The sequence below is a fragment of the Brevundimonas intermedia genome (assembly GCF_027922165.1).
Lineage (GTDB): Bacteria > Pseudomonadota > Alphaproteobacteria > Caulobacterales > Caulobacteraceae > Brevundimonas > Brevundimonas intermedia.
On sequence record NZ_BSFD01000001.1, the window covers coordinates 188067 to 300931 of the forward strand.

The window sequence follows — 112865 nt, forward strand, 5'->3', positions numbered from 1 at the left end:
AACCATCCGGACGATCATCAACCGCGTCGGCTGATCGACGGAACGGCTTGCTCCCTGATCCGCTCCCTGAGGCCCCCAGCCATCAGGAGTCCTCTCATGGACGACCGTTTCGACGCCGGCGCAAAAGACACCGCCGATCATGAACGCGCCATCCAGCGCGACATCGACGCCAAAGACGCCCAGTCGGGCGACTCATCATCATCCAGCGCGGTTCAGGCCGGCGCCCGGCCCTATCCCGAACCGCCCTTCCCTAAACAGCACCAGACCAAGCCCGGCGACGAGGCCGCCCTTGACCCCGCCCCGATGTACGACGCCCCCTTCTGGAAGGGCTCGGGCAAGCTCGAGGGCTTTGCAGCCCTGATCACCGGCGCGGATTCCGGCATCGGCCGTTCGGTCGCCGTCCTGTTCGCTCGCGAAGGCTGCGACGTCGTCATCTGCCACCTGGACGAAGACGCCGACGCCGAAACGACCAAGGCCGCCGTCGAGGCCGAGGGTCGCCGCGCCGTGGTGCTGAAGGGCGACGTCGCCGATCCGGCCTTCGCCGAGGCGGCGGTCAAGGCCACGCTGGACGCCTTCGGCCGCCTCGACGTCCTGGTTCCCAACGCCGCCTTCCAGGAACACGTCAACGTCTTCGAGGACCTGACCTACGAGCATTTCGACCGCACGCTGAAGACCAACCTCTACGGCTATTTCAACATGACCAAGGCGGCGGTCCCGCACATGAAATCCGGCGGAGCTATTGTCATGACCGGCTCGGTCACAGGACTTCAGGGCAACAAGGACCTGCTGGACTATTCCCTGACCAAGGGCGGCATCCACGCCTACGCCCGCTCCCTAGGCACGCACCTGGCGCCGCGCGGCATCCGCGTGAACGTGGTCGCCCCCGGCCCGGTCTGGACCCCGCTGAACCCCGCCGACAAGGACGCCGAGGCCACGTCGCAGTTCGGCGCCCAGACGGTGATGAAACGCCCGGCCCAGCCCGAGGAAATCGCCCCCGCCTACGTCTTCCTGGCCTCGCCCCAGATGTCGAGCTTCATCACCGGCGAGATCCTGCCGATCCTAGGCGGATATTCGGGGGGATAAGAGGTCTTGGGGAGGACAATTCCCCTGCTTCGTCATTCTAGGGCTTGTCCCTAGACTCCCTACGCCCGGTCTCTGACGTTAGAGACCGGGCGTAGGGATCCTCGCCACGAGGGCGAGATGACGGTTTCAGGAAAGCCGGCTATGCGCCGCCTTACGCCAGCACGTCGTCGTAATCCGGATGCCGCTTGTGCCACGTGACCGCATAGCTGCAGCGGGGAAACAGCCTCAGCCCCTTCTCTCGCGCATATTCGGCCATCGACTGCATGAACCGGCTGGCGGCGCCCGAGCCGCGCAATCCCTGCTCCGCTTCGACGTGCAGGATCATTCGGGCCCCGCCGCGCACAGCGTAGTCGGCCCAGACCCGACCATGGCCCGCCTCGCTGTCGAACTCCTGCTCGAAGCGGTTCTCTTTCGTCGCGTCCGTGAACGGTCCCATACTCAACTCCCTTTTCGCTTCAACAGCTTGGGAGGCGAGATGTTCCATCGTCGGGGTGCGTCAGATCGGCTTGTTCTGCAGCAGGTTGATCAGGCCCAGCACGCTCTTCACCGTGAACCAGACGCTGAGCAGGAACCAGATCAGGGCGAACAGCAGCAGGAAAGGAATCCCGATCAGGATCACCGACAGCAGGGCGCTGACGAAGATGCCGACCCAGGCGGCGATGGTCCACCAGAAGACCGACCAGAACAGGGCGATCTGGGCCTCGATATGCTGGCGCGCCACGCCGACCGCCGTCCCCCGCGCCACATAGGAGACGACAAGGCCCACCAGCACCAGAATATTTGCGCTGGGGATCGAGAGGATGAACAGAGCCCAGGCCACCAGGGCGGCGACCTTGCCTTCCGGCTCCTGACCCGGGGTGAAGTTCGGTTCGGTCGTCATGGTCGCCCTTTCAGAACAGCCAGCTGCGAGGATTGTCGATCGGCCGCCCAGCCTTCAGCCGCAGGACGCCGAAGGCGCCGCGCGCCAACACCCACAGGGCCAGCAGAAACAGAACGAAGACGCCGATATTGACGATCACCAGCAGGCCGCCCAGCACCGCCGCCACGGCCGCGCTCCACAGGGTGCGCTGCTGATAGACGAAGTGGCTGCCGGCCAGCGGCTCGTCAGGTCCGTCACGCCCCGTCACCGCCAGAAGGGCCAGCACGGCCGACAGCCCCAGGGTCGGGACGGCCAACAGGATCAGGACATAGACGGCGTACAGGCTCATCGGCGCGGGCCGTGCAGCGGGAGCGGCGAAGGCGCGGGGCGCCGCCGTTGGGGTGAAGGCGGGGGTCACGGGCGCAGGTTCCGGCGGATCGAACAGATCGCGCTCGCGCTCCGACGCGCGCGCGGCCCCGGTTTCAGGCTTGGCTTCAGCCTCCGGCTCAGATTGGACTTCAGGCTCAGCTTCTCGCTCTGGCGCGCGCGGCACGCCGACCAGACAGGCGGGCGAGACGAAACCGACATGGGCGTCGTGATCGTGATCGTGATCCTGATCGCCGTCGTGGGCGTCGGGGCCCTTCGGATCGCCGGGTTCGGCCATGATATCGAACGCTTTTCTCACGCCGTCGAAACGGCCGGTCTATGAACCGACAATGGCCGCGCGAACGGCCCGACGCAACCTATCGCGCCAGCACGATCTCGCAGCCCGGCGCGATCACGGCCTGAAGGGCGCCCGGCTTCTCGATCCGCACGGTCGCCCGTTGCACCCGTCGGTCCTCAAGACAGGCCCGCGCCAGACGTTCGGCGAAGGTCTCGACCAGGCCCACATGCCCCTCGGCGGCGATGGCGCGCGCCGCATTGGCCACCGTCTCGTAGTTGATCGTGTCGCCCAGACGTTCGATGGGCTTGGGCGCCAGTTCCAGGGTCACGTCGATGACCAGCCGCTGCAACCGCCCCTGTTCGTGGTCATAGACCCCGATCCCGGCCTCGACCTCCAACCCCCGCACGAAGACGCTCAGCCGCTCGTAGCGCAGCGGCTCGTCCGCCGGGAACGGCGACACCTGAGACGACTGGACCACGCGACTACTCCTGGATGTCCGGGGTGCGCCAGGCCAGATGCTGGCCCCCGTCGACGGCGATCATCTGGCCCGTGACCATCCGCGCGTCAATGAGCCACAGCACCGCCTCGGCCACCGCCTGGGGGCTGCCGGGCGTCTGCAAGAGGGTGCCGCGCGCTTCGGCGGCGAATTCCTCGGGAGTCTGGTGGATCGACGGCAGGGTCGGCCCCGGCCCCACCCCATTGACCCTTATGCCGGGCGCCAGGGCCTGGGCCAGGGTCCGGGTCGCCCACCACAGGCCGTTGCGCGACAGGCTGTAGGAAAAGAAGCGCGGATCCGGCTTCAGCACCTTCTGGTCCAGCAGATTGACGATCGCTCCCTCGACGGTCTGGGCCGCAAAGGCCTCGGCCAGCACGAGGGGAGCCCGCAGATTGGTCTCAATATGCCGGTCCCAGCTTTCGCGCGTCAGCCCGCCGATCCGGTCGTCCTCGAACACCGAGGCGTTATTGACCAGCACCGTCACCGGCCCGAGGGCCTCGGCCGCCGCCGGCACCAGAGCGCGCACCTTGATCTCGTCCGTCAGATCGGCCTGCAACAGGCACGACCGCCGCCCAAGGGCCGCGATCTCGTCCGCCAGGGTCCGGGCGTCCTCGCCCGACGCGTGGTGGTGCACGGCCACGTCATAGCCGGCCTTGGCCAGGGTCAGGCAAATGGCCCGCCCGATCCGCCGCGCCCCGCCCGTGACCAGGGCGACGCCCCGTACGGCGCTGGGGGCCTGATCAGTCAACCCGGCCGAACTCGACCAGGTTCATGAGGGCGATGACGGCGACGAAGCCGAAGATGATGCCGAGCGCCAGCATGTTATGCTCCTGTTGGCCTTCAGGATTAGAGCGAGTGGCGGCAGGGTTCAAGCGGCCGCGGCGCTTCCAGCCTGCGTCTCACGCGCGAAACATCCGCCTCCGGACCGAAACACCGCCGATACCCGATCACCCCACGACGCCCGCAATGCTCGGCTTCACTGGCGCCTCGCTTTCAAGAGGACCAGAATGCACGACTCCCCCCGCACGAGACGCCTGCACATCACCGGCGCGCCCCGCAGCGGCACCACCCTGCTCCATGTCATGATCCTGACCTGTTTCGACATCGACGGGCCGGTCGAGGCGGAACAGCGGCTTCGTCGGCCCATCCCGCGCGATCGCCGCCTGGTCTGCACCAAATGTCCGGGCGAAGTGGAGGCGGCGGTCGCCATCCTGAAACTGGATCCCCGACTGGACGTCGTCTATCTGGCCCGCGATCCGCGGGAAGTGATCACCAGCGAACACGCTGCCTACCCCGGCCGCTATTTCACCAATTTGCGGGTCTGGCGCCGCGCCACCCGCGCCGCCGCCCGCGCCCGAAATCATCCGCGCTTTCATGTGGTCGATTATCGCCGACTGGTGACCGAGCCGGACGTGGTCCAGACCGAGCTGATGACCGTCATGCCCTGGCTGCGGCCGATTCGTCGCTTCTCGGACTATCACCTCGCCGTGGACCGGCCGAACGCCGAATGGGCTCCGGCCATGCGCCAGATCCGTCCCGTCTGTGCGTCCAGCCTGGGCGCTTGGCGCCGCCACCTGTCCCGGCTCCAGGGCCAGATAAACCGTCACGGCGACCTCGGCGCCGAGCTGATCGCCCTGGGCTACGAACCGGATCGCGGCTGGATGCATGTTCTGGACGGCGTCGAAGCCGACCTGACCCCCAGCGTGAACGCCGAGACCCCCTCGCTGCGCCGCCGCCTTAAAGAACGCCTCCCCCGCCTGCGCGACATGGCCCTCTATATGATCCGCAACCAGGGCGCTGCGGCACGGTCCTTGACCTTGCGGTGATCCCTCATGCCATGGTCACGAGATGAGCACCTGGCGCACCCGTATCGAACCCTTCACCCGCCCCCTGTTTTTCGTCTGGTCGCGGCTGACGCGCGGCAAGACATTGGGCGTCAGAGGCGTGGCGGTCGATGCGGGCGGGCGGGTGCTGCTGGTCAAACACACCTATCTGCCCGGCTGGTGGCTGCCCGGCGGCGGCGTGGACAAGGGCGAGACCACTCAGGACGCCGTGGTGCGCGAACTGAAGGAAGAGGCCGGCCTGATCGCCCGCACCCCGCCGCGCCTGATTTCCATCCACTCCAACGAGCGGTTCTTCCCCGGTGATCATGTCCTGGTCTTCCGCATCGACGCCTTCGACCTGGGCGAGCGGTCCAGCGAGGGCGAGATCGCCGAGATCGGCTGGTTCCACCCCGCCGTCCTGCCCGAGGACGTGAACCGGGGCACGCGCGCCCGCCTGGCCGAGATTTTCGACGAGGTACAAACCGATACAAATTGGTGAGACGGATCGCCCACAGGACGGCGTTATTCTGGGACGAACGAAAGGCTGTCCCATGCTCGTCTCCCGCCGCGCCGCCCTGCTGGGCCTGACCCTCGCCCCCCTATCGACCCCGGCCCTGGCCCAGCGCCGTCTCGCGCGACGGGGAAACGATTCCCGCCGCAGTTCCGTCGCCCCCGCCCAGACCTGGTCTTTCGGCCCCGACCCGCTCCAGGCCTATGACGTCTATGCGGACCTTGGAACCGGGCCGATCCTGATGTTCGTCCACGGCGGCGGCTGGTCGCGCGGCGAGCGGGCAATGGTCAGCGAACTGCCCGCCTACGCCCAACGTCACGGCCTGACCCTGGCCTCGACCAGCTATCGTCTGGCCCCCGCCGTCAGCGCCCGCGAGTCGGCCATGGACGTCGCCGCCGCCGTCGCCGACCTGAAACGCCGCCTGCCGGGCCGCCCCCTCTGTCTGCTGGGCCATTCGGCCGGCGCCCATCTGGCCGCCCTGGTCGGGATCGATCCCGACTATCTGGGCGCGGTCGGACTGAGGCCGTCGGATCTGGCGGGGGTCATCCTGCTGGACGGGGCGGGCTATGACGCCACCGCCCCGCGCGGCGACGGCCGCATCGACCAGTGGTTGGGCCAGACCTACGACCAGGCCTTCGGCGACCAGGCCGCCGCCCTGTCGCCGACCCTGCGCGTCCGACCCGGCGTCGCCTATCCGCCCTTCCTGATCTTCCACGTCGCCCGGCGCCAGGATTCGACCGTCCAGAGCCGAGGCCTGGCCGAGGCCCTGACCCGCGCCGGCGGTCGGGCAGAGGTCGTCGCCGCGCCCGACGACAGCCACATGACCATCAACCGCGGCTTCGGCGTCGCCGGCGACCCCGAGGGCGAACGCGCCGCCCGCTTCATCTCGGGCTAGCAAACGGCCGGAGCCGTGCTAGCCAAGGCGTATGAACCCGTCCCTGATCGCCATCCTCATCGTCGTCCTGGCCGGGGGCGCCACCGCCCTCCAGGCGCCGACCAACGCCAAGCTGGCGACCGCCGTCGCCTCGCCAGTCAATGCGGCCTTCATCTCCTTCGCCGTGGGCACGACGGTGCTGGGGATCGTCGCCGCCCTGATGCACACGCGCCCCGACTTCGCCGCCGCCCGGGCCCTGCCCTGGTACGCCTGGCTGGGCGGGGTCTACGGCGCCTGTTTCGTGGTCGCCGCCGCCTGGGGCGTGCCGCGCCTGGGCGTGGCCATGACCATCACCCTGATGGTCGGCGGCCAGCTGCTGCTCAGCCTGGTCCTCGACCATTTCGGCGCCCTGGGCGTGCCGCGCCAGCCGCTGAACCTGGGCCGTATCGCCGGGGTGGGCCTGGTTCTGGCGGGCGTCCTTCTGGTTCGGCGGTCGTGAGCCTATATCCAGCCGGATGACCGAGGAGACGCTCGATTCGAACCTGACGGCCGCCGCCCTGATCGCCGACGAGGCGCGTCGGGCGCCCGACAAGCCGGGCGTCTATCGCATGTATGGCGAGGACGGCTCATGCCTCTATGTCGGCAAGGCCAAGTCGCTGAAGAAGCGCATCGTTCAGTACGCCCAGGGCCGTTTCCACACCCAGCGCATCGGCCTGATGGTGGCCCAGACCCGGTCGATGGAGCTGGTCGTCACGGCGTCCGAGACCGAGGCCCTGCTGCTCGAATCCAACTTCATCAAGAAGCTGAAGCCGCGTTTCAACGTCCTGCTGCGCGATGACAAGTCCTTCGCCGAACTGATGATCCGCAGCGACCACCGCGCGCCCCAGGTGAAGAAACATCGCGGCGCCCACACCACCCCCGGCCACTATTTCGGCCCCTTCGCCTCGACCTGGGCGGTGAACCGGACCCTGAACACCCTGCAGAAGGCCTTCCTGCTTCGATCCTGTTCGGACAGCGTCTACGAGACCCGAACCCGCCCCTGTATGCTGCACCAGATCAAGCGCTGCTCGGCCCCCTGCACCGGCCTGATCTCGCTTGAGGACTACGGCGAACTGGTCACCGAGGCCGAACAGTTCCTGCGTGGCAAGTCGCGCGCAGTCATCAGCCGCCTGTCGCAGGAGATGCAGGCCGCTTCGGACGAGATGGACTTCGAACAGGCCGCCCGCGTGCGCGACCGCATCCGGGCCCTGTCGGCCATATCAATGGAGAACTCCGTCAGCGCCGACAGCGTCGCCGAGGGCGACGTCTTCGCCCTGCACTCCGACGGCGGCCAGGCCTGCGTCCAGGTCTTCTTCTACCGCGCCGGCCAGAACTGGGGCGGCCGCGCCTATTTCCCGCGCGTGGACAAGACCGACACCGATCCCGAGATCCTGGCCGCCTTCCTGGGCCAGTTCTATGAGGACAAGCCGATCCCGCGCCTGATCCTGTCCAACGTCCGCCCGCACGAGCTGGAGCTGCTGGAAGAGGCCTTCTCGATGAAGGCGGATCGCAAGATCGAGATCGTCCGCCCGATGCGCGGCGAGAAACTGGCCCTCGTCGACCACGCCCTGACCAACGCCCGCGAGGCTCTTGGACGCCGCCTGGCCGAAAGCTCTGCACAAGGGAAGATCCTGGACGAGGTCTGCGAGGCCTTTGGTCTGGAGACCCGGCCCGAGCGGATCGAGATCTACGACAACGCCCATATCCAGGGCACCAACGCGGTCGGCGGCATGGTCGTCGCCGGACCCGATGGTTTCCAGAAGTCGCAGTATCGCAAGTTCAACATCCGCGGCGAGGATCTGACGCCCGGCGACGACTACGGCATGATGCGCGAGGTGATGCGCCGCCGCTTCGCCCGCCTGGTCAAGGACGAGGAAGAGGGCGAGGACGCCGTCCGTCCCGACCTACTGCTGATCGACGGCGGCGCGGGCCAGTTGGCCGAGGTGCTGGCGGTCCTGGCCGATCTGGGCCTGGACGACATCGCGGTGGTCGGCGTCGCCAAGGGCCCGGACCGCGATGCGGGGATGGAGAAGTTCTTCATGCCCGGCAAAGCCCCCTTCATGCTGCCCCTGAAGTCGCCGGCCCTCTACTACCTCCAGCGGCTGCGCGACGAGGCCCACCGCTTCGCCAACGGCGCCCACGCCAAGCGCCGCTCGATGGACATCAAGAAGAATCCATTGGACGAGATCGAAGGCGTCGGCCCCGGCCGCAAGAAGGCCCTGCTCCACGCCTTCGGCTCCGCCAAGGGCGTCGGCCGCGCCTCGGTGTCGGACCTGGTCAAGGTGGACGGCATCAACCAGCCCCTGGCCGAACGCATCCACGCCTTCTTCAGACAGCCGTAGACCGCCTCACCACTCCAGCAGGGTCAGGCCGGGAATGTCGCGAAAGTCGTCGACGTTGCAGGTCACCAAGGTCGCGCCGGAAGTGATCGCCTGCGCCGCGATCATCCGATCCAGCACCTTGCGTCGTGAGAAGCCACAGGTTTCGACGATGACTCGGTACGCCTGCGCCTCGTCAGATCCGAATGGAAGCGCCGGCACGACCTCCAGCAGGGCGTCCAACCTCGCCCGCCGTTCTGCGGTGCTTGCGTCCAGCCGGCCAAGATCCGCTTCCAACTCAATACGGCTTATAACGGACAGCAGAAGCGGAGGATCGAGGGCGTCCACTCGCTCGTCGGTCAGCGCGTCGCCATCCCGCAGATGAATGGCGACATTGGTGTCAAGCATATAGGCCACGCCTAGAGACCCGGACGTTCGGGGACCTCGACCTCGTGACGAATACCGATGCTGGCCGGCTTAGGCAGGCTACGCAGCTTGGCCAGCATCTCTTTGACAGGCTTTCGCTTGGGCGAAATGGTCACGACGTCGCCCTTTCGATCGATCTCGACCTCGACGCCCGGCCCGAACGCAAACTCCTTCGGCAGGCGCACGGCTTCACTGTTGCCGCTGCGGAATGTTCGACTGGTGACCGGCATGGCGCGCTCCTTCGTATACACACGTATACACGATTTATCAGCGCCGCTCAAAGCGCTACAGGCGCGTCATGAGCGACATCGACGACGAACTGACCTCCGGCTATCGCAGGTTCCGTACCGAGCATTGGCCCGCCGCCCGCGCCGAGTATGAAGCCCTGGCCCAGGGCCAGAAGCCGCACACCCTGATCGTGGCCTGTTCCGACAGCCGCGCCGATCCGGCCCTGATCTTCGACGCCGCGCCCGGCCAGCTGTTCGTGGTGCGCAACGTCGCCAATCTAGTCCCGCCGTATGAGCCCGACGGCCTCCTGCACGGCGTGTCGGCGGCGCTGGAGTTCGGGGTCAAGGTGCTGAACGTCCAGCGCATCGTCGTCATGGGCCACGCCCACTGCGGCGGGGTGAACGCCATGCTGAACGGCGCGCCCGACATCTGCGCCGACTTCGTCGCCCCCTGGGTGGCCCAGGGCTCGGCCGTCGTCCGCCGCGTGGCCGAGGAAGTGTCCGAAGACCAGGTCGAGCGCGCTGCTGAAGAGGCCGTCGTCCGCCTGTCCATCGAAAACCTGCGCACCTTCCCTTGGATCGCAGAGCGCGAGGCCGCCGGCGAACTGACCCTGACCGGCCTTCATTTCGGCATCGCTGACGGCGTCCTGCGCGCCCTGACGAACAAGCCGAGGTTCGAACCGTTGGCGTGATTTGCGCAAAGTAGTGAAAAACACTACTATTGCCCCATGGAACGCATCATCACCGCGACCGAGGCCAATCGCGAGTTCTCGCGCATCTTTCGCGAGGTGGCGTCTGGCGAATCTTACGTCGTCACCGCTCGAGGCAAGCCGCTGGTGCGGATCACGCCGGCAACCGCCGGCGAGCAGACAGACGATGAACGCGTCGCCCGGCTGCACGCCTTGGTGGACGATTTGGCGGCCCTGCCTGCCCGCGCGCCCGGACGCATCACGCGTGAAGACGGTTACGCTTGAAACTGGCGCTCGACACCAACGTTCTGGGTTACGCCGCCGGCATCGGTGATGACGAACCAAAGCGTCAGCGCGCGATAGGAGTGCTGAAGACACTCGCCAAGCAGAACCTGGTCATCCCGACCCAGGTCGCTGGCGAGCTCTACAACATCCTGACACGCAAGGGTGGCCATCCGCCAAAGGTCGCTCGAAGGATCGTCCTCGACTGGAGCGCGGGCATTGGACTGACCGCCGCCACGGCCACGACCATGGACGCCGCTCTGGAGGCCGCGGCCTTCTTCAATCTGCCGATCTGGGACGCCTTGATCCTGACCATCGCCGCCGAAGCCGGCTGCGGCCTTCTGCTTTCCGAAGACATGCAGGACGGCTTCGTCTATCGAGGCGTCACCGTCGCCAACCCGTTCGCGGAGACGCCCCACCCCCTGCTTGCGTCCCTGCTGGAGACCCCGTCATGACCGCCCCCACGCACCGCGCCAATCCCATTCCGAACATCCTGACCGGCATCCGTCTGTTTGCCGGCGTGGTGATGTTCGCCATGATGGCCGGAGCGGCGCCCGGCGCGCTGGACGCCTGGCTCTCGCCTGAGGTTCAGTTGAAGTTCGGGGTCTGGGCCTTCTGGATCTTCGTCATCGCCGCCTCGACCGACTGGGTCGACGGGTTCCTGGCCCGGCGCTGGAATTCGACCACCCGCTGGGGCGCCATCCTGGACCCGATCGCCGACAAGGTGCTGATCACCGGCGCCATCCTGGGCGTACTGGCGTCCGGCTCCCTGCCGGGCATCGCCCTGCCCTGCGGCCTGATCCTGTTCCGTGAGTTCGCGGTCTCGGCTCTGCGCGAGACCATGGCGGGCCGTATCGAACTGCCCGTCACCCTGGCCGCCAAGTGGAAGACCACCGTGCAGATGGTCGCCCTCGCCGCACTCCAACTGACCCTGTTGTGGAGCGCCTTCGGGCTTCAGTATCCCGACGGGTCGCCCCTGGCCTGGCAGCCGGCGTTCGAATCCTTCGCCGTCTTCCTGATCTGGTTCGCCGCCGTCATCACCCTGTGGACCGGCTGGCAGTATTTCCACGAAGCCCGCCGCCAGATGCGGGACCTCTAAACCCGCTTCAGGGTCGCAGCGTCAGCCCGGTGGGGGTCGCCTCGAAGGCGGATAGACGGCCCAGATAGCTCATGCCCAGCAGCGAATAGGCCAGGCCTTCTTCGACGACCAGAGCTTCGACATTATCGACCCGAACCCCGGCGACCGAGATCGACTTCAGCTCGACCGGCGCAGCGCGCACCACGCCGGACGCGGTCTGAACCTTGCCCGTAAAGGCCTCCGGCGCCGGATCGACGCCCAGTCGGCGTGCGTCGGCGCGGGTCAGGGCCACCACGCTGGCGCCGGTGTCGACCAGAACCTGAACCGCCCGACCGTCGATCCTGGCCTGAGCCCAGTAGTGGCCGTCCGGCCCCTTGACCACCTGGGTCGCGGTCCCGGAGGCCGGTGCGGCGACCTCGGTCGAGGCGCTCCCCGTCGAAGCCGCCATCGCAGCCTCGCCGCCGTCCAGATGGCGGATCGTCAGGGCGGTCGCGAACGAGGCCACAAGGGCGACGCTCAACACGGCGACGGACTGAAGGTCGATACGGATCATGCCCCCTGCATATCCGCCCCAGGTTGGAATGGGGTGAAACGACTTGGCTGACGAAACCTTAAGGCCCGGCCTAGCCCAGCTTGGCCGGGTCGATGCGGTCGCGTCGGGACGGCAGCTCGGCCATCACCGCCGCCCGCTCCGCATCGCTCAGCGTCCGCCAGCCGGCGATCTCGCTCAAGCTGCGGAAACATCCCAGGCACAGGCCGGTGGCTCCATCCACCGCGCACACCATGACGCAGGGGGTGGCGATCGCCTTAGGCGGCCCTGGTCTTTGCGATCCCGGCGGGGGCGTCTCGCTCAATGTGACACCATAAAGAAATATACTCCGCTTCCTGATCGAAAAATTTGCAATTAACTCAAAACTGGCTATCTTGGCCTCTGACGCGAAACGACTGAGGGTGAGATTCCCAAAGGTACGACGCGTCTCTTTTCATCGTTCTGGGAAAGGAGACGCCAAGATGAACGATAAGGAGCGTAACCTCCAACACGCCATGATGTCCTTTGCTCTGTGGGGCGGGATGCTGGTCAATAGTCGGCATATGCCGTCGAACTCGGGACGTGTGGTCAGCCACCCGTCCAACTTCGTACCCTATACGCCCAAGAAACGCTGACGGCCTCGAAAGCCTGATGCTGCGGAAGCCCCGGTCCGGCCGGGGCTTTTGCAATTCCGGACTTGCCTGACGCGGCGTCGGCGTCCGATGACGGGATGAACCGAGGGAGACGACCGATGGGCCTGATCGCCGAGACGAGACAGGGCGCGATCCTGATCTGGACGCTGGACCGCGAGGCCCGGCTGAACGCCCTGCCCGACCTGAGCGACGGCGACGAATTCGCCGAGGCCTGCGCTCGCGCCAATGCGGACATGACGGTCAAATGCGTGGTCCTGACCGGCGCCGGGCGGGCCTTTTCTGCAGGCGGAGATCTGACCGCCATGCGCGACCGGCGCGATCTGTTCGAAGGCTCGGGCGCCGAGATCCGCGCCCGCTATCGCCGCGTCGTCCACCGGATCGTCCGCAGCCTCTATGATCTGGAGATCCCCCTGGTCTCGGCCGTCAACGGTCCGGCCATGGGCCTGGGCTGTGGCATAGCCGCCACGGCCGACATCCGCATCGCGTCGGACCGCGCAAGCTTCGGCGTACCCTTTCTGAAGCTGGGCATCATCCCCGGCGACGGCGGGGCCTGGCGCCTGCCGCGCGACATCGGCTACGCCCGCGCCGCCGAAATGCTGTTCACCGGCCGCAGCATCGACGCCGAGACGGCCGAACGCTGGGGCCTGGTCAACCGGGTCGTGCCGCACGACCGGCTGATGGACGAAGCCCTGATCACCGCCGGTGAAATCGCCGCCCAGCCGCCCCAGGCCCTGCGCATGGCCAAGACCCTGATGCGTCAGGGCCGGGACCAGACCTTCGAACAGATTCTGGAACTGTCGGCCGCTATGCAGGCCCTCGCCCATATGACCGACGACCACCTGGAAGGCGTGAACGCGGTGCTGGAAAAGCGGTCGGGCGACTTCACCGGCCGCTGATCCGCGTTCTTACTGGGCGCGCATCGCCTGGTTCGGGCCGACGCCCGCGGCGACCGCGCGCTTTGCCCCTGCGGTTTCGCCCGGTTTCATGAACTTGACCAGGACGCGCTGGCCGATCAGCAAGGGCGCGTCGCCGGCCGAGGCCACCACCTCCACCACCCGCTCGTCGGTGCGCTGCGAGGGATCATCCGAGGCGAGTTTGCGGGCGCCGAACACGGCCGCCCGCCGCATCACTGCGCCGATATAGACCTTGCTGGTGTCGCCTTCGGGCGTGATCTCGACGGCCTGACCGTCACGCAGGTTCGGCAGGTCGCTTTCCACCACTTCGGCGCGGACGATGCGCGGCGCATCCGGCTCCAGATCGAACATGTTGGAGACATTGAGGGTCGAGGCGCCGGCGCCGGGGTTGGCGTAACGGCGCACGATCCGACCGTTGCTAGGCGCGCGGATGATGGTCAGCTCCTGATTATAGCGCGCCTCCTCCAGACGGGCGCGCGCCGTCTGCACTGCGGCCGTCTGCGACCCGAGGCGGGCCTGGGCCACGGCGATCTGGTCTTCGGCCTGGTCAATGCGCTGGGCGGCGACGAAGTTGGTGGCGACCAGTCGTTGCAGACGGTCGCGTTCGCGCCGTGCGGTGCGGATATCGACGCGGATTTGGGCCAACTCGCTCTCGGCCTGGGCCACGGCGGCCGCCGCGCTTTGCACCGCAAGCCTCGGCTCGTCATCTTCCTGGCGCGCCAGGATCTGGCCGGCGACGACGGTGTCGCCCTCCTGCACCAACACTTCACGCACGATGCCGCCGCGACGGGCCGCGATCTGGATGATGCCGCCCTCGACATCGACCTTGCCGTTGGCGATGGCCGCATAGGGGCTCTCGACCTTGGTCGCGGCGGCCTTCTCCTGTTCGACCTTCTTGGTCTTGGCGGCCGACTGGAACAGCATGAAGCCGACCACCAGCACGATAACCAGCAACAGGCCGATCCAGGTGCGTTTTTTCTTCAGAAAGCCGGGCATGGGCGTATCGTCCTAAGGGATTTCGTCGTTGTTCAGTGGGACGCCAGGATGGCGTTCGGATCGGGTATGCGGCGCTGATCGTCCAGGATCTTGCCGTCTTCGATATGGATGACCCGGTCGGCCCAGGCCTCCAGGCGCGGGTCGTGGGTCACGCAGATCACGGCGGCGCCGTGTTCTGTGGCGGCGCGGCGCAGCAGCTTGATCACCACCTGGCCGTTCTCGCCGTCCAGGGCCGAGGTCGGTTCGTCGGCGAACAGGATCTTGGGGTCCTTGGCCAGGGCGCGGGCGATAGCGACCCGCTGCTTCTCCCCGCCCGACAGGGCCGCCGGCCGCTGGTGCAGGCGATGCCCCAGGCCGACCTCTTCCAGCGCCGTCGTGGCGCGCGTCTTCGCCTGACCCGAGCTCAGCCCCTGGAACTTCAGCACGGTCTCGACCTGCTGCAGCGCCGTCAGGGCCGGGAATAGGTTGAAACCCTGGAAGATGAAGCCGCAATTATCCAGCCGGAACTTGTCGATCCGACCCGACGAATATTTCCACAGATCATCGACATCCAGCGCATCGACCCGTCCCTCTTCGGGGCGCAGCAGGCCGGACAGGGCCGCAATCAGGGTCGATTTGCCCGACCCCGAGGGTCCCATGACCATGGTCAGGTCGCCATGCTTGGCATCGAAATCGACGCCCTTCAGCACCTCGACCCAGGACTTGCCCGACTTGAACCGCTTGACCAGACCCTTGGCCTCGATGGCGAAATCGCCGTGCTTGCCGTGAACCTTGGTGTGACCGAATGCCATGTCGTTCATCGCAGCAGGTCCGCAGGTTGGCTGTTCTTGAGGATGCCCAGCGACAGCAGGCCGGACACCATGGAGATCAGGATCAGGCCGATCCCCACGACCAGCAGCAGGCTGAACGGCAGGGCGATGATCACCGCACCCGCCATGGCCAGCAAGGACACCAGCCAGGTCAGGAAGATGGCGGCGAACACGCCCACCACCCCGACCCAGAAGCTGAGCTCGACCACGATCCGCCGCAGCGACCCCATGCCCACGCCAAGCGCCCGCAGCGAAGCGAACTCCTTGATATTGGCCATGATGGCCCCGCGCAGCGTCTGCCAGGTGATGGCCACGCCGATGATGATCCCCAGCACGACGCAGCCGCCGATGATGATGACCAGAATGCCTTCCTCGAACATGGCGCCGGCGTTGGCTTCGGCCAGCTGCTGTTTGGTCCAGGCCTTCCACTGGCCGGAGCCCATCTCGTTCAACTGAGCCACGACGATCGGCGCGCGCGCCGGGTCGCGCAGTTTGACCATCAGCGGGCCGACGCGCGGTCCGGTGTCCGCCTGGCCCAGCATCCGCAGGGTGTCACGCGACATCACCACCCCGGGCTGCATCATATTGGGGTAGCCGCGGGTCACGCCGACGATGGTGACCGTCTGGCCGTTGTACAGCGCCTTGTCCCCCAGCTTGACGCCCAGGGTCGACAGCGCCGTCTCGTCCACCGCCACGGTGTAGGGCTGACGCAGGGCGTCGACCAGTTCCTGGGAATAGTCGGTGGGGATGGTCACCGACCCCGGACGGGTGTCGATAATGCTGGCCTGCACGAACTTCTGACGCGGCGCGCCCTGGCTGGCGTTGTCGGCCTGACTCTTGGTCGGATCGACATCCTTGATGTTCTGGAAAGTACCCCCGGCGCCGTCCAGCGGCATGACCTCGATCACCTCGGGGTGATTATAGGCCAGCGGAATGAACCGGCGCGGCACGCCCGACGGTCCGTTGATCAGGCTCTTGGCGCCCGGCTGCAAAATGAAGATGTCCGCGCCAGACCGTTCGATGGTCGCCGTGAACCCCTTGCCGATGCCGATGAAGACACCAGTCATCGCCAGGACCAACAGCCCTGACAGGGCCAGGGCCATGACGGCCGCCATATAGCGGCGCCACTCGAACAGCAGCGTAGATAGCGCAAGCGACATGATTGCCGATAAACCCCCGATACGTCTGCCTATCTGAGCGCGCGTCGCCTCACCGCCAAGTTAAATCGGGGTAAGGCTGGCAGTTCGCCGCGTTGCAGCGGATGGGCCGAGCCACTATGGCGTCTCAGCCTCTTGGCGACGCCGGCGAAACGGCGCTAGTTACAAGATAACAGACGGAACAGCGCGTTCCGCCCTCTGAAGGAAACCCCGAATGTCGTTGCCATCCCTTCGTCTCACCGCCTCGCTGGCCGCCCTCGGCGCCGCGACCGTCGTCCTGTCCGCCCCCGCGACCCCGGCCCGCGCCGACGAAGGCATGTGGACCTTCGACAACTTCCCCATCGCGACGGTGAACGAGAAGTACGGCACGAACATCGACCAGGCCTGGCTGGACCGCGTGCGCAACGCCGCCGTCCGCCTGCAGGGCTGCTCGGCCTCGCTGGTTTCGGGCGAAGGTCTGATCCTGACCAACCACCACTGCGTCGTCTCCTGCGTCCAGGATCTGTCCACGGCCGAGAACGACTACGTCAAGAACGGCTGGATGCCCGCCACCCGCAAGGAAGAGAAGAAGTGCCCCGGCCAGACGGCCGAGATCCTGACCGACATCACCGACGTGACCGACCGGGTCGTCGGCGCCGGCGCCGGGCTTGAGGGCGCCGCCTTCGTCCGCGCCCGCGCCGCCGAGATCGACAAGATCCAGAAAGAGGTCTGCGGCGACGACCAGAAGCTGACCTGCCAGGTCATCAGCTTCTACCGCGGCGGTCAGTACAAGCTTTACAAGTTCCGCAAGTATGACGACGTGCGCCTGGTCTTCGCGCCCGAGTTCCAGGCGGCCTTCTTCGGCGGCGACCCGGACAATTTCAACTTCCCGCGCTACGCCCTGGATGCCGGTTTCCTGCGCATCTACGAGGACGGCAAGCCCGTCGCCACGCCGAACCACCTGACGTGGAACCCCAACGCGCCCAAGGAAGGCGACGTCACCTTCGTCGCCGGCAATCCCGGCTCCACCTCGCGCCTGCTGACCATGGCCCAGCTGGAGGCCCTGCGTGACCAGCAACTGCCGATCAGCCTGATCCAGTCGTCGGAACTGCGTGGCCGCCTGCTCGAATATTCGACCACCGGCGAAGAGGCCAAGCGGGTCTCGGTCGATCCGATCTTCGGCCTGGAGAACGGCTTCAAGGTCAACTACGGCCAGCAGGGCGCTCTGACCGATCCGGCCTTCATGGCGACCAAGCGGGCGGCCGAACAGGAGCTGCGCCAGCGCGTCGCCGCCGACCCGGCCCTGGCCCAGCGCATCGGCGACCCGTGGGCCGAGCTGGAGCGCGTTTCGACCGCCCAACGCGACCTCTACCTGCCGTACCGCCAGCTGGAATCCGCCGCCGGCCAACGCTCGTCGCTCTACAGCTACGCCCGTTCCATCGTCCGCGCCTCCAAGGAACGCGCCAAGCCCGTCGCCGAACGCCGCGCCGGCTATTCGGACGCCGACATCGCGTCGCTGGGCCGCCGCCTGGCGACCGAGACCCCGATCTCCAACGATCTCGAGAAGATCTATCTGGATTTCTGGCTGTCCAAGACCCGCGAATATCTGACCGTCGACAACGCCAATGTGAAGGCTCTGCTGGGCAAGGAAAGCCCGGAGCAGATCGCCGCGCGCCTGGTGGACGGCACCCGCCTGGCCGACCCGGCCTTCCGCGCCCAGGCCCTGGCCATGACGCCGGAACAGCTGGCCGCCTCGGGCGATCCGCTGATCGCCTTCGTTCTGGCCAATGACGACGCGGCCCAGGCGATCCGCACCCAATGGGAATCGGCCGTGTCCGGCCCGACCAGCCGCGCCGGCGAAAAGATCGCCCAGGCCCGGTTCGCCGTCTACGGAACCAACCTGTATCCCGACGCCACCTTCAGCCTGCGCCTGTCCTACGGCCAGGTGAAGGGCTGGACCTATCGCGGCGTGACGGTGACGCCCTTCACCGAGATCGGCGGCCTGTACGAGCGCAATACCGGGGCTGAGCCCTTCAACGCGGCCGAGGACTGGGTGGCGGCCGAGGGCAAGATCAACAAGTCGACCGTCTATGACTTCGTCTCGACCAATGACATCATCGGCGGCAACTCGGGCTCGCCCGTGATCAACGCCAAGGGCGAAGTCATCGGCGCCGCCTTCGACGGCAACATCCACTCGCTGGGCGGCAGCTTCGGCTACGACGGCGAGCTGAACCGCACGGTGACGGTCTCGACCGCCGCCATCACCGAAGCCCTGCGCAACGTCTACAACCAGCCGCGCCTGCTGCGCGAACTGGGCGTGCGGCGGTAAGACTACGCGTCTCCTCCCCATTCGCCTCTTGCGAATGGGGAGGGGGACCGCCGGCGAAGCCGGGGGTGGAGGGGCTCTTCACCACCGCACCGGATTTCTTCCTTCTCCCCTTGCGGGAGAAGGTGGCTCGCGAAGCGAGACGGATGAGGGGTCGGTTGATACAACTCCCCTTCATCCGCCCTCGGGCGGCCAGCAACCCCTCATCCGAGCCCTTCGGGCCCACCTTCTCCCGCAAGGGGAGAAGGAAGATCAGGACCACCCCCATGCGCCTCGCCCTTCTCGCCTCCGCCGCCGTCGTCGCCCTCGCCGCCGCCTCATCCGCCAGCGCCGAAGAAGGCATGTGGACCTACGACAACTTCCCCATCGCCCGCGCCAACCAGGCGCTGGGAACCGACATCGACCAGGCCTTCCTGGACCGCGTCCGACTGTCGTCGGTGAAGTTCGGGGGCTGTTCGGCCGGCGTCATCTCGGGCCAGGGCCTGGTCATGACCAACAACCACTGCGTCGCCACCTGCGTCGCCAATCTCTCCACGCCCCAGGTCAACTACGCCGAGACCGGCTTCCTTCCGAAGTCGCGCGAGGAAGAGCTGAAATGCCCCGGCGCCACCGCCGAAATCCTCACCGACATCAGCGACGTGACCGAGCGGATGCACAAGGCCGGGTCCGGCCTTGAAGGCCAGGCCTTCACCCAGGCCCGCGACGCCGAGGCGGGCCGGATCGAAAGCGAAGCCTGCGGCAACGACCCCAAGATCCGCTGCCAGGTCGTCAGCCTGTACCGGGGCGGTCAATTCAAGCTCTACAAATACCGCAAATATTCCGACGTCCGCCTAGCCTGGGCGCCCGAGGATCGCGCCGCCACCTTCGGCGGCGACCTGGACAATTTCTCCTTCCCGCGCTTCGCCATCGATGCGGCCTTCATCCGCCTGTACGAGGACGGCCAGCCGGTCGAGACCCCGACCCATTTCGCCTGGAACCCGAACAAGCCGACCGAGGGCGAGGCCGTCTTCATCTCCGGCAATCCCGGCTCGACCCAGCGCCTGCTGACGATGGACCAGCTGACCACCATCCGCGACGTGGTCCTGCCTCTGGACCAGCTGATCGCGTCCGAGCTGCGCGGCCGGCTGATCCGCTATTCCGAAGAGGGCGAGGAGCAGGCCTTCGTCGCCATGGACCCCATCGTGGGCCTCGAGAACACCTACAAGCGCGGCCGCGGCCGGATGGCGGCCCTGATCGATCCGGCCTTCATGGCGACCAAGGCCGCGCAGGAAACCGACTTCCGCGCCCGCGCCGCCGCCTCCGGCGTCGATCCCTGGTCTACGCTCAGCACGGTCCAGCCCGTCGCCCGTGAACTCTATCCGTCCATGGCCCTGCTGGAGGGCGGCACGGGCCTCGGCACGACTTCGGTCGCCGGTGGGTCGCAACTGTTCAGCTATGCCCGCACCCTGGTGCGCGGCGCCCAGGAGCGGGCCAAGCCGTCCGACCAGCGCCTGCCCGAGTTCGCCGACAGCCGCCTGTCGGGCGTCGAATCCCGCCTGTTCGCCGAACGTCCCACCTATCCCGAGCTGGAGCAGATCCGGCTTGAGTGGTGGCTGTCCAAGACCCGCGAATGGCTGACGGTCGACAACCCCTCGGTCCGCACCCTGCTGGGCAAGGAAAGCCCCGAGACCCTGTCGGCCCGCCTCGTCGCCGGCACGACCCTGGCCGACCCGGCGGTGCGCCGCGCCCTGTGGACCGGCGGTCTCGCCGCCGTCCAGGCCTCGACCGATCCGATGATCCAATACGCCCTGGCCATAGACGCCGACGCCCGCGCCGTCCGTAACGCCTGGGAGACCCGCGTCCAGGCCCCGACCGACCGCGCCTCGGAACAGCTGGCCGCCGCCCGCTTCGCCGCCTATGGCGACGCCGTCTATCCCGACGCCACCGGCACCCTGCGCCTGACCTATGGCCAGGTCGAAGGCTCCGACGTGCCGGGTCAGCGGTTCGGCGCCTTCACCACCTTCGCCGGCCTGTGGGACCGGGCCACCGGCGCCGAGCCCTTCGCCGTCGCGCCCAAGCTGCTGGCGGCCAAGGACAGGATCGATCCGACCGCCGTCATGGACATGGCCGTTTCGACCGACACTATCGGCGGCTCGTCCGGTTCGCCCGCCATCAATGCGAAGGGCGAGATCATCGGCGCCAATTTCGACTCCACCGTCCTGACCCAGCGCAACGCCTACGGCTACGACCGCGCCGTCAACCGCAGCGTCATCGTCACGACCCAGGCCGTCACTGTCGCCCTGCGCGACGTCTACGGCATGGACCATCTGGTGCAGGAGCTGGGCGTTTCCCCAGACCGGGGGCGGTGAGCGAGATCGCCTTCCGCGCGGCGACCCTAGACGACGTCGCCGCGCTTCATCCCCTGATCGAACGCGCCTATCGCGGCGAGACGGCCAAGGCCGGCTGGACGCACGAGGCGGACCTGCTGTTCGACACCCGCACCAGCGCCGAGGAACTGTCGGCCCTGATCGCTGATCCCGACCGGCTCATTCTAATGGCCCACAGGCACGGCGCCCTGGTGGGCTGCGTCCAGGTCGCCCGAGTCGGCGACGATCTCGCCTACCTCGGCATGCTGACTGTCGAGCCGACTCTTCAGGCCTCTGGTCTGGGCCGGCGTCTCCTCGACGCCGCCGAGAGCGAGGCCGTCGCCCGCTTCGCCGCCCGCCGCATGGAGATGACCGTCATCCACCGCCGCGCCGAACTGATCGCCTGGTACGAACGCCGCGGCTACCGCCACACCGGCGAAACCCGCCCCTTCCCCGTCGCCCCGCCCCGACCCGAGCTGGACTTCGTGGTGTTGGAGAAGGGGCTCTAGCCCCCTTCTTCTTTCGTCATTCCGGGCGCAGCGCAGCGGAGACCCGGAACCCAGCGGCGCCGAAGGCGAAATCTATCCGCCCATACTGTTGGACACCTGGTCCGCGACAGGTTCGCGCTCTCGCGCGCCGCTGGGTTCCGGGTCTACGGGCCGAGAGGCCCTTCGCCCGGAATGACGAAAGCAAAACCCCCTTGCAAAACGGACACTCGTGTCCATTTAAACGCGTCACCATGTCGCGCCCTGTCAAAAAACCCCTCCGCAAGGACGTCGTCCACAACCGCGCCGCCCTGTTGGACGCCGCGCGCGCCGTCTTCGCCGACCAAGGGCTGGACGCGCCGCTGGACCAGATCGCCGAAAAGGCCGGCGTCGGGCGCGGCACCCTGTACCGCCACTTCGCCGACCGCACCGAACTGGCCCTGGCCGTGCTCGAGGCCGACGTCGCCGACCTGGGCCGCCGCACCGCCGAACAGGGCGAGGCGCCGGAGGTCTTCTTCTGGTTTCTAGACCGGCTTGCCGATCAGATGATACGTAACGCCGGTATGGCGGGGGTGGTGCGGAACGTGCGGTCGCCCGACGCGCTTACCCCTCTGCGGCAAAGCTTGATGGAGGCGGGCGCCGCGCCCCTGGCGCGGGCCCAGGCGGCCGGTCTGGTGCGAAAGGATCTGCGGCCCATGGACATCCGCCTGATCGCCACCCTGCTCGGCGCCGGCTTCCAGGGCGCCGACGCGGCCGAGCGTCAGGCGGTCTCCCAGCGCACCCGCGTCCTCATCCTGGACGGGCTGCGGCCCAGGCCCGAGGCGTCCTGATGCCCCGTCGCGCCGACCACAACTGGCATCTGCCGTGGGACCAGTACCTGGCCACGCTCAAACCCCACGAGCGCCCCACCCTGCCGGGCTCCCCGGCCACGCCCGACCATACGGCCTGGCTGCGGCTCCAGTACGCCCTGACCGGCGTCCTGGTGGCCCTGGTCGGCAGTCTGGGCAATGCGGCCGTAACGGCCAATCTGACCAGTCTTCAGGGCTCTCTGGGGATCACCCCCAGCGAAGCCGCCTGGCTGCCGGTCGTCTTCGTCATGACCAACGCCTGTATGAACCTGATCCTGTTCAAGTTTCGCCAGCAATACGGCCTGCGCCTGTTCACCCAGATCTGCCTGACGGCCTTTGTCGTCACCTGCGCCGCCCACCTGGCGGTCGACAACTATGAGTCCACCCTGTTTGTCCGCGCCGTGGCCGGCATGGCGGCCGCGGGCCTGTCCAGCCTGGGCTTTCTCTACATGATCCAGGCCTTCCCGGCCCAGCACCGGCTCAAGGGGCTGGTGATCGGCATCGGCCTGTCCAGCTTCGCCGTGCCGATCGCCCGCTTGATCATGCCCGGCTTGCTTCAGTTGGACGACTGGCGCGCCTTCTACACCTTCGAACTGGGCATGGCGCTTCTGGCCTGGGCCGCCGTCCAGGTGTTGCGACTGCCCCCATCCGAGCGACTGAAACTGTTCGAGCCGCTGGACTTCGTCACCTTCGCCCTGTTCGCGCCCGGCGTGGCCCTGCTGGCCGCCGTCCTGGGCCTGGGCCGGATCGTCTGGTGGACCGAGGCCGCCTGGATCGGCTGGGCTTTGGCGGGGGCGATCCTGCTGCTGACCGCCGCCCTGATGATCGAGTATGATCGCAAAAACCCCCTGATCAACGTCCGCTGGCTGACCGGCCCCGACATCCTGCGCCTGTTCGGCGCCATCCTCCTGATCCGCATCACCCTGTCGGAACAGACCTCGGGCGCCGTGGGCTTCCTGACCGTGGTCGGCCTGGGTCCCGACCAGTTGCACGGCCTGTTCCTGGTCATCCTGCTGGCCATGATCGCCGGCACGGCCGTCAGCGCCCTGACCCTGAACATGGCCAAGCTCAACAAGCCCATCGCCATCGCCCTGGGCCTCATCGCCCTCGGCGCCTTCATCGACAGCCACGCCACCGTCCTGACCCGCCCGGCTCAGCTCTACCTCAGCCAAGCCATGATCGCCTTCGCCTCGGCCATGTTCGTCGGCCCCGCCCTGCTGATCGGCGTCGGCAAGGTGCTGCAACAGGGCGCGCGCAACATCATCAGCTTCATCGTCATGTTCAGCGTGCTCCAGAACTTGGGCGGCCTCGCCGGTTCGGCCCTGATCGGCACGATCCAGGTGGTGCGCGAGAAGTTCCATTCGAACCAGCTGTCCGCCGACATCACCAGCCTGGACCCCCAGGTGGTTCTGCGCCTGCGCCAGCTGTCCGGCGCCTATGCCTCGACCCTCACCGACCCCGCCCTGCTGAACGCCGAGGGCGCGGCCCTGCTGACCCGCCAGGTGACGCAACAGGCCAATGTCCTGGCCTATAACGACGTCTTCCTGATCATCGCCGCCATCGCCGGCCTGGGCTGCGCCTGGGTCACGGCCGTCCACCTGCGTCCCCGTATCAAGGCGCGCCGCCAGGCCCGGCGCGACGCCCGAAACACGCCCCCGCCCGCCGCCGCCCCCGACGCCGCAACCGTCGCCGCCGCCGCCGACTGATCCCCCGAAAGCCCCGAACCCAGATGACCGACACAGCCCCCGCCCCCTCCGCTCCGCCCGCCCCTGCCGCCCCTGCTGCGCCGGAACCCCGCAAACGCGTCCTCTGGGCCGTGGTGGCGGCCATCGTCGCCGTCTTCGCGGTCGGCCTGGTCCTCTATGCCTGGCGGCTGCCCCCCTTCACCGGCCATGTGCAGCGCACCGACAACGCCTATGTGCGCGGCCAGGTGACGATCATCAGCCCCCAGGTCAGCGGCTATGTGGTCCAGGTCCCGGTCCAGGACTTCCAGACGGTCCGGCAAGGCCAACTGCTGGCCCAGGTCGATGACCGCACCTACCGCCAACGTCTGGAACAGGCGCAAGCGGCGCTCCATTCGGCGGAGGCGGCCCTGTCCAACTCGACCCAGACCCAGGCCTCGGCGCGCGGCACGATGGCGCAACAGCGCGCGGCCATCGCCGCCGCCCAGGCGACCCTGACCCGCGCCCAGGCCGACGCCGACCGCGCCCGCACCCTTAAGGCCGGCGGCTGGGTGTCCCAGTCGAACGTGGACATCGCCGTCGCCGCCCTGCGCAGCGCCCAGGCCCAGCTGGCCCAGGCCCAGGCCGCCGAGGGCGTGGCCCAGACCGGCGTCACCTCGGCCGTGGTCAACCGCGACAGTCTGGCCGCCGCCGTCGAGAACGCCCGGGCCGCCGTCCGCCTGGCCCAGATCGACCTGGCCAACACCCGCATCATCGCCCCCCGCCCCGGCCGCCTGGGCGAGATCGGCGTGCGCCAGGGTCAGTATGTCACCGCCGGCACCCAGCTGATGGGCCTGGTCCCCGACGTCGTCTGGGTCACGGCCAATATGAAGGAGACCCAGATGCGCGACATCCGCATCGGTCAGCCCGTCGAGATCACCGTCGATGCTCTAGGCGGTCAAAGCCTGCGCGGCCGCGTCGAACGCATCGCCCCCGCCGCCGGCAGTGAGTTCAGCGTCATCCGCCCCGACAACGCCACCGGCAACTTCACCAAGGTCGCCCAACGGATTCCCGTGCGGATCCGCATCGAGCCGGGTCAGGCGGGCATGGACCGGCTGGCGCCGGGCATGTCGGTGGTGGCCAAGGTGGATACGGGAGGCTGACGGAACCCTCCCCCTTCGGCCGCGCTCCCCTCCCAACAAGGAGATTCCCATGGACCGCAAACAGACCGAGGGCCGCGAAAGGAACGGGGCCGAACCGACGGGCAAGCCTGACGCCCTCACTTCCGACGCCGACGTGAAAAAGGTCGGCGAGCAGGAACGACGCAGCGCGGGCCCGGACGGCCCCGATGCGACCGAGATCGGCGACACCTTCAAACGCAACCCCTGAAGCCTACGCTCCGTCATCCTCCGCTCGTCCGGAGGGTGACGGCGAAAGGGTGGGCCGCCCAGGCCATCCTATCCCTCCGCGCCCAATTGCGAAACAAAACTCCCGTCTTTTCCGTACCTTAAAAATAAAAACCCTTCCCAACCCGGCGCCGGTCAGAACGGACCTATGATCCCGTCTAGGTCTTTGACATCGCCATCACCGCCACGGGCGAGAACAGCGGCCCGATCAAGAATAGACGAAAATAGACTCATTTTTTTTTGAGTGGATTCCGTCTATTTCCTTCACCCCCGGCCGGGCGACAGCCGCGCCGCCAGAAGATGCACCTCGTGCGCCCGCATCCGCTCGAAATTGCCCAGCCCGAGGGCCAGGGCGCGCATCACCTCGGTCTGCCGCGTCTGTTCGGGATGTTCCGGCAGGGAGGCCTCCGCCCGCGCCAGCTCCGCATCCAGCTCGGCCATCATATCGGCCAGGATTCCGTCGTTCATCTGATCCTCCGTCACGCCGCCGACCGTCCGGCCTTAAAGCACAGAGAGAACAAAAACGGAACACACTGTCTCTACGCGACTGTGGACGAGGATTGAGCCTTGCTGCGCCGCACAACGGCGCCGCTTCATTGCAGCTTCGTATCAAACCGGCCTTCACCGCGACGCAAGGCCCCGCTTTCCTGCAATGGTCGAGGTCCGGCTGTTTCGTTTGAGTCGACGAGGCGCGCCAAGGTGAAGGTCAGGGGATGTCAGGCAGTCCTAAACCGGTTCGGGACGGTGCGCGCATGAGGGACAGGTTCCGCCTGCCCCCGATGCCGATCGCCGGCCATGTCATGTTTCTGGTGATCGGGGTTCTGGTCGTCGCCCAGGGCGCGACCCTGCTCCTGACCCTGACCTTTCCGCCCCAGCCGCCGCCGCAGCACAGTCTGGAGGACATCGCCAAGGCGATGCGAGGTCAGTCCGTCGCCGCCCAAGACGCCCGCCCCCTGTTGCGCCAGGTCGTCGACGCGGCGCCGCACGCCGAGGGTCCCGGCTGGCTCAGCGCCGCCGGCCCCCGCGACCGCCTGGCCGATCTGCTGAACGCCGATCCGTCCGACGTCGTCCTGATGTTCTATGTGCCGCTTCCCGCCGGCGCCCAGCCGATGGCGCCGCGATCGCCTCAGGACCGCCCGGAAAGCGTGTCGCCTCAGGCCGCCGAGCCCCGGATCGTCGCCGCCGCCTTCCTGCCCCTCGGCCTCGGCAATCCCGCCCTGATCCGCAACCGCCAGCCCGGCGCTCAGACCGCGCCCTTCCTCGGCCGCTCCGGGTCCGGCCTTCAGCCCGGCGGCTTCAACGCAGCGGCGGGGCACGAAGCCTGGAGGCGCTCACGCCCCGTCGCGGACCGAACCCTGAGCGGCGCACGAACCCCGCCCTGGGCCGCCGGCCAAACCCGCCTGAGCCGCCCCATGGCCTCGCGCCTCAGCCTGCCGACCACCGGCGACGCCGGCCTGCCGCGTCCCATCAGGCAGACGGGCGACGGCGCGGCGTTGCAGCCGGGAGGGGTCGGCATGGGCCGCGCCCTCGCGGCCGCCATGGTGGCCCGCCGCAACAGCGCAGCCCCGACCTATGGCGTCATGACGACGGTCACGGCATCGACGGCCCTGTCGCCCTCCTCTTCCTCGCCCCCCCCGGCCCCTGCGCCGGCCCCGGACAGGACGCCGCCGGTCGCCCCTCTTGAACCCACGACAACCCGGGTCTCGAACCAGCCCGCCGCCGCATCTGAAGACGCACCGACGCCCCCGCCCCAGCCGACGGTCGCACCACGCCCCTCCACGCCTCCCACCGAGACCGCAGACCTGGTGCCGACGGCCGAGGCGGCGCCCCCTACTCCCGTACGCCGCGGCCTCTTCGCCCCTGCTTCCGCCGGCTATATCGAAGGAGACTTCATCGCCGCCCAGCGGGTCGGAGATCGCTGGATCGTGGTCAAACCCCGGCCGGAAAGCTTCCCCACGGCCTGGCAGAGCCGCGTCATGCTGTGGTTCCTGCTGTCCTTCGTCCTGGTCGGTCCTCTGGGCTGGCTATTCGCGCGCCGCCTCACCGCTCCCCTGCGCAGCTTCGCCGACGCCGCTGAGCGGCTTGGCCGCGACCCCTCCGCCCCCGCCACCGTCCAGGGCGGCTCCGCCGAGATCGCCCGCGCCGCCGCCGCCTTCAACCTGATGCAGGCCCGGTTGAAACGCTATGTGGAGGACCGCACGGCCATGATCGGTGCGATCTCCCATGATCTGCGCACCCCCCTGACCCGGATGCGGTTCCGGCTGGAGGCCGCCCCCGACAAGCTCAAGCCCGGCTTTGAGACCGACATGGACCAGATGGAGGCCATGATCAGTTCGGTCCTGACCTTCATGCGCGACCAGGCCGAGGGCGGCGCTCGCGAGCGCCTCGATCTGCGCACCCTGCTGGACGAGGCCGTGAAGAACGCCGTCGCCGGCGGTGCGGATGTCGCCCTGGAGCCCGGCGAGGCGGTCGAGATCCAGGCGGACCCCGTCGCCCTGAACCGGGTGTTCGCCAACCTGCTGGACAACGCCGTCAAATACGGCGGCCGCGCCGTGGTCCGGTTGGACAAGGACGGCGCAGACGCCATCGCCACCGTCCGCGACTTCGGCCCTGGCCTGCCCGACAGCGAACTGGAACGGGTGTTCAAACCCTTCTACCGCGCGCCCCATGCGGTCGCCAGCAATGCGACCGGCATGGGTCTGGGCCTCGCCAACAGCCGCTCAATCATCCTCGCTCACGGGGGCGCCATCCGGCTGAAGTCGCACGACGGCCTGACCGCAGAGGTCCGCCTGCCCGCCGCAGCCTGAGCCGATCGGTTAAGCCGCTTCGGCTTCAATCAAAGGTAGGGACAGGGTGGCGATCAGGCCGCCCTCGGGCGCATTGGCCAGGGTCAGATCGCCACCGTGCGCGCGCACGGCGTGGCGGGCGATGGACAGGCCCAGACCCGCGCCCCCCGTCTTGCGGCTGCGCGACGCCTCCAGCCGGAAGAAGGGATCGAACACCCGTTCCAACTGGTCCTCAGGTATGCCCGGCCCGCGATCCTGGATGCGCGCCACGGCGCGCCCATCCTCGGCCCCGACCCGCACCGACACCGCGCCGGCGTGCCCGATGGCATTGTCCATCAGGTTAGACAGGCCGCGCCTCAGAACGCCCGGATCGCCGCGAACCTCCAGTCCCGGTTCGGCCACGACGGCGATATCCGCGCCGGTGTCAGCGTAACGGTCGGCCATGTCCTGCACCAGGTCGCTGAAGTCCAATGTCTCGGCATGACCGACGTCGAACTGGCCTTTCACGAACTGCATCGCCTGGGCGATCAGCCCGTCCATCTCCTCGATGTCGCGAACCGCCTGTCGCTGCTGGTCGAGCGGCATCATCTCGATGCGGAACCGCAGCCGCGTCAGGGGGGTGCGAAGATCATGGGCGATCGCCGCCACCGTATGGGTGCGGCGTTCGATATGCTCCCTCAGCTTGGCCTGCATATCGTTGAAGGCGGCAATGGCCAGCCGCACCTCGTTCGGCCCCGAGGGCGTCAGGGGCGGCGCATCCGGGTCCGCGCCCAGTTGGTCGGCGGCTTGAGCGAAGCGACGGATCGGCCGCGCCAGTCTCTGCGCCATCCACCATATGAGCGGTGAGAGCAGCACAAGGCTCAGCAGCATGCTGAGCAGAAGCATGATCTGCCACGGCGCCAGCCATCCTCTAGGCGGTGCGATCGTCGACCACTGGCCATCCTTCAGGCGAACCGCAGCGAGGAACGGCGGGAAGGCGATCTGATCCGACACCACGCCGACCCGAACCCCGCCCAGCCATTCGCCGGGCCCGAACGGCCGACGCAGATCCCGAGGTTCGCGGCTGTTCTGACGCGGCGGGCGAGCCCAGAGCGGACGCCCCGCGCGATCCATGCGCACATGGACCTCCGCTACGTCGCGACCGAGTTCAGACGCAAGGCTGCGCGCGAGGGCGTCGGCCAGCGGATCGCGTTCGTGTTCGAACGGGGCCTCAGCTTGAAAGCGCCGCCGCAGCGGCCGCCCATCCTCGGTCTTCGCCGTCTCCCCCCGAAGCGCAGCGGAGGCGGCGGCCAGCGTGTAGCCGGCCGGCCTGGGCGCCGGCGCCAGGACGACAATCGCCAGGGTCGTCAACTGAGTGGCGATGACCGCCACCACAGCGATCAGGGCCACCTGTAACAGGACGGTCGGTGGCCGCATGCGCCTCATGGCGTCAGTGTTCGTTTTCGACCACGGCGTCGAACAGATAGCCCTCGCCCCGCACGGTGACGATCAGCTCCTTGCTGTCTTCCTCGTTCAGCTTGCGACGCAGCCGGCTGATCTGGACGTCCATGGCGCGCTCGTTGACGTCGCGGCCGGCCGCACGGGCGTGGGCCAGCAGTTGTTCACGACGAACGATGCGGCCCGCGTTCTCGACCAGCATCTCCAGCATGACGAACTCGCTGCGCGACAACGAGACTTCCTGTCCGCTCGGCGTCGTGATCTCGCGACGCACCCGGTCCAGACGCCATCCCAGGAAGGTGACGACCGTGCCGGACATGGGCGATTGCGCCGTCTCCTGCCGCCGCAGGACGGCGCGGACACGGGCCAGAAGTTCCCGCGGATTGCAGGGCTTGCCGATATAGTCGGCGGCGCCGAGTTCGAGGCCGACGATACGGTCGGTCTCCTCGCTCATGGCGCTCAGCATCAGGATCGGCGCGCCCTTGCCAGACATGCGCCGACAGACGGAAAGGCCATCCTCGCCGGGCATCATCATGTCCAGAACGATCAGATCGACCGGGGTGCTCGCGAGGACTTCGTCCATCTCACTGGCCGAACCGGCCTGATAGGCGACGAACCCATGTTGCGACAGGTAGTCGCCGAGAACGTCGCGGATCCCCGCGTCGTCGTCCACGACCAGGATTCGGGAGGCGCTGCTTTCCAACATCAATGACCCTCGTCTGAACGGCCGTTTGTTTCAAAGTGGAAACAGAACTGCCTTACAAACCCATTATTAGCGGTCACTGGGAGCGAATTTATGTTCCAATACCGATGAAACGACCATTTCCGTGCGGTCGGAAATGAAAAGGGCGGCGGATAACGCGCCGCCCCTTCCCGTCTCAGAAGGACTTGCTCAGATTGATGAAGGCTGTGCGGCCCACGTAGTCGTAGCCGGAATACAGCGGCACATTGCCCACCATATTGACCACGCCGGCGGACACCTCGTCGCCCGTCTGGTTGGTCAGGTTGCGCACCCCCACGGTCACCGCCCAGTCATCCGCTTCGTAACGGACCGAGACGTTCTGGGTCAGATAGGCGCCGACCTCCGCATCATACCCCAGACTTTCAAGAGTATAGCCGTAGTATTTTTGGTAATAGGTATCGTATCCCATACCGTCGATCCATTCGAGTCCGTAGTGGACGCGCCATTGATCCCAGGCATAGGAGAAGTCAGCGGTAGCCGTAAACTCGGGCGTGCCGATGGTGCCGACCTCATCATAGATGGGGTCGTCGGCGAACAGGGTGCTGTAGCGCTCGGTCATCTGGGTGACGCCGAGGTTGACCAAGGCCGTGCCGACGCCGACGGGCTTGCGATAACGCAGCGTGTAGTCGATCCCCTTGACGACGTCAGTGGCGACATTGACGTAGCTGTCATAGACCGTCAGCCCATTCGATGACGCGTCGCGGTCGATCAGCGAGCAATAGCCATTGCCTGCAGCGAAGTCGGCATTGGCCGAAGCGTAGCAAAGGTTGAGGATGCTGCTGGCGCCGATGCGATCGACGCCGTTATCGACCTCGATTTCATAATAGTCGACGGCGAAGGACAGTTCGCCCCAGCTGTCCGGCAGTTTGGGCTGCAGAATGAGCCCCACGGTCAGGTTGGTCGAGGTTTCCGCCTCAAGCCCGTTTTCCGCCCCGCCGGAGGTCACAACCGCCACACTGGACGTCTGCTGGAAAGTCCCGGCCAGACCCTCGCTGGCGCAGTTTGCCGCCACGCGAGCGTCCGTACCGTCATCCCCGTAGCTGTTGCAGGGGTCATAGGACGAGCTCAGGTAACCCGACGTCGCACCGACAAACTGCTCGAATAGAGCCGGAGCGCGGTAGGAGGTGCCGTAGCTGCCGCGGAAGGTCAGGAAATCGACGGGCTGATAGACCAGGCCGACCTTGTAGGTCGTGTCGTCGCCATAGGACTCATAGTCCGTGTAACGACCTGAAGCGCTGAGGGTCAGGTTCTGCGCAAAACGCATGTCGCGGAGCAGCGGGACCTCGACCTCGCCGAACACCTCCCAGACCGAGTCGTCGCCGCGCGTAATGGCGGACGTCGAATAGTTGTAGACGTTGGACGTCTGCATATCGATGCCAGGAATGTCCTCGATCGACATCTCGCGATACTCGGCGCCAAGGAAGACGGCGACTTCGCCGGCCGGCAGGGTGAACAGCGGACCGTCGATGCTGGCCGACAGCACCGCCTCGTCATAGAGCGTGCGCCCCGTGACGTCGGTCATGACATAGCCGAGCCAGTCGGCCGGAAGTTCGCCCGCCAACGTCTGGCTGTTCAGGGCTGGAGCGGCGACGCAACCTTCGGCCCCGCCGGCGCACGAGAATGTGCCATCGCTGTTGGCCACGACGTCGAGGCTGTTCTGCAGCCGGTCGATCAGGAACTGTTCGCTCGTGTAGACAGAGTCCGAACGCGTGTAGCTGGCGGAAACATCGTAGCGCCAACCGGCCAGAGGCGTGAAATCGCCGCGGATGCCGCCGACGGTCTTGGTGAAGTCGACCTGCTGGGTCGAAGTGGTGTTTCCGTAGCCGATGAAGGCGCGGACACCGACAGCCTGGCCCAGGTTAAGCCCCAGGTCGGACGCGCTGAAGACGCTGCTCGACAGATTGTCAGGGATCAAGGGACTGCCGACGGCGTAGTCCAACACCAGTTGACGATAGTCCGTCTGAGAGGACTTGCGCTGGTTGTAGAGAAATTCTCCATAGACTTCGGCGTTGCCGAGCGCGTGCAGGTCGTAGGAACCCTGCAGGTAGACGGTCGCCACCTCTACGGGCGAGATCAGCGACTCGTTGAGCATGTCGGCGTCATAGGTATCGCGGACGCTCGTGTTTGTCCCGGTGCCCCCGACACCCTCAAAACCGACTAGACCCGTGGTCACGGCAGAGTTGGGCCGCCAGCGGTTGAACCGCGTAGCCGTGGTGCCGTCTGCGGCGACGCCCGTCATGTAAGACGTGCCGATGGTGTTGATCGTCACGCCCCCAGCGTTCAGCGAATAGCATTTCGACTTACCCGTCAGCGGATCGATATAGTCCGAGCCGTCCAGATAGTTGTCGGTCGGGCAGCGGGTGAAGTCCCGATCTCCGAGGGTCAGTTCGTCGCGCTGATAATATTCAGCCGAGCCTGACAGGTTCCAACGATCGCCGTGGGTTCCGCCGACGATCGAATAGCGCTTCTGCTGTCCTGCGCCGTCGGCGTCCATCGGCGCGTTGAACTGGCCTTCGACGGTCACGCCGTCCAGGTCGTTGCGCGTGACGATGTTGACGACGCCCGCGACGGCGTCCGAGCCGTACAGCGAGGATGCGCCATCCTTCAGCACTTCGATCCGCTCAATCATGGCCGAGGGCAGGACGTTCAGGTCGGCCGAACCTACCGAGCCGCGCGAGCCAGCGGGCGCGACGCGACGGCCGTTGAGTAGAACCAGGGTGCGGGTGGCGCCCAGGCCGCGCAGCGACAGGGTATTGGCGCCCGGACCGCCATTGGTGACATAGCCGCCGTAGGCGTTGTTGATCTGCGACGTGCCCTGGGTGATGGCCGTGCTCTGCAGCACTTCCGTCGTCGAAGCGAAGCCGGCCAGCGTGGCGTCTTCACGAGTCACCACCTGCACGGGCGAAGCGGAGTTGTAGTTGTCGCGTCGCAACCGCGAGCCTACGACCACGACCTCTTCCACCGCCGCAGCGTCGTCATCAGCCTTGTCGCCCGAGGCGCTCGCCCCCGTTTGCGTTTGCGCCCACGCTGGCGCGGACAGGAACGCCAGGCCCACGACGACCGTCGTGCCCAACAAATGCTTCTTGAAATCGATCATGCTCTCGATCGGCCCCTCAATTATACCAGACCGAACCACAACTGGTCGGACGGCGTATTGAGGCTCGAAATCGACGAATGTGGAGCACAAGATCGATTTAAAAACAATTTACGAACAATGATGCGACTTCATAGTGACGGTTTTAGTCAAATTTGATTAGATAATTTCTCTAGATAAATTTTTTGTATTGGAATCGATACATCACGTTGCATGATGTGTATTTATTATTACAGGACAGACAATTGATATCAGCGGTATATTTTGAAGGTTGCAACTCACCTTTTAAGGACCGCCCTATCGCAGATAATCGGACAGCTTGACCGAGATGAGGATGTTGAGCGTCGAATAGGAGGTCTGAAGCAGGGTTTCGTATTGGGTGGCGAGGATGGCGGCCTCGGCGAGGTCCGTCTCCTTCAAGGTGCTCACGAGGGTCGTCAGAGAATCGCTGCGGGCCGTGGCCTGTTCGGCGATCCGCTCCAGACGCGACCCGTTGGAAGACAAGGCCGCGCGAAGCACGCCGATATCGGACGCCGCCGCCTGCACGGCGTCTAGCGCGTCAGCGCTGGACGTGGTCCCGGCCGCCAGTCCTTTCAGGGTGTCGATCAATCCGCTGAGCGCCGGGTCTGCAGCGGTCACCGAGAGCGACAGGACCTGGCCGTCCGATGTCGTATAGGCGCGCGCCGACCCTCCGCCACTATAATAGGCGTCCACATCCGTCGCGTCCCACGCGTCCATATCCACCGCCTGAGCATCCAAAGCGTCGCCGGCGAACAGGGCCTGGTCGCCGTATTTGGTGTTCAAAAGGCTCTCGAGGTCATCGAGCCAGCCTTCGGCCAGGGAAGCCAATGTCGCGCTGTCCTCGCCATAGGTGGCCAGCGATGACAGGATGGTTTCGGTCAGATCCGAGATCGAACCCAGGGCTGAATAGGCCTGTTCAACGACATTGAGCGCGCTGGTGGCGCTGGCCGACTCGACGTCCGCCGCAGCGATCTCGCCTTCATGACGCGTGATGGCGCTCGTCGCCGCCCCATAGCCGCCGAAGGTGTCGCTCTTCAGCCCGGACGCCGTCTGGGCCTGAACATCCGCGAGGCGAGCCTGGCTCGTCAGGCTGCGGTCCAGCACATAAAGGGTCTGGCTGAAGGTGGAGACCCGCCCGATCATGACGCCACCATGCTGAGCAGGGCGTCGTACATGGCCTGGATGGCCGACATCAGCTGGGCGGAGATTTCGTACTGCTGCTGATACAGGCTGACGAGGGCGGTCTGTTCGTCCAGGTTCACGCCCGTGGCGTTGCTCAGACTGTTGGCGTAGCCGTCCCGCAAGGCCGTGGCGCTGGTCGCCGTGCTGGCGGCCGTCGATATGGTTGTCGCTGCGGCGGACAGGACGTCCGTCGCGTAGTCCGCCAGGCTGCGGGTTCGCGCTGAGAGATTTCCGGATTCCGGGAACGTCCGGTCGTCTGTCATGGCTGCAAGCAGAGCCGAAGCCCCGCCCGTGCCGCCAGAGGACACCGCAGTCTGCCCGACCGCCGCCGAGGTATCCAGACTGGACGTCGCCAGAAGACTGGGGTTCGCCGTCAGAGCGGCCGTGACACGGATGGTCGAGGCGTCGCCGCCGGAAAAAACGTCGTTGAACCCCATCCAGTCGGACAGGGTCTCTCCGCCCGAGGTCAGGGCGACGGACGAGTCCAGGACGACGCCGCCCGAACTGCTCGAGATGGTCAGCTTGCCATCGACGATGCCCGCCGTGATCCCGCTGACGCCGTTCAACGCATCGACCAATTCCCCCACCGTGGCGACGGACGACAGATCGATCTGATCGATGGCGGTTGCGACGCCGGCCGTGGTCGACTGCACGACGCCCAGGGTCCCCGTAAGTGAAAGCGGCGTGGCGGCCGTCACGGAGGTTGTCGAGGTCAGACTTCCGGGCGACGCCGCCGAGCCGGTGGAGGCGGCCGTATTTAGGGCGGAGATCAGGGTGGTCGCCAGGCTGTCCAAGGCGTCCTGTTCGGCGGGCAGAACCTCGTCGCGCAGGGCGATCAGGGCGCCGAGTTCGCCGCCGGTCAAACTGGAGGTCACGTCGCGTCCGTTGACGCTGACGCCAGAGAGACTGACCGGATAGGTCGAGTCGGCCGACACCGTGCCGGAAGGCGTGAAGGACAGGGTGCTGACGGTCGTTCCGACAAGCATCTGCCCGCCGGCGTAGATGTTCAGCCGCCCGGAAGCGTCCGTATAGCTCGTGACGCTGACCAGGCCTGAAAGCGTCTGCAAGGCCGTGTCCCGGGCGTCGGCCAGACTGGTCTGGTCGCCTTGGCCCGCCACGATCTGATCGTTCAGCGTGTCGATCTCCTGCAGCAGGGCGTTCACCTCGTCTACGGTCGTGGCGATGGCGGCGTCAGCGTCGGATCGCAGGTCCTGGATTCCCGAAGACAGGGTGCGCAGCCCATCGGCGAGCTCGGTCGCGGCGCTGACCACGGCGGCGGCGGTGGTGTCGCCCGTGCCCGCCGCCAGGCTGGTGAGACTGGTCGAGAGCGCCGAGGTCAGGCTGGCGATGTCTCCGTCGCTGGAGGTGTCGCCCAGAAGCGTGTCGTAGCGCGTCAGATAGCTGTCGATCGTCTCGGCGTAGCCGGCCGAGGCGCTGCTGGTGATCAGCGACTTCTGCAGATAGGTGTCGGTGACGCGCGACAGCTCGCCGTTGGTGAGGGCCAGCGTCGTCGTCTGAGACGTCGCGGCGTAGGTCTTGGTGGTGTAGCCGTCGGTGCTGGCGTTGGCGACGTTGGTCGTGCTCAGGGCGACCTGATACTGGGACGTCGTCAGCGCGGCGGAGGCGTTGGCGAGGGCCCCGGACAGGCTCATGGCCGCCTCCGCGCGCCCAGCCGTCCTCCGGCCGCATAAGCGCCTGCCGCCCCCGTACCGCGATTGAGACGGATGATCTCGGCCGAGGTCTCGCTCATACCGGCGCGCAGGGTGTCGGCCCGTCTTTTCAGCGCCGTCTCCAGCATCCGGACGTCGCTGATCAGCAAGGCCTTGTCGGACCAAGGCAGGCTCGCCAGACGTTCGGCCAGGTCGCGGGCGATCGCGGCGGCCTGCTCGTAGCTTTCGACGATGGGGCGATCAAAACCGGTGCGCCGCGAGCGGCCGGCCCGTTCGACGATGCGGCTGATCTCGTCCATCAGCGGACCACGGAGATCAGGGTGTCGAACATGTCCTTGACGCTGCCGACGACCTGGGACGCGGCGGAATAGGCCTGCTGGGCCACGATCATCTTATTGAATTCGGTCGCGGTGTCCGTCGTCGAGCCTTCCAGGGCGCTGGCCACGATACTGCCGGAGGCGCCGACGCCCGAGAGGTTGATCGTCGCGGACCCGCTGAGGTTCGTGGACTTGAAGGTCGTGCCGGAAACCTGGGTCAGGCCTTCCGAATTGGCAAAGGTCGCGACCGGAACCTGATAGATGACCTTCGTCAGGCCGTTGCTGAACGTCGCCTCGACCTGGCCGCCGTCATTAATCGCGACGCTGGTCAAAGACCCCGCGACGATGCCGTCGTTGGAGATGCTGTTGACGGTGAGGCTGGGATCGTTGCCGCCGGAGTCGGACTGGGTGACGCCTGACGATGAGCCGATTTCGCCCAGATCCATTTCAACCGTGGCGTCCGCAGCGCCATTGGTGAAGCTGAAAGTCACATCCGCCGGATCTGGGCTGATGGTGGCGGGAAGCCCGCTGGTGTCGAAAGTGATCGTGATCGTCGTGGCGCTGGCCGTACCCGTCTCCTCGCCCGTCGTGGCCGAGTAGGGATTGCCGGTCGTCAAGGTCCAGGTGTTGGTGTCGGTCTTGGTCCAGGTCTGATCGACGATATTGGTGGCGCCGAGACTGTCGACGACGGAAGCGGTGGAGGTGAAGGTGTCGCCCACCTCCGCCTCGGCCGGAAGAATGGCGGAAACGCTCACGGTGGAGGTGGCCTCAGCCGGGCTGGTCAGGTTCGAGAGGTTGATCGTCTCCAGACCTGAAACTCCGCCGCCGATGACATTACCGTCCTCGTCGGTCGGATAGCCCTGCAGATAATAGCCCTCGGAGTTGACCAGATAGCCGGAAGCGTCGGTCGAGAAGCTTCCGTTGCGCGTATAGGCCAGGTCGGACGTCGCGCCGGAGGTGTTATCGGCGACGATGAAATAACCCGAGCCGTTTATCGCGAGGTTGGTCTCAGTCGCGCTGGTCGAGATCGTGCCCTGAACCGACATGGCGCGGCTCATCGAAGTCGTCACCCCGCCGGCGGCGGCGCTGGACTTCATGCTGGCACTGACCAGGGCCTCGAACGAGGTCTCCTTGGTCTTGTACCCGGTAGTCGAGGAGTTGGCGATATTCTCGGAGATCGCCGACAGAGCCGCGCTCTGCGCGGTCAGGCCGGAGACGGCGGAGGAGAGAGAGGCGGACAGGCTCATAGGGTGTTCCTCACGCCTGGCCGTAGAAGGCGAGGACGGCGGCTGGATCGATGACCGCGTCGCCGGCCTGGTAGGTCGTCACCCCGTCTTCGAAGACGACGGCGTCCAGGGTGGCGAAGGCGGTGACGGCGTTGGAGACGGACGCGCTTTCCGCGTCGGTGGAGACCGAGGTCAGGGTCAGGATGTCGCCCTCGGCGACGTCACTCATGTCGGACAGGCTCAGCGACAGGCCGTGCTCGCCGTCGCCGGTCTCACCGGTCCCGCTCCACACGACGTCGCCGTCCTGATTGGTGACCACAAGCGCGGTCGAGGAAGCGTCGCCGTCCAGGGTGTAGGTCCAGCTGGCGGAGCCGTCCTGAACCGGGGCCATGGCGCCGTCGTACTCGACCTTCTGGCCGACATAGCCGGCGCTCTGGGTCGTCAGCATCGAGGTCAGGGACGACGACAGGCTTTCCAGCGTCTCGTTGGTCGAGGTCTGCTGACCCAGTTGCGCGTAGCCGACCAGCTGGTTGGTGAACTCGGTGACGTCGGTCGGCTCGAGCGGATTCTGGTTCTGCAGCTGGGTGACCAGGATCCCCAGGAACTCGTCCATGTCGATGGACAGGGCCGACGAGGAGGACGAAGCCGCCGCCGCCGCCGTGGCCGTTGATGTCGTTACGTTAACCGAGGTCATGGATCGCCGCCGAAGCCGGTGGATGTCCCGGCTTCAACGAGGCGACCTGCGCCGATGGGGCGCACAAAATTTCAGCGCCCCATTTGGCGAGGCCGTTCCGTTTCTCTGCTGAAGGTCGGGGCCAGAAAGCGCCGCGGCCTTCCCGTCGAGCGATCGCCCGACGGTGTTCAGTCTGGAGAGAATGAGGAAAGAATGCCTAGTATCTCAACCAATACCGCCGCCAACACCGCCCTGCGTTATCTGAACGCCAACTCCGCCGCCCAGTCCGCCTCCCTGGCGAAACTGTCCAGCGGACAACGCATCCAGAGCGCCAAGGACGATGCGGCCGGCCTCGCCACCTCGACCAATATCTCCGCGGACATCGTGGTGATGGAACAGGCCGCCATCAACGCCCAACAGGGAACCGCCGTGCTTCAGACGGCCGACGGCGCCCTGTCGCAGATCAGCGACATCCTGCAGCGGATGAAGGCCCTGACGGCCCAGTCCCAATCGGGTTCGGTCGATGACGATGGACGGGCGAACATCGACGCGGAGTACCAGCAGCTGATCGAGGAAATCGACGACATCGCGTCGTCGACCAACTTCAACGGCTCGGCTCTGCTCGACGGCGCAGGCGACTTCTCCACCGGCGTCTCTTTCCTCCTTGGCACCGCCAGCACCGATACGCTGACGATCACCATCGACGGAGCGACGGCGACGGACTTGGCTGTCGATTCGACCGACGTCAGCACCTCGGCCAACGCCGCCACGGCGATGACTGCGGTCGACACGGCGATCAACACCATCTCGACGGCTCGGGCGAATGTGGGCGCAAGCCTGTCGCGCTTCGAGTATCGGGCGAGCGTCATCGACACCTCGCTTGAAAACCTTGAGGCCTCCAAGTCGGCCATCTCGGACGTCGATCTGGCTGCAGAACAGACCAACTACACGAACCTGTCCACCCTGACGCAGGCCGCCATCGCGGCCCTGGGCCAGGCGAACAGCATGTCGTCGTCGTTGCTCAAGCTCCTGCAGTGACAGCGCGGGCGGGGGCTCGCTCCCGCCCGTTCCCTTTGATCTCCAGGATCGCGCCCGGACAATCCAATGAGCACAACCTCAACCGCCGGCGTCTCCACCAGCAGCGGCGCCAGCTATATTACCTCGACGGCGTCCGGTCTCGACACCGACGCCCTGATCGAGACCGCCGTGGCGCAGAAGACCGCTCGCGCCGACACGATCGACGCCAAGGTCACCGCCAACGAGGCCAAGATCGCCGCCTATGAAGAACTACAGACTCTCGTCGCTGCCGTATCCGACGCAATCGAGGGCCTGGCCCTGCCGGCGTATTCCAGCCTGGGGTCTGAAAATTCATTCGACTCCCGAAGCGCTGCGCTGAGCAGCAGCTCCGGCGAGACCGTCACCGGTCTGGCCGTCGACGTCACCAGCGACGCCATCAACGGCGACTACGAAATCGAAGTGGTTCAGTTGGCTCAGGCGATGAAGGTCAGCGCCTCGTCCGGTTCTTCGACCGACGCCATCGGCGTCGCGGGCGTTCTGTCACTGGGCGTCGAAGGCGGGGAAGCGGTCGAAATCACCGTCACCGCGACCACAACCCTCAGCGACCTCGCCAAGGCGATCAACGCCCAGAGCGACACCACCGGGGTGCAGGCCTCCTTGATCACTCTGGACTCCTCGACCGTCCAGTTGGTGCTGTCTGCGACGGACACCAATCAGACGATAGTCATCTCCTCCGTGTCGGGCGACGACGTCGCACAGACCATAGGACTGACAGACGACACCGGCGCCTTCGCCAATGTTCTGCGCGAGGCTCAACCATCGATCATCACGGTGGACGGGGCGACCGTCACACGCGACACCAACGAACTGACCGACGTCATCGAGGGTGTCAGCCTGTCGCTGTCCGGGGTGACGGACGGGGCGGCCACCCTGACGGTCTCCACAGACTCCTCAGCGGTCAAGACGGCGATCACCGACTTCATCGACGCCTATAATGCGCTGAAGCAGTACATGCTGGACCAGTCCGCGGTGTCCTCGGACGGCGGGGCGGACGAAGACGCGGTTCTTTTCGCCGACTCGGTCATGCGGATGCTGAACTCCACGCTTCAAACCCTGATTAACTCCGGCAGCGACGCCGCCTCGGACGATATCGCCATGTTCAGCGACATGGGCATCACCTGGACGTCGGAAGGGCTGCTGGAGCTCAGTGATGAGACGGCGTTGAACGACGCCATCCTGTCCAATCTTGACGCCCTAGAGAGCTTCTTCGAAACCGACTTCTCCACCTCTGACATCAATCTGAAACTGCTGGCCAACGAGACCACCAGTTCCCTCGTTTTCACCCTGACGATCGTCACGGACGAGACGGGCTCCATCACCAGCGCTGCGGCCGACGGCGACGCGAACGCCTTCACGGTTTCCGGCTCGCGCCTCGTGGGCGCCGAGGGGACCATCTACGAGGGCCTCAGCTTCACCCTGTCGCCGGCGACCGCCGGAGACATCTCCGTCTCGATCCAGCAGGGGTTCGCCAATCTGCTGACGCAGACCCTGACGCAGTTCGACGACAGCACGACGAGTTTGATCCAACAACGGATCGACACCCTGACCGACCTCAACACCGACCTGTCGGACCGCTCGGACAAGATCCGCGAGGACGCCGAGACCTACCGAACCAAGCTTGTGACCAAATACGCCAACATGGAAGCCGAACTGGAGGCCGCCCGTCTGCTGCAAGAGCAGATCGAGGCCATCCTCGGCGCGAGTGACGATGATGAGTAACGCCGCCTATTCCCGCGCTATCGCCGGCTACCGGGCCACAAGCCAGTTGGCGCCCAGCCCCACTGATATCGCCCTGGCCTTGCACCAGAAACTCTACTCCGCCGTGGCCTCGGCAAGATCTGCCGATGAGCAGAATCGGCTGGATGAGATGGTTTTCCATCTCAGCGTCGCCAGCCAAATCATCAGCGCATTGAAACTCCATATGGATTTCGCGGCTGCAGGCCCCGAAGGCGCTGATCTGCAGCGATTTTACGCCCGCACCCACCGCGCTGTCCGGCGCATCGGAATGCTACCGAAGCGCAACAGAGAGTGGTCAATCGTAACTGATCCAATTCAAAACATGGTCCGCTCGATTATAAATATATCTACCCCGCAACAAATAATATCTAACAATACAATACAGTAATATTTTTTGCTTGGCACGCACGTTGCTTTGCATAGATCGACCTAACGCAGGTATTGATCATGCACTCCCACGCGCTTCACACCTTCAACCACCAAAATATCGCACCGATAGCCGATCGCGCCGTCGCGTCAGACCAGGAGCTCTATGAAGCCATGCGCGCCGGCGATGATCTCTGCTTGCGAACTTTGATGGAGCGGCACCGGGGAATGGCCCATGCCGTCTGCCGCAACATCCTGGGCGACGAAGTCGAGGCGGACGACGTGGTTCAGGAGGTGTTCTTCTCGCTGTGGAAGCGGGGCGGCTGGACCCCCGGCGACGTGCGCTTCACGACCTGGTTGCACCGAGTGCTGATCAACCGCTCGATCGACCATCGCAGACGGCGTCGCGATACGCCGACCGAGGCCGAAGCACTCGGCGCCGCAGTCGAGGATTTCGGCGCAGGCGGCGGTCCTGACGCGGAGGAGTTGATCACGCGCCAGGAAACGGCCGACCGGCTGCGCGCGGCGCTGCTTCGTCTGCCGACAGCCCAGCAACGGGTGCTGAGCCTGCACTATTTCGAGGACGCGGACGTGCCGGAGATCATGGCGCGGCTGGCGGCCACTGAAAACTCGGTGCGTTCCTTGCTTAAAAGAGGCAAGGTGGCGCTCCGGGAAGACCTACGGAAACAGAAGAAGATCTGGCCCCATGACCTTGACCGAACTGCACGCCACGCTTGACCGACTCGGCCCGGACATCAGCGCCTGGCCCGCGACCCTGGCTGAACCGGCGTTGGATCTGATTGCTGTCTCCGACGCCGCCAAGGACCTGTTCGCCGCGGCGACCGAGTCGTCGCTATGCGCAGACGCAGCGCCTGCGCCGCGCTGGGAGGCGACCACAACCGCGCCCTAAAGCGCCGGTTACGTCAGATCCGAAACACGACGGCTCAAGCCTGAGCGCCTGCGCTTCACCGTCGAAACAAGTTCACCGCACAACCGCCACCGGGACCAAGAACTGTGCGCCCCGACAATGTCGTCGTCGGGATATCTGCTCAACATGCTTTCAAGGTTCGCCACAGCGGCCGCCATTGCGCCGCTCGTGCTGGCTTCGGCCGCCCATGCCCAGGTCGACATCGGGTCCAAAAAGACCGCCCCAGTACTGACCTCGACGGTCTCCAACGGCGCGGCGTCTGACGTCACCGTGTCCGAAGATGGCTCCGTGGTGATGACCGGCGGCGTCGCTATCACCAGCGATTCCGACAATGACATCGTGCTGGAAGAGGGTTCCCTGATCACGATGGAGGAGGCTGAGGACGGCGACACCGGCATCCTGCTCGAGGCGGGGCAGACCGGCTACCTGACGATGGGGGGCGGCATCTCGATCACCGACGACATCGACAGCTATGAGGACGAGGACGACGACGGCGACTATGACGGCCCCTTCGCCAGCGGCAGCGACCGGTATGGCATCCGCGTCGCCGGCGACGGGGTCCGGACCGGCAATGTCCTGGTTGAGGACACGGGCAGCATCGCCGTTCAGGGTGACGATTCCGCCGGGATCTCGATCGAGAGCGCCCTGGCCGGCGATCTGACCGTCCTCGGGTCGGTGTCCGTGACCGGCGACAATGGCGTCGGCGTGCGGATCGCGGGCGACGTGGACGGCGACATCCTGCTGAGCGGAAGCTCGATTGCGGTGACCGGCGAAGGCTCGGTCGGGGTCTCGGTCGAGAACACCGTCTCGGGCGCCCTCCAGATCCAGTCTTCGGTCTCCAGCAACGGCTACCGTTACACCTACCAGCCGACCGCCGTGGCCGACCTGGACGATGACGATGCGGACGACGTGGACCTGTCCGACGACAGCCTCTACCTGGAAGACCTCGACGCGGACGATCTGCTCCAGGCGGGGTCGGCCGTTCAGGTCGCAGCCAGCATCGACGGCGGCATACTGCTAGGCGCTGCGCCGTCCTATGAGGACTCCGACGGAGAGGACGGCGACGACGACCGTGACGGCGTCACCAACGGCGACGAGGACGACGACGGCGACGGAACCATCAACGCTGATGACGACGACCGCGACGGCGACGGCATCCTGGACGAGAACGAGGGGACGTCGGCCATCAGCACCTATGGCGCCGCGCCCGCCCTGGCCATCGGCGCCGCGACGGGCGACATCGTCATCAGCGCCTATGGCGACACCGGCTATGGCCTGATCAACCAGGGCTCCATAACCGCCTCGGGCATCTTCGACGACATCGACGGGACGGCCGTTCTGATCGGCGGCGGGACCGGATCGACCGTGATCGAGGGCGGAATACTGAACGACGGTTCGATCACCGCCGGGTCCAGCGAGGCGAACGCCACCGCTCTGCGGCTGGCGTCAGGCGCCTCGACCCCGACCCTGGTCAACAGCGGCTCGATCACGGCGACGGCGACCACCGAAGGCCTGGACACGGCGGCCGGGGTGCTGATCGACGCCGACGCCGCCCTGGCCAGCATCGTCAACAGCGGGACCATCTCGACCTACATCTACGGCGAGGCGGGGGATGCGGTCGCCATTCGCGACGCCAGCGGTTCGGTGACCAGCCTGACCAACACCGGCGGCATCGTCAGCTACATCATCGCGACCGACAATGACGATGACGACGAGACGGATGACGAGGTGGTGACGGGCAAGACCATCGCCATCGACTTTGCGTCCAACACAACCGGCGTGACGATCACTCAGTCCGCCGCCGCCAACGACCTGTTGGCCGACTACGACGGGGACGGCCTGTACGACGACGAGGATCCGGACGACGACGACGACGGGATCCTGGACGCCGAGGACGACGACGACAACGATGACGATAACGACGGCGTCGCCGATACGGCGGAGCCCTATATCGTGGGCGACATCCTGCTGGGTTCGGGCGCCGACGTCGTCGATATCCAGAATGGCTATGTGGTCGGCGACATCGCTTTCGGGTCTGGAGCGGACAGCCTGTCGATCGACGGCGGCGCCACCTACCAGGGCGCTCTGTCGGACGAGGACGGATTGCTGGACATCAACATCATCGACGGCGTGCTGCAGGGGCTTCAAGGCGAGACGCTGAACCTCACCAGTCTGACGGTCGGCGAGAGCGGCGAGCTGTACTTCACCGTCGATCCCGACGCCGGGACCGTGGGCGACTATGTGGTGTCCGGCGCGGCGACCTTCGCGGACGGGGCGACGATCAGCCTGCACCTGGACTCGCTGGTCGACGACGGCGGCGAGACCGTGCGCCTGGTGACGGCCGGCTCGCTGTCCTACGGGGCCGTGCAGGGCACGGACCTGACGGGCAACTCGCCCTATATGATCGTCTCGAGCCTGTCGGCCGACGAGGCGGCGGGGACGATCGACGTGAATCTGCGCAAGCGCACGACCACGGAGATGGCGCTGTCCGGCGTGGAGACGGCGGCCTACGAGGCCTTCTACAGCGCCTTGAGCCGCGACGAAGACGTGATGGACGCCTTCCTGGACCAGGCCACCCGCGACGACTTCATGAACCTGTACGAGCAGACCCTGCCGGACCATTCCGGCGGCACGCTGATGTCACTGTCCAGCGGGGTCGAGGCCGTGACCCAGGCCCTGGCGAACCGCAACAGCACCGCCGCCGTCGGCGAGGTCAGCGGCTGGGTCCAGGAGATCAACTTCTACGAGGACAAGGACAAGACCGACACCTACGGCTATCGCTCGGAAGGCTTCGGCGTCGCGGGCGGGGTGGAGAAGATGACCGAAGCCGGCGCGGTCGGCGTCTCGGTGGCCCTGGCCTCGTCCGACATCCAGGACCCGGAGTCGGAGGCCGAGGAGGAACTGTCGTCCAATCTGCTCGAACTGGGTCTGTACTGGCGCGCCCAGGGCCACGGCTGGACCGGCTGGGCGCGGGGCGCCGTCGGCTACGCCATGTTCAACAGCACCCGCACCCTGGTCGGCGACGACGTCTATCTGAGCTCGGACGCGGACTGGGACGGCTATACGCTGTCGGCCGCGGGCGGCGTCTCCTACGAGCGCCGGTTCGGACGGCTGTCGCTGCGGCCCGAGGCCTATGCCGAATACTTCAGCCTGACGGAAGGTTCGCGCCGCGAGTCGGGCGGCGGGGACGCCTTCGACCTGGAGATCGACGGACGTACCGGCCATGTCGCCAGCGCCACCGCCGCACTGAAGATCGGCTACGGCCTGGGCCGCGACCAGATGTTCAGGCCGGAGCTGAAGCTGGGCTGGAAGGAGATCCTGTCGGCCGACTATGACGCGACGACCGCCCGCTACATCAGCGGGGGCGAGAGCTTCAGCTTGACCGGCGAACCGATCAGCGGCGGCGGGCCGGTGCTGGGCCTGGGCATGACCATGGCCAACGGATTGAGTTCCTTGAGCATTTCCGGCGACGCCCAGCTGCTGGAGGACTATGTCCGCTACAGCTTCCTGCTGAGGGCGACCTTCCTGTTCTAGAGGGCGATTGCACCCGGAAAAACCAGTGCAATAGAGTGCAATTTCCGGCTATATTATTGTTTTATAGCCGGAAAATTCTTGATCGACACTGCACGCTGCAATGGAGTGCAATTGTGCGGATCGGGCGGACGGCCCTTTGGGTGGGCTGTGCGCAGGCGATGGACATGTCAAAGACCGGAACAGCAGCCTAACACCGATCCGGGGAGCGCTAGGTAAAAAGCCTCGGCCGGTTGCCAACTAACTGGAAAAACGACGGTTATTCTTCAAAAATAGGATAGCCGGCGGCGCGGAGCGGTATCAATGGAGCATGATCCGCTTCGTTGTCATCCCACCCTCTTGACGCTCGCTTTCCACTCAGACGACCATTCGACAGACTTGGTTTGCGCCTGATCAAGGCGGCCGCCGGAACTGTCCTGCGATCAGAACGCTGTGCTAGCTATAGTCACGCTTGGAATGATCCTTTGAAATTCGCCCGTCGCCTCATCGTCCTGCCAATCCTGGCCTTGGGCCTGTCCGGCCTCGGGGCCTGCGCCTCAATGCCTGGCCTATCAGGCGTACAACTGAACCGGGATCAAGCGTCCCAGGGCGGAAAGACATTCGGCGACGGCGTGGGCCAGGCGGCGACGGCGCCGCTGGATGATCTCAACCTGCGGCGACAGGAGGTGCCCGAGATTCTGATCACCGCGCGCCGCGCCCCCTATGCGACGACGGGTCTGCAGCGTTGCTCGGCCGTCATCGCCCAGATCGACGCCTTGGACGAGGCCCTCGGCCCTGATGTCGATCAGCCGGCGCCGGCGACAGGCACGGGCGACCAGGCGGCCAACGCCGCGCTCGACATGGTTCGCGACACCGCCACCGATTTCATCCCCCTGAGGAGTTGGGTGCGCCGCCTGTCCGGCGCGGCGGCCCATGACCGGGAGGTTCAGGCGGCGATCCGCGCCGGCCTGGTGCGCCGCGGCTTTCTCAAGGGCATCGCTCAGCAGCGCCGCTGCACGCGAAGGGCGGGATAGTCGTCGGTCGGAGGGGAAGTGGATCGACCACCCGACAAGGCTCCGGCAAGCGCCGGGACCAGAATCCGTCATTCCGACCGACCTAAAAGGCGACAGTCCGGTCTTGGCGCCAATGTCGGCTTCCCTGCCTGACGCCCATTTCGCAAATCGACCCGATGCGGACTTCGGAAGCGTCAGCTTTCGGGCAGATTCACCTGCAAAGTGCTCCCTATCGGCACTTCGATTTTCGAAAGACCGATGAGCAGGAAAGCCTCGTTCTCCAACGGCTCAGGATTTCGGCGCAGCAGCCATTCCTTATACGCATCTGCCCTCAAGACAGTGCCGTCTGCCCTTGTGATTGTGGCCAGCAGCTTCTTACCGACAGGGAGGCTGGTGACCTGGTCGGTGGCGACCACTAATCCACGACCTGTGATGTCGAATGTGTCCGCAATGAGCATTGCTTCGAGTTATGGCAACTCCCGAACTTTGTGTGAAGGTCCGCGTTCCGCCCTTTCCAGCCCGTCGGAATGTCCGCTTCCTGGCGCCGCGGCCAGGTTTGCTGACGCGGCGGTGTGGGTGGGGTGACGAAAGGCGTGGCGGGACAGACGATAGCGGGGTTGGGCACATTCACCCCGTCATCCTCGGGCTTGACCCGAGGATCGGATGCGGATCGGGCCGTGCGCGCGCCACAGACGCAATGCGGCGGCCCCTCCCCACAAGCAGGGAGCAACCACGTCCGCTCTCCACTGGCCTTCCGGCTTTCGTCATTCCGGGCGGAGGGCCGCTTGGCCCGGAGACCCGGAACCCAGCGGCGCGCGGGAGCGCGAAACTGTCGCGGATTCGCTGGTCCAGCATCGTGAGGCTGAACCATTTCGCCTTCGGCGCCGCTGGGTTCCGGGTCTCCGCTACGCTCCGCCCGGAATGACGAAAGGAAAGAAGACGTCGGCGACCTTCGCCCCCTCGCCTGCGCGAGGGACGGGGCCTTCGATCAGCTCTCGGCCTGCCAGCCGCCGGCCAGCGCGCGGAACAGGGCGATCTGGTAGGTGGTGACCAGGGCGTCGGACTGGGCCAGGGCGGCGTCGGCGGCGGCCTGGGTGCGTTCGGCGTCGAGCACTACCAGGAAGCTGTCGGCGCCGGCGTTGAAACGCTGACGCGACAGGTTGGCGGCGCGGGCCGCCTGATCGCGGGCCTCGGTCAGGGCGGCGCGGCGGTCCAGTTCGTTGGCGTAGTTGCTGAGCGCCGTCTCGGTCTCTTGCAGGGCCGTCAGCACCGTCTGGTCGAAGGTGGCCAGGGCGGCGTCGGAGCGGGCGTCGGCGGCCTTGATCTGGGCGCGGGCGGCGAAGAGGTTGGGGAAGGACCAGCTGATCAGCGGACCGAAGCTGAAACGGTAGTTCTGGTCATCGCCCAGTTCGCTGGAGTCCAGGGCGGTGGAGCCGAAGGAGCCGCCCAGGCTGATCTGGGGATACAGGTTGGCGGTCGCCACGTTCACGCGGGCGGCGGCGGCAGCCAGGTTCGCCTCGGCCTGGCGAACGTCGGGACGACGCGCCAACAGGGCGGCGCCGTCGCCGATCGGGATCGGCCGGCTGAGTTGCGGCGGCCGGACGCAGGCGGCGGCGGCCTGGCTAGCCTCGGCCGGGGTGACGCCTGTCAGGGTCGCCAGCCGGTACAGGGCCTCGTTGCGCGACGCCCGCAGCGTCGGCAGGGTCGCCGCCGTCTGGGCCAGGGCCGCACGGGCGCTGGCCACGTCCAGGCCGGTGCCCGCCCCGCCGTCGAGCAGGGTCTGGGTCAGGTTGGAGGTGTTGCGCTGCAGCTCCAGCGTCCGTTCGGCCACCGCGATCTGGGCGTTGGCCGAGCAGGCGTCGGCATAGGCGCGGGTCGTCTCGGCCGCGACCGAGACCTGAACCGTGGCCAGGGCGGCCTCGGCTGCGCGGGCGTCAGCGCGGGCGGCGCGGATGGTCGATTCCACCCGGCCGAACAGATCGACCTCGTAGCTGGCCGTAAGACCGGCGTCATAGGTGTCGACCTCGGGGGCGTCCTCGCCTGCAGGCAGGCCGTTGACCGTGGCGGCCGAGGCGCGGCTGCGCTGGGCCTGGGCGCTGGTGGTGGTGGTCGGGAACCGGCCCACGCGCGCCTCGGACAGGGACGCCCGAACCGCGCGCAGGTTGGCGAAGGCCGCCTCCAGCTCGTTGTTCTCGGCGAAGGCCTGACGGATCAGGCCGTCCAGCGTCGGGTCGTCATACAGCCGCCACCAGTCGTCTCGCGCCGGAGCGGTCGAGACCGTGGTCGAGGCGGCGCCGATGAAGGCGCCCGTCCCGGCCACAGGCAGGTCGGCGGCCGGCGCCCGGGGCCCGACCGCGCAGGCGGCGAGCAAGGCGCTGGCGGCTGCGGCGGTCAGGAAGCTGAGGGTCTTGGTGCGGGTCATCAGATGTCCCCTCCCCGCCCGGTGGCCGGAGCCGGCGCATCGGGATCGGTCAGGCTGGAAGTTTGATCGTAACGGACGGCTTCAGTCTTGGTCGGCGTCGGCGTCTTGCCTTGCGGCAGTTTGGACGACATCCAACGGGTCACGACATAGAAGACCGGCGTGAAGATCAGGCCGAAGAAGGTCACCCCCAGCATGCCGGAGAAGACCGCCGTGCCCAGCGACTGGCGCATTTCGGCGCCGGGGCCGGTCGCCAGCATCAGCGGCACGACGCCGAGGATGAAGGCGAAGGAGGTCATCAGGATCGGGCGCAGACGGCTGCGGGCGGCATGCACGGCCGCGTCGAAGCGGTTCATGCCCTCCTCCTCTTCCGCCTGTTTGGCGAACTCGACGATCAGGATGGCGTTCTTGGCCGCAAGCGCGATCAGAACGACCAGGCCGATCTGGACCAGGATGTTGTTGTCCAGACCCCGCAAGTTCACGCCGATGATGGCCGCGAGCAGACACATCGGCACGATCAGGATGACCGCCAGCGGAAGCGTGAAGGCTTCATACTGGGCCGCCAGCACCAGGAAGACGAAGACCACGGCCATCAGGAAGATCATCGTCGCGCCCGATCCGGCCGCCTTCTGCTGGTAGGCCAGCTCGGTCCACTCGTAGGAGAAGCCTTGCGGCAGGGTGCTGGTCGCCATCTGCTCCATGACCTGCAGCGCCTGGCCGGAGGACACGCCCATGGCGGCATTGCCCTGAAGCTCGGACGCCGGGAACAGGTTGTAGCGGACGATCCGCGACGGACCCGAGTCATTGACCAGGTTGGCCACCGAACCGATCGGCACCATGGCCCCGCTGGACGAGCGGGTCTTCAGGTTGGCGATATCGGCGATGTCGTCGCGGTACTGGGGCTCGGCCTGGGCCGTGACCCGGTAGGTGCGGCCCAGCAGGTTGAAGTCGTTCACATAGGACGAGCCCAGATAGACCCCGAGGGTGTCGAACACGGCGCTGGGCTGAACGCCCATCATCAACGCCTTGTCACGATCCACGTCGGCCGAGATGCGGGGCGAGCCGGTGTTGTAGGTCGAAAAGACCTGGCTGACCTGATCCGGGGCCTGGGCGGCGGCGCCCATCATGGCGAAGGTCGCCCCCTCCAGCGCGCGGTAGCCGGCGCCCGAGGTGTCCTGGATCATCATCTTGAAGCCGTTGCCGTTGCCCAGCCCCTGGACCGCCGGCGGAGCGATGACGAAGATCTGCGCGTCCTCGATCTGACCCGTAGCCTGGGTGATGGCTCCGGCCAGGGCGGTCGCGGCCTCTTCCTTGGTCCGGTCCTCGAAGGGGCTCAGACGCACGAAGATGGTGGCGGCGTTGGAGCCGAACGAGAAGCTGGCGCCGTCGAGGCCGGCGAAGGCCACAGTGCCGTCGACGCCATTGGTGTCGCGGATGATCTGGCTGGCGCGTTGCATGATCGCCTCTGTGCGATCCAGCGAGGCGCCGGCGGGCAGTTGGATGACGCCGATCAGGAAGCCCTGATCCTGCTCGGGAATAAAGCCCGAGGGCGTATCGACCAGACGCCAGGCGGTCAGGCCCAGCAGACCGGCGTAGATGATCAGCACCAGACCCACGGTGCGCACCAGGCGCGCCGTCAGACGGCCGTAGCGATCCGACAGCCAGTCGAAGCCCTCGTTGAACTTACGCCCGGCCCAGCCGCCGTAATAGACGACCGAACCCAGGACGCCCGGCTTGCGCGCGTTCTCGTGGTCCTTCTTGTGCGGCTTCAGCAGCAGGGCGGCCATGGCCGGCGACAGGGTCAGCGACACGAACAACGAGATGACCGAGGCCGAGGCGATGACCACCGCGAACTGGCGGTAGAAGATGCCCGGAATGCCCGGAACGAACATGGTCGGGACGAACACTGACACCAGCACCAGGCCGATGGCGATCAGAGCACCCGAGACCTCCTGCATTGATCGATAGGCGGCCTCCTTTGGAGACAGGCCTTCGCTGATGGCCCGTTCCACGTTCTCGACCACGACGATGGCGTCATCGACGACGATGCCGACCGCGAGGACGAGGGCGAACAGGGACAGGGAGTTGATCGAATAGCCGAGGGCCAGCTGCACCGCGAAGGTGCCGACCAGGGCGACCGGGATGGCCACGATGGGGATGATGGCCGCGCGCCAGGTCTGGAGGAAGACCATGACCACGATCACGACCAGGAAGACGGCCTCAATCAGGGTGTGCTGGACCGACTCCACCGAGGCGGCGACGAACTCAGTCGGGTTATAGGGGACGGACAGCTCCATGCCGGCGGGCAGCTCGGCCTGGACGGCCTCGACCTCGGCGAGCACGCGTTCGGCGGTGCCCAGGGCGTTGGCCCCCGGCTGCTGAACAATGGCCAGACCGACGCCGCGCTGGCCGTCGAAGAAGCCGCGGATCCCGTAATCCTGGGCGCCCAGTTCGATCCGCGCCACGTCGCGCAGATAGGTGACGCGCCCTTCGCTGTCGGTCTTGAGGACGACGTTGGAGAACTGGTCGGGATCGGTCAGACGACCCTGAACCTGGATCGGCAGTTGGAAGGCCGAGGCGTTGTTCGCGAACGGGGGCTGGCCGATCGAGCCGGCGGCGGCCTGGACGTTCTGGGCTTGCAGAGCGGCGACGATGTCGGGGCCGGTCAGACCGCGCTCGGCCGCCTTGGCCGGGTCGATCCAGATCCGCATCGAATAGTTGCCGCCGCCGAAGACCTGGACGGCGCCCACGCCCTCGAGCCGCAGCAGGCGGTCCCGCAGCGTCGAGTTGCCGTAGTTGCCGACATAGTCGTTGCTCAGCGAGCCGTCGGGCGAGGTCAGACCCAGCACCATCAGGAAGCCGCTCTCGGCCTTGTTGACCACCACGCCGGTCTGACGGACCGCGTCGGGAAGACGGGGTTCAGCCAGGGAGACGCGGTTCTGGACCAGCACCTGGGCGGCGTCCAGGTCGGTGCCGGGCTGGAAGGTGACGGTGATGGCCACCGCCCCGTCCGAGGTGGACGAGGAGGTGATGTAGAGCATGTCCTCGACGCCGTTCACCTCCTGCTCGATGGGGGCGGCGACGGTTTCGGCCAGGGTCTCGGCCGAGGCGCCGGGATAGGAGGCGTTGATGGTGATCGTGGGCGGCGCGATCTCCGGGTACTGCGACAGGGGCAGCAGCGGATAGGCGAAGACGCCGATGATGGTGATCACCACCGAGATCACGGCCGCAAAGATCGGCCGGTCGATGAAGAAGCGGGATATGTTCATGGCTTAGTCGCCGGTGGAGAGGCTGCTGGCGAACGAACCGGTCGAAGCCGGGGCCGCCTGGGTGACCGGCGCGTCCGACGCCTGTTCGGCGACAGGGGCGATGCGGCCGTTCTTGGGGGTGACCTTGGAGCCCGGCTGGGCGGCGCGCTGGAGACCGGCGATGATCACGCGGTCGGTCGGGGCCAGGCCCGACTTGATCACGCGCAGGCCCTGGACGATCGGACCCAGCTGGACGGGCTTGGCCGTGACCGAACCGTCGGCGTTGACGACCGAGACGACGCGGCGCGACTGATCGGTGCCGATGGCGGTGTCCGGCACCAGCAGAGCGTCGTAGGAGCCGGCGCCCGCGACCTGGGCGCGGCCGAACAGGCCGGGACGCAGGAAGCCGTCGCCGTTCGGCACGATGGCGCGCATGCGGATGACGCCCGACGCGGTGTCCAGCGCATTGTCCGAGAAGTCCAGGCGACCGGTGCGGGTGAAGCCGCTCTCATCTTGCAGACGGATGCGGACCGGGGCGCCGTTGGCGGCGCCGCCGTCGCGCAGATACTTCAGCAGGACCGCTTCCGAGCCGTCGAAGACGAAGTGGATAGGACCGCCCGAGATGATGGTGGTCAGGATGTCGCCCGCCGAAGAGCCGCCGGCGACCAGATTGCCCGGATCGACCCGACGATCCGAGACCCGGCCCGAGGTCGGCGCCGTGACGCGGGTGTATTCCAGATCCAGCTGGGCGGTGCGCACGGCCGCGTTGGCGGCGGCGAGATTGGCTACCGCCGCGTCGACCGCGGCCTTGTTGGAATCATACTCCGCCTTGGACACCGCCTGCGAGGCCAGAAGCGTCTCGCTGCGGGCCAGGTTGGCGCGCGCCAGGGTCAGCTGCGACTGCATCTGGGCAACCTGGGCTTGGGCCTGGGCCAGGGCGGCCTGGGCCGGTCGCGGGTCCAGGGTGAACAGCAACTGGCCGCGCTGGACCATCTGGCCGTCGCGGAAGTGGACGGCCTGGACATAGCCGCCGACGCGGGCGCGAACGTCCACGCTCTCGACCGCTTCAAAGCGGCCCGTGAATTCGTCCCAGTCCACCACCTGCTGCTGCAGTGGCGTGGCCACCGTCACCGGCGGAGCGCCGCCGGGCGCCTGGCCTTCGGCCTTGGGGGAACAACCATATAGCGCACCCGTCACCATGACGGACACGGCCGCAATCTTCAGCCCGCGCATCTGCGCAATCTCCCTGTCGGAGGTAAATCCCAGTCGTGCGGACATAGGCCGATGGGGAGTCGGCCTTGTCAACGCGTGGTGACTTAATGCGAGGCATCGTGACGCTTGTCAACAGGCGTTGACAAAGCCATATGTGTTCTACGGTTATTGTTCTGTGGAGTTTTGTCCCCTTGTTATGTCCCGGCCCCCGCCCGAGGAACGCCGCCGCCACGCGCACGGCCATCCTTGACGCAGCACGCGAAAGATTCGCGGCCGAGAGCTATGATGACGTGGGCATGCGCGACATCGCGCGGGACGTGGGGGTCGATGCGGCCCTGATCAGCCGCTATTTCGGCTCGAAGGACGACCTGTTCGTGGCCGCCCTAGACAGCTGCGGCGACGGCAGCGCCCTGATGTCGGGCGAGAAGGCCGACTTCGGCCGGCGCGTGGCGCACGAGATCGTGTTCGAACCCAAGAAGGCCGAGAAGCTGAAGGGCATGTCGATCATGCTGCGCTCCATCGGTTCGGCCAAGGCGGCGGAAATGGTGCAGTCCAGTTGCACCCAGCGCTTCTTCGGTCCTTTGGAAGACTGGCTCAGCGGCCCGGACGCCACGGTGCGCGCGCGGCTGCTGGCGGGCTTCATCATGGGCATGTCGGTCAGCCGCGAACTGGGCGGCGGCACATTCAATATCGAGCCGGCCGAGTGCGAAAAGATGCGCGACCGGCTGGCGCCGATCCTTCAGTCCCTGATCGACGGCTGAGAAGCCAACGGAATTAGAAAGGGCGCGGAGGTCTCCCTCCGCGCCCCTTGTCTTGTCCGACGACCCGACTTTAGTGCGAGGCGGTCGTGGTCACTTCCGCCTTGGCCTTGGTCCGAGCGCAGGCGATGGCGAAGACGGTCAGGCCCACATAGCCCGCCATCGGCACCAGGAAGGCCGGCTGAAGCGCGCCGGCGGCGTCGGCGATACGCGCCGCCACCTGCGGCAGCAGGGCGCCGCCGATGATGCCGAACACCAGCAGGCCCGAGGTCGCCGAGGTCGGGGCCGTGGACCGCTCCAGCGTCAGGGTGAAGATGGTCGGGAACATGATCGAGTTGAACAGCCCGATAGACAGGACCGCATAGGCCGCCGTCGGTCCGCCGATCTGGCTGACCAGCAAGCAGATCGATGCGGCGGCGACCGTGCAAACGGCGAGGACCACGCCAGGCGATACGCGCGACAGCACCAGCGAACCGATGAACCGGCCGACCATGGCGCCGCCCCAGTAGAGGGCGACCATCTTGCCCGCCGTCTCGATCGGGGCGTTCAGGATGTCGGGGCTTTCGAGGAAGTTAGTCAGCATGCCGCCGATGGCCACTTCCGAACCGACATAGAGGAAGATGGCCAGGGCGCCGAAGACGGCCCAAGGCGAGGACAGGGCCTTCAGCGGCGAGACCGCCTCGGTCGCGGCCGGAGCCGCCGCATTGATCTTCTTGCGCGCGGTGAAGATGAAGAAGGCGACGACGGCGAAGAAGGCGCCCATGCTCAGGAAGGCCATGTCGATGCTGCGCAGCGACTGGGTCCGGGTCGCGACCGTGACCACGGCGCCGGCGGCGAAAACGCCGCCCGTCAGCAGGACGTGCGAGCCCAGCCATGGACCGACCGTGGTGCCCAGGGAGTTGAAGGCCTGGGACAGGTTCAGACGGCTGGACGCGCCCTTGCGGCTGCCCAGTTCGGCGACGAGCGGATTGGCCGCGACCTGCAGCAGGGTGACGCCCGAGGCGATCACGAACAGGGCGATCAGCACGCCCGGATACCAGTCGGCGGCCGTGGCGGCCGGCACGATCAGACAGCCCGCCACCATGACGACCAACGCGCCGATGATCGACCGGCTATAGCCCAGCCGGCCCAGCACCGCCGCCGCCGGCAGGGACATCAGCCCATAGGCGATGAACCAGGCGAAGGTCGTCAGGAAGGCTTCGGCGTTGTTCAGATCGAACACCCGCTTCACCGCGGCGATCAGCGGATCGATCAGCGAGGTGGCGAACCCCCAGGCAAAGAAGAGCGTGGTGACATAGGCGAAGGCCAGGGTCGTACCCTGGCGCTTTGGAGCCTCTGGAGCGGACATGAATTCCCCCTGCGGAAAAGAACTATGGACGGCCGCGCTTTGCCCGCGCGGTTCTGGTCGCCTTGGTTCGGGCATCGCGGACGCGCCGTCCAGCGGAAAAACACCGGCTGTAACCAAACTTTGGCCAAGCGGATGGCCTTGGGAGCAGTCGCTTCGGCGCAAAAGAGAAGGCCAAAAAGAAAGGGCCGCCCCGTTTCCGGGGCGGCCCAAGTTTGCTCAGGGGAGAAATCAGAAGCGGTAGTTCATGCCCACCGCGAAGGTCCGGCCGTAGCTCTGATAATCGATGGTCCGGCGTTCATCGCCGTTTTCGAAGGTCTTGAACGGTTCGTCGGTCAGGTTGTTGACCTGGGCCAGGATCGAGAGGCCTTCCAGCGGGCCGGACTGGAACTCGTAGCCGACCTGGGCGTCGACGACGGTTTCCTCGGCCACCGAGCGCAGGGTGCGGCCGTTGCCGAAGCCGGCGACCTCGCCCAGGAAGTCCGAACGGTAACGACCCGAGACGCGGGCCTGGAAGCCGTAACGTTCGTAGTAGAGCGTGCCGTTCATGACCGTTTCCGACAGGCCCGGCAGGGTGGTGGGCGGGTTGGCGGGATCCGGCTGGACCTCGCTGTCCGTCTGCGAGGCGCTGAACATGCCGCCAAAGCCTTCCAGCGCGGGGTGGAAGAGGTCAAACGGCGCGGAGACCGAGAATTCCAGGCCCTTGATCCAGCCGCCGTCGCCGTTTTCAGGCGTCGTGAGAACACCCTCATTGATCACGGGCGTGACGCCGCCGGTCGGATAACCGGTGAAATCGAACAGCACGCTACGCGTGTAGACGTAGCTTTCCAGGTTTTTGTAGAAGGCCGCCAGCGAGACATAGCCCTTGCGGTTGGCGAAGTATTTCTCGAACGAGATGTCGACCACATCGGCGATGAAGGGCTTCAGCTCGGGATTTCCGCCGCCGCCCCCCCACGGCGAGTTCTGGGTCGGCGTGGCGTTTGCGTTGTTGTTGCCCGCGTTAAACGAGAAATTCCGCGAGGCGCGCATGTCGTCCATCCGCGGGCGGGCCAGGGTGCGGGCGACGGCGAAGCGGGCGAACATGTCGTCGCCGACTTCCAGGATGAAGTTCGAGCTGGGCAGGATTTCCAGATATTCCGCGCCGCCGGTGAGCTCCGCGACGGCGGCCACGCCCTGGCTGATCTGCTGGGCCTCGAAGCCTTGCCCCTGCTGATCGGTGTAGACGAACTGCATGCCGACATTGCCAGTCAGCGGCCGGCCGAACAGAGAGTGGTCGATGTTGGCGCGGATATAGGCGGTCGAGACCTTTTCCGTCACTTCCCAGTTGCCGGCGGCGACGTCGGCGTTGGGGTTGCGGACCAGGTCAAGCAGGCCGCTGTTGACTAGGCCCAGGGCGTCATAGCTGAGCACCTGGGAGATGCCGAGATAGCCCAGATCGGTCGGGTCCAGCAGATATTCCGACGGCACGAACAGGTCGCCGCCGCCGGGGACGCCGATGTAGTACTGGTCGTTGACGAAGGTCTTGTTGCGCTCCGAATAGTTCAGGCCGAAGTCGATCGACTTGAACGGGCTCTGGTGCAGCTGACGGTTCGCGGTGAGGCGGACGGCCTTGATCTCGTCCTCGATGGACGGGGTGTTCATATAGCCGACCTGGCCGCCCGGAATGACGTCCGAGCCCCAGCCCTGGGCCGAGGTGATGCGGATCAGGGTCGGGTCGGCGTAGTCGAGCTGGCTGGTGAAGCGGGTGACGCCGTCATCGGTCAGTTCGAAGCCGAGGGTGTCCAGCGCGCCGTTGATGTTGCGCCCGGTGCCGGCGTTGGTCTCGAGGATGATGTCGTTCCGCTCGACCTTCGAATAGTTGACGTCCAGGACCAGGGTCCAGTCGTCGTTGGCGACGAACTCGGTGTTCCAGCCCAAGGCCGTGATGTTGCTGTCGCGCTTGTTCAGATCGTTGCGGACGACGCCCTTGATGTTGTCCCAGGTGCCGGCGACGATCAGACCGTCCTCGACCGTGTAGCCCGAGCGGAGCGATGGGGCTGGGCGGCAGAGCGACGAAGCCACGTTCACGGTGCAGTCCCCAGCCGAACCGCCCCAGGCCAGCGGGAATTCGATGCCGCGCAGGACCTGGGTGTTCTTGAACTCGGAATAGAAGGCGTCGATCGTCGAATGGATGCGATCGTTCGGGCGCCATTCCAGCACGCCCATATAGCCGTCGCGCTCCAGCTCCGACGACATGACATAGGGTTTGACGCCGCCGGTCAGCAGATTGCCGTCGCTGTATGTCGGGTAGCCCCAGGCGTTGAACCGCTCGGACTGGTAGGGCGAGCTCATGTGGGCGTAGCCCAGGGCGACGCCCAGCGTCCCATCCATGAACTGGTCGATGTAGGAAATCGTGTAGCGGTCGCCGCTGTCTGTCGTGCCCGAGTTCAGGGCGCCGATGTCGTTCCACTCATGACGATAGTTCACGGCGATGGCTTGGCGGCCATAGGCCAGGGGCCGAACGGTGCGCAGATCGACGGTGCCGGCCAAGCCCTGGCCGATCAGGGCAGAGTCCGGGGTCTTGTAGACGACGACGCTGCCCAGCAGTTCCGACGGGAATTGGTCGAACTCGACGCCGCGGTTGTCGCCGGTGGTGACCAGTTCGCGGCCGTTCAGCAGGGCGGTGGTGAAGTCGGGCCCGAGGCCGCGGATGGAGATCTGTTGGCTGCGGCCGTCCAGGCGCTGCATGGTCACGCCCGGCAGGCGGGCCAGGGATTCGGCGATGGAGACGTCCGGCAGCTTGCCGATGTCTTCGGCGGAGATGACTTCGACGATCGAGGTGTTGTTGGCCTTGGCCGAGATCGAGGCCTCGATCGAGCGGCGGATGCCGGTGACGACGATTTCGTCGACCTCTGCGGCCTGGTCGTCGGCCTGAGCGGCGGTTTGGGCGTGAACGCTGCTGACGGACATCAGCATGGCGGCGCCGAATGCGGCGCCCGACATCAGGCGCACGCGCCGGTTAAGACGTTGAGACATGGTCATCCTCCCTGAGGCTGTCGCGATTCTGAATGTCGCAACCGAAGCCTTCGCAAAAATATGCAAACATTTGTCATTCTTGCAAGCAGTTAATCTCTGCGGCTCATTTTCGCCGCGCGCCAAGCTATGCAATTGCCCCTATGCAGCCGCTTTTGCACCACTCCATGCTGTGTAAATGCTGCGCCGCAGCAATCTAATGCGCGTTGACACATCGCGCCGGGACTGCAAAATCTTGCAAATCGATCTGGAAGGCTTTGCACTTTCCGGACGGGGAGGACGACAGGATGACGCTTGCTCGACAGTGGAAGACGCCGAAGCGCGCCGTGATGATGGTCTCCGCCCTGTTGGCCGCCACATCTCCCCTGCCCGTCCTGGCCCAGGCGGCTGCGCCGGACGCCCTGACCGCGCTGCGTCAGCGCCCACCCCAGGACGAGGTGATCTATTTCCTGCTGCCTGACCGTTTCGCCAACGGCGATCCGTCGAACGACCACGGCGGCTATGCGCCCGAGCGACTGAAGAGCGGCTTCGACCCGGCCGACACCGATTTCTATCACGGCGGCGATCTGGCCGGTGTGACCGAGCGGCTGGACTATATCCAGGGCCTGGGCGCGACGGCGGTGTGGCTGGCGCCCATCTTCAAGAACAAGCCGGTCCAGACGCACGGCAATTACACGGGCGCGGCCCACCACGGCTATTGGATCACCGACTTCACGACCGTCGATCCGCATTTCGGCGACGAGGCGGCGATGCGCGCCCTGGTCGATGCGGCCCATGCGCGGGGCATGAAGGTCTATCTGGACATCGTCGCCAACCACACGGCCGACGTGATCCGCTATCGCGAGTGCCCGGACCGGCCCTGCGAATACCGCAGCCGGGCCGACTATCCCTACACCCGCCGTGGCGGGCTGGGCGGGGCGGCGATCAACGCGGGTTTCGACGGGCGGGACTTCTCGCGCCTGACCCGGCCCGACTACGCCTATACGCCCTATGTTGCGGCGGGCGAGGAGAAGGCCAAGGTTCCGGCCTGGCTGAACGACCCGATCCACTATCATAACCGGGGCGACAGCACCTTCGCCGGCGAAAGCTCGCTGGACGGAGACTTCGCCGGCCTGGACGATCTGCTGACCGAGGATCCGGTCGTGATCCAGGGCATGATCGACATCTTCGGCGGCTGGATCGACAAATACGGGATCGACGGCTACCGCATCGACACCGCCCGCCACGTGAACCCCGAATTCTGGCAGGCCTTCATCCCCGCCATGCTGGATCGGGCGCGGGCCAAGGGGATCCCGAACTTCCACATCTTCGGCGAGGTCTATGACCATGACCCGGCGGTCACGGCGCGGTTCACGCGGGTGGACGCCTATCCGGCCGTCCTGGACTTCCCCTTCCAGAAGACGGCGGTCGAGGCGGCTTCGGGCAAGACAGGAACCGACGCCCTGGCCAAGCTGTTCGCCGCCGACGCCGTCTACGCCAAGGGGGCGGACACGGCCGCCATCCTGCCGACCTTCCTGGGCAATCACGACATGGGCCGGGTCGGCTTCTTTGTGAAACAGGCCAATCCGGACGCCGACGACGCCGAGATCCTGGCCCGGGTGAAACTCGCCCACGCTCTGATGATGTTCAGCCGCGGCGTGCCGACCCTCTATTACGGCGACGAACAGGGCTTCGCCGGGGCCGGCGGCTATGGGAACTCACGCCAGGACATGTTCGCCAGCCAGACGGCCGTCTATGCGGCGGAGCAGCCCATCGGCGGACGCCAGCCGGCCTATTCGACCGAAGCGCCCCTCTATACGGCCATCGCCGAAATGGCGCGGATCCGCGCTGCGGAACCGGCGCTGCGCCACGGCCGTCAGTTCGTCCGCGCCGCCGACGACGCGCCAGGCCTGTTCGCCCTGTCCCGCCTCGACGAGACCGGCGGAGAGACCCTGGTCCTGTTCAACACCTCGACCACCGCCGTCACCGCACAGGTTGAGGTGGAGCCCGCATCGCTGCGGTGGCAAGCTGTTCGCGGCGACTGTGCGGCCGAGGCCTCGGCGCCGGCCAGCTACGCCGTCCGCATCGCCCCTCTCGACTATCTGATCTGCAAGAGCACGCCCAAGTGAACGCCCACACCCTCGACCTCGCGACCGCCGCCCAGCCGGCGACCGCCCACACTGAATGGTGGCGGGGTGCGGTGCTGTACCAGATTTATCCGCGCAGTTTCGCCGACGCGAACAACGACGGCGTCGGCGACCTGAAGGGGATCACCGAGCATCTGGACCATATCGCCTCGCTGGGCGTGGACGGGATCTGGCTGTCGCCCTTCTTCACCTCGCCGATGAAGGATTTCGGCTATGACGTCGCGGACTATTGCGACGTCGATCCGATCTTCGGGACCCTGGCCGATTTCGACGCCCTGGTGGCGCGGGCCCATGCGCTGGGCCTGAAGGTGGTGATCGACCAGGTCTTCTCGCACACCTCGGACGAACACCCCTGGTTCCTGGACAGCCGCGCGTCGCGCAGCGGGCCGCACGCCGACTGGTACGTCTGGGCCGACGCCAAGCCGGACGGCTCGCCGCCGTCGAACTGGCAGTCGGTGTTCGGCGGCCCGGCCTGGACCTGGAACGCCCGGCGCGGCCAGTACTATATGCACAACTTCCTGGCCTCTCAGCCGCAGTTGAACGTGCGCAATCCGGCGGTTCAGGACGCCCTGATCGAGGCCGCGCGCTTCTGGCTGGACCGGGGGGTGGACGGCTTCCGGCTGGACGCCATCAACTTCTCTATCCACGACCTGAAGCTGACCGATAATCCGCCGATCAACGACGGCAAGAAGCGCACCCGTCCGTTCGACTTCCAGGACAAGATCAACAATCAGAGCCAGCCCGAGATCATCGGCTTCCTGAACCGGATCCGCGCCCTGACCGACAGCTACGAGGGCCGGTTCACCGTCGCCGAGGTGGGCGGCGACCATGCCGACCGCGAGATGAAGGAATATACGGCCGGCGACGACCGCCTGCACTCGGCCTACGGCTTCCTCTATCTCTACGCCGATGCGCTGAAGGGCGAACTGGTCGCGCAGGGCGAGACCATGTGGCCGGACCAGCAGGGCGAGGGCTGGCCGTCTTGGACCTTCTCGAACCACGACGCGCCGCGCGCCGTGTCGCGCTGGGCCCAGGGCCGGGATCGCAAGGCCTTCGCCGAGATGGCCCTGTTGCTGCTGGTGTGCCTGCGCGGGAACGTCTTCGTCTATCAGGGCGAGGAACTGGGCCTGCCTCAGGCCGAGGTGCCGTTCGAGCGGCTGGTCGACCCCGAAGCCATCGCCAACTGGCCCGAGACCCTGGGCCGCGACGGCGCCCGCACCCCCATGCCCTGGCATGCGGACCAGACCAACGCCGGCTTCTCCACCGTCGAGCCCTGGCTGCCGGTCGACGCCCGCCACCTGCCGCTGGCGGTGGACGCGCAGGAAGCCGATCCGGCCTCGACGCTGCAGGTCGCCCGCGCGGTCATCCGCCTGCGTCATCAGCATCCGGCCCTACGCTATGGCGGCATGGAGCTGATCGAGACGTCGGGCCTGCTGGTGTTCGAACGCCAGGAGCGCGGCGGCTCGCACGAACGGCTGCTGTGCGTGTTCAACCTGGGCCACGACACAGTACGCTGGAGCCCGCCGGCCGGGGCGACGCAGATCGAGGCGATCAACTTCGCCGGCGGCGACGCCCTGCCCCCGCTCGCCGGACGGGTCTTCAGACTGGCATGAGCCGGTTAGCCGCCACAGGTCTCGCGCACGATCAGGTCGGTGGGAACGCGTTCCGACCGACCGGCGGTCGCGCCCCCGTGGTCCAGCAGTTTGGACACCATCAGTCGGCCGGCCTTCATCGTGTCCTGGGCGATGGTGGACAGGGCCGGGCGCGAGTAGCGGCTGAAGGGCACATTGTCGAAGCCGATCACCGAGACGTCGCCGGGCACGGTCAGGCCGGCGTGTTCCAGCGCCCGCACGGCGCCCAGGGCGATCTGGTCGGACGCCGCCACCACGCCGTCGAACTTCACGCCCCGACGCACCAGGGCGTCCACGGCCGCCTCGGCGGACTCGACCTCGAAATGGGCGGGGACGATCAGTTCTGCGTCCACCGACAGACCCGCCGTCTCCAGCGCCTCCAGATAGCCCCGGTGCCTCTGCATCGCCTCCGGCGGATCGAGGTCGCCCAGAAAGACGATCCGCGTGCGCCCCAGACGCGCCAGATGCGAGGTCGCACGCCGACCGCCCGAGAAATTGTCGGACCCGATGGAGCAGTAGTCCTGTTCCGGCAGGTCGGCGCCCCAGACCACGAACCGGTAGTCGCCGGCCGCCAGCCGGTTGAAGGCGGCGTGCAGGCTGGACTGACCCAGGAAGATCACCCCGTCGGCGCGACTCGTGTTCATCGCCGCCGCCAGCTCGTCATAGGTGGCGGGCGAGATATGGCTCATCAGCAGGTCGCAGCCGCGTTCGCGCGCCGCCTCGCCCACCCCGGCCAGCAGCTCCAGGAAGAAGGGGTCGGAGATCCGGCCTTCCCGCCCCTGAGGGCGAGGCGTCACCAGGGCGATCGTGCCCTGGGCCCCGATCGGGCCGGCGGGCATGTAGCGGCGAAACGGATAGTCGTGCTCCTTCGCCAGCTTCCAGATCAGTTGTTTGGTGCGGTCGTTGACGGCGGGGCTGTCGTTCAGCGCGCGCGAGGTGGTGGCGACCGACACGCCGGCCAGGCGCGCGATATCTTCAAGTCGAGTGGTCTTGCGGCTCAAGGTCGCGGGTCCCCAGCACAGTCTGTTCTGACTGCAAATTTTTCTGCAAACATTTCAGCCACCGTTCGCGGCGGTTGGCAAGAGGCGGCGTAACGGAGTTCCCATGATGCAGCGCAGATCCTTCCTGGCCCTTGGCGGCGCCTCGATCCTGGCCTTTGGAGCGACGGGCGTTCGCGCCCAGACCACGCCGACCCATGCCCGCGCCAGCTCGCCCGGCGGCGTCCTGACGGTCGAGGCCTTCACCGACAACGACGGCCGGCCGATGTACGCCGTCCTGCGTCAGGGCCGGATGGTCGTCGCCCCGTCGAAGCTGGGCTTCCTGCTGACCGACGCCCCGGCGCTGGAGCGCGGTCTGGCCCTGACCGCCGGCCAGCCCGTGACGGTGGACGACACCTGGGAGCAGCCGTGGGGCGAGCGCCGGTTTATCCGCAACCACTACAACGAATGGCGGGTCAGCTACGCCGAGACCGCCGGCCTGCAACGCCGCGTTGATGTGGTGTTCCGCCTGTATGACGACGGCCTAGGCTTCCGCTACGAGTTCCCGGACCAGGCCGCGCTGAAGACGGTTCGCATCGGTTCGGAGATCACCGAGTTCAACCTGGCCGAGGACGGCGAGGCCCTCTGGTGCCCGGCCTGGGAATGGAACCGCGAGGAATACCTCTACAGCCGCACGCCGATCAGCGCGGTCGGCAGCGCCCAGACGCCGATGACGGTCAAGGGCCAGTCGGGCCTGCACGTCTCGATCCACGAGGCCGCCTGTATCGACTACGCCGGGATGAACCTGCGCCGGTCGGAGGAGACGAAGTTCCGGGCCCAGCTGACGCCGGGCCTGACCAACGCCGCCGTGGTGCGCCAGGCGCCGTTTAACACCCCGTGGCGGACGTTGCAGGTGTCGGACAACGCCGCAGGCCTGATCGAGTCCAGCCTGATCCTGAACCTGAACGAGCCGAACAAACTGGGCGACGTGTCGTGGTTCAAGCCGATGAAATACGTCGGCGTGTGGTGGGAGATGCACCTGGAGCTGAAGAGCTGGAACTCCGGCCCCAAACACGGCGCCACCACCGAGAACACGATCAAACACATCGACTTCGCCGCCAAGCACGGCTTCGGCGGGGTTCTGGTCGAAGGCTGGAACAAGGGTTGGGACGGCCAGTGGTTCGCCAATGGTTCGGACTTCAGCTTCACCGAGGCCTATCCGGACTTCGACCTGGAACGGGTCACGAGCTACGCCGCCTCCAAGGGCGTGCAACTGATCGGCCACCACGAGACCGGCGGCAACGCGTTCCACTACGAGCAGCAGCTCGAGGCGGCGATGGCGCTGTACGGCCGCCTGGGCGTCCATTCGGTCAAGACCGGCTATGTGGCGGACGCGCAAGGCGCCCGCGTCGCCGGGCCGGACGGCCAGATGGTCATGGCGTGGCACGAGAGCCAAGCCATGGCCCAGCACCATATGAAGGTCGTCGAGGCCGGCGCCCGGCACAAGGTGGCGATCAACGCCCACGAGCCGTTCAAGGACACCGGCCTGCGCCGCACCTATCCGAACATCATCAGCCGCGAGGGTCAGCGCGGCATGGAATATTCGGCCTGGGGCAATCCCGGCAATCCGCCCGAGCACGAGCCGAACCTGGTCTTCACCCGCCTGCTGGCCGGACCGATGGACTATACGCCCGGCATCTTCGGCATGGAGACGCGCAGCCCCGGCGGCGTGCAGACGACCTGGGCCAAGCAGTTGGCCCTCTATGTCGTCATCTACAGCCCCATCCAGATGGCGGCCGACCTGCTGGTCAATTACGAGGCCAATCCGGCGCCCTTCCAGTTCATCAAGGACGTGCCCTGCGACTGGGCCGAGACCCGGGTGCTGGCGGCCGAGATCGGCGATTACGTCGCCATTGCACGCAAGGACCGGGCGTCGGACGTCTGGGCCCTGGGCGCCATCACCGACGAGCATCCGCGTGTCCTGACCGCGCCCCTCGACTTCCTGGACGACGGGCGGCGCTATCATGCGGAGATCTACCGCGACGGCCCCGACGCCGACTATCGCGGCAAGCGCGAGGACATCGTCATCGAGCAGCGCGAGGTGACTTCGGCGGACGTCCTGACCCTGGCCCTGGCGCCCGGCGGCGGCCAGGCGATCCGCTTCGTGCCGGTCGGCAGGGCGCGCCGCAGATGAGCCTGCTCGCCCACCGCCCGCGCCTGTCCGGCCTGGCGATCTGGAACATGTGCGTCGGCTTCTTCGGCATCCAGATCGGCTTCGGCCTGCAGAACGCCAACACCAGCCGGATCTTCCAGACCCTGGGCGCCGAGGTGGATTCGCTGGCGATCCTCTGGATCGCCGCGCCGCTGACAGGCCTCCTGGTTCAGCCGATCATCGGCCATTTCAGCGACCGGACCTGGACCCGGTTCGGGCGTCGGCGTCCCTATTTCCTGGTCGGCGCCATCGCCACCACCCTGGCCCTGATCGCCATGCCCAACAGCCCCGGCCTGTGGTTCGCCGCAGCCATGCTTTGGATCATGGACGCCTCGATCAATATTACCATGGAGCCGTTCCGCGCCTTCGTCGGCGACAATCTGCCGGAAGAACAGCGCACCGCCGGCTATGCGATGCAGAGCTTCTTCATCGGGGCGGGCGCCGTCTTCGCCTCGGTCCTGCCGTGGCTGCTGTCCAACGTCTTCGGCGTGGTCTCGACGGCCGAGGCGGGCGTCGTGCCTCTGTCGGTCAAGATCGCCTTCTATGTCGGCGCCGCCGGCCTGTTCTCGGCCGTGCTGTGGACCGTGCTGAGCACCAGGGAATACAGCCCCGAACAGATCGCCGCCTTCGAACGCGGCAAACAGGCGGCCCTGGGCGCGCCGGCTGACGACGGCCCCGAGGCGCCGGCGCGCAGCGTTCAGGGCTGGATGACGTCGGGCCTGGTCTGCGCCGTCTTGGGCGGGCTGGGTTTCGGGCTGATCGGCGCGCTGAACCTGGAAAAGGAGCTGCTGGTCCTGGCCGGTTTCTTCGCCGGTTTTGGGCTGCTGCAGATCGCGGTCGGCATGATGCAGCGCCGCCAGATCGTCAACGCCGCGACCGAGATCCTGAACGACATCTTCCGTATGCCCGAGACCATGCGCGGCCTGGCGGTCGTCCAGTTCTTCAGCTGGTTCGCCCTGTTCGCCATGTGGATCTACACCACCGCCGCCGTGACCCGCGTCCATTACGGCACGACCGACACGACCTCGGCCGCCTATGCCGCCGGGGCCGACTGGGTCGGGGTTCTGTTCGGGGTCTATAACGGCGTGGCGGCCCTGGCGGCCTTCACCCTGCCAGTCCTGGCCAGGCGCATAGGCCGCAAGGCGACCCACGCCCTGATGCTGTTGCTGGGCGCGGCGGGCCTGTTCGGGGTCTTCGTCATCCGCGATCCGGGCCTGCTGTGGCTGCCGATGATCGGCGTCGGCTTCGCCTGGGCCTCGATCGTCTCCATGCCCTACGCCATCCTGTCGGCGGCGGTGCCGGACCGGAAGATGGGCGTCTATATGGGCGTCTTCAACATCTTCATCGTCGTGCCGCAGCTGCTGGCCGCCACCATCCTGGGCCTGATCCTGAAGACCCTGTTCGACGGCCAGGCCATCTGGGCCCTGGTGCTCGGCGCCGTCTCCTTCGTGCTGGCGGCCGCGAGCGCCCTGCTGGTGCGCGAACATTCCCCCTCCCCCACGCCCAACCCGTGAGGCTTCTCCATGCGTAAGTTCAAAACCCTTTGCCTGGCCGGCGCCGCCGGTCTCGCCGTCGCCTCAGCCGCGTCCGCCCAGTCCGTCGCGCCCGGCGCCCCGGGCGATCTGCCGACCTGGTCCAGCGCCGCCAAGACCGGCGCCGGCGCGTCCTACGAAGCCTATGTCGACGGCCAGTATCGCGACGGCGGCCCGACCGGGGCGGTGTCCAAGGTCTGGTTCTCCATCGCCGACGGCGTTCTGACGGAGACCATGTACGGCCTGATCCACGAGGCCCAGATCAAAGCGCTCCGCTTCGCCGTCGTCACACCGGATGGTCTGGCGCTGGAAGGCGACGACACCACGGCCAAGACCGAATACCTGCACGTGGACGCCCAGGAACGCCCGCTGTCCCCCGCCTACAAGATCACCACCCGCGACAAGGCCGGCCGGTTCGAGATCGAGAAGCGGATATTCACCGACCCCGACCGCAACGCCCTTGTGCTGCGCGTTCGGATCACAGCCCTCAGCGGCGAGGCCACGCCCTATCTGCTGCTGGAGCCGCACATCGCCAATACTGGGGTGGATGATCGCGGCGCCGTCACGTCCCAGGGCTTCCACGCCTGGGAAGGGTCGACCCATCTGGTGCTGAAGCCCAGCGAGGCCTTCACTGCGGCCAGCGTCGGCTTCGTCGGCGCGTCGGATGGCCTGACCGACCTGAAGGACGGCAAGCTGGACTGGACCTATGGTTCGACCGGCGAGACGGCGGGCAATACGATGATGACCGGCGCCCTGCCGCGCCTGCGTATGGGCCAGAGCGTTCAGCGCGACTTCGTCATCGGCTTCGGCGACAGCGAGGCGGCGGCCCAGGCGGCGGCGGACGGCGCCTTCGCGACCGGACTGGACGAGGTGCTGGCCCGCTTCAACGGCGAGGGCGAGCGCGCGGGTTGGGAGGACTATGTCGCCTCGCTGAGCGAGCTGCCGCGCATCGCCGAACAGTCGACCGACGGCGGCAAGCTGGCCTATGCCTCGACCCTGATGCTGAAGGTGCAGGAGGACCGCACCCACGCCGGCGCCCTGATCGCCTCGCTGTCCAACCCCTGGGGCGACACGGTGGACGCGTCGAAGTCCTCGACCGGCTACAAGGCGGTCTGGCCGCGCGACTTCTATCAGGTGGCCATGGCCCTGGCGGCCCTGGGCGACAAGGAAACGCCGCTGGCGGCCTTCAACTATCTGCCGCAGGTTCAGGTCGGACCGAACACGCCGGGCAATACGGGCGTCGGCGGCTGGTTCCTGCAGAAGACCCACGTCGATGGCGAACTGGAATGGGTCGCGATCCAGCTGGATCAGACGGCCATGCCGATCATGCTGGGCTACCGCCTGTGGAAGATGGGCTGGCTGTCCGATGCGGAAATGGCCGACCAATATCGGTCCATGCTGAAGCCCGCCGCCGACTTCCTGGTCGATGGCGGCAAGGTCGGGCTGTTGTGGAACGAGGCCGAGATCAAGCCGCCCTTCACCCAGCAGGAACGCTGGGAAGAGCAGCAGGGCTATTCGCCGTCCAGCACCGCCGCCCTGGTCGCCGGTCTGACGGTCGCGGCTGAGATGGCCCGCGCTTCGGGTGATGCGGCGGGTGCGACCCGCTACCAGGCCGCCGCCGACAGCTACGCCTCGAAGATCGAGGACCGGATGTTCACCACCAACGGCGACTTCGGCGACGGCCGCTACTACATCCGCATCACCCAGAACGAGAACCCGAACGACAAGGCCCCGATCGGCGCCGCCAACGGCCAGATCGCCCCGGCCGAGGATCGGGTCGTGGACGGCGGCTTCCTGGAACTGGTCCGGTACGGCGTGCGCAAGGCCGACGATCCGCACATCCTGTCCACCCTGCCGGTCTATGACGATCAGAGCCGGGAGGACCTGTACCGCGTCCGCTACGACTTCGGTCCAGAGGGTGACAAGACGCCGGGCTGGCGCCGTTACGGCGTCGACGGTTATGGCGAGGACCATGTCACGGGCGCCAACTACGGCGTCGGCGGTCGGATGAGCCCTGGCCAGCGCGGCCGGGTCTGGCCCTTCTTCACCGGCGAACGCGGCCATTATGAACTGGCCCGCATCAGTGTGAACGGGACACCATCCGCCGCCGATATCGCCGCCATCCGCCAGACCTATGTGCGCGGCATGGAGCGGTTCGCCAACGACGGCCTGATGCTGGCCGAACAGGTGTGGGACGGCGTCGGCGCGCCCACGGCCCGAGACTACGCCCTGGGTCAGAACACCGACTCAGCCACCCCCCTGGCCTGGACCCATGCCGAATATCTGAAGCTGCTGCGCTCGCTGGCCGACGGCAAGGTCTGGGACCGGTACGACCCGGTCGCAAGCCGCTACGCCCGCTGATACGAAAAAGGCCCCGGAGATCGCTCTCCGGGGCCTCATTCTTAGGTCAGCGACGCGCTGGGATTAGAAGACCAGCTTGACGCCTGCCACGACCCGATCATAGGCGCCGTCGACACCCTTGACGTCGGTATCGTGGTAGCGGACGTCCAGGGCCAGGTTATCGGTCAGGGCGTAGGCGACGCCGGCGTTCCAGGTCGCATAGTCATCGGTGACATCCAGCCACTGCTGGCCGATGGCGCCGGAGATCGTCCACTTGTCAGCCGGGCTGAAGGCGCCGTTGATTTCAGCATAGGTCGCAGCTTCGTCTACGCCGAAGAAGTCGGGCGAGTAATAGACAGCGGCGCCTACCGTGGCGGGTCCGACGGCGCGCGACGTCGCAGCCTTGAACTCCACATAGTTGTAATCGGCTTCATCCGGCGTACCCGCATAGAGGTAGCCGATCACGCCGAAGTCGAGGGCGAAGCCAGAGGCCTCGGTGCGATAGCCGCCATAGATGTCGAACTCGGCATCCGTGTCGTCGCCGAAATCAACGTTGGAGGCCCAGGCGCCGGCGTAGAAGCTTCCGGAGGTCAGATCGACGCCGCCCTGGATGGCGGGATCTTCGGCCGTCTGGCTGAAGCCGCGGAACACGTAGTCGGTGACGACGCCGGCGTTGAAGGCGACGTCGATGTCGCTTTGCGCCGAGGCGGGGGCCGCCAGGCCGATCAGGCCGGTGGCGAGAGCCGCCGCAGCGGCGGAACGGAAGAATCCAAACTTCATAGTCATATCCCCTTGATTATATTTGTTTCTATAGAGCCGAGACAGGCCCGGCAGACGGGACGCGGCCGGCGGAGCCGCGTCCCGATTTCGTCAGTGGTCCAGGGTTTCGCCATGCAGCGAGGTATCCAGACCGGCGGCTTCTTCCGCCTCGCTCACACGCAGGCCCGTAGTGAACTTGCAGATGATGAGGATGACGAAGGTGCCGACCGCGCTGTAAGCGATGGTCCAGGCTAGGCCGAGCGCCTGGGTGCCGATATTGGCCCCCTCCGACAGACTGTTGATCGCGGTGGTCGCGAAGACGCCGGTCAGCAGGGCGCCGATCAGACCGCCGGCGCCGTGGATGCCGAAAGCGTCCAGAGAGTCGTCGTAGCGCAGCAGCTTTTTGATCCAGACCGACGAGATGTAGCAGACCGGTCCGGCGATCAGGCCGATGATGACCGCGCCCTTGGGATCGACGAAGCCGGCGGCCGGAGTAATGGCGACCAGGCCGGCGACCACGCCCGAGAGCATGCCGATCAGCGAGACCTTCTTCTTCTCGATCAGTTCGATGATCTTCCAGGTCAGGGCGGCGGCGGCGGCGGCCAGGACGGTGTTCAGCAGAGCCACGCCCATCAGTTCGTTGGCGGCGCCCGCCGAACCGGCGTTGAAGCCGATCCAGCCGACCAGCAGCAGCGAGGCGCCGATCATGGTCAGGACCGGATTGTGCGCGACGATGGGTTCAGCGCCATAGCCCTTACGGCGACCCAGGAAGATGGCGCAGACCAGACCGGCCACGCCCGAGTTGACGTGAACGACCGCGCCGCCGGCGAAGTCCAGCACGCCGGCCGAGCCAAGGAAGCCGCCACCCCAAACCCAGTGACAGATGGGCGAGTAGATCAGCAACGACCACAGGGCCGTGAACAGCAGAAGACCCGAATATTTCATCCGCTCGGCGAAAGCGCCGGTGACAAGGGCCGGGGTGATGATGGCGAAGGTCATCTGGAAGGCGATGAACAGATATTCGGGAATGCCCGTCAGAAGGCTGTTGGCCGTGCCCAGGGTCACGCCGTTCAGGAACAGCATTTCGATGCTGCCGACATAGGGCTGAAGGGCGGGGTCCGGGTTGGCGCCGAAGGCGATGCTGTAGCCGGCGATGAACCAGACCAGCGAGACGACGGCGAAGACGCCGACAGACTGGGTGATCGTGGCGATGACGTTCTTGCGGCGCACCATGCCGCCGTAGAACAACGCCAGGCCCGGCAGGGTCATCAGCAGGACGAGGGCTGTAGAGGTGCCCAGCCACGCCGTGCCCGCACCGTCCAGCTCGAGCGCCGACTGGTGCGCCAGAAGCGCAGGCGCCGCCTCGGGCGTCTGAGCGAAGGCCCCGCCCGCATAAAATAGCCCGATGGTCAGAAGCAGGAGCGCGACGGCTCCCGGAAGTCGATTCCAGACACGCGACATGAGCAAAAATCCCCCTTAGCAATCTCGCAGATGCGAAGGTTTTACTGCAATCGCATTTGACGCAAGGGGCTTGACCGTAAACGGTGCAACTTTCTTGCAACGGTCATTGAAGAAAAGTTAAGCCCCACATGATCGTTGCGTCATGCGGGGCCTTTTAGATCGATTAATGTTCCGCCAAACGGTGTTTGCGGTACGAAATTCGCACCCCGATCTGGTCAGGCCCAGTGCATTTGCACCCGATGCGCCGCGGCCCAGTGGATAGCGCGAATAGCGTCGATGACGGCTTCGGTCGCGGCGCGCGTGCCCAGCGCTCCGCCCAGGTCGGCGGTGACGGCGCCGGCGGCGAGGACGGCCGCCACGGCGGCCTCGATAGAATCAGCCTCGTCTTCCAACTTCAGACTATGGCGCAGCAGCAGGGCGGCCGACAGGATGGTCCCGACCGGATTGGCCAGATCCTGTCCGGCGATGTCCGGCGCCGAGCCGTGGATCGGTTCAAACAGGCCCGGCCCCTCCGTGCCCAGCGACGCCGATGGCAACAGCCCGATCGAACCGCCCAGCACCGAGATCTCGTCCGACAGGATGTCGCCGAACATGTTTTCGGTCAGGATGACGTCGTAATCGCGCGGCTTCCTGATCAGGTGCATGGCCATGGAATCGACCAGGGCGTGTTCCAGCTCGATCTCGGGGAACTCCTCGGCGTGGATGCGGGTCACCACCTCGCGCCACAGGCGGCTGGTCTCCATGACATTGGCCTTGTCGACCGAGGTCACCTTGCCGCGGCGCTGGCGTGCCGTCTGGAAGGCGGCGCGGGTGACGCGCTCAATCTCGGGCACGGTGTATTCGCACAGGTCGGTGGCGCGGTCGGCGGTCCGGGTCTTCTCGCCAAAATAGACGCCGCCGGTCAGCTCGCGGAAGACGATCAGATCAACGCCCTCGACGATCTCCTTCTTCAGCGGCGAACGGTGCGCCAGCACCGGCGACACCTGCAACGGCCGCAGATTGGCGAACAGGCCCATGGCCTTGCGGATCGCCAGCAGGCCTTCCTCGGGCCGGCGCTTGCCGCCGTCCCATTTGGGGCCGCCAACGGCGCCCAGCAGAACCGCGTCGGCGGCGACGCAGGCGGCGCGGGTCGCCTCCGGCAGGGGCTCGCCCGTCTCGTCGATGGCGGCCCCGCCGATCAGGTGTTCGGAGAACTGGAAGTCATGGCTGTAGAAGTCGCCGATAACCGCCAGAACGTCACGGGCAGCGCGCGTCACTTCCGGTCCGACGCCGTCGCCGGGCAGCAGGACGATATTATAAGTCTTGGGGGCGGCGTGGGTCATCAGACAATCTCTCTCGAACGCTCAAAGGCTTCGATCTCAGGCAGGTTTGATTGCAGCCAGCCCAGGGTGTCCACCCCGTTCAGCAGGCATTCGCGCGCGAAGGATTCGACCGCGAACGGCACGGGCTGCGCATTGCCGCGCCGGATCTGGCTGGCCTGAAGGTCGATCGTGACCGGCTGGTCCGGTTGCGACGCCAGATCGTCCCAGACCGCCTGGCTGACGACGATCGGCAGCAGGCCGTTTTTCAAGGCGTTAGATGTAAAAATGTCAGCGATTTCGGTCGAGATCACCGCCCGGAACCCATAATCGTACAGGGCCCAGGGCGCATGTTCACGCGACGAGCCGCAGGCAAAATTCTTGCCCGCCAGCAGGATGCGGTGCTCGGCCGGCTCGATCCGGTTCAGGATGGCTTCGGGCTTTTCCGAACCGTCCGTTTCGTAGCGCCAGTCATAGAAGGCGGCCTTGCCCAAACCCTCGCGCGACGTCGTGGTCAGGAAGCGCGCGGGGATGATCTGGTCGGTGTCGATATTGGCCTGGCTGAGCGTGACCGTGCGGGAGGTCAGGACCTGGAAGGGTTCAGACATTTTGCACTCCTACCGTCTCGCGCGCGGCGCTCGCCTGCTTGAGGGCCGTCTCGCTCAAAAAGACACGGGGATCGGTCAGCACACCGGCCACCGCCGTCGCCGCCGCCGTCGCCGGACTGGCCAGGATGGTGCGGGCGTCCTTGCCCTGGCGGCCTTCGAAATTGCGGTTGGAGGTCGAGACGGCCAGCTGACCCGGCGCGACGAAATCCCCGTTCATGGCGATGCACATCGAACAGCCGGGGATGCGCCATTCGGCGCCGGCGGCGATGAAGACCTCGTGCAGGCCTTCCGCCTCGGCGTCGCGCCGCACGGCCTCCGAACCGGGAACCACCAGCATGCGCAGGCCCGGCTTGACCTTGCGGCCCCGCAGCACCTCGGCGGCGGCGCGCAGGTCGGGCAGACGGCCGTTGGTGCAGGAGCCGATGAAGACCACGTCCACCGGCTGGCTGGTCGTCGCCTCTCCGGCGGTGAAGCCCATATAGGCGATGGCTTTGCGGTCGCTGTCCGACTGGGGCTGCGGCACGGGCGTCCCGATGGGAGCGCCCGCATCCGGCGTCGTGCCCCAGGTCGCCATCGGACGGATGGCGGCGCCGTCGATGGTCACTTCCTTGTCGAAGGTCGCACCCGGATCCGTGGCCAGCTTCAGCCATTCGGCCGTCGCCGCCTCGTAGTCGGCGGGGACGTGTTTGCGGCCGCGCAGCCAGTCGATGGTGGTCTGGTCCGGAGCGATCATGCCCGCGCGGGCGCCGGCCTCGATGGACATGTTGCACAGGGTCATCCGCCCCTCCATGTCCAGCGACCGCACCGCCTCGCCAGCGTATTCGATGACATAGCCGGTGCCGCCGCCGAACCCGATGGCGGCGATGACGGCCAGGGCGACATCCTTGCCCGAGACGCCGGGCTGCAGCCGCCCGTCCACCGTCACCCGCATGGCCTTGGCCTTGCGCTGCAACAGGCACTGGGTGGCCAGCACATGGCCGACTTCCGAGGTGCCGATGCCGAAGGCCAGGGCCCCGAAGGCGCCGTGGGTGGCGGTGTGGCTGTCGCCGCAGACCACGGTCATGCCCGGCTGGGTCAGACCCAGCTCCGGTCCCATCACATGGACCACGCCACGGTCGTCGGAGTCCCAGCCCGCCAGGGGCACGCCATGGGCGGCGCAGTTCTTCTCCAGCCGATGCACCTGGGCCTCGGCCTGGGCTGTGACATAGGGTTTCAGGCCGTTCAGCCCCGCCGGCAAGGTCGGGGTCGAATGGTCCAGGGTGGCGTAGGTGCGGTCGGGGCGGCGCACCTTCAGGCCGCGCGCCTCGATCTCGCTGAAGGCCTGGGGGCTGGTGACTTCGTGGACCAAGTGCAGGTCGATATACAGAACCCCGGGCGTGTCAGCCGTCTCGGACCGCACGACGTGGGCGTCCCAGACCTTGTCGAACAGGGTTTTGGGATCAGGCATACTGCGCCACCGTCTCCTCAACGCCGTCGACGCGGTCGATGATGGCGATCAGTTCGGCGTCGCTGATCTCGCCGATCTGGTCGGCGCGCTGCTTGAAGCCGGCGACCACGGCGGCCAGGCGCTCGCCCTCGATGGGACGACCGATGGTCTCGGCGCGCTTGGCGATGGCGTGGCGGCCCGAGTGCTTGCCCAGCACGAACCAGCTGCCCTCGAAGCCCACGTCCTGGGGCCGCATGATTTCATAGGTGCGGCTGTCGGCCAGCATGCCGTGCTGATGGATGCCGGCCTCGTGGGCGAAGGCGTTGATGCCGACGACCGACTTGTTACGGGCGATGACCGTCTCGGTGATCTCGCACAGGATCTTGGAGGCGCGCACCAGATGGCGGCTGTCGGCGCCGGTCGTGACGCCATAACGGTCCTCGCGGACCTTCAGGGCCATGATGACTTCTTCGATCGAGGCGTTGCCGGCGCGTTCGCCGATGCCGTTGATCGCGCCCTCGACCTGGCGCGCGCCGCCCTCGATGGCGGCCAGGGAGTTGGCGACCGCCATGCCCAGGTCGTCGTGGCAGTGAGCCGAGAAGATCACATGCGGATGGCGCTTGTGGATCCGCGCGGCCAGGGCGCGGAAGGTCTCGCGCACCTCTTCCGGGGTCGCGTAGCCGACGGTGTCGGGCACGTTCAGGGTCCGGGCGCCGGCGTCGGCGGCAGCCTCCAGCACATCGGCCAGGAACTCGGGCTCGGTGCGGAAGGCGTCCTCGGCCGAGAATTCGACGTCGTCGAACAGGCTGGCGGCATATTCGACCGAGCGGACGGCCGTGGCCAGCACTTCGTTGGTCGACATCTTCAGCTTGGCGGTGCGGTGGATCGGGCTGGTGCCGATGAAGGTGTGGCAGCGGCGATGCGACCTGGGCGCCGGCTGCAGGGCGCGGAAGGTGGCGTCGATGTCCTTTTCATTGGCGCGCGACAGGGAGCAGAAAACCGGCCCCTCGATCTCGCCGGCCACGCGGCGGATGCAGTCTTCGTCGCCCGGCGAAGCGGCGGCGAAGCCGGCCTCGATAACGTCGACGCCCAGGTCCTTCAGAACCTGGGCCATCTTCAGCTTGGCTTGGGCGCTCATGGAGAAGCCCGGCGCCTGCTCCCCGTCCCGCATCGTCGTGTCGAAGATGATGACGCGGTTGGGGTCGGCGGCGATCTCCTCAGTTCGGGATACGCCGGATACTCGTACTTTTTCGGCGGTCATTACGCGGCCTCGGATTGAATAATGTCGTTGCCGATGCGGCGCACGCCGAACAGGCGGTCGATCTGGCGACCCAGGTTGTCGATGCAACGGCCGGCGTCGCGGCCGCGCACGGTCAGGGCGATGTGGCGGAAGGCTCCCCCCGAACCGGGAACGTCGGCCATGTTCATGCCGTCGATGTGGAAGCCCCGGCGCTCCACAAGGCCGATGAGACGCTGAAGCGAACCGTCCGCACGGTCGATCTGGATGTGGATCGTGTTGCTCATCTCAGGAGCCCTCCATCATTTCAGCATTGCTCTTGCCCGGCGGAACCAGCGGCCAGACATTGTCTCGGGAATCGATGACCACATGGGCCAGGCAGGGGCCGTCGGCGGCCAGCAGGCGCTGGATGCCGTCGGACACCTGATCGCGACGATCGATACGGAAGGCCTCAATGCCGAAAGCCTCGGCCACCTTCACGAAGTCCGGATTGTCGGACAGGTCGATCTCGGAATAGTTCTCGGCGAAGAACAGCTCCTGCCACTGGCGCACCAGGCCCAGCGAGGAGTTGTCGATCAGCACGATCTTCAGCGGGATGCCGTAACGCTTCAGCGTCGCCAGCTCCTGGATGTTCATCATGAAGCCGCCGTCGCCGGCGATGGTCACGACGGTCGCCGAGGGGTCAGCGAGCTTGGCGCCGATGCCGGCGGGCAGGCCGAAGCCCATGGCGCCCAGGCCGCCCGAGGTGATGTGGGCCTCGGGCCGCGAGAAACGGCAGTGCATGGCGGCCCACATCTGGTGTTGGCCCACGTCGCAGGCGGCGACGAAATCATCGCCGGCCGCTTCGGACACTTCCTTCAGCAGGGCCGGGGCGTAGACCCCCTCGCCCGGCGCGTCATAGCGATAGGCGCCGACGGCGGCGGCCTGGACGCAATCTTCCGACCAGGACTGAATATCCAGGGCCGGACCGCCGGCCAGGCGCGCCGTCAGGGACTCGACCCCGTCCTTCAGCTCGCCGACGACAGCGACATTGGCCGCCCGCAGCTTGCCGACTTCCGAGGCGTCGATGTCGAAATGGACGATCCGGGCGTTGGGCGCGAACTCGGCCAGCTTGCCCGTGGCGCGGTCGTCGAACCGGGCGCCGACGACGATCAGCAGATCGCTGTCCTGCACCGCATGATTGGCGGCGCGGGCGCCGTGCATGCCCAGCATGCCCAGCATGCCGGGCGCGTCGGTCGGGATGGTGCCCAGGGCGTTCAGGGTCGAGACCTGGGGGATGCCGGTCGCGGCGACGAAGGCGCGCAAGGCCTCGGTCGCTCGGCCGATCTTCACCCCGCCGCCGATATAGACCAGCGGCTTCTTCGCCGCCCGGATCGCAGCCTCGGCGGCGGCGATGGCGTCGTGATCGATGCGCGGCGTCTCGTTGGGAATGTGGAAGCCGTAGTCTTCGCTGGTCGTGGCGAATTGCACGTCCTTGGGCAGATCGACCAGGACCGGACCGGGACGACCCGAGGCGGCGATATGGAAGGCCTCCTCGATGGCGGCCGGAACATCGGCGGCGGACCGGACCAGGATCGAGTGTTTCACGATCGGCAGGGTGACGCCCAGTATGTCGATCTCCTGGAAGGCGTCGGTGCCCATCAGGCCCTGCGCCACATTGCCGGTGATGCAGACCATCGGCACCGAATCCATCATCGCATTGGCGATGCCGGTGATCAGATTGGTGGCGCCGGGGCCGGAGGTGGCCATACACACCCCGACCTTGCCGCTCTTCCTGGCATAGGCGTCGGCGGCGAAGGCCGCGCCCTGCTCGTGGCGAACCAGGATATGCTTCAGCTTGGATCCGGCCAGAGCGTCATAGACCGGCATGATGGCGCCGCCCGGATAACCGAACACCACCTCCACGCCCAGCCGCTCCAGGGTGGAGACCAGCAGGCGCGCCCCCGATCGGGGGGCGGCCTCGGCTGAGGATTTGAAGGCGGCGGCGGTCATCAGGGTCATCCGGTCTATCGCTTGCGGCTCAGGCCGCTTCGGACTTGGGGGTGTTCAGCCAGGCCATCCGCTCGCGCAGACGGGCGCCGACCTGTTCGATCTGGCTTTCGCGGTCCGCCTTCAGCCAGGCTTCGTACTGCGGCTTGCCGGCCTCGTTCTCGGCGATCCAGTTGCGCGCGAAGGTTCCGTCCTGGATCTCGTCCAGAATGGTCTTCATGCGGGCCTTGGTCTCTTCGTTGACGACCCGCGGGCCGCTGGCGACCGCGCCGTACTTGGCGGTTTCCGAGATGAAGTGGTGCATCTTCGAGATGCCGCCCTCGTAGAACAGGTCCACGATCAGCTTCAGCTCGTGCAGGCATTCGAAATAGGCGATCTCGGGCTGGTAGCCGGCCTCGACCAGGGTGTTGAACCCTTGCATGACCAGTTCCTTGGCGCCGCCGCACAGGACGGCCTGTTCGCCGAACAGATCGGTCTCGGTCTCTTCACGGAAGGTGGTTTCCAGCAGGCCGCCGGTCGCGCCGCCGTTGCCCTTGGCGTAGCCCATGGCCCGGTCGCGGGCCTTGCCGGTCACGTCCTTCTCGATGGCGAACAGCGAGGGCACGCCGCGGCCGCGCTGGAACTCGCGACGGACCAGATCGCCCGGCCCCTTGGGCGCGACCAGGATGACGTCCATGTCGGGGCGCGGGGTGATGCGCTCGTAGATGATCGAGAAGCCGTGAGCGAACAGCAGGGCCGAGCCTTCCTTGGCGTTGGGCTCGATGATGTCGCGATAGACCTCGCCTTGGACCATGTCCGGGGTCAGGATGGCGATGATGTCGGCGCCCTTGACGGCCTCGGCCGGCTCGGCGGTCGGCACGCCGTCGGCGGTGGCGTGCTTCCAGCCCGTGCCGCCGTGGCGGACGCCGGCGACTACGTCATGGCCGCTGTCCTTCAGGTTCTGCGCATGGGCGCGGCCCTGAGAGCCATAGCCGATGATGGCGATGCGCTGACCGGCGATGGCGCCCGGCTTGATGTCTTCGTTGGTGTAGATGGTGATGGCCATGAGAATTCAGGCGTCCTGAGCAGCAGTGGATTTGTGAGACGCCTGGCCAAAATCGGGAATCTGGGCCGGCGGCGGGTTGGGGATGGTGACCGCACCCTGGGCCGCCGAGGCGACCGAGGCGCGGTATTTGGCGAAGACACCTCGCGCCGGGCGGACTACGTGGGGCGTAAAGCCCGCCCGGCGCGTCGCCAGGTCGACGTTGACGTCGATCCGGCGGTTGGTGACGTCGATGGTGATGCGGTCACCATCGCGAATGAGCGCGATCGGGCCGCCGACGGCGGCTTCCGGCGAGACGTGGCCGGCGACGAAACCGTAGCTGGCGCCCGAGAAGCGGCCGTCGGTCAGCAGGGCGACATTGTCGATCTTGCGACCCTTCAGGGCGGCCGTGACCTGCAGCATCTCGCGCATGCCGGGCCCGCCCTTGGGGCCTTCGTAGCGGATGATGATGACGTCGCCTTCGCCGACCGAACCGTCCTGGACGGCGTGGAAGGCGTCTTCCTCGCTGTCGAAGACGCAGGCCGGGCCTTCAAACTTATCGACCTTGTGGCCGGTCAGCTTGATGACCGCGCCCTCGGGAGCGACGTCGCCATAGATGACGGCGAAGCTGCCGCGGTCCATGACCGGGGCGTCGAAGGTGGTCACGACAACCTGGCCGGGGGTTTCCTCGGCCTCGGCCGCCTCGGCGAACAGGCTGCGGCCGCTGACGGTGGGGGTGTTCACGATCTTGCCTGCCTCGGCCATCCGCTGAGTGACCAAGCGCGTGCCGCCAACGGCGAACAGGTGCGAGGCCAGGAAACGGCCGCCCGGCTTCAGGTCACAGATGACCGGCGCCTCGACACAGGCCTGGTGACAGTCCTCGACGCCGAACTCGACGCCTGCCTCGGCCGCGATAGCCGTCAGGTGCATGACGGCGTTGGTCGATCCGCCCGAGGCTGACACCGCGACGGCGGCGTTCTTCAGGCTGGCGCGGGTGATGTATTTGCGGGCGGTGTCGCCGGCAAACACCCGCTCGACGATCAGACGGCCGCAGCGTTCGCCCTCGGCCGCCTTGCCGGGGTCCACCGCCGGTACGTCGTTGGCGCCCATGGGCGAGATGCCCATGACCGACAGGGCCATGGCCATGGTGTTGGCCGTGAACTGGCCGCCGCAGGCGCCGGCGCCGGGGCAGACGGCCTGTTCGACCGCCTTCAGGCCCGCGTCGTCCAGCGTCCCGGCGGAATGGGCGCCGATGGCCTCGAACACCTCCTGGACCGAGACCTCCTTCGCGCCGATCACGCCCGGCATAATGGTGCCGCCGTAGTAGACCAGGCCCGGGATATCCATCCGCGCCAGGGCCATGGCCGCCGCCGGGATCGTCTTGTCGCAGCCGACGATGCAGACCACGCCGTCCAGTTGATGCCCCTCGATGGCCAGTTCGATGGAGTCGGCGACGACCTCGCGGCTGATCAGCGAGGCCTTCATCCCCGCCGTGCCCATCGAGATGCCGTCGGTGACCACGATGGTGTTGAAGTCGACCGGATAGCCGCCCGCCGCAACGATGCCCGCCCGAACGTCCTTGGCCAGGCGGTCCAGGTGCATGTTGCACGGGGTGACCGTCGACCAGGTGTTGACGATGCCGATCATCGGCTTGTCGAAGTCAGCGTCCTGCATCCCGGCGGCGCGCAGATACGAGCGGGCTGCGGCCCGGTTCGGGCCAGCCGTCACCGCCGCGCTGCGCGCGTTGGGCTTTCTGGGCTGTGAGGTAGAATCTTGCGTCATCGGTCCGGTTCTTTTTGAACCGCCAAGCACGAAAAACCCCGCTTCCTTTCGGGAGCGGGGTGGTGCGAGGCGATCCTGAGTGTGTCTAGGTCAGGTCGCGTGCATCCACGCCGCTTGCATAAGCAGGCCGAGGAGTACGAGGAGAATGAGGAATACAGGGCTTTCCAGACCGATCGGCGCGCGAACGGCCGCGGCCGCCTGAGCGGTGCATCCCTTCATCATGTCGCGCGTCATCGTGGCCACGGGGGCTCCCTGTTCTGACGCCAAGAAACCATACCGGCCGGTGCGGCACAACCCCTGTCGCAAAAATTTTGCTCATTGGATGCGAAACCGCCCCCACAGGGGTGTTTCTTGCCTAGCGCCGTCCCAACCGGCCCAAACCGTAACGCTTCCTCACGCCATGTTAGGCCTAAGGCGCGGCGGCGGGGTTGAAACCGGGCCGCGACAGTTCCATTGAGACGCCCAACAACATAATCGTTCAGAGGAGCCTCCCCATGACCGTTCGCGTCGCCATCAATGGTTTCGGCCGCATCGGCCGTCTCGTCCTTCGCTCGATCATCGAGCATGGCCGCACGGACATCGAAGTGGTGGCGATCAACGATCTGGGTCCGGTCGAGACCAACGCCCACCTGTTCCGCTATGATTCAGTCCACGGCCGCTTCCCCGGCACGGTGACCTCGGGTGAAGACTGGATCGACGTCGGCACGGGCAAGATCAAGGTCACGGCCGAACGCGATCCGGCCAACCTGCCCCACGCCGAACTGAAGGTGGACATCGCCTTCGAGTGCACCGGCATCTTCACCGCCAAGGACAAGGCCAGCGCCCACCTGAAGGCCGGCGCCAAGCGTGTTCTGGTCTCGGCGCCCGCCGACGGCGCCGACAAGACCATCGTCTACAAGGTCAACCACGAGACCCTGACCGCCGACGACATTGTCGTGTCGAACGGTTCGTGCACCACCAACGCCCTGGCCCCGGTGGCCAAGGTGCTGAACGACCTGTTCGGCATCGAGCGCGGCTATATGACCACCATCCACTCCTACACCGGCGACCAGCCGACGCTGGATACGATGCACAAGGATCTGTACCGCGCCCGCGCCGCCGCCCTGTCGATGATCCCGACCTCGACCGGCGCCGCCAAGGCCCTGGGCCTGGTCCTGCCGGAACTGAAGGGCAAGTTGGACGGCTCGTCGATCCGCGTCCCGACGCCGAACGTCTCGGTCGTCGACCTTAAGGTCGTCTCCGGTCGCGACACCTCGGCGGACGAGATCAACGCCGCGCTCCAGGCCGCCGCCGACGGTCCGATGAAGGGCGTCCTGTTCACGACGACCGACCCGCTGGTCTCCAGCGACCTGAACCACATCGCCGCTTCGTCCACCGCCGCCCTGCCCCAGACGCAGGTCGTCGACGGCAAGCTGGCGCGCGTGCTGAGCTGGTACGACAACGAATGGGGCTTCGCCACCCGCATGGCCGACACGGCCCTGGTGATGGCGAAGTTCCTTTAAACCCTGCTTCCCTCTCCCGACGGGAGAGGGCTTGAGCGCACGGCGGCGCAAGTCGCCGTTCTGGCGCGAAAGGGTGAGGGTCACGGTGTGCGAACTGGCCCACCGCCTGCCCCTCATCCGTCTCGCTCCGCGAGCCACCTTCTCCCCATGGGAGAAGGATCATGAGAGATTGAAGCCATGACCTTCCGCACCCTCGACGACGCCAAAGACCTCGCCGGCAAGACGGCCCTGGTCCGCGTGGACTTCAACGTCCCGATGGAGGACGGCAAGGTCACGGACGACACCCGGCTGCGGGTCGCCCTACCAACGATCCAGCGCCTGCGCGACGCCGGCGCCAAGGTCGCGCTGCTGGCCCATTTCGACCGTCCCAAGGGCCAGCGCGTCCCGTCCATGAGCCTGAAGCCGGTCGTCCTGCCGCTGGAGGAACTGCTCGGAGCCCCCGTCCGCTTCGCCGACGACTGCATCGGCCCGGACGCCGTGGACGCCATCCGCGACCTGGACGCCGGCGGCGTGGTCCTGCTGGAAAACGTCCGCTTCCACGCGGCGGAAGAGGCCAATGATCCGGTCTTCGCCCAGAAGCTGGCCGACCTGGGCGACTTCTATGTCAACGACGCCTTTTCGGCCGCCCACCGCGCCCATGCCTCGACGGAAGGCATCGCGCACCACCTGCCCGCCTACGCTGGCGAATCCATGCGCCGCGAGCTGGACGCCCTGGACGCCGCCCTCGGCAATCCGCAAAAGCCGGTCATAGGCATCGTCGGCGGGGCCAAGGTCTCCACCAAGCTGGACCTGCTGAAGAACCTGGTCGGCCAGCTGGACCGGCTGGCGATCGGCGGCGGCATGGCCAACACCTTCCTGTTCGCTCAGGGCGTCGACATCGGCGGATCCCTAGCCGAACGCGACATGGCCGACACGGCGCGTGAAATCATGGCCGAGGCCGAGGCGCGCGGCTGCAAGCTGCTACTGCCCGTCGATTTCGTGGTGGCGACCGAGGTCAAGCCCGGCGCGGCGTCACGCCCCGTCGTCGCCGGCGCCGACCTGTCGGCCGACGACAAGATCCTGGACGCCGGCCCAGCCACGGTCGCCCGCCTGCTTGAGGCCCTGACGGCGTCCAAGACCCTGATCTGGAACGGCCCCCTCGGCGTGTTCGAGGTGCCGCCCTTCGACGCCGCCACCGTGGCCGTGGCGCGTCATGCGGCGGCCCTGGCCAAGGCCGGTGTTCTGGTCGCCGTGGGCGGCGGCGGCGACACCGTCTCCGCCCTGAACCACGCGGGCGTATCGGACGACATGACCTTCGTCTCCACCGCCGGCGGCGCCTTCCTGGAATGGATGGAGGGCAAACCCCTGCCGGGCGTCGAGGCCTTGCAGGCGTGACCGCCTACGCCGACGGGGCGCTGGCCGGCCGGGTCTGCGCCTCGGTGGCCTGACGTAAGGGAATGGTTGTAACACGGCGTGACTTTGTTGCGCCGCAACGCTAGTCTCTCGCCCAATCATAAAAGACTTTCGGCTCAGGAGATTTCATCATGGCGCGCATCACGCTGCGACAGCTGCTCGACCACGCGGCAGAGAACGACTACGCCCTGCCCGCCTACAACATCAACAATATGGAGCAGGGCCTGGCGATCATGGAGGCGGCCCACGAGGTCAATGCTCCCGTGATCATTCAAGCGAGCCGAGGCGCCCGCAACTACGCCAACGACATCGTCCTGGCCAAGCTGATCGACGCCCTGGCCGAGCTCTATCCGGACATTCCGGTCTGTATGCACCAGGACCACGGCAACGGCCCGGCAACCTGCGCCACCGCCATCCAGTACGGCTTCACCTCGGTGATGATGGACGGCTCGCTGGAAGAGGACGCCAAGACCCCCGCCTCCTACGAATACAATGTCGAGGTCACGCGCCGCGTCACCGAAATGGCCCACGCCTGCGGGGTCTCGGTCGAGGGCGAGCTGGGGGTGCTGGGTTCGCTGGAGACCGGCATGGGCGAGGCGGAGGACGGCCACGGCTTCGAAGGCAAGCTGGATCATTCGCAACTGCTGACCGACCCGGATCAGGCCGTCGACTTCGTCGCCGCCACCAAGGTCGACGCCCTGGCCATCGCCATGGGCACCAGCCACGGCGCCTATAAGTTCAGCAAGAAGCCGGACGGCGACATCCTGGCCATGAATGTGATCGAGGACATCCACCGCCGCCTGCCCAACACCCACCTGGTGATGCACGGAAGTTCTTCCGTGCCGCAAGATCTGCAGGACATCATCAACCAGTACGGCGGCGAAATGCCCCAGACCTGGGGCGTACCGGTTGAAGAAATCCAGCGCGGCATCCGCCACGGCGTGCGCAAGGTCAATATCGACACCGACAACCGCATGGCCATCACCGGCGCTATCCGTAAGGCGCTGATGGAAAACCCGCGCGAGTTCGATCCCCGCGCCTATCTGAAGCCCGCCAAGGCGGCGATGAAGAAGCTCTGCATGGAGCGGTATCAGCAGTTCGGCTGCGAGGGTCAGGCATCGCGCATCCGCCCGCTGTCCACCGCCCAGATGGCCACCCGCTATGCCTCGGGCGACCTGGACCCGTCGTTCCGCGGCGTGGCCATCAAGGCCGCCTGATCGATCAGAAGACGGAGTAGCGGCCGCTCAGTTCGCTTCGCACCTGGCGCAGGTCCCATTCGGCGCGATCCAGCGCGTCGCGCGCCTCACGGGCGTTGCGGCGCGCGTCGCGGATTTCTCCGCGCACCTCGTCGATCCGGTCGCGTATCCGCTGCTTCTGTTCGTCCGTCAGACCGTCCTGGCGCAGTTCGCGCTGCTTAGCGTCCAGCTTGTCCTCGCGATCCTCGATGCGGGACTCGGCGCTGCTCAGCGCGCTTTCGGCGTTCTCGACCGCCGCCTCGACCTCATGCAGCCTGCGCCCGTCGTTATAGGCGGGCAGGAACTCCGCCTCCTCTTCAGGGCGGCAGACGCCGTAGTAGGTGTTGCCCGCCCGCCCCTCGGTCCAGCCGCGCTGGAAAGTGCAGTAGCTTCTCAGCCCGTCCTCGCGCGCCGATCCATAGGCGGCCGGATTGGGCGACACCTGATACTTCTCACAGGCCTTGGCGTGGTCGTCTAGCCGGCTCATCGGATAGCCTGCTGCACCGTCGGCATAGCCCTTTTCGCCCCAGGCGCCGGCCAGGCACTCGTCCTTGCTCATGGTGGTGCAACTGCCCAGCAGCGCCGCTGCAGCAATACCGCCCGCCGCGATCAGAAAACGCTTCATCGGATTTCCCCTGCGCCCCAAGCTTCACTATCGAACGACGACGGGTTCTCGCGCAACCCGCGCGCCGTGCTAGGGAGCCCCGGTGTCCGACCCTGATCTGATCGACGAAGAAGACCTGCCCCCGCCCCTCGCCCCGGCCGAGGTGCTGGAGGCTCGCCTGGCCGCGCCCGGGGTTCGCCTGGACAAGGCGCTGGCCGACGCCTTCCCGACCCTGTCGCGCGCTCGGCTCCAGGCCCTGATCGCCTCCGGGGCGGTCAGCCGAGACGGCCAGCCCCTGACCGGCGGCTCCGCCAAGGCCCAGCCTGGTCTCTATGTCGTCGCCCTGCCGCCCGTCGCCCCGGCCACGCCTCAGCCCGAAGCCATCCCCCTGACGGTCCTCTACGAGGACGCCGACCTGATCGTCATCGACAAGTCCGCCGGCATGGCGGCCCACCCGGCGCCGGGCTGCGAGAGCGGCACCCTGGTCAACGCCCTCTTGGCCCACTGCGGCGACAGCCTGTCGGGTATCGGCGGCGTCGCCCGTCCCGGCATCGTTCACCGCCTGGACAAGGACACCTCCGGCGTCATGGTCGCCGCCAAGACCGACCGCGCCCACGCGGGACTTTCGGCCCTGTTCGCGACCCACGACATCGAACGCACCTACATCGCCCTGACGCGCGGCGCTCCGTCGCCGTCCAAAGGCCGGATCGAGACCCGCATCGGCCGCTCCACCGGCGACCGCAAGAAGATGGCTGTGTTGCGCGCCGGCGGCCGCGAGGCGATCACCGACTATGTCGTCCAGGCGACCTTCGGCGAACCCGCCAAATCCGGCGGCGCACCAATGGCCGCCCGTGTCGCCTGCACGCTGCACACCGGCCGGACCCACCAGATCCGCGTCCACCTGTCGTCCAAGGGTTCGCCCATCCTCGGCGACGCCACCTATGGCTCGGGCAGCCCCGCCGCGGCAGTGCGGGCCACCATCGCGGAGGCCGGCCTGACCCGCCAGGCGCTGCACGCGGCTGTGTTAGGCTTCGTCCATCCAGTCACCGGCGAAACCCTGCGCTTCGAGACCGCGCCGCCCGCTGATATGATGCGGCTCGAAGCCCTGCTCTCCGACCTCTGAGGCCGCCATGCTCGACCCCGAAATCCACGACAACGTCGAGCTCAAGCGTTATCAACTGCCCGTGGATGGCGAGGTGGCGATCGTGACCTACAACCTGTCTCCGCCGAACCTGATGATCACCGAGACTCTCGTCCCGCAACGTCTCGAAGGCCAAGGCATCGCCAGCCGGCTGGCGAAACATGTTCTGGCGGACGCCCGGGCGCGAGACCTTTTGATCTTGCCGGTCTGCCCCTTTTTCTCCGCCTATATAAAGAAGCATCCCGAGTACGCCGACGTCGTGCATCCCACCTACCGGGGAATTCTGGGACTCTGACGAAGGCCTCTTACGCCTCATACGATCACTTTGGATCGCCAAAGGGTTGTCACAGCACTCGCCTTCGGCATAGCGTCAATAGATCAGCGGGAGTTCTTGGACATGATCATTTTCGCCGTTGCCCTCGCCCTCTCCGGCCAGACCGGAAGCCTGCCGCGTCCGGCCGCGTCCTCCACACCGTCGGTCCAACCCGCCGCGCCACGGGTTGTTGAAGTCGCGAGCGCCGACGCAAACGGAAGCGAGACCGAACAACGCCGTGCCGGACGCCCTCTGATCTGCCGAAACGAGACTGTGCTCGGATCGCGGTTCCCTGTCCGGCGTTGCCGGCCCGCCGATCTGACGCCAGAGGAGCGTGCGCTTGCTGCCGACCAGCTTCGCCGTCAGCAAAGCCAGAACATGAGAGCAGACGGAACTGCGTTCTAGTAACGTCTACGCCTAATCAGCCTATCTCTCGGTCCATCTTGGGCCGCATCTGAGACTTCAATTGAGAAAGTCGCCCCGAGCACAGCGACGCTATGCAGCCAATGCGTTGCGGAACTGCGGGACATCTTACGGAGAACAGCTGCTTGGCCGCCAAGGATGCAGCCCTCTTGCATATCTGGATTGTCACCAGGGTCATATTGACATACCGTCAGTACACAAGGGGATTTTACACCATGATCATTCTCGCTTTCACCCTCGCGATTTCCGGTCAGACGACGACCCTGCCGCTTCCAACCGACTCGTCTGCCGTTCCGGGCCAAACTACCGAAGCCGCCACGGCCTCCCGCTCGAACGGAACGGCGGCGGAAGAACGACGTGCCGGACGGCCTTTGGTCTGCCGCAACGAGCCGGTCGTCGGATCGCGTTTTCCGGTTCGGCGTTGCCGGCCTGCTGATCTGACTCCGGAAGAGCGCGCGCTCGCCGCTGACCAGCTGCGCCGCCAGCAAATCGTCACCATGAATGGCGACTGATCGGCGACTAGCTCAAAGGCGGGTCTTGAATAGCAACTGACCAAGTTCTACATCAGACGCCAGTCGGCAAGAGTGGCGCCGGGGCCACGGTCACGCTTTCGTGTGACACCCCGCCTCTAAAAACGGCGGCAACCCATCGCTACCTTACCGGTTGAGGGGTGAGACGTCGGCGCACACACGGTGGCCGACGACGAAGCGCCCGCTCGTTTGACGGTCGGAGGGACCATATGGCTGCCAATAGTACGCTCGCGGTGATGTCGCCTGAACAAGGCCTCTCGCGTTATCTGACGGAAATCCGCAAGTTTCCGATGCTGACCAAGGACGAGGAGTTCATGCTCGCCAAGCGTTGGTCGGAACACCAGGACCCCGAAGCCGCCCACCGTCTCGTGACCTCGCACCTTCGTCTTGTGGCCAAGATCGCCATGGGGTATCGCGGCTACGGCCTGCCGATCGGCGAAGTGATTTCGGAGGGCAACGTCGGCCTTATGCAGGCCGTCAAGAAATTCGACCCGGACAAGGGCTTCCGCCTGGCGACCTACGCCATGTGGTGGATCCGCGCCTCGATCCAGGAATACATCCTGCGTAGCTGGTCGCTCGTGAAGATGGGCACCACCGCCGCGCAGAAGAAGCTGTTCTTCAACCTGCGCAAGGCCAAGAGCCAGATCTCAGCCTTCGAGGAAGGCGACCTGCACCCTGAACACCTCGCCGCCATAGCCACCAAGCTGGGCGTCAGCGAGGAAGAGGTCACCAACATGAACCGCCGCCTCGGCGGCGACGCCTCGTTGAACGCGCCGCTGCGCGCCGACGGCGAAAGCGAATGGCAGGACTGGCTGGCCGACGATACGGCTGTATCCCAAGAAACCCAACTCGCCGAAGACGAGGAAAAGGGCATCCGCATGAGCCTGCTCCAGGAGGCCATGGAGGAGCTAACCGATCGGGAAAAACACATCCTGACGGAACGTCGTCTAAAGGATGATCCCGTCACCCTGGAAGAGCTGGCTGGCGAATACGGCGTGTCGCGCGAACGCGTCCGCCAGATCGAGGTCCGTGCCTTCGAAAAGCTGCAAAAGGCCATGCGCGCCGCCGCTGAGGAGCGGAATCTGGTCGACGCCTGACCCAAGCTGAGGGGTGGCCCTCAGGCTTGATGCATCAAGACGCCCGCGCCATCTCGGCGGCGGGCGTCAGCCGTGCGGTCGCCAGAATTTCATCGATAGGTGACGACAACCCCGCCTTGGTCACGGCGCCTGACGCCATGAAGGCCTCCAGCCCGCCAGCCGCGATAGCCAGTTTGGCGTCGCCCGCCTTGACCGCCAGCGTCTTCAAAGTCTGAGCCTGCTGATGAATCGCGCGCACGGCCTGGGCCGGGTCCTGGTCGAACTGGGATATGGCCGCAGCCAGAATGCGGATCGCCTGATCCTTAACGTCGATCTTTCCGGCTGCGGCGGAACCGTCCGCCCGACGTTTGCGCGCCCCGGAATATTCGCCCGAGTTGAAGCGGCGTCGGTCAGGGCCGACATAGCCGACGGCCTCCACCCAAGGTCGTGACTTCAGGGCGACGTTCTCGACCCGTTTGAACAAGTCGCCGATCGTATAGGGCTTGCGCAGGAACTCATGCACGCCGGCGTCTCGCGCGCCCTTGATGGCGGCGGCGGTGGCCTCATTGGTGATCATGATGATCGGGGCCGTGCGGCACGCCATGTTGGAACGCCGAATCCGTCGCGCCAAGCTCTCGCCGTTCAGCGCTTCGCCCGCATGTTCGGTAAAGATGATTCCCGGCTCGACGTCGCGCAGCAGTTCCAGCGCGCCTTCCTCATTGACCGCGACATAGACCTCGCGCGCGCCCAGACCCTTCATGATGTCGGACAGGAGTCGCGACGAGGCGATGTTCGGCTCGACGATCACGACCCGGCGTACTGCGGGTTCGATGCGGCTCAGGGTTCTGGCGTCGGCGGTGAACAAGGGCTTCTGCTCCGGCTTCAGCCGGAAACCTAACCGTTGCTGGTTAAGGCCCGTTGAATCGAACCGCCTTTTCGTCTCACCCCTGGAAGGGATCGCGCATCAGGATCGTGTCGTCCCGCTCAGGGCTGGTCGACAGCAGGGCCACAGGCGCCCCGATCAACTCCTCGATCCGACGCACATATTTGATCGCATTGGCGTTGATGTCCTTGAAGCTGCGGACCCCGGCGGTGCTTTCGCTCCAGCCTTCCAGTTCCTCGAACACCGGCTCGGCGGCGGCCTGGGCCTTCAGGCTTGACGGCAGATAGTCCAGCACCTCGCCATCGACCTTGTAGCCGACGCAAATCTTGAGCGTCTTCAGCCCGTCCAGCACGTCCAGCTTGGTCAGGGCGATGCCGTCGATGCCGTTGATCGCCACCGATTGACGCACCAGCACGGCGTCGAACCAGCCGCAGCGCCGCGCCCGGCCGGTGTTGACCCCCACCTCACGGCCGACGGTCGCCAGATGCTGCCCCACCTCGTCGTCCAGCTCACAGGCGAACGGGCCTTCGCCGACGCGGGTCGTATAGGCCTTGACGATACCCAGCACATAGCCGACGCCGCGCGGACCGATGCCCGATCCGGCGGCCGCCTGGCCCGCTACGGTGTTGGAGCTGGTGACATAGGGGTAGGTGCCGTGATCGACGTCCAGGAAGGCGCCCTGCGCCCCTTCGAATAGCACGCGCTTGCCGTCCTTCTGCGCCTGATCCAGCACGCGCCACGCGGGCTTCACATAGGGCAGGATCTTTGGTGCGATCTCCAACAGCGACGCCAACAGCGCCTCTGGATCGATCGGCTCCAGCCCCAGACCGGCCCGAAGCGGATCATGGTGCGAACGCAGCCGGTCGATCTTGACCTTCAGGTCGTCTTCATTGGCCAGGTCACAGACGCGAATGGCGCGGCGACCGACCTTGTCCTCATAGGCCGGACCGATGCCGCGACCGGTCGTGCCGATCTTGGCGCCGGGCGCGCTGGCCGCCGCTTCGCGCGCCACGTCCAGCGCGGGATGGATCGGCAGGATCAGGCAGGCGTTGTCGGCGATCGTCAGAATATCGGGGCTTATGGCCACGCCCTGGGCCGCAATCTTCTCGATCTCGCCGACCAGGTGCCAGGGGTCCACCACCACGCCGTTACCGATGATCGACGGCTTGCCCTGCACCACGCCAGAGGGCAGCAGGGCAAGCTTATAGACCTTGCCGTCCACGACCAGCGTATGACCCGCATTGTGACCACCCTGGAACCGCACGACCATGTCGGCGCGGTTGGACAGCCAGTCCACGATCTTGCCCTTGCCCTCGTCGCCCCACTGGGCGCCGACTACAGCCACGTTCGCCAAAGCCGTCTCTCCGCTTGAATGCGGGCGCAGCCTATAGCGAGGGAATCATCCGATGTCGTCCCGTCATGCGCAATTATGCGACTTCGGCCGCAGCCGTCTCGAACGCCCACTCCAGCCACGGCGTCGCCGCCACCACATCGGCGACTTCGACCGTGCAACCGCACCACAGCCTCAGCCCGGGCGGCGCATTGCGGTGGGGCTCCATGTCAAACAGGGCCGCTTCGTCTTCCAGCAGGGCCTTGAACCGCACTACGAAGGCTTTCTGTGCCTTGGCGTCCAGGGCCGCGATGCGCGGGTCGGTGAACTTCAGGCAGACCGAGGTGGTTGAGCGGATCTCGGGCCGTTCGGGCAAGAAATCGATCCAGGCGGTCCGCGCCACCCATTCGGCCAGGGCGGCGTAGTTGGCGTCCGTCCGCCGGATCAGTTCGCTCAAGCCGCCGATCCCTTGCGCCCACTCCAGGGCGTCGATCCAGTCCTCGATGGTCAGGATCGAGAAGGTGTTGATGGCCACCCCCTGCCCCAGGGCCCGGTCGAACCCCTTGCCGTCCGTCAGCCGCAACAGCTTGGGAATGGCTCGATCCGGCCGATAGGAATCCAGCCGCGCCACCGCGCGCGGCGACAGGGCCATCACGCCGATGCCCGCCTCTCCACCCAGCGCCTTCTGGAAGCTGAACGTCACGACATCCAGCTTGTCCCACGGCAACGGCATGGCGAAGGCGGCCGATGTGGCGTCGCAGATGGCCAGCCCCTGACGGTCGTCGGCGATCCAGTCGGCGTCTGGCACGCGCACGCCCGAGGTCGTGCCGTTCCACGGAAACACCACATCCTTGGACCAATCGGCCACGCTCAAGTCCGGCAGTTCGCCCCAGGGCGCCGTCAGCACCTCCGGCTCCAGCCCCAGATGATCCTTCACGTCCGTCAGCCAGGTCAGGCCGAAATTCTCGAACGCCACCACCTGCACCGGCCGCGCGCCCAGCATCCCCCACAGGGCCGCCTCGACCGCCCCGGTGTCGGATCCGGGCGTATAGACCAGCACATGGCTCTCCGGGACTTCCAGCACCGCCCGCGTCAGCCGCAGGCCATGGGCGAACCGCTCAACCACCTCCGGCGCGCGAATGCCTCGCCCCAGCAGATCCTGCGGCAGGCCCGCCAGACTATAGCCGGGCCGTTTGGCCGTCGGCCCGGCCGAAAACCACGGCCGCGCCGGCTTCACATCAGGCTTTGCGATCATGGTCTTTTCCCTTGCGCTACCGCGCTTCGCGCTGCTTGAGCCCGGCTCAACGTCCCGGCGTATAGGGCCGCTTGGCGCGCCAGTCTTCGGCGAATTTGACCAGGGCCGCGTCCGGCTCGTCCGGCAGGGTCACGATCAGCCGCGCCAGCAGATCGCCCCGCCGCCCCTGAGCAAAGGCGCCCCGCCCCTTCAGCCGCAGCAGCTTGCCCGAGTTCGAGCCCGCCGGAATCGTCATCTGCACCGCGCCCTCGGGCGTCGGAACCCGCACCTTGGCGCCCAGAACCGCATCGGGCGCCGACACCGGCAGGTCCATGGTCAGGTCCGCACCGTCGCGCTTGTAGATCGGATGCGGCTCGATCTTCAGCTCGATGAGGGCGTCACCGTTCTCGGCTCCACGTCCAGGCGAGCCCTGTCCGCGCAAACGAATGGTCTGGCCGTCCGCCGCCCCCTTGGGAATGGTCACATCCAGGGTCCGTCCGTCCGAGAACTGGATCCGCTTCGTCGCCCCGGCGATGGCGTCTTCCAGACTAATGTCCAGCGTCGCCTTCACGTCCTGACCGCGCGCGGTGAAGTCCCGCGCCCCGCGCTGACGTCCGCCCCCGCCGAACATGCCGAATAGGTCGTCCAGATCGACGCCTTCGAAATTGCCCCGGCCGCCCGGCCCTCCACCGAACCCGCCTGCCGCGCCGCCGAACGGATTGCCGCCCGTCCGCGCCCCGCCGCCAAAACCGCGATATTGCTCGTTGCCGTCATTATCCAGTTGGCCGGCGTCGTACTTGGCCCGCTTCTCGGCGTCGCCCAGGATGTCGAACGCCCCCGTCACCCGTTTGAACTTGTCCTCGGTGATCTTGTCGCCGGGGTTCTTGTCGGGGTGCAACTCCTTGGCCAGCTTGCGGAACGCCTTCTTGATCTCCTCCGCGCTCGCACCCTTGGAAACGCCCAGTTCCTTATAGGGATCGCCTGCCACCTGAGTTGCCGCTCCAACTGAAAAACCAAGAGGCCGTCAGTTAAGCCATGCCCCCGCCGCCGCAAAGGGCCGGACCCGGCATATTTGCTCAGATCAATCCGATTTCCGCCTCCACGCCCCAGCCGAACCCCTCGCCCCATTGCGCCACGCCGATCCGCGCCGCCTGGGTCACGCCGCCCGGAAAGTCCGCCGCCAAGTCAGTTGCGGAATACAGCAGCGTCGTCCCCTCGACCTCCATCGTCCGTCGCACCGCCCCGGCGTCCCTCACCCGTACCCGGAACCGCATTGGATCGACCGCCGCAGGATCTCCGTCCCATCCGTCGCCATACAGCCGCACGCGCGGCATCCAGCGCACCGACACCCCCGCCGCACCGGCCTCGACGCCCAGCCCCGCCGGCGACCAGGGTCGGGCATACAGGCCCTGTAAGCTGAAGCCGACCTCGCGGAACCCGGCCCCGCCCGGCGCCGCCCCCGCCGGTCCGACGCGACAGATCAGCGGCAGACCCCGTTCGTTGCGCCCGATCTCCGCCCGCGCCAGCCGCTCGTCCAGAAACACCACCACCGATCCCGCCGCCGCCCCGGTCTGCATCTCGACCTCGGTCCCCTGCTGGCCGCGCAGCAAGCCCGTCAGCCGCCAGGTCTCTGCTCCGACCAGGGTCGCCGACCGATATTGCACCACCTCCCAACCCGCCGCCGTCTCGACCGCCAGGGCGTTGGCTCCGCCCAGCACCGCCAATGCCGACGCGCTCTGCGGCGCAGTTCCCTCGACTCGCACCGTCAGCGCCTGAACCTCATCCCAGCGATACCGAACCCCCGGGCCCAGCGGCTCGACCAATACGCCGACCGTCGCCGCCGTCTCGATGTCCGCGCGCGCCGTCAGGATCTCCGCCCCGGCCCCGGCGTGCAGCCGCATCGCCCGCCACGGCTCCGCTGCCGCCGCCACGACCGGCCGCCCGTCGTCCTCGCCCCCCATCAGGGGCGGCAGGTCCATCACTCGCACAAAGGGCGCCCCGACCACGGCCGGCGCCTCGCCGCCGCGCCCGCCGGCCTGGTCTTCATAGATCCGCCGAGCCCCGACCGGCTCCAGCACCGCCGACGGCGTCTCGTCCGCCGTCGTCCGCGTCACCCGCCAATCCCCGTCACAGCCGTCCAGCCGCACCACATCCCCTGGCTCCAACCGCAGCGCCTCCAGCGGCCCCAGCGCCAGGCTGGTCGTCTCCGCCCCCGCCACGTCCAGCGCCCGCTCCGCCGCCGCCCGCGCCAGGCCGCCGTCGCACGCCAGCGGCAAGTCCAGATCCACTCCGCCGCCCGTCGCCGCCGTCCCGGCGTCCTCGGCCCGCGCCGTCACCGCCCCGGTCTGATAATCCGCCGTCTCGTCGATGAACCGCACCCGCGCCTCGCCGGGTCGAGCCTCCAGCGCCCGCGTCGCCGTCTCCGCCGCCCCTTGATCCGGCAGGGCCAGGGCCTCGCGCCTCAGATCCGTGCAAGCCGCCGTCCGGCCCAGCACCGCCACCCGACCGTCCCGTTCCGCCGCCACCGCGTCGAACGCCGCCAGCAACGGCTCCAGCGCATCGCGCGACCGCATCGGCCGGTCAATCACATAGCCGGCCGCCGCCCCCTCAATGCCCTCCACCGCTATTTCGTCCGCCGCCAAACCGCCCCGCGCCAGCACCGCCGCGATCAGGTCGCGCCCGTCCCCTGCCAACCGTCCGTTCAGCCAGTGCCCGGCCCGCCACGCCCCGGCATCCGCCCAGACGTCTCCTCGCATCGGAAAGGCCGGATAGGGCCGCGCGTCCCAGCACCAGACGTCAGCCCCCTCCAGCATCGGCCCGCCATAGACCGCCGACACCGGATTGTTCTCGGCCCGGCCATAATGGCCCAGCACCGCCTCCAGGACCCCCCGCTGCACCGCGTCGTCCCGCGCCCCGTTTGATCCCGGCGGGAGACGGCTTTCGCTGCTCTTGGGGTCCTGAAACAGGTTGGGCGCATTGCCGCCCCGGTCCACGGCCGCACAGCCGAACTCCGACAGCCGGACCGGCTTCATGCCGGGAACCCAGGCCGTCGGTGTCGCCGCCCGTACCCCGCCCGACCGGTCATGATGAAGGTTCGACCACCACCCCTTCAGGTCCTTGGGCCGGAACAGCCAGTCCTCGCCATGCGCCGTATCGACGATGGGTGTCCGCACCTGCGCCACCCGATCCGCCTCATCCGCATAGTACCAGTCGAACCCTTCGCCGCCCGCGACGCCCGCCGCCAGATAGGCCGGGTCCGCCGCCCCATCGAACGCCCCGGCATCCACGCCGCCGTCGCCCTCGCGCCAGTCGGTCAGCGGCGGATACCAGTCGATGGAGACATGATCGATATTCGGATCTGCCCACAGCGGATCCAGGTGAAACACCACCTCCCCGCCCGTCTGCCGCCCGAAATATTCGCTCCAGTCGGCCGCATAGGACAGTTTCACCCCCGGCCCGACCACCGCCCGACACGCTTGCGCCAGCGCCCGGAATTGCTCGACCGCCGGAAAGCCCCCGGCTGCATCCCGCGTCCAGGTCACGCCCCGCATCTCCGAGCCGATCAACAGGCCGTCCGCCCCCTCTTCGGCCGCGATCCGGGCATAGTGCAGCGCCATCCGGCGCAGCCCCCAATCCTCGGCTCCGCCGAACAGGGCCGCGATCTCCGCTGTCGCCCCCGCCCCGTCTACGCCCGCCACCCGTCCGCGCCACGGATAGCCGGGGCAGTCCATAAAGACGAACGGATACAGCGTCACCTCCAGCCCCCGCGCCTTCAGCTCGCGGATCGCCTGTCGCACACTCTCGTCCGACGGCGTCCCGCCATAGGCCGGCGCCCCGTCCACCTGACTAACCTCATAGGCCTCTCCGCGCCCAACCCCCGCCATCGACCAGTCCATCGGCTCGGTCGGCTTGTCGCGCCGCTCCACCCCCGGCCGCACCCGGCAATGCCTGGCCCGCAGATCATCCCCGAACCAGCCGATCAGCAGACTGACCCGCTTCAGGTTCGGCAGCTGCGCCTGTAGTTGGTCCAGCGACACGATCAGGTCCGCCCGACCCTCGCCGTTATGCACATTTTCCGCCGTCGTCCGTGTCAGTCCCTTGCGCCGCACCACCGCCTGCGTCGCGAGGGCGAACTCGCCCGCGCCGGGGATCAGGCACACCCCTTCCAGCAGATCCTCCAGCCGCGCCTCTTCCCCGCGCGGTCGCCGGAACACCTCGAAACTCAACTGCGGAACCCGGTCCCCGAACGGCCCCAGCGGCAGATCCTCGAACACCACATAGGCCGTGCCGCGGTAGGCCGGAGCCTCTCCCTCGACCGTCTCGATCAACGGGTCCGGCATCTGCGCCTCGCCGCCGCGATACACCCGCATCGCCACGCCGCTCAGGTCCATCAGCCGCCCGTCGGCCCAGACCCGGCCGACCCCGTCGATTTCCCCCTCGCACAGGGCCACGGCGAAGCTCAGCGAATAGACATAATCGACCGTCTTCGGCCCGCCCTTGCCGGCCTGTCCTTTGTTCTTGCCCTCCAGGAACCGCGCCGCCCAGATCACCTGACCCGTCACCCGCGCCCGCCCGAACACACAGGCCATCGGCGCGCCTTCCGCCGTCCCCTGCACCTTCAGGGCCTCCAGCCTCGGCCCGACCTGCCGCGCCGGCGACAGCGACTCGATGACCCGATTGTCGATCGCCCGCCCGATCGTCGCCCCGATCACCCGCCCGACCGGCCCCCCGACCGACTGCCCCACCGCGCTCAGTACGACTTGCGCCATCTACGCCTCCTTAGGAAACCGGAACGCGGCGACCAGCCTTCGCCGCCACCACATCCCCATCCAGCTCTCCACCACCGCCCGTCCCCAATAGGCGTGGATCATCCTCAGCTCCGGCCCGCCGCAGTCGCTCAGAATAGCGCAGTGTTTCACCGCCGCCCCCTGCGACATCCGGAACAACAACACATCCCCGGCCCGCATGGCCTCGACCGGAACCGGCTTCAGACACCGCCCCGCCGCCTCCAGCAGGGTCTCGCGCCCGCCGGTCTCGGCCCAGTCCGGCGAATAGGCGGGCAGCCGCTCCGGCTCCGCCCCGACCACCTCGCGCCACAGCCCGCGCACCAGCCCAAGACAGTCCGCCCCCACGCCCTTCACACTGGCCTGATGCCGATACGGCGTCCCCAGCCAGGACCGGGCGGCAGCGACGACCGCCGCCGCACACCCCTCTCCCTCCCCCTGCGGGGGAGGGGGGTCGAGCCGGAGGCGAGACCGGGTGGGAAGGGCCAGGCGACCCGCGCCCGCTCCCCCTGCCGCCCCCACCCCGTCATCGCTGCGCGCTGACGCCCCTCCCCCGCAGGGGGAGGGAGAGTTCTTTATCGCCCCCCTCACCGTCGGCTCCCGCCGTCGTTCCGCGCGCCTCCCGCCGGATAGGCCGTCAGGAAGTCATCCCCCGGCACGTCCGCGAACCCTCGGAAATTCACCCCGTTCCCGAACGTCCCGACACAGGTCTCCCACCGCTTGTCACAGCGCCGCCCCGCCGCCGCGATCCCGCAGCGTTCATCCCCCAGCCGCGCATCGCACATCCGGCCATAGGTCCGCCCGACCACCCGCTCCAGCTTGGCCAGCGGCCCTTCCAGATCGGCCAGGAACCGCCCCTGCTCGCGCCGCATCCGCGCTAGGGTCCCGCCCCACAGCCGTACCTTCAACCCCGGCTCGGACCAGTCCACCCGCCACAGCTCGACCTTCGCCCCGTCGAACAGGCCCGCCGCCACGTCAGCCTCGGTGATCGAGGCGTCGTCCAGCGCCCCCGCCGCCGAGGCCGCCCCCGCCGCCAGGCCGACCGCGCTCTCCGTCGCCCCCGTCGTCCAGCCGCTCCCGGCCCGACAGATCAATCCGTCCACCACCAGGTCGCGGTCATGATCGGTGAACCCCGTCACCACTCCGTCGGCCCGCTCCAGCCGCCAGACATGACAAAGCCCTACCGCCCCGCTCTCGATGCGGGCGGCCATTTCGTCCGGTATGTCGCGCATGATCAGACCCGAACCTCGATAAGCGGAACCGCCGCCATCCGTCCTGCGTCGAAACTCTCCAGCGTCGTCTCGATCCGGTCCGTGTCGAACCGCACCGGGGTGTCGAATAGGAAGCCCGCCGTCACCATCACACCCACCCCGGGCGCGACTGCCAGCCTCACCGCCCCTGTCGCCGCGTCCACCACAAAGCCGGAAACCTCGACGCCCCCAACCGCGATCCGAACCGACCCCTCGACCGGCTTGACGATCGGTCGCTCCACATCGCCGTAGACCTTGATCAACTGGAACGCCGTCCGCACTCCGTCCCCAGCGCCCAACGCCTGATCCGTCGCCGACATCGTCCGGCTCGGCGCGCACGACTTGAAGTCGGCAAAGTCCTTAAATCTGAACCCATGCAGCCGCCCCCGCCGCGCCTCAAAGAAGGCGAGCAACTCGGCCATGTCGTCCAACGATCTCAGGTTCGCTCCGATTAGATACCGTCGCCGCCCTAGCGCCCACGGCGTCGACCGCCGCTCGAAACCCGAGGCCAGCGTCGCGATCTCCGTCCGCCGCTCAACCCCGCCGGTCGAACCAAAGGCCAGCCGCGCGGGCAGGCGCACTTCATGGAAGTCCATCCGAACCTGTCCCCTGTTTCACTTGTTCGCAAAGCCCCGCTCGTCCATGCTCTCTGCCAACGCGGCCGCAACGGCCGTATCGAGACGGGAGCGAAGACTTGCGCGGCGAAATCCTCAGCTATGACACCACCGCCGGAACCGGCCTGATCAGCGGCGACGACGGCGCGCGCTACAGCTTCGTCTCATCCGGGCTTCAGTCGCCGGCCGTCCCCGCTGCCGGCGTCCGCGTCGATTTTGTGCCTGAGGGCGCGGAGGCGACCCAGATCCTGATCCTGGCCGGCGCTCCCTCCACCGTCGGCGTCGCCGGCGGCCTGTCCGCCCCGACCGACAGCACCGTCGCCGGCTTCGATTGGCAGAAGCTGTTCCTATCGTTCGAGGGCCGCACCCGCCGCAGCCATTTCTGGATCGGCTGGTTGATCCTGCTGGGCGTCGGCGTCGTCGCCGGCTGGCTGCCGATAATCGGCGGGCTGATCTCCCTCGCACTTATCTGGCCCAACCTCGCAATCTCGGTGAAACGTCTGCACGACATGGGCAAGACCGGCTGGCTGATCGCCATCCCCTGGGCCTCGTCCATTGTCTTCTTCATCGTCGGCCTCGTCATGGTCGGCATGGCCGCCGTCGCCAACGGCATGACCGACTACGACTTCGACGAGGACCCCGCCGCCATGCTGGCCCTGATCGGCCCCGGCATGATCGCCTTCCTGCTCTCCGCCGTCGTTCCCCTGATCTTCCTGCTGTGGATCGGTCTGGTCGAAGGCCAGAAGGGCGACAACCGCTTTGGCCCGAACCCCAAGGGCGAATAAGTCCGACTAGGGCGAGTGGTCGGCCTTCTTCGCCGCCACTCGCCTCTCGAATCTACATCCGTCTCGCGCCCAGGCTGACCGCCCGCGCCAGCATCTGGGCCACCTGGGCCTCGGATCGCAGCAGAGCCGACGCCCCGCCGTCCACCGTCACATTGACCGTAACCCCGCCCGCTGACGCCAGCCCGATCTCGCCGCCCGTCACCGGCCGAAACACCTCCGGCCCGCGCTCCCCGACCAGATAGGCGGCGCCTCCCAGCACCGGTCCCCCGTCGGCCCGCGCCCCGCCGAAACTCGACATCGCCGCCTGGATCGCCGCGCTCAGTCCGCCGCCCGAACCGCCCGATCCCGCCGCCGCATTGACCGCGTTCAGCACCGCCTTCGCCAGTTCCGACAGCGACACCTCCCCGTCCGCCGCCGCGCGCGCCAGCGATCGGGTCAGGCTGTCGCCGGCCCGTCCGAACGCCGCCTCGATGGCGTTGGCCGCCTCCTCCGCCGGCCCCTTCAGCGCCTCCAGCGCCGCCCCCGCCTCGGCCGCATTCAGCGGCACATCATCAATCCCGTCGCGCCCGAACTCATCCGCCATCCGGCCAGTCCTCCATCAGTTTCGCCAGCCCCGCCCGCCCCATCGGCGCCGTCCCGCGCGGTGCCTCGGTCAGCATCCGCCACTCCTTCAATGACAGCCGCCAGAAGGCCTCGGGCGCGATCCCCATCCGCATCGCCGTCCGCAACATCTCGCCCCAAGGGGTCAATTGGGGCGTCTGTTCAGACGTCACCGCACCGCCGCCTCAAACGCCGCCGCCACCGCGCGCGCCGCCTCGCGCGGATCGACCGCCTCAACCGTCGGCTCGAACTCGCCGCCCCCGCGCAACACCGCCGCCAGCACCACCATCAAATCCCGCGCCGACAGGGCCTTCATCCGCTCTGCCGCCGCCGTCAGCCCCTCGACCCCCAGCCCGGTCTCGATCTCCGCCAGCGCCCCCAGCGTCAGACAAACCCGACGCCGCACCCCGCCCAACATCACCCCCGCCTCGCCCCGCGCTCCAATCTCCCCCCCTTGGGGGGAGAGGGCCGCCCTTCGGCCCGAGGGGGGCAAGTCACCGCCGCTCATATCGCCGCAAACCCGATCTCGCCCGCACTCGCCAGGCTCAGCGCGAACGTGGCCTCCCCCTCGTGCTCCCCGGCGTATTCCAGCGCCGCCACCAGGAACGGCCCCTCCAGCACGCCGAAGTCCGGCACCACCAACCGCCAGCGCTTCCCCGCCTGATCAAAAAAGGCCTCGCGCACCAGGGCGTCCGACGCCGCATCGCGGAAGATCCCCTGGCCCGACACCGCCGCCGACTTGACGCCCGCGCCCGCCAGCAGTTCGCGCCACCGCCCGGCTCTGTCGCCGTCGGTCGCATCCACCGTCCGCGCATTCAGCGAAATCGTCCGCGCCCTCAATCCCGCCACCGTCGTGAACACGCCCGGCGCGCCCTCGATCTTCAGCAGCATGTCCTTGCCCGCCTGTGCGGTCATCGGCCTTCTCCCACCTCTTCCGTCAACGCCCTCAGCCGCACCACCGCATAGGTCCGTCGCCCATCCCCGGCCCGAAACACGTCGGCAAAGTTCGCTCTCAGGGTCGCCGTCCGCACCCCGTCCGCCTGCAGCACCGTCTCGTGCAGACACGCCCGCACCGCCGCCGCCATGGCCTTGGCCTCTTCCGCTCCGGCGAACCGCGACACCCCCGTCAGGGTCAGCCTCTGCTCCACCCCGCCGCCTTCCGCCGCTACTGGCCGGCTCTCACACCGACCGAGCGTCAGATAGGGGCAAGCCGTCCCCTGCGGCGCCTGATCGAACACTCGCGCGCCGACGAGGGCCGCCACCGCCGCATCCGCCTTCAGCGCCGCCAGAACCGCCTTCTGCAACGCGCTCTCATGATCCCTCATCGCACCCGCTCCAAGCCCAGCTTGACCCGCCCCAGCCGCAGCGCCTCCACTGAAACCAGGTCCCAATCCGCCCCGCCGAACCGCAGAACCCGCCCGACCGTCAGGCGTTCGTCGGCCCGCGCCTCGGCGCTCAGATTCTCCACCGTCCGCCGCTGATCCCCTTCACCTCGCTCGCCCCGTCGCCGCGTCCCGCATTTCAGCCAGGCCGACCCGACCGCCTCGAACGTCACGCTCCGCCCGCCATAGGGCGTCTCCGCCTCCACCGCCCGGAACAGCCCCGCCAAGGTCCTCACAGCCGCACCACCCGATGGGGAGCCACCCATTCGTCGATCGGGGGAACACCCGCGTCCTCCCCCCGCTCATAGGCCCGCAGCACCAGCATCAGGATCGCCAGCCTCAACCCCGCCGGCGAGGTGGAGGTCAGGCTCAACCCCACATCGGCCTCCACCCGCGCCTGGGCCGCCGTGATCAGGGTCTGGATCAGCCCGTCCTCGGCCTCATGCTCCACCCGCAAAAACAGCTTCGCCTCCGCCACCGTCACCGGCTGCGCCATGGCAGTCTCCATCGTGAAATTTCGTCCTTCTCCCCTTGCGGGAGAAGGTGGCCCGAAGGGCCGGATGAGGGGTCGCTGAACTCCGAACCCTTCACCCGCCCGCGCCAGAACGACGGCTTCGCCGCCGTGCGCGGCCTCCCCCTCCCGCAAGGGGAAAGGGAGCGTCACGGTCACCCCGCGCTGAACTTCATCACCTTCACCGCGTCGAAGTTCTGCACCCCGCCGCCGACGCGCTTGGTGGTGTAGAACAGCACATAGGGCTTGGCCGAATAGGGATCGCGCAACACCCGCACCCCCGCCCGGTCTACGATCAGATACCCCCGCTGGAAGTCCCCAAACGCGATGGACAGGCTGTTCGCCGCCACATCCGGCATGGTCTCGATCTCGGTGACCGGATAGCCGAGCAGGCTCGCCGTCTCGCCCAGCCGCGTCGCCGGCTGCCAGATATAGTTGCCGTCCGCGTCCTTGAACTTGCGCACGGCCGAGACCGTCTTGCGGTTCATCACGAACCGCCCGTTCGGCCGGTACTGGGCCTTGGGCGCATAGATCAGGTCGATCAGCCGGTCCGCCGGACTGGTCGGGGCAAACCCGCCCGTCGCACCCGACGCCACATAACCGATCTGCCCCCAGGCCTGACCCGCGTCCGCCACGGTCGGATAGGTCAGGAAGCCCTTCGGCTTGTTCACCCCGTCGCCGTTGACGAAGGCCTGGGTCTCCTGCGCCGCAAAGGCGTCCTCCACCTCAGCCGCCAGCCATTCGTCCAGATCGACCATGGCGTCGTCCAACAGGGCCTGGGTCGCCGCCGGATTGGCGTACAGATCGGCTGACGGGAACTCCAGCAGGGCCAGGGTCGCCGGGTCCGTCTCCGGCCGTGCGGCCGTCTCCGCCACCCAGCCGCAGGCCACGCCCGCCGTCGACACCGGCTTTCTGAACACCCCCGCCGCCACCGTCCTGACCGTCGCGATCTCGCGCATCGGCGACGCCGCCATCAGCCGTCGCTCGATGGCCCGCTCGGTCTCATACGGCACGACATAGCCGCCCGAGGTCGCCCCGCCCGACAGCCCCGCCTTGACCTCCAGGGCGCCAGATTGACCGGTTTTCAGATACCCGTCCCAAGCCGCCTTCGCCTCCGGCGCAGACGCCGGCTCCACCGGCTCGCCGCCCGTCACGCCGCCGATTTGGGGACGCCTGTTCTGACTCATCACCCGATCCAGCCGCGCCTGCGCCGACGCCACCGCCTGGTCGATCCGCGCCACCTTCTCCTCCAGCAGTACATCGGCCGCCGCCTTCTTCTCGATCTCGCCCAGCCGGGCGTCATTCGCCCCTTTGAACGCCTCGAACGCCGCCATCATCTCGCGCACGACAGCCTGCGCCTCGGGATGCCCCGAGGCCTGTTTGGTCTCTTTCATGATGTCTCCGGTCTGAGCGCGCCCAATCGGGACACGCAGGGATTTCCGGGTCATAGGCCCGGAATTTCTTGAAGCGGGGCCGTAGCCTTAGTTGCGATCCATGCTACCAAAGCAGAATGGAAAGACTGAGTTTACGGCGGGCGGCGATTTGGGGCACGCTTGCCTTGATGCTGATCGCTAGCGTCTTTTACGGCCAGTTGGTCCCGTCGCCGCTTCCCGGTATTGGATGGCTCTGGCTCCTCATCCTATCGCCGATCCTGTTTGTCGCCGGTGTCGCCATCGGACTGCAATGTAGGTTTCCTGCTCTTCTGGCGTGGGCCCGCGCTAGACGCGCTCATGTGTCGCCGGAGCAGAAAAAGGCCCTAGCCGTCCTCACGGGATGGATGGTTCCGGTACTGCTTGCCCAAGCTTCAGGGATCAGTCTGGGCTGGCTTAGCCACTTGCTCGAGGGGGCGAACGCTTGGGGGGCTTATCTATTCGGCTATGCCATGTTCATAGCAGCCACGACTGGCGGCATGATCGGCAGACTTCGTGAAATAGACATCCTTCTGGCCACCGATCCAAAGGCTCCGGGCGGCTAGGCTTCCCTAGGGCGCGTCAGCCGAGGCCGAACCGCGCCCCCGGCAGCATGGGAAACGTCACCAGCGACACCTCCCACAGCTCGATCTCGCTCAGCACTCTTAAGCGCCCCTGCCTCCGCGCCCGCGCCGTGCGGTACCCGATCGACAGACCGTCCATCGCCCCCGCCCGGCTCAGCGCGGCGGCGAACCGGGCCTCAGGCGACCAGTCCTCGATCCGGCCACGCACGAACAGACCGCGTTCGTCCTCGATGATCTCGTCCCAGACCCCGACCGGCGCCCGCGCGTCATGCTGGTTCAGCATCCGCACCCCTTGCGCGCCCGTCTTCGCCAGACTGTCCGCAAACGCCCCCGCCTGCACCACGTCCCCGTTCAGATCCGCCACGCCCCACAGGGAGGCGTAGCCTTGGATCATCACATCCCCTCTCCCCTTGCGGGAGAGGGAGCGCGCGCACGGCGGCGCAGCCGTCGTCCTGGCGCGGTCGGGCGAGGGGTCAAACCAGCCCTTCCATCCACTACCGACCAACCCCTCATCCGACCTCGCTCCGCTCGGCCACCTTCTCCCGCAAGGGGAGAAGGGATCATTCGGCACCTTCATCTCGCCCCCTCCAACCTGCGCTCGATCCGCTCCACCGCCGCCGCCGTCGCCTCCCCTTGCGTCTCCAGCCGCGCCAGCCGTTCGGCCACCAGCCTCTGCTCCCCGACCCTCTGCTCCAGCGTCGCGATCCGCGCCGCCGCACCCCCGGCCCAGACCAGTCCCCCGACCGTCTGCACCGCAAGGGCGGCGATCAGGGCCGCCACGGCCTTCTTCACCGCATCGCTCATCCCTCAACCCCCGCCATCCGCCGCCGCTCCTCGTCCGTCAGGAAACTGGCCGCCTCCAGCCGCGCCCACAGGGCGTCCCGCTCGGGCTGCAGCGCCGGCACGGCCTCCAGGTCGGCCCGCACCTCGCAGCCGCGGAACCGTCCGCCCAGCCAGCCCGTCATCGCCCCCGCCGCCTTGCGCACCAGGGGCGCGATCGTCTGCCGCCAGAAGGCCGTGTTGGCCTCGCGATAGTTGGCGTAGGTCGCGTCCCCCGGTATCCCCAGCAGCTGCGGCGGCACCCCGAAGGCGAGGGCGATCTCACGCGCCGCCGCATGTTTGCCGGCGGTGAAATCCATCTCGGCCGGCGTCAGGCTCAGCGGCTTCCAGTCCATCCCGCCCTCCAGCAGGATCGGCCGCCCGGCGTTCTCAGCCCCGGCGTATGCGGACGACAGCTGCGCCTTCAGCGCCTCGAACTGTCCGTCCGTCAGCCGCTCGCCCTTCTGCGCCCCATAGACCAGCGCCCCCGACGGCCGCGCCGCATTGTCCAGCAGGGCCTTGTTCCAGGCGCCGGCGGCATTGTGCGCATCCACCCCCTGCGCCGCCGCCTCCAGCGGCGACAGCCCGTACCAGTCGTCCAGCGGGTGCCACAGTTTCAGCTGCATCACCGGCCCCCAGCCGTCCGCCGCCCGCCCGATCCGCACCGACCGTCCGTCGATGCAATACTCCCATGCCTCGGGCCAGCCCGACCGGCCGGGCACCACCTTCACCCGATCCGACCTCAGCGCCCACAGCTCCTCGGGGACGTCATCCCCGACCGCCTCGACCCAGGCGTTACCCGAGACCTGCAACGCGCCATAGACCGCCTCCATCAGCTCCGCCCCCGACTGTTCGGGATTGGGCCGGCGGATCAGCCGCGCCAGCGGATGGGCCTCGTCCCGCACCCCCTCCACAAACACCGCAAAGGGCGCCGAGGCCGCCGCCTCCGCGATCATGCGGATACAGCGATAGGCCACCGCATTCTTCTGATACCCCTCGCGCGCCAGGCTGGCGTAGTCGTTGGGCGTCCACCGCGCCCGCCCCACGCCCGACAGCAGCACCGCCGCCCGACTGGACTTCTCTTCCGGCGCACCCACGCGCCCCGCCTGGCCGAACGGCCACCGGATCGAAACCATCAAACTCTCCCTGAAAACTCTCCCTCCCCTTCATGGGGAGGGACGGCGAGGCGTCAGCCGAGCCCGGGTGGGGCCGTGCGATCCGGCGCGCCGCCGTCAGCCTCACCGTCTTTCAACCGCGTCCTGTCGGACCCCACCCCGATCGCTGCGCGATCGCCCCTCCCCATGAAGGGGAGGGAGAAATGCGGCCGCGCCATCCACCGCATCAACGGCCGTTCGACCCAGACATGCACCCCTGCGCCCGCCGCCAGACTGAGGCCGACGGTCAGCACCACCACCCCATCTCCCGGCAGGACCGCGCCCGCCTCGAACACCCGCCCGAGCGCCCGGATCACCAACACATGGAACAGGTAAACAGCATAGGAGGCGTCTCCCATGAAGATCAGCCCGCGCCAAACCGGCCCCTGCCGCCTCCGCGCGCCCACGACCGCCCCCAGCACCACCAGCCCCGCCGGCAGTCCCCAGATCGCCACGCGCGCCAACCCGACCCACGGCTGGTTCAGCGCCGCCTCGCCGTCGATCTCGCCATAGCCGAACCCCAGCGACAGCCCGAACCCGATCAGGCCCAGCCCCACGGCGACCACCCCCCATGCTTGGGGCTGACCGCGCCCCCAGCGCGCGATCCCCACCCCGATCAGGAACTCCAGCACCATCGGCGACCCGACGAACCTCAGCACCGGGGTGGCGACCGCAAGGCCCACGACCACCGCCACCACGGCGCCGCCCGCCAGCGCCCGTCCGGCCCGTCCGCCCCCTGCAATCGCCAGGCCGACCCCGGCATAGAACAGCATCTCGAAACACAGGGTCCATCCCGCCCCCAGGGCTGGAAACGTCATCTCCAGTCCGCTGAACGGCCAGAACAGAAAGGTCGCCGCCACCACATCGGCCGTCAGCGTCCCGCCCCGCGCCATCCCGACCAGGATCGGCAGGGACAACAGCCAGTAAATCGGCGCCACCCTTCGAAACCGTCGCCATAGAAACGCTCCCGCCGCGCGCAGCCCCGTCTGGCCCCGCGTCGTCGTGGCGATGATGAAGCCGCTGATCACGAAGAACAGATCGACCCCCGCCGCCCCGAAATCCTCCCACGGCCCGCCCGCCAGAACAGTCCCCAGCCCCAGCCGCCCCGCGCTCAGATCGACCGCATGGGCGACCACCACCCCCGTGGCCGCCACGCACCGCAACACCTGGATGTCGTCGAACCTCTGCCCCATCCGCCACGGTTAACACCGGCGCGAACCAGACCCAACCTCAGATCATCACCCGCGCCCGCACCGCCTGTGCGATCAGGGCCTGGCCCGCCGCATTGGGATGGACGGAATCGAACATCAGGCCCGGCGCAAACGTGCCGCCGAACAGGGCCGCGCCGTCGAGGGGCGCCGCCAGCCCCCTCTCCGCCGCCACCGCCACGGCCGCCGCCGCTATGGCCTGCTGCGTGGCGTAGCTGGCCTTGCTCTGGGCCGGATCCGACGGCGTCCCCGTCATCATCAGCACATCGCCACTGACCAGGGCCCGATCCACCAACAGCCTCAGACTGTTCTGATAGGCCGCGACCGCCGTCCCGTTGTTCCAGTCGTTGATGGTCAGACAGATCACCGTCAGATCCGCCCCTGCAACCGGCAAAGCCCCATAGGCCCGGTACGCCTGATCCGTCGTGGTCCAGTCCGCCACCCGCGACCCGCCCCAGCCGGCATTGATCACCTGCACCCGCCGCAGCTCGGATTTCCACGCCACGCCCCCGGCGATGAACACCGCCCCGCCCGAGGCTCGCCGCACCGAAATCGGCCCCGTCGTCTCGGGAAACCGGATCGTGTGCCGCTCCAGCCCCGGCGCCTTTAGCGTGTCGATGGTCGCGCGCACCACCCCGTCGGTCTCGACCGCGATCACCCCCAGGGCCGTGTTGCACACAGCATAGAGGTCGAACCGGTCCACCGGCCCGTCCGGCTGGAACGCCCAGGTCTCGGTTCCCCAGTCCGGCGTGGTAAACAACCGCCCGCCCAGACTGGCCAGGGTCGCGACGCTCCACCCGTTACCCAGGCTGACGCGCGGGTCATAGGCTCCGTATCCCCCGGTCGCCAGATCGCCTGCCCCCGCCCCGGCCAGCGACGCCGCCGAGGCCGGCAGACCGCCCGCGCGCATCAGATCCGCCAGCCGCTTCGGCCAGGCCGCCCCTCGCCCATCGGGCGTCCATCCGCCCGGCGCCGCGCCGAACCCCTGGGCCACGCTGTCGCTGACGACCAGCAGCCGCGCATCCCGCACGCCTGCCAACATCCCGCGCACCGCCGCCGACCAGCGCGGCAGGTCGGGCACATCGAACCCCGGTCGCGACGGCGCCAGCATCGCGCCTGGCGCCGTCGTCGTCGCCTCGACCGCCAGGCTCAATCGAACACCGCCACGACCTGGGCCGCCGTCGTCCCCGTGGCCAGAATCCGGCGCACCTGCACCGGCAACCACCCGACCGGATGATTGGCAAAGGTCACGGCCTCCCCGTCCTCGCCCCCCACCGTCAGCACCCGCAGGTTCCCCGCCGCCCCGACATACAGGGCCTTGGCATAGGTGGTCAGGTCGACCGTATCGCTGGGCGTCACCGCCGTCGCGCGCCGCCCCGGCCCGCTGGCGTCCCGCCCATGGCTCAGCAACCCATCCCGCTCCGCTATAGCCGGCATGTCTCTCTCCCTGAATGCAATGGATCGCCTCCGATCGGAGGAACGGCTGAGCGCGAGATCGGACGGGATCACCCGCCCGGCTCATCGCTATTTCCCGCCATGCCCAAACACTACCGCACCAGCGTCCTCAGGCGCGCAAACAGCCGCGACAAAAGCACAAGCCTTTGAAGTAAAAAGATTCAGACCAGCGTCATTGTAATAGAAGCCGCCGCCAACCCATCAGGCTGCGGCCATCAGCCCCGTTCGACCGCCCATTCCGGCGCCTCGAAATCCAACGCGTCTTCGGGCTCGGCAAGCGATAGTTCCGAAATCGTCTGCCCCCGCACCGACACCCCGGCCGTATGCACCGTCTCCGGGTCGCCCGAGACCAGCGGATGCCAGGCCGCCAGCGGCCGCCCCTCGTGCAGCCGGCGATAGGCGCAGGACTTGGGCATCCACCCCAGGGCCTCGATATTGTGCGGCGTCAGCTTGATGCAGTCCGGCACATGCGCCTTGCGGTTCACATAGTCCGAGCAGGAACAGGCCTGGGAATCGAACAGTTTGCAGTGGACCCGCGTCGGAATCACCTCGCCCGTATCCTCGTCCTCGAACCGGATCACGCAGCACAGGCCACACCCGTCGCACAGCCCCTCCCATTCGGCCGGAGACATCTCGACCAGGGTCTTGGTTTCCCAATAGGGCGGAACGGGGGAAGGAACGGAAAGCATGGGACGGCGCGCCTAGTCGACGGATGCGGCCATCAGATGGCGGCCGCGTCCTGAACAAGGCACCCATACCATCCCAGGCCCTCATAGGTCTCGTATCCGGGCGTGCGGGCATAGCCGACGGTCCGGTCGCCCTTTGAATAGCTGCCCATGGCGCCCGCGCCGACATCCAGTTTCACCGTCTCGTTCAGTACCCCGATCCCGTCGGAGGCGGCCAGCACCCGGTGTCTCTGATCCAGCAACAGCACCCGCGTCCGGGCCCGCTCCTCGGGCGTCAGCCGCACTCCGTCCACCACCGTTTGGGCCTGGGCCTGCCAGTCAAAATGGATGCCCAACACGCCGATTACGGCCCCGTTCGCCAGACCACCCTTGCGGATAGCGGTCGCATAGGTGGCGGTCGGCGCCCCGTTCAACGCCTCCAGCCGTGTAACATCGGCCACCGCGAAATCATCGCCCGACTTCGTCGCCATGGCGTCGCGAAACCAGGACATGTCCCGCGCCGACTTCCCCTGCACCGCGTACCGATCGGGCCGGCCGTTGGCCACGATCGCGCCGCTCCGGTCGCAGATCCACAGGTCCAGATAGACGGTATAGGCGTCCAGTATGACCTTCAGCCTCTGGCTGGCGTGCTCGGCCTTGGCGGCGTCGGGTTCGGCGACGCAGTCCACCACCGCGCTGTCGGTCGCCCACCAGCGCACGTCGCAGGTCCGTTCGTACAGGTTCCGGTCGATGATCTCGATGGCGTTCAGCGCCAGGTCCGCCAGCCTCTGCCCCCGCAGCTGACCCAGGATCGCCCCTCCGATGGCAGACAGCTCGGTAAGATCGCCCCGCACCTGCTGTTCCAGGGCGCCGGCGACGTCGTCGATCTGCCCAGAAATCCGCTTAAACTCCTCAGCCACCACCATGAAGCTGCGCCCCGCGTCCCCGCTGCGCGCCGCCACCACTTGGGCGTTGACCACCAGCATCTTGGCGGCCCGGTTGACCGAGGCGATCTCGCCAATCTTCTCGCCCGCCACGGTGTTCAGCCGGGCGGACAGCTCGAGAATACGCTCGGGCCTGGCGCCCGCCCCCACATCGCTCATTTGAGATCCCCACCTCGCCATCTTGGCGCGCCGTGGTGAAGGGAGGGGCGAAACCAAAGATGTCGCTTCACCTAAAGCTTTAAAACTTAACGCATTATAACCATTATTCAATGAACAACGGTCTTTGAAAACAGATTGATCACCACGACCCCGCCGATGATCATCGCCAACCCCGTCACTGCCGGCAGATCCAGCCTCTGGCGGAAAGCCACCGCCCCGATCACCGAGATCGCCACCACGCCCAGACCGCTCCAGATCGCATAGGCGATTCCCACCGGCATCTGTTTCAGCGCGACCGACAATAGGTAAAAGGCCAGACCATAGCACACCGCCATTCCCGCCGTGGGCCAGGGCCGACTGAATTGCTGACTCTGCTGCAAGAGGGTTGTGCCCACCACCTCCAGTCCGATGGCTCCCAGCAGGGCGGCCCAGGTTAGGGCGCTCATGCTTCGTTGGCTGTGATAGGATGTCCGGGCGTCAACAGCGACAGCAACGCCTGCCGCTGATCGGGCGATACATCATGCACGCCGAACAGATCTGACACCCACAGTCCATCGGCCAAAAGCCGCAACATCAGGGCGTCGTCCGCCCCGACCGGATCACTGGGATCGTCGACCTTCACCCGGTCGATCCAGGTCCGCCAGCGCTGTGCCAGGGCCGGCTCGATGGCGCAGGCGGCCATCACCACCCGGCCGATACTGACATCCTGCGGCGTCACCGGCTCCGTCACCGTCGCGCGCAGATAGGCCCGCGCGCTCCGACCATAGGGCTCCGGATCCCGCGCCGCCTGGGCCAGAATGCCGTCGGTGTGCATCTGGCCCAAATGGTCGATCATCCCCTCCAGAAGGGCGATCTTGGTCGGAAAATGATGCAGCAACGCCCCCTTGCTGACCGTCGTCCGCGCCGCCACCGCATCCAGCGTAAAGCCGGACGCCCCCCGTTCGGCCGCCACCTCCAGCGCCTTTTCGATGATCTGAGCCCGAGTGTCTTCGGGCGCGCGGCGGCGTGCGGTCGTGTCCATGGAGGTTACATACCAACCGGACGGTAATCCGTGAAACGATAATTTGGCGAACTGCAATCTTCGACTTGATGCCCGCAGGACCTGATCACTACAGAGAAGCGTTGCAGTAATCGGGGGTTACGCGTGATCATCGGCATTGACTTGGGCACGACCAACAGCGCGGTCGCGTTATGGCGTGACGGCAAGGCAGAACTGATCCCCAACAGCCT

At 67.1% G+C, this 112865-nt stretch carries 111 protein-coding genes (2 of these 111 cut by a window edge); 44 read left to right on the forward strand and 67 right to left on the reverse strand.

Going from position 1 to position 112865, the window contains the following annotated elements; genetic code table 11:
* Window positions 1-34, forward strand: partial view of a hypothetical protein gene (locus tag PKE72_RS00875; RefSeq protein WP_271163588.1) — the final stretch only. 284 nt of this gene lie to the left of the window's left edge; 34 of the gene's 318 nt are visible here — the last part of the coding sequence; its start codon lies beyond the left edge, outside the window; it ends in the stop codon at window positions 32-34.
* Between the two features lie 62 nt (window positions 35-96).
* Window positions 97-1083: an SDR family oxidoreductase gene (locus PKE72_RS00880; RefSeq protein WP_271163589.1), complete on the forward strand. Its 987-nt coding sequence runs from the start codon at window positions 97-99 to the stop codon at window positions 1081-1083.
* Between the two features lie 151 nt (window positions 1084-1234).
* On the opposite strand, the gene PKE72_RS00885 is transcribed toward PKE72_RS00880, so the two are convergent.
* The 6 genes from PKE72_RS00885 to PKE72_RS00910 all read right to left on the reverse strand — a co-directional run bounded on the left by PKE72_RS00885 (window position 1235) and on the right by PKE72_RS00910 (window position 3974).
* Window positions 1235-1519 carry a GNAT family N-acetyltransferase gene (locus PKE72_RS00885; RefSeq protein ID WP_271163590.1) on the reverse strand — a complete coding sequence of 95 codons (285 nt, stop codon included), beginning with the start codon at window positions 1517-1519 and terminating at the stop codon, window positions 1235-1237.
* Between the two features lie 60 nt (window positions 1520-1579).
* Window positions 1580-1963 (reverse strand): hypothetical protein, encoded by a 384-nt coding sequence (locus PKE72_RS00890; RefSeq protein WP_271163591.1) that lies wholly within the window; start codon window positions 1961-1963, stop codon window positions 1580-1582.
* A 10-nt stretch (window positions 1964-1973) separates the two neighbouring features.
* Entirely contained in the window at window positions 1974-2606 is a 633-nt protein-coding gene (locus PKE72_RS00895; RefSeq protein WP_271163592.1) for a hypothetical protein, read from the reverse strand.
* A gap of 79 nt (window positions 2607-2685) precedes the next feature.
* On the reverse strand, window positions 2686-3084 hold the full coding sequence (gene folB / locus PKE72_RS00900; RefSeq protein WP_373878058.1) for a dihydroneopterin aldolase: 399 nt from the start codon (window positions 3082-3084) through the stop codon (window positions 2686-2688).
* Window positions 3085-3088: 4 nt separating this feature from the next.
* The gene (locus PKE72_RS00905; protein ID WP_271163593.1) at window positions 3089-3850 is read right to left on the reverse strand and encodes an SDR family oxidoreductase; all 762 of its coding nucleotides are present in this window, start codon (window positions 3848-3850) and stop codon (window positions 3089-3091) included.
* Window positions 3843-3974, reverse strand: coding sequence for a hypothetical protein (locus PKE72_RS00910; protein ID WP_271163594.1), 132 nt, complete (start codon window positions 3972-3974; stop codon window positions 3843-3845). The genes PKE72_RS00905 and PKE72_RS00910 overlap by 8 nt, the downstream gene beginning before the upstream one ends.
* A 135-nt stretch (window positions 3975-4109) precedes the next feature.
* On the opposite strand from PKE72_RS00910, the gene PKE72_RS00915 reads away from it, so the two are divergent.
* From PKE72_RS00915 to uvrC, 5 genes are read left to right on the forward strand one after another with little or no spacing between them, the layout of a single operon-like run.
* Window positions 4110-4928, forward strand: a complete 819-nt coding sequence (locus PKE72_RS00915; RefSeq protein ID WP_271163595.1) for a sulfotransferase — start codon at window positions 4110-4112, stop codon at window positions 4926-4928.
* Between the two features lie 22 nt (window positions 4929-4950).
* Entirely contained in the window at window positions 4951-5424 is a 474-nt protein-coding gene (locus tag PKE72_RS00920; protein ID WP_271163596.1) for an NUDIX domain-containing protein, read from the forward strand.
* Between the two features lie 52 nt (window positions 5425-5476).
* A complete protein-coding gene (locus tag PKE72_RS00925) occupies window positions 5477-6331 on the forward strand; it encodes an alpha/beta hydrolase (RefSeq protein ID WP_271163597.1) in 855 nt (284 codons plus the stop codon).
* Window positions 6332-6362: 31 nt separating this feature from the next.
* Window positions 6363-6809 carry a DMT family transporter gene (locus PKE72_RS00930; protein ID WP_271163598.1) on the forward strand — a complete coding sequence of 149 codons (447 nt, stop codon included), beginning with the start codon at window positions 6363-6365 and terminating at the stop codon, window positions 6807-6809.
* Between the two features lie 16 nt (window positions 6810-6825).
* Window positions 6826-8691 (forward strand): excinuclease ABC subunit UvrC, encoded by a 1866-nt coding sequence (uvrC, locus tag PKE72_RS00935; protein ID WP_271163599.1) that lies wholly within the window; start codon window positions 6826-6828, stop codon window positions 8689-8691.
* 6 nt (window positions 8692-8697) lie between these two features.
* Here uvrC and PKE72_RS00940 read toward each other — a convergent pair whose 3' ends face one another.
* Both PKE72_RS00940 and PKE72_RS00945 read right to left on the reverse strand, forming a co-directional pair.
* Complete coding sequence (locus PKE72_RS00940) at window positions 8698-9075, reverse strand: PIN domain-containing protein (RefSeq protein ID WP_271163600.1); 378 nt, start codon at window positions 9073-9075, stop codon at window positions 8698-8700.
* An 11-nt stretch (window positions 9076-9086) separates the two neighbouring features.
* Window positions 9087-9323: an antitoxin gene (locus PKE72_RS00945; RefSeq protein WP_271163601.1), complete on the reverse strand. Its 237-nt coding sequence runs from the start codon at window positions 9321-9323 to the stop codon at window positions 9087-9089.
* A gap of 68 nt (window positions 9324-9391) precedes the next feature.
* On the opposite strand from PKE72_RS00945, the gene PKE72_RS00950 reads away from it, so the two are divergent.
* From PKE72_RS00950 to pgsA, 4 genes are read left to right on the forward strand one after another with little or no spacing between them, the layout of a single operon-like run.
* Window positions 9392-10012, forward strand: coding sequence for a carbonic anhydrase (locus PKE72_RS00950; protein WP_271163602.1), 621 nt, complete (start codon window positions 9392-9394; stop codon window positions 10010-10012).
* A gap of 36 nt (window positions 10013-10048) precedes the next feature.
* Window positions 10049-10294, forward strand: coding sequence for a type II toxin-antitoxin system Phd/YefM family antitoxin (locus tag PKE72_RS00955; RefSeq protein WP_271163603.1), 246 nt, complete (start codon window positions 10049-10051; stop codon window positions 10292-10294).
* Window positions 10291-10746, forward strand: coding sequence for a PIN domain-containing protein (locus PKE72_RS00960; protein WP_271163604.1), 456 nt, complete (start codon window positions 10291-10293; stop codon window positions 10744-10746). The genes PKE72_RS00955 and PKE72_RS00960 overlap by 4 nt, the downstream gene beginning before the upstream one ends.
* Window positions 10743-11390: a CDP-diacylglycerol--glycerol-3-phosphate 3-phosphatidyltransferase gene (gene pgsA, locus PKE72_RS00965; RefSeq protein WP_267515671.1), complete on the forward strand. Its 648-nt coding sequence runs from the start codon at window positions 10743-10745 to the stop codon at window positions 11388-11390. Before PKE72_RS00960 ends, pgsA begins: the two co-directional genes overlap by 4 nt.
* A 7-nt stretch (window positions 11391-11397) precedes the next feature.
* Here pgsA and PKE72_RS00970 read toward each other — a convergent pair whose 3' ends face one another.
* Window positions 11398-11922, reverse strand: a complete 525-nt coding sequence (locus tag PKE72_RS00970) for a retropepsin-like aspartic protease family protein (protein ID WP_271163605.1) — start codon at window positions 11920-11922, stop codon at window positions 11398-11400.
* A 70-nt stretch (window positions 11923-11992) separates the two neighbouring features.
* Window positions 11993-12154: a DUF1289 domain-containing protein gene (locus tag PKE72_RS00975; protein ID WP_271163899.1), complete on the reverse strand. Its 162-nt coding sequence runs from the start codon at window positions 12152-12154 to the stop codon at window positions 11993-11995.
* A 226-nt stretch (window positions 12155-12380) separates the two neighbouring features.
* Between PKE72_RS00975 and PKE72_RS00980 the strand changes: the two genes are divergently transcribed.
* Window positions 12381-12533: a hypothetical protein gene (locus PKE72_RS00980; RefSeq protein WP_183196055.1), complete on the forward strand. Its 153-nt coding sequence runs from the start codon at window positions 12381-12383 to the stop codon at window positions 12531-12533.
* A 116-nt stretch (window positions 12534-12649) separates the two neighbouring features.
* On the forward strand, window positions 12650-13447 hold the full coding sequence (locus tag PKE72_RS00985; RefSeq protein ID WP_271163606.1) for a crotonase/enoyl-CoA hydratase family protein: 798 nt from the start codon (window positions 12650-12652) through the stop codon (window positions 13445-13447).
* 9 nt (window positions 13448-13456) lie between these two features.
* On the opposite strand, the gene PKE72_RS00990 is transcribed toward PKE72_RS00985, so the two are convergent.
* Genes PKE72_RS00990 through PKE72_RS01000 form a run of 3 tightly spaced genes read right to left on the reverse strand, consistent with a single transcriptional unit; the run spans window position 13457 to window position 16430 of the window.
* Window positions 13457-14461 (reverse strand): HlyD family secretion protein, encoded by a 1005-nt coding sequence (locus tag PKE72_RS00990; RefSeq protein ID WP_271163607.1) that lies wholly within the window; start codon window positions 14459-14461, stop codon window positions 13457-13459.
* 32 nt (window positions 14462-14493) lie between these two features.
* Window positions 14494-15261 (reverse strand): ABC transporter ATP-binding protein, encoded by a 768-nt coding sequence (locus PKE72_RS00995; protein WP_373878059.1) that lies wholly within the window; start codon window positions 15259-15261, stop codon window positions 14494-14496.
* Complete coding sequence (locus PKE72_RS01000; RefSeq protein ID WP_271163608.1) at window positions 15258-16430, reverse strand: ABC transporter permease; 1173 nt, start codon at window positions 16428-16430, stop codon at window positions 15258-15260. The genes PKE72_RS00995 and PKE72_RS01000 overlap by 4 nt, the downstream gene beginning before the upstream one ends.
* 211 nt (window positions 16431-16641) lie before the next feature.
* On the opposite strand from PKE72_RS01000, the gene PKE72_RS01005 reads away from it, so the two are divergent.
* From PKE72_RS01005 to PKE72_RS01035, 7 genes are all read left to right on the forward strand, one after another.
* Window positions 16642-18735, forward strand: coding sequence for a S46 family peptidase (locus PKE72_RS01005; protein WP_271163609.1), 2094 nt, complete (start codon window positions 16642-16644; stop codon window positions 18733-18735).
* A 263-nt stretch (window positions 18736-18998) separates the two neighbouring features.
* Window positions 18999-21080 (forward strand): S46 family peptidase, encoded by a 2082-nt coding sequence (locus tag PKE72_RS01010; protein ID WP_271163610.1) that lies wholly within the window; start codon window positions 18999-19001, stop codon window positions 21078-21080.
* A complete protein-coding gene (locus PKE72_RS01015) occupies window positions 21077-21586 on the forward strand; it encodes a GNAT family N-acetyltransferase (RefSeq protein WP_271163611.1) in 510 nt (169 codons plus the stop codon). Before PKE72_RS01010 ends, PKE72_RS01015 begins: the two co-directional genes overlap by 4 nt.
* Window positions 21587-21816: 230 nt before the next feature.
* On the forward strand, window positions 21817-22392 hold the full coding sequence (locus tag PKE72_RS01020; protein ID WP_271163612.1) for a TetR/AcrR family transcriptional regulator: 576 nt from the start codon (window positions 21817-21819) through the stop codon (window positions 22390-22392).
* Window positions 22392-24116 carry an MFS transporter gene (locus tag PKE72_RS01025; protein ID WP_271163613.1) on the forward strand — a complete coding sequence of 575 codons (1725 nt, stop codon included), beginning with the start codon at window positions 22392-22394 and terminating at the stop codon, window positions 24114-24116. The genes PKE72_RS01020 and PKE72_RS01025 overlap by 1 nt, the downstream gene beginning before the upstream one ends.
* A 23-nt stretch (window positions 24117-24139) precedes the next feature.
* Window positions 24140-25234, forward strand: coding sequence for an HlyD family secretion protein (locus PKE72_RS01030; protein WP_271163614.1), 1095 nt, complete (start codon window positions 24140-24142; stop codon window positions 25232-25234).
* Between the two features lie 49 nt (window positions 25235-25283).
* Entirely contained in the window at window positions 25284-25460 is a 177-nt protein-coding gene (locus tag PKE72_RS01035; protein WP_271163615.1) for a hypothetical protein, read from the forward strand.
* Window positions 25461-25741: 281 nt separating this feature from the next.
* On the opposite strand, the gene PKE72_RS01040 is transcribed toward PKE72_RS01035, so the two are convergent.
* A complete protein-coding gene (locus tag PKE72_RS01040; protein WP_271163616.1) occupies window positions 25742-25945 on the reverse strand; it encodes a hypothetical protein in 204 nt (67 codons plus the stop codon).
* Between the two features lie 284 nt (window positions 25946-26229).
* Here PKE72_RS01040 and PKE72_RS01045 point away from each other — a divergent pair, with 284 nt between their 5' ends.
* Window positions 26230-28284 (forward strand): sensor histidine kinase, encoded by a 2055-nt coding sequence (locus PKE72_RS01045; protein WP_271163617.1) that lies wholly within the window; start codon window positions 26230-26232, stop codon window positions 28282-28284.
* 9 nt (window positions 28285-28293) lie between these two features.
* Here the strand turns inward: PKE72_RS01045 and PKE72_RS01050 are convergent, their stop codons facing one another.
* From PKE72_RS01050 to PKE72_RS01085, 8 genes are all read right to left on the reverse strand, one after another.
* Window positions 28294-29679 (reverse strand): ATP-binding protein, encoded by a 1386-nt coding sequence (locus PKE72_RS01050; protein WP_271163618.1) that lies wholly within the window; start codon window positions 29677-29679, stop codon window positions 28294-28296.
* A 13-nt stretch (window positions 29680-29692) separates the two neighbouring features.
* Window positions 29693-30406, reverse strand: a complete 714-nt coding sequence (locus tag PKE72_RS01055; RefSeq protein WP_271163619.1) for a response regulator — start codon at window positions 30404-30406, stop codon at window positions 29693-29695.
* Between the two features lie 172 nt (window positions 30407-30578).
* Window positions 30579-33539, reverse strand: coding sequence for a TonB-dependent receptor plug domain-containing protein (locus PKE72_RS01060; RefSeq protein WP_271163620.1), 2961 nt, complete (start codon window positions 33537-33539; stop codon window positions 30579-30581).
* Between the two features lie 294 nt (window positions 33540-33833).
* On the reverse strand, window positions 33834-34700 hold the full coding sequence (locus tag PKE72_RS01065) for a flagellin (protein ID WP_271163621.1): 867 nt from the start codon (window positions 34698-34700) through the stop codon (window positions 33834-33836).
* Complete coding sequence (flgK, locus tag PKE72_RS01070; protein WP_271163622.1) at window positions 34697-36391, reverse strand: flagellar hook-associated protein FlgK; 1695 nt, start codon at window positions 36389-36391, stop codon at window positions 34697-34699. The genes PKE72_RS01065 and flgK overlap by 4 nt, the downstream gene beginning before the upstream one ends.
* On the reverse strand, window positions 36388-36708 hold the full coding sequence (locus PKE72_RS01075; RefSeq protein ID WP_271163623.1) for a hypothetical protein: 321 nt from the start codon (window positions 36706-36708) through the stop codon (window positions 36388-36390). Before PKE72_RS01075 ends, flgK begins: the two co-directional genes overlap by 4 nt.
* Window positions 36708-37973 (reverse strand): flagellar hook protein FlgE, encoded by a 1266-nt coding sequence (gene flgE / locus PKE72_RS01080; protein ID WP_271163624.1) that lies wholly within the window; start codon window positions 37971-37973, stop codon window positions 36708-36710. The genes PKE72_RS01075 and flgE overlap by 1 nt, the downstream gene beginning before the upstream one ends.
* A gap of 10 nt (window positions 37974-37983) precedes the next feature.
* Window positions 37984-38646, reverse strand: a complete 663-nt coding sequence (locus PKE72_RS01085; RefSeq protein WP_271163625.1) for a flagellar hook assembly protein FlgD — start codon at window positions 38644-38646, stop codon at window positions 37984-37986.
* 192 nt (window positions 38647-38838) lie between these two features.
* Here PKE72_RS01085 and PKE72_RS01090 point away from each other — a divergent pair, with 192 nt between their 5' ends.
* From PKE72_RS01090 to PKE72_RS01120, 7 genes are all read left to right on the forward strand, one after another.
* The gene (locus tag PKE72_RS01090) at window positions 38839-39663 is read left to right on the forward strand and encodes a flagellin (protein ID WP_271163626.1); all 825 of its coding nucleotides are present in this window, start codon (window positions 38839-38841) and stop codon (window positions 39661-39663) included.
* A gap of 66 nt (window positions 39664-39729) precedes the next feature.
* The gene (gene fliD / locus PKE72_RS01095) at window positions 39730-41421 is read left to right on the forward strand and encodes a flagellar filament capping protein FliD (RefSeq protein ID WP_271163627.1); all 1692 of its coding nucleotides are present in this window, start codon (window positions 39730-39732) and stop codon (window positions 41419-41421) included.
* Window positions 41411-41827 (forward strand): flagellar protein FliS, encoded by a 417-nt coding sequence (locus tag PKE72_RS01100; protein WP_271163628.1) that lies wholly within the window; start codon window positions 41411-41413, stop codon window positions 41825-41827. Before fliD ends, PKE72_RS01100 begins: the two co-directional genes overlap by 11 nt.
* A 59-nt stretch (window positions 41828-41886) precedes the next feature.
* A complete protein-coding gene (locus tag PKE72_RS01105) occupies window positions 41887-42543 on the forward strand; it encodes an RNA polymerase sigma factor (RefSeq protein WP_271163629.1) in 657 nt (218 codons plus the stop codon).
* Window positions 42512-42715 (forward strand): hypothetical protein, encoded by a 204-nt coding sequence (locus PKE72_RS01110; RefSeq protein WP_271163630.1) that lies wholly within the window; start codon window positions 42512-42514, stop codon window positions 42713-42715. The genes PKE72_RS01105 and PKE72_RS01110 overlap by 32 nt, the downstream gene beginning before the upstream one ends.
* Before the next feature lie 144 nt (window positions 42716-42859).
* The gene (locus tag PKE72_RS01115; protein ID WP_271163631.1) at window positions 42860-46267 is read left to right on the forward strand and encodes an autotransporter outer membrane beta-barrel domain-containing protein; all 3408 of its coding nucleotides are present in this window, start codon (window positions 42860-42862) and stop codon (window positions 46265-46267) included.
* 461 nt (window positions 46268-46728) lie between these two features.
* Window positions 46729-47277 carry a hypothetical protein gene (locus tag PKE72_RS01120; protein ID WP_271163632.1) on the forward strand — a complete coding sequence of 183 codons (549 nt, stop codon included), beginning with the start codon at window positions 46729-46731 and terminating at the stop codon, window positions 47275-47277.
* Window positions 47278-47450: 173 nt separating this feature from the next.
* Here the strand turns inward: PKE72_RS01120 and PKE72_RS01125 are convergent, their stop codons facing one another.
* From PKE72_RS01125 to PKE72_RS01140, 4 genes are all read right to left on the reverse strand, one after another.
* Entirely contained in the window at window positions 47451-47714 is a 264-nt protein-coding gene (locus tag PKE72_RS01125; protein WP_271163633.1) for a hypothetical protein, read from the reverse strand.
* A gap of 530 nt (window positions 47715-48244) precedes the next feature.
* A complete protein-coding gene (locus tag PKE72_RS01130) occupies window positions 48245-49678 on the reverse strand; it encodes an efflux transporter outer membrane subunit (protein ID WP_271163634.1) in 1434 nt (477 codons plus the stop codon).
* Entirely contained in the window at window positions 49678-52944 is a 3267-nt protein-coding gene (locus tag PKE72_RS01135; protein ID WP_271163635.1) for an efflux RND transporter permease subunit, read from the reverse strand. The genes PKE72_RS01130 and PKE72_RS01135 overlap by 1 nt, the downstream gene beginning before the upstream one ends.
* A 3-nt stretch (window positions 52945-52947) precedes the next feature.
* Window positions 52948-54156 carry an efflux RND transporter periplasmic adaptor subunit gene (locus PKE72_RS01140; RefSeq protein WP_271163636.1) on the reverse strand — a complete coding sequence of 403 codons (1209 nt, stop codon included), beginning with the start codon at window positions 54154-54156 and terminating at the stop codon, window positions 52948-52950.
* A gap of 131 nt (window positions 54157-54287) precedes the next feature.
* Here PKE72_RS01140 and PKE72_RS01145 point away from each other — a divergent pair, with 131 nt between their 5' ends.
* Window positions 54288-54896 (forward strand): TetR/AcrR family transcriptional regulator, encoded by a 609-nt coding sequence (locus tag PKE72_RS01145; RefSeq protein ID WP_271163637.1) that lies wholly within the window; start codon window positions 54288-54290, stop codon window positions 54894-54896.
* 70 nt (window positions 54897-54966) lie between these two features.
* On the opposite strand, the gene PKE72_RS01150 is transcribed toward PKE72_RS01145, so the two are convergent.
* Together PKE72_RS01150 and PKE72_RS01155 are read right to left on the reverse strand one after the other, a co-directional pair.
* Window positions 54967-56241: a sugar MFS transporter gene (locus tag PKE72_RS01150; protein ID WP_271163638.1), complete on the reverse strand. Its 1275-nt coding sequence runs from the start codon at window positions 56239-56241 to the stop codon at window positions 54967-54969.
* 228 nt (window positions 56242-56469) lie between these two features.
* Window positions 56470-59253 (reverse strand): TonB-dependent receptor, encoded by a 2784-nt coding sequence (locus PKE72_RS01155; protein ID WP_271163639.1) that lies wholly within the window; start codon window positions 59251-59253, stop codon window positions 56470-56472.
* 284 nt (window positions 59254-59537) lie between these two features.
* Here PKE72_RS01155 and PKE72_RS01160 point away from each other — a divergent pair, with 284 nt between their 5' ends.
* Both PKE72_RS01160 and PKE72_RS01165 read left to right on the forward strand, forming a co-directional pair.
* Window positions 59538-61358 carry an alpha-amylase family glycosyl hydrolase gene (locus PKE72_RS01160; RefSeq protein ID WP_271163640.1) on the forward strand — a complete coding sequence of 607 codons (1821 nt, stop codon included), beginning with the start codon at window positions 59538-59540 and terminating at the stop codon, window positions 61356-61358.
* Window positions 61355-62989 (forward strand): alpha-glucosidase, encoded by a 1635-nt coding sequence (locus tag PKE72_RS01165; protein WP_271163641.1) that lies wholly within the window; start codon window positions 61355-61357, stop codon window positions 62987-62989. Before PKE72_RS01160 ends, PKE72_RS01165 begins: the two co-directional genes overlap by 4 nt.
* Window positions 62990-62994: 5 nt before the next feature.
* Here PKE72_RS01165 and PKE72_RS01170 read toward each other — a convergent pair whose 3' ends face one another.
* Window positions 62995-64008: a LacI family DNA-binding transcriptional regulator gene (locus tag PKE72_RS01170; RefSeq protein ID WP_271163642.1), complete on the reverse strand. Its 1014-nt coding sequence runs from the start codon at window positions 64006-64008 to the stop codon at window positions 62995-62997.
* A 103-nt stretch (window positions 64009-64111) separates the two neighbouring features.
* Here PKE72_RS01170 and PKE72_RS01175 point away from each other — a divergent pair, with 103 nt between their 5' ends.
* The 3 genes from PKE72_RS01175 to PKE72_RS01185 are packed head-to-tail and all read left to right on the forward strand — an operon-like array spanning window position 64112 to window position 70089.
* Window positions 64112-66178 carry a glycoside hydrolase family 97 protein gene (locus PKE72_RS01175; RefSeq protein WP_271163643.1) on the forward strand — a complete coding sequence of 689 codons (2067 nt, stop codon included), beginning with the start codon at window positions 64112-64114 and terminating at the stop codon, window positions 66176-66178.
* Entirely contained in the window at window positions 66175-67710 is a 1536-nt protein-coding gene (locus PKE72_RS01180; protein WP_271163644.1) for an MFS transporter, read from the forward strand. The genes PKE72_RS01175 and PKE72_RS01180 overlap by 4 nt, the downstream gene beginning before the upstream one ends.
* Window positions 67711-67719: 9 nt before the next feature.
* The gene (locus PKE72_RS01185) at window positions 67720-70089 is read left to right on the forward strand and encodes a glucan 1,4-alpha-glucosidase (protein ID WP_271163645.1); all 2370 of its coding nucleotides are present in this window, start codon (window positions 67720-67722) and stop codon (window positions 70087-70089) included.
* A gap of 63 nt (window positions 70090-70152) precedes the next feature.
* Here the strand turns inward: PKE72_RS01185 and PKE72_RS01190 are convergent, their stop codons facing one another.
* From PKE72_RS01190 to PKE72_RS01240, 11 genes are all read right to left on the reverse strand, one after another.
* Entirely contained in the window at window positions 70153-70848 is a 696-nt protein-coding gene (locus PKE72_RS01190; RefSeq protein ID WP_271163646.1) for a TorF family putative porin, read from the reverse strand.
* A gap of 90 nt (window positions 70849-70938) precedes the next feature.
* Window positions 70939-72288, reverse strand: a complete 1350-nt coding sequence (locus PKE72_RS01195) for an ammonium transporter (protein ID WP_271163647.1) — start codon at window positions 72286-72288, stop codon at window positions 70939-70941.
* Window positions 72289-72503: 215 nt separating this feature from the next.
* Entirely contained in the window at window positions 72504-73610 is a 1107-nt protein-coding gene (gene leuB / locus PKE72_RS01200) for a 3-isopropylmalate dehydrogenase (protein ID WP_271163648.1), read from the reverse strand.
* Window positions 73610-74194, reverse strand: coding sequence for a 3-isopropylmalate dehydratase small subunit (gene leuD / locus PKE72_RS01205; RefSeq protein ID WP_271163649.1), 585 nt, complete (start codon window positions 74192-74194; stop codon window positions 73610-73612). The genes leuB and leuD overlap by 1 nt, the downstream gene beginning before the upstream one ends.
* Window positions 74187-75641, reverse strand: a complete 1455-nt coding sequence (gene leuC / locus PKE72_RS01210; RefSeq protein WP_271163650.1) for a 3-isopropylmalate dehydratase large subunit — start codon at window positions 75639-75641, stop codon at window positions 74187-74189. The genes leuD and leuC overlap by 8 nt, the downstream gene beginning before the upstream one ends.
* Entirely contained in the window at window positions 75634-76881 is a 1248-nt protein-coding gene (locus PKE72_RS01215; RefSeq protein ID WP_271163651.1) for a 2-isopropylmalate synthase, read from the reverse strand. Before PKE72_RS01215 ends, leuC begins: the two co-directional genes overlap by 8 nt.
* Entirely contained in the window at window positions 76881-77144 is a 264-nt protein-coding gene (locus tag PKE72_RS01220; RefSeq protein ID WP_271163652.1) for an ACT domain-containing protein, read from the reverse strand. Before PKE72_RS01220 ends, PKE72_RS01215 begins: the two co-directional genes overlap by 1 nt.
* A gap of 1 nt (window position 77145) precedes the next feature.
* Window positions 77146-78858: an acetolactate synthase 2 catalytic subunit gene (gene ilvG, locus PKE72_RS01225; protein WP_271163653.1), complete on the reverse strand. Its 1713-nt coding sequence runs from the start codon at window positions 78856-78858 to the stop codon at window positions 77146-77148.
* Between the two features lie 19 nt (window positions 78859-78877).
* Window positions 78878-79891: a ketol-acid reductoisomerase gene (ilvC, locus tag PKE72_RS01230; RefSeq protein ID WP_271163654.1), complete on the reverse strand. Its 1014-nt coding sequence runs from the start codon at window positions 79889-79891 to the stop codon at window positions 78878-78880.
* A gap of 6 nt (window positions 79892-79897) precedes the next feature.
* Window positions 79898-81649: a dihydroxy-acid dehydratase gene (ilvD, locus tag PKE72_RS01235; protein ID WP_271163655.1), complete on the reverse strand. Its 1752-nt coding sequence runs from the start codon at window positions 81647-81649 to the stop codon at window positions 79898-79900.
* 90 nt (window positions 81650-81739) lie between these two features.
* Window positions 81740-81892, reverse strand: coding sequence for a hypothetical protein (locus PKE72_RS01240; RefSeq protein ID WP_271163656.1), 153 nt, complete (start codon window positions 81890-81892; stop codon window positions 81740-81742).
* A gap of 251 nt (window positions 81893-82143) precedes the next feature.
* Here PKE72_RS01240 and gap point away from each other — a divergent pair, with 251 nt between their 5' ends.
* The 3 genes from gap (at window position 82144) to fba (ending at window position 85760) form a co-directional block, all read left to right on the forward strand.
* On the forward strand, window positions 82144-83151 hold the full coding sequence (gap, locus tag PKE72_RS01245) for a type I glyceraldehyde-3-phosphate dehydrogenase (RefSeq protein WP_271163657.1): 1008 nt from the start codon (window positions 82144-82146) through the stop codon (window positions 83149-83151).
* Between the two features lie 177 nt (window positions 83152-83328).
* Window positions 83329-84525: a phosphoglycerate kinase gene (locus PKE72_RS01250; RefSeq protein ID WP_271163658.1), complete on the forward strand. Its 1197-nt coding sequence runs from the start codon at window positions 83329-83331 to the stop codon at window positions 84523-84525.
* Window positions 84526-84674: 149 nt separating this feature from the next.
* Window positions 84675-85760, forward strand: a complete 1086-nt coding sequence (gene fba / locus PKE72_RS01255) for a class II fructose-bisphosphate aldolase (protein ID WP_271163659.1) — start codon at window positions 84675-84677, stop codon at window positions 85758-85760.
* Between the two features lie 4 nt (window positions 85761-85764).
* On the opposite strand, the gene PKE72_RS01260 is transcribed toward fba, so the two are convergent.
* On the reverse strand, window positions 85765-86403 hold the full coding sequence (locus tag PKE72_RS01260; protein ID WP_271163660.1) for a DUF2799 domain-containing protein: 639 nt from the start codon (window positions 86401-86403) through the stop codon (window positions 85765-85767).
* Window positions 86404-86485: 82 nt separating this feature from the next.
* Here PKE72_RS01260 and PKE72_RS01265 point away from each other — a divergent pair, with 82 nt between their 5' ends.
* From PKE72_RS01265 to rpoH, 4 genes are all read left to right on the forward strand, one after another.
* The gene (locus PKE72_RS01265; protein WP_271163661.1) at window positions 86486-87505 is read left to right on the forward strand and encodes an RluA family pseudouridine synthase; all 1020 of its coding nucleotides are present in this window, start codon (window positions 86486-86488) and stop codon (window positions 87503-87505) included.
* Between the two features lie 7 nt (window positions 87506-87512).
* Window positions 87513-87818, forward strand: a complete 306-nt coding sequence (locus PKE72_RS01270) for a GNAT family N-acetyltransferase (protein ID WP_271163662.1) — start codon at window positions 87513-87515, stop codon at window positions 87816-87818.
* A gap of 656 nt (window positions 87819-88474) precedes the next feature.
* Window positions 88475-88771, forward strand: a complete 297-nt coding sequence (locus PKE72_RS01275; protein WP_271163663.1) for a hypothetical protein — start codon at window positions 88475-88477, stop codon at window positions 88769-88771.
* A 227-nt stretch (window positions 88772-88998) separates the two neighbouring features.
* Window positions 88999-89886: an RNA polymerase sigma factor RpoH gene (gene rpoH / locus PKE72_RS01280; RefSeq protein ID WP_267514364.1), complete on the forward strand. Its 888-nt coding sequence runs from the start codon at window positions 88999-89001 to the stop codon at window positions 89884-89886.
* 34 nt (window positions 89887-89920) lie between these two features.
* Here rpoH and PKE72_RS01285 read toward each other — a convergent pair whose 3' ends face one another.
* From PKE72_RS01285 to PKE72_RS01320, 8 genes are all read right to left on the reverse strand, one after another.
* Window positions 89921-90730: a response regulator gene (locus PKE72_RS01285; protein ID WP_271163664.1), complete on the reverse strand. Its 810-nt coding sequence runs from the start codon at window positions 90728-90730 to the stop codon at window positions 89921-89923.
* Between the two features lie 76 nt (window positions 90731-90806).
* Window positions 90807-92102: an adenylosuccinate synthase gene (locus PKE72_RS01290; RefSeq protein WP_271163665.1), complete on the reverse strand. Its 1296-nt coding sequence runs from the start codon at window positions 92100-92102 to the stop codon at window positions 90807-90809.
* Window positions 92103-92175: 73 nt separating this feature from the next.
* Window positions 92176-93333: a phosphoserine transaminase gene (locus PKE72_RS01295; RefSeq protein ID WP_271163666.1), complete on the reverse strand. Its 1158-nt coding sequence runs from the start codon at window positions 93331-93333 to the stop codon at window positions 92176-92178.
* A 46-nt stretch (window positions 93334-93379) separates the two neighbouring features.
* On the reverse strand, window positions 93380-94300 hold the full coding sequence (locus tag PKE72_RS01300; RefSeq protein ID WP_271163667.1) for a DnaJ C-terminal domain-containing protein: 921 nt from the start codon (window positions 94298-94300) through the stop codon (window positions 93380-93382).
* A gap of 88 nt (window positions 94301-94388) precedes the next feature.
* On the reverse strand, window positions 94389-98081 hold the full coding sequence (locus PKE72_RS01305) for a baseplate multidomain protein megatron (protein ID WP_271163668.1): 3693 nt from the start codon (window positions 98079-98081) through the stop codon (window positions 94389-94391).
* Window positions 98082-98687, reverse strand: a complete 606-nt coding sequence (locus PKE72_RS01310; protein WP_309298331.1) for an NlpC/P60 family protein — start codon at window positions 98685-98687, stop codon at window positions 98082-98084.
* A complete protein-coding gene (locus PKE72_RS01315) occupies window positions 98684-99328 on the reverse strand; it encodes a phage/gene transfer agent baseplate hub protein (protein ID WP_271163670.1) in 645 nt (214 codons plus the stop codon). The genes PKE72_RS01310 and PKE72_RS01315 overlap by 4 nt, the downstream gene beginning before the upstream one ends.
* Before the next feature lie 2 nt (window positions 99329-99330).
* On the reverse strand, window positions 99331-99942 hold the full coding sequence (locus PKE72_RS01320; protein WP_271163671.1) for a DUF2460 domain-containing protein: 612 nt from the start codon (window positions 99940-99942) through the stop codon (window positions 99331-99333).
* Window positions 99943-100040: 98 nt separating this feature from the next.
* Here PKE72_RS01320 and PKE72_RS01325 point away from each other — a divergent pair, with 98 nt between their 5' ends.
* Complete coding sequence (locus PKE72_RS01325; RefSeq protein ID WP_271163672.1) at window positions 100041-100745, forward strand: DUF805 domain-containing protein; 705 nt, start codon at window positions 100041-100043, stop codon at window positions 100743-100745.
* Window positions 100746-100797: 52 nt separating this feature from the next.
* Here PKE72_RS01325 and PKE72_RS01330 read toward each other — a convergent pair whose 3' ends face one another.
* The 8 genes from PKE72_RS01330 to PKE72_RS01365 form a co-directional block, all read right to left on the reverse strand.
* A complete protein-coding gene (locus PKE72_RS01330) occupies window positions 100798-101328 on the reverse strand; it encodes a phage tail tape measure protein (protein WP_271163673.1) in 531 nt (176 codons plus the stop codon).
* Window positions 101318-101518, reverse strand: a complete 201-nt coding sequence (locus tag PKE72_RS01335; RefSeq protein WP_309298332.1) for a phage tail assembly chaperone — start codon at window positions 101516-101518, stop codon at window positions 101318-101320. The genes PKE72_RS01330 and PKE72_RS01335 overlap by 11 nt, the downstream gene beginning before the upstream one ends.
* Window positions 101515-101838 carry a GTA-gp10 family protein gene (locus PKE72_RS01340; RefSeq protein ID WP_373878063.1) on the reverse strand — a complete coding sequence of 108 codons (324 nt, stop codon included), beginning with the start codon at window positions 101836-101838 and terminating at the stop codon, window positions 101515-101517. Before PKE72_RS01340 ends, PKE72_RS01335 begins: the two co-directional genes overlap by 4 nt.
* Window positions 101839-101849: 11 nt before the next feature.
* Entirely contained in the window at window positions 101850-102260 is a 411-nt protein-coding gene (locus PKE72_RS01345) for a phage major tail protein, TP901-1 family (protein ID WP_271163675.1), read from the reverse strand.
* Window positions 102257-102670: a DUF3168 domain-containing protein gene (locus PKE72_RS01350; protein WP_271163676.1), complete on the reverse strand. Its 414-nt coding sequence runs from the start codon at window positions 102668-102670 to the stop codon at window positions 102257-102259. The genes PKE72_RS01345 and PKE72_RS01350 overlap by 4 nt, the downstream gene beginning before the upstream one ends.
* Window positions 102667-102963, reverse strand: a complete 297-nt coding sequence (locus PKE72_RS01355; protein ID WP_271163677.1) for a phage head-tail adapter protein — start codon at window positions 102961-102963, stop codon at window positions 102667-102669. The genes PKE72_RS01350 and PKE72_RS01355 overlap by 4 nt, the downstream gene beginning before the upstream one ends.
* Complete coding sequence (locus tag PKE72_RS01360; protein ID WP_271163678.1) at window positions 102960-103223, reverse strand: head-tail connector protein; 264 nt, start codon at window positions 103221-103223, stop codon at window positions 102960-102962. Before PKE72_RS01360 ends, PKE72_RS01355 begins: the two co-directional genes overlap by 4 nt.
* Window positions 103224-103393: 170 nt before the next feature.
* On the reverse strand, window positions 103394-104632 hold the full coding sequence (locus tag PKE72_RS01365; protein ID WP_271163679.1) for a phage major capsid protein: 1239 nt from the start codon (window positions 104630-104632) through the stop codon (window positions 103394-103396).
* A 116-nt stretch (window positions 104633-104748) separates the two neighbouring features.
* Between PKE72_RS01365 and PKE72_RS01370 the strand changes: the two genes are divergently transcribed.
* Window positions 104749-105213 (forward strand): hypothetical protein, encoded by a 465-nt coding sequence (locus PKE72_RS01370; protein ID WP_271163680.1) that lies wholly within the window; start codon window positions 104749-104751, stop codon window positions 105211-105213.
* Between the two features lie 16 nt (window positions 105214-105229).
* On the opposite strand, the gene PKE72_RS01375 is transcribed toward PKE72_RS01370, so the two are convergent.
* From PKE72_RS01375 to PKE72_RS01420, 10 genes are all read right to left on the reverse strand, one after another.
* The gene (locus tag PKE72_RS01375) at window positions 105230-105625 is read right to left on the reverse strand and encodes an HK97 family phage prohead protease (protein ID WP_271163902.1); all 396 of its coding nucleotides are present in this window, start codon (window positions 105623-105625) and stop codon (window positions 105230-105232) included.
* A gap of 179 nt (window positions 105626-105804) precedes the next feature.
* Complete coding sequence (locus PKE72_RS01380) at window positions 105805-106035, reverse strand: hypothetical protein (RefSeq protein ID WP_271163681.1); 231 nt, start codon at window positions 106033-106035, stop codon at window positions 105805-105807.
* Entirely contained in the window at window positions 106032-107186 is a 1155-nt protein-coding gene (locus PKE72_RS01385; RefSeq protein ID WP_271163682.1) for a phage portal protein, read from the reverse strand. Before PKE72_RS01385 ends, PKE72_RS01380 begins: the two co-directional genes overlap by 4 nt.
* 53 nt (window positions 107187-107239) lie before the next feature.
* Window positions 107240-108397, reverse strand: a complete 1158-nt coding sequence (locus tag PKE72_RS01390; RefSeq protein ID WP_271163683.1) for an acyltransferase family protein — start codon at window positions 108395-108397, stop codon at window positions 107240-107242.
* Between the two features lie 37 nt (window positions 108398-108434).
* The gene (locus tag PKE72_RS01395) at window positions 108435-109565 is read right to left on the reverse strand and encodes an SGNH/GDSL hydrolase family protein (protein WP_271163684.1); all 1131 of its coding nucleotides are present in this window, start codon (window positions 109563-109565) and stop codon (window positions 108435-108437) included.
* A complete protein-coding gene (locus PKE72_RS01400; protein ID WP_271163685.1) occupies window positions 109562-109849 on the reverse strand; it encodes a spike base protein, RCAP_Rcc01079 family in 288 nt (95 codons plus the stop codon). Before PKE72_RS01400 ends, PKE72_RS01395 begins: the two co-directional genes overlap by 4 nt.
* Before the next feature lie 233 nt (window positions 109850-110082).
* The gene (locus PKE72_RS01405) at window positions 110083-110556 is read right to left on the reverse strand and encodes a YcgN family cysteine cluster protein (protein ID WP_271163686.1); all 474 of its coding nucleotides are present in this window, start codon (window positions 110554-110556) and stop codon (window positions 110083-110085) included.
* A gap of 32 nt (window positions 110557-110588) precedes the next feature.
* Complete coding sequence (locus PKE72_RS01410; RefSeq protein WP_271163687.1) at window positions 110589-111635, reverse strand: methyl-accepting chemotaxis protein; 1047 nt, start codon at window positions 111633-111635, stop codon at window positions 110589-110591.
* A gap of 107 nt (window positions 111636-111742) precedes the next feature.
* On the reverse strand, window positions 111743-112081 hold the full coding sequence (locus tag PKE72_RS01415) for a DMT family transporter (protein ID WP_271163688.1): 339 nt from the start codon (window positions 112079-112081) through the stop codon (window positions 111743-111745).
* On the reverse strand, window positions 112078-112656 hold the full coding sequence (locus tag PKE72_RS01420) for a TetR/AcrR family transcriptional regulator (RefSeq protein ID WP_271163689.1): 579 nt from the start codon (window positions 112654-112656) through the stop codon (window positions 112078-112080). Before PKE72_RS01420 ends, PKE72_RS01415 begins: the two co-directional genes overlap by 4 nt.
* 123 nt (window positions 112657-112779) lie before the next feature.
* On the opposite strand from PKE72_RS01420, the gene PKE72_RS01425 reads away from it, so the two are divergent.
* A protein-coding gene (locus tag PKE72_RS01425) for an Hsp70 family protein (RefSeq protein ID WP_271163690.1) crosses the window boundary here: on the forward strand, window positions 112780-112865 show its start. The gene runs 1621 nt beyond the window's last position; 86 of the gene's 1707 nt are visible here — the first part of the coding sequence; it begins with the start codon at window positions 112780-112782; its stop codon lies beyond the right edge, outside the window.

What these genes read in the sequence shown, in the direction of transcription:
- PKE72_RS01155 (WP_271163639.1), bottom strand. Translation starts at nt 59,253, where the DNA reads ATGTCTCAACGTCTTAACCGGCGCGTGCGCCTGATGTCGGGCGCCGCA.
- PKE72_RS01375 (WP_271163902.1), bottom strand. Translation starts at nt 105,625, where the DNA reads ATGATCCAAGGCTACGCCTCCCTGTGGGGCGTGGCGGATCTGAACGGG.
- flgE (WP_271163624.1), bottom strand. Translation starts at nt 37,973, where the DNA reads ATGAGCCTGTCCGCCTCTCTCTCCTCCGCCGTCTCCGGCCTGACCGCG.
- pgsA (WP_267515671.1), top strand. Translation starts at nt 10,743, where the DNA reads ATGACCGCCCCCACGCACCGCGCCAATCCCATTCCGAACATCCTGACC.
- PKE72_RS00980 (WP_183196055.1), top strand. Translation starts at nt 12,381, where the DNA reads ATGAACGATAAGGAGCGTAACCTCCAACACGCCATGATGTCCTTTGCT.
- ilvC (WP_271163654.1), bottom strand. Translation starts at nt 79,891, where the DNA reads ATGGCCATCACCATCTACACCAACGAAGACATCAAGCCGGGCGCCATC.
- leuD (WP_271163649.1), bottom strand. Translation starts at nt 74,194, where the DNA reads ATGTCTGAACCCTTCCAGGTCCTGACCTCCCGCACGGTCACGCTCAGC.
- PKE72_RS01060 (WP_271163620.1), bottom strand. Translation starts at nt 33,539, where the DNA reads ATGATCGATTTCAAGAAGCATTTGTTGGGCACGACGGTCGTCGTGGGC.
- PKE72_RS01150 (WP_271163638.1), bottom strand. Translation starts at nt 56,241, where the DNA reads ATGTCCGCTCCAGAGGCTCCAAAGCGCCAGGGTACGACCCTGGCCTTC.
- PKE72_RS01160 (WP_271163640.1), top strand. Translation starts at nt 59,538, where the DNA reads ATGACGCTTGCTCGACAGTGGAAGACGCCGAAGCGCGCCGTGATGATG.
- PKE72_RS00915 (WP_271163595.1), top strand. Translation starts at nt 4,110, where the DNA reads ATGCACGACTCCCCCCGCACGAGACGCCTGCACATCACCGGCGCGCCC.
- PKE72_RS01295 (WP_271163666.1), bottom strand. Translation starts at nt 93,333, where the DNA reads ATGATCGCAAAGCCTGATGTGAAGCCGGCGCGGCCGTGGTTTTCGGCC.
- PKE72_RS00955 (WP_271163603.1), top strand. Translation starts at nt 10,049, where the DNA reads ATGGAACGCATCATCACCGCGACCGAGGCCAATCGCGAGTTCTCGCGC.
- PKE72_RS00950 (WP_271163602.1), top strand. Translation starts at nt 9,392, where the DNA reads ATGAGCGACATCGACGACGAACTGACCTCCGGCTATCGCAGGTTCCGT.
- PKE72_RS00885 (WP_271163590.1), bottom strand. Translation starts at nt 1,519, where the DNA reads ATGGGACCGTTCACGGACGCGACGAAAGAGAACCGCTTCGAGCAGGAG.
- PKE72_RS01415 (WP_271163688.1), bottom strand. Translation starts at nt 112,081, where the DNA reads ATGAGCGCCCTAACCTGGGCCGCCCTGCTGGGAGCCATCGGACTGGAG.
- PKE72_RS01350 (WP_271163676.1), bottom strand. Translation starts at nt 102,670, where the DNA reads ATGAGGGATCATGAGAGCGCGTTGCAGAAGGCGGTTCTGGCGGCGCTG.
- PKE72_RS01055 (WP_271163619.1), bottom strand. Translation starts at nt 30,406, where the DNA reads ATGTTGGAAAGCAGCGCCTCCCGAATCCTGGTCGTGGACGACGACGCG.
- PKE72_RS01190 (WP_271163646.1), bottom strand. Translation starts at nt 70,848, where the DNA reads ATGAAGTTTGGATTCTTCCGTTCCGCCGCTGCGGCGGCTCTCGCCACC.
- PKE72_RS01090 (WP_271163626.1), top strand. Translation starts at nt 38,839, where the DNA reads ATGCCTAGTATCTCAACCAATACCGCCGCCAACACCGCCCTGCGTTAT.
- PKE72_RS00995 (WP_373878059.1), bottom strand. Translation starts at nt 15,261, where the DNA reads ATGAACGACATGGCATTCGGTCACACCAAGGTTCACGGCAAGCACGGC.
- PKE72_RS01330 (WP_271163673.1), bottom strand. Translation starts at nt 101,328, where the DNA reads ATGGCGGATGAGTTCGGGCGCGACGGGATTGATGATGTGCCGCTGAAT.
- PKE72_RS01110 (WP_271163630.1), top strand. Translation starts at nt 42,512, where the DNA reads ATGACCTTGACCGAACTGCACGCCACGCTTGACCGACTCGGCCCGGAC.
- PKE72_RS01130 (WP_271163634.1), bottom strand. Translation starts at nt 49,678, where the DNA reads ATGACCCGCACCAAGACCCTCAGCTTCCTGACCGCCGCAGCCGCCAGC.
- PKE72_RS01270 (WP_271163662.1), top strand. Translation starts at nt 87,513, where the DNA reads ATGCTCGACCCCGAAATCCACGACAACGTCGAGCTCAAGCGTTATCAA.
- PKE72_RS01320 (WP_271163671.1), bottom strand. Translation starts at nt 99,942, where the DNA reads ATGGACTTCCATGAAGTGCGCCTGCCCGCGCGGCTGGCCTTTGGTTCG.
- PKE72_RS01115 (WP_271163631.1), top strand. Translation starts at nt 42,860, where the DNA reads ATGCTTTCAAGGTTCGCCACAGCGGCCGCCATTGCGCCGCTCGTGCTG.
- ilvG (WP_271163653.1), bottom strand. Translation starts at nt 78,858, where the DNA reads ATGACCCTGATGACCGCCGCCGCCTTCAAATCCTCAGCCGAGGCCGCC.
- PKE72_RS01250 (WP_271163658.1), top strand. Translation starts at nt 83,329, where the DNA reads ATGACCTTCCGCACCCTCGACGACGCCAAAGACCTCGCCGGCAAGACG.
- PKE72_RS01260 (WP_271163660.1), bottom strand. Translation starts at nt 86,403, where the DNA reads ATGAAGCGTTTTCTGATCGCGGCGGGCGGTATTGCTGCAGCGGCGCTG.
- PKE72_RS00975 (WP_271163899.1), bottom strand. Translation starts at nt 12,154, where the DNA reads ATGGTGTGCGCGGTGGATGGAGCCACCGGCCTGTGCCTGGGATGTTTC.
- PKE72_RS00925 (WP_271163597.1), top strand. Translation starts at nt 5,477, where the DNA reads ATGCTCGTCTCCCGCCGCGCCGCCCTGCTGGGCCTGACCCTCGCCCCC.
- PKE72_RS01045 (WP_271163617.1), top strand. Translation starts at nt 26,230, where the DNA reads ATGAGGGACAGGTTCCGCCTGCCCCCGATGCCGATCGCCGGCCATGTC.
- PKE72_RS01025 (WP_271163613.1), top strand. Translation starts at nt 22,392, where the DNA reads ATGCCCCGTCGCGCCGACCACAACTGGCATCTGCCGTGGGACCAGTAC.
- PKE72_RS01180 (WP_271163644.1), top strand. Translation starts at nt 66,175, where the DNA reads ATGAGCCTGCTCGCCCACCGCCCGCGCCTGTCCGGCCTGGCGATCTGG.
- PKE72_RS01040 (WP_271163616.1), bottom strand. Translation starts at nt 25,945, where the DNA reads ATGAACGACGGAATCCTGGCCGATATGATGGCCGAGCTGGATGCGGAG.
- PKE72_RS01220 (WP_271163652.1), bottom strand. Translation starts at nt 77,144, where the DNA reads ATGAGCAACACGATCCACATCCAGATCGACCGTGCGGACGGTTCGCTT.
- PKE72_RS00985 (WP_271163606.1), top strand. Translation starts at nt 12,650, where the DNA reads ATGGGCCTGATCGCCGAGACGAGACAGGGCGCGATCCTGATCTGGACG.
- PKE72_RS01105 (WP_271163629.1), top strand. Translation starts at nt 41,887, where the DNA reads ATGCACTCCCACGCGCTTCACACCTTCAACCACCAAAATATCGCACCG.
- leuC (WP_271163650.1), bottom strand. Translation starts at nt 75,641, where the DNA reads ATGCCTGATCCCAAAACCCTGTTCGACAAGGTCTGGGACGCCCACGTC.
- PKE72_RS00895 (WP_271163592.1), bottom strand. Translation starts at nt 2,606, where the DNA reads ATGGCCGAACCCGGCGATCCGAAGGGCCCCGACGCCCACGACGGCGAT.
- PKE72_RS01365 (WP_271163679.1), bottom strand. Translation starts at nt 104,632, where the DNA reads ATGAAAGAGACCAAACAGGCCTCGGGGCATCCCGAGGCGCAGGCTGTC.
- PKE72_RS00940 (WP_271163600.1), bottom strand. Translation starts at nt 9,075, where the DNA reads ATGCTTGACACCAATGTCGCCATTCATCTGCGGGATGGCGACGCGCTG.
- PKE72_RS01215 (WP_271163651.1), bottom strand. Translation starts at nt 76,881, where the DNA reads ATGACCGCCGAAAAAGTACGAGTATCCGGCGTATCCCGAACTGAGGAG.
- PKE72_RS00990 (WP_271163607.1), bottom strand. Translation starts at nt 14,461, where the DNA reads ATGCCCGGCTTTCTGAAGAAAAAACGCACCTGGATCGGCCTGTTGCTG.
- rpoH (WP_267514364.1), top strand. Translation starts at nt 88,999, where the DNA reads ATGGCTGCCAATAGTACGCTCGCGGTGATGTCGCCTGAACAAGGCCTC.
- PKE72_RS01275 (WP_271163663.1), top strand. Translation starts at nt 88,475, where the DNA reads ATGATCATTCTCGCTTTCACCCTCGCGATTTCCGGTCAGACGACGACC.
- PKE72_RS00890 (WP_271163591.1), bottom strand. Translation starts at nt 1,963, where the DNA reads ATGACGACCGAACCGAACTTCACCCCGGGTCAGGAGCCGGAAGGCAAG.
- PKE72_RS01030 (WP_271163614.1), top strand. Translation starts at nt 24,140, where the DNA reads ATGACCGACACAGCCCCCGCCCCCTCCGCTCCGCCCGCCCCTGCCGCC.
- PKE72_RS01140 (WP_271163636.1), bottom strand. Translation starts at nt 54,156, where the DNA reads ATGCGCGGGCTGAAGATTGCGGCCGTGTCCGTCATGGTGACGGGTGCG.
- PKE72_RS01125 (WP_271163633.1), bottom strand. Translation starts at nt 47,714, where the DNA reads ATGCTCATTGCGGACACATTCGACATCACAGGTCGTGGATTAGTGGTC.
- PKE72_RS01085 (WP_271163625.1), bottom strand. Translation starts at nt 38,646, where the DNA reads ATGACCTCGGTTAACGTAACGACATCAACGGCCACGGCGGCGGCGGCG.
- ilvD (WP_271163655.1), bottom strand. Translation starts at nt 81,649, where the DNA reads ATGACGCAAGATTCTACCTCACAGCCCAGAAAGCCCAACGCGCGCAGC.
- PKE72_RS01370 (WP_271163680.1), top strand. Translation starts at nt 104,749, where the DNA reads ATGGAAAGACTGAGTTTACGGCGGGCGGCGATTTGGGGCACGCTTGCC.
- PKE72_RS01410 (WP_271163687.1), bottom strand. Translation starts at nt 111,635, where the DNA reads ATGAGCGATGTGGGGGCGGGCGCCAGGCCCGAGCGTATTCTCGAGCTG.
- PKE72_RS01100 (WP_271163628.1), top strand. Translation starts at nt 41,411, where the DNA reads ATGATGAGTAACGCCGCCTATTCCCGCGCTATCGCCGGCTACCGGGCC.
- PKE72_RS01390 (WP_271163683.1), bottom strand. Translation starts at nt 108,397, where the DNA reads ATGGGGCAGAGGTTCGACGACATCCAGGTGTTGCGGTGCGTGGCGGCC.
- PKE72_RS01400 (WP_271163685.1), bottom strand. Translation starts at nt 109,849, where the DNA reads ATGCCGGCTATAGCGGAGCGGGATGGGTTGCTGAGCCATGGGCGGGAC.
- leuB (WP_271163648.1), bottom strand. Translation starts at nt 73,610, where the DNA reads ATGACCCACGCCGCCCCCAAGACTTATAATATCGTCCTGCTGCCCGGC.
- PKE72_RS01345 (WP_271163675.1), bottom strand. Translation starts at nt 102,260, where the DNA reads ATGACCGCACAGGCGGGCAAGGACATGCTGCTGAAGATCGAGGGCGCG.
- PKE72_RS01185 (WP_271163645.1), top strand. Translation starts at nt 67,720, where the DNA reads ATGCGTAAGTTCAAAACCCTTTGCCTGGCCGGCGCCGCCGGTCTCGCC.
- PKE72_RS01035 (WP_271163615.1), top strand. Translation starts at nt 25,284, where the DNA reads ATGGACCGCAAACAGACCGAGGGCCGCGAAAGGAACGGGGCCGAACCG.
- PKE72_RS01405 (WP_271163686.1), bottom strand. Translation starts at nt 110,556, where the DNA reads ATGCTTTCCGTTCCTTCCCCCGTTCCGCCCTATTGGGAAACCAAGACC.
- PKE72_RS01175 (WP_271163643.1), top strand. Translation starts at nt 64,112, where the DNA reads ATGATGCAGCGCAGATCCTTCCTGGCCCTTGGCGGCGCCTCGATCCTG.
- PKE72_RS01000 (WP_271163608.1), bottom strand. Translation starts at nt 16,430, where the DNA reads ATGTCGCTTGCGCTATCTACGCTGCTGTTCGAGTGGCGCCGCTATATG.
- PKE72_RS01360 (WP_271163678.1), bottom strand. Translation starts at nt 103,223, where the DNA reads ATGGCGCAGCCGGTGACGGTGGCGGAGGCGAAGCTGTTTTTGCGGGTG.
- fba (WP_271163659.1), top strand. Translation starts at nt 84,675, where the DNA reads ATGGCGCGCATCACGCTGCGACAGCTGCTCGACCACGCGGCAGAGAAC.
- PKE72_RS01315 (WP_271163670.1), bottom strand. Translation starts at nt 99,328, where the DNA reads ATGCGCGACATACCGGACGAAATGGCCGCCCGCATCGAGAGCGGGGCG.
- PKE72_RS01005 (WP_271163609.1), top strand. Translation starts at nt 16,642, where the DNA reads ATGTCGTTGCCATCCCTTCGTCTCACCGCCTCGCTGGCCGCCCTCGGC.
- flgK (WP_271163622.1), bottom strand. Translation starts at nt 36,391, where the DNA reads ATGAGCCTGTCCGGGGCCCTCGCCAACGCCTCCGCCGCGCTGACGACG.
- PKE72_RS01195 (WP_271163647.1), bottom strand. Translation starts at nt 72,288, where the DNA reads ATGTCGCGTGTCTGGAATCGACTTCCGGGAGCCGTCGCGCTCCTGCTT.
- PKE72_RS00945 (WP_271163601.1), bottom strand. Translation starts at nt 9,323, where the DNA reads ATGCCGGTCACCAGTCGAACATTCCGCAGCGGCAACAGTGAAGCCGTG.
- PKE72_RS00920 (WP_271163596.1), top strand. Translation starts at nt 4,951, where the DNA reads ATGAGCACCTGGCGCACCCGTATCGAACCCTTCACCCGCCCCCTGTTT.
- PKE72_RS01050 (WP_271163618.1), bottom strand. Translation starts at nt 29,679, where the DNA reads ATGCGGCCACCGACCGTCCTGTTACAGGTGGCCCTGATCGCTGTGGTG.
- PKE72_RS01065 (WP_271163621.1), bottom strand. Translation starts at nt 34,700, where the DNA reads ATGATCGGGCGGGTCTCCACCTTCAGCCAGACCCTTTATGTGCTGGAC.
- PKE72_RS00930 (WP_271163598.1), top strand. Translation starts at nt 6,363, where the DNA reads ATGAACCCGTCCCTGATCGCCATCCTCATCGTCGTCCTGGCCGGGGGC.
- PKE72_RS01385 (WP_271163682.1), bottom strand. Translation starts at nt 107,186, where the DNA reads ATGGTTTCGATCCGGTGGCCGTTCGGCCAGGCGGGGCGCGTGGGTGCG.
- PKE72_RS01145 (WP_271163637.1), top strand. Translation starts at nt 54,288, where the DNA reads ATGTGTTCTACGGTTATTGTTCTGTGGAGTTTTGTCCCCTTGTTATGT.
- PKE72_RS00880 (WP_271163589.1), top strand. Translation starts at nt 97, where the DNA reads ATGGACGACCGTTTCGACGCCGGCGCAAAAGACACCGCCGATCATGAA.
- PKE72_RS01020 (WP_271163612.1), top strand. Translation starts at nt 21,817, where the DNA reads ATGTCGCGCCCTGTCAAAAAACCCCTCCGCAAGGACGTCGTCCACAAC.
- PKE72_RS01305 (WP_271163668.1), bottom strand. Translation starts at nt 98,081, where the DNA reads ATGGCGCAAGTCGTACTGAGCGCGGTGGGGCAGTCGGTCGGGGGGCCG.
- fliD (WP_271163627.1), top strand. Translation starts at nt 39,730, where the DNA reads ATGAGCACAACCTCAACCGCCGGCGTCTCCACCAGCAGCGGCGCCAGC.
- PKE72_RS00970 (WP_271163605.1), bottom strand. Translation starts at nt 11,922, where the DNA reads ATGATCCGTATCGACCTTCAGTCCGTCGCCGTGTTGAGCGTCGCCCTT.
- PKE72_RS01135 (WP_271163635.1), bottom strand. Translation starts at nt 52,944, where the DNA reads ATGAACATATCCCGCTTCTTCATCGACCGGCCGATCTTTGCGGCCGTG.
- PKE72_RS01010 (WP_271163610.1), top strand. Translation starts at nt 18,999, where the DNA reads ATGCGCCTCGCCCTTCTCGCCTCCGCCGCCGTCGTCGCCCTCGCCGCC.
- uvrC (WP_271163599.1), top strand. Translation starts at nt 6,826, where the DNA reads ATGACCGAGGAGACGCTCGATTCGAACCTGACGGCCGCCGCCCTGATC.
- gap (WP_271163657.1), top strand. Translation starts at nt 82,144, where the DNA reads ATGACCGTTCGCGTCGCCATCAATGGTTTCGGCCGCATCGGCCGTCTC.
- PKE72_RS01380 (WP_271163681.1), bottom strand. Translation starts at nt 106,035, where the DNA reads ATGAGCGATGCGGTGAAGAAGGCCGTGGCGGCCCTGATCGCCGCCCTT.
- PKE72_RS01075 (WP_271163623.1), bottom strand. Translation starts at nt 36,708, where the DNA reads ATGGACGAGATCAGCCGCATCGTCGAACGGGCCGGCCGCTCGCGGCGC.
- PKE72_RS01420 (WP_271163689.1), bottom strand. Translation starts at nt 112,656, where the DNA reads ATGGACACGACCGCACGCCGCCGCGCGCCCGAAGACACTCGGGCTCAG.